The organism is Pseudomonas sp. P106(2024) (assembly GCF_057480815.1).
Genome location: NZ_JBLIYU010000007.1, coordinates 115344 through 227952 on the forward strand (window position 1 = coordinate 115344; position 112609 = coordinate 227952).

Below are 112609 nucleotides of genomic sequence, written 5' to 3' on the forward strand. Positions count from 1 at the left end.
CAGCTTGGCGTAGGCGCGGATATAGCCACGGGCGAAGGTGTGCCCGGGCAGCTTGTCGAAGGCGCCGTTTTCCAGGTTGTTCAGCGAAGATACCGTGAGGTTGAGCTTGCGAGCGACCTCGGCCTGGCTCCATTCGCGCTTTTCGCGGGCCTGGCGCAAGACATCACCGGGGTTCTGGCGAGTCGCTGCTGCTACTTCAGTGTGCGCGGCTTTCATCGTTGCTCCGACAGGTATTGCTGATATTCCGGCGTACCGGGATAAAGTCGTTGTAATTGCTGGCCCAAACGGGTCGCGGTGCCCTGTTCGTCGAGGGCGATTGCCAGGCGATGGCCCAGCAGCAGGCTGCGGGCATCCTGGTCGCTCAGCTGGCTGAATCGATCGTAGTAATCCCGGGCCGGCACATAATGCCTGTTTTCGTAGGACAACTCAGCCATTTCGAGCAATGCCCTCGGTTGCCGCCGATTGAGCCGAAGGGCTTTTTCCAGGTAGACACGCGCCTGCTCACCCTGCCCCAGCTTCAAGGCGGTGAGCCCCAGGTTCTCGTACACGCGGGAACGCTCAGGATACAGGGTATCGGCGACAGCCTGGAGGAACATCGCCCGGGCCTCGTCGAAACGGCCCTGAGCATATAGGAAACTGCCGTAGTTGTTGCGGATTCGTGTGTCATCCGGGCGGATGGCCAAGGCCTTGGCAAAGTGCTCGCCGGCAAGTACCGGCTCATCCTCGGCCTGGAACACCAGGGCCAGTGCCGCATGGGCCTCGCCGTCACGAGCGTCCAGGGCCAAGGCCTTGCCCAGCGGCGCCTTGGCGCGCTCAGTTAAACCTTGTTGCAAATACCCCAGCCCCAACTGCACGTAGGCTTGCCCCGCCGCCTCACGCCCCTGGCGGCTGGCCAGAGGGTCACCCGCGCCGCCGGACACGCAGCCGGCCAGCAGCGAAAGCGTCAGGATCGACAGCGCGGCGCGCAGGCTCATGGGGCAGGTGCTCGTCAGGGGCGCGCGGCGCTGTCTTGCGGCTCGTCGGCAGCCAGCTGGCGTACGGCGATGTAGCGCTCGCTGCGGCGGGTACGGTCGTTGACCTGACCCACCAGCTGACCGCAGGCGGCATCGATGTCGTCACCGCGGGTGGTGCGCGTGGTCACGTTGAAGCCGCCGTGGTGCAGCAGGTCCTGGAAGCGACGGATGGCATTGTTGCTCGGTCGCTCGTAGCCCGAGTGCGGGAACGGGTTGAACGGGATCAGGTTGATCTTGCACGGCACATCACGCAGCAGCTCGATCATCTGCGCGGCGTGCTCGGGCTGGTCGTTGACGTCCTTGAGCAGGGTGTACTCGATGGTGAGCACGCGCTTGCCGCCGAGGGTGGACATGTAGCCCATGCACGACTCCAGCAGCATCTTCAGCGGGTACTTCTTGTTGATCGGCACCAGCTGGTTGCGCAGTTCGTCGTTCGGCGCGTGCAGCGACAGGGCCAGCGACACGTCGATATGCTTGGCCAGTTCGTCGATCATCGGCACCACGCCCGAGGTGGACAGGGTGACGCGACGCTTGGAAATGCCATAGCCCAGATCTTCCATCATGATCTTCATGGCGGCGATGACATTGTCGAAATTCAGCAGGGGTTCGCCCATGCCCATCATGACCACGTTGGTGATGGCGCGATCGATCTTGGCCGGAACGGTCCCGAAGGATTTGTTGGCAAGCCACACCTGGCCGATCACTTCGGCGGCGGTGAGGTTGCTGTTGAAGCCTTGCTTGCCGGTGGAGCAGAAGCTGCAGTCCAGGGCGCAGCCGGCTTGCGACGACACGCACAGGGTGCCGCGATCGTCGGTAGGGATGTAGACGGTCTCGACGCAGCTGCCAGAGGCAACGCGGACCACCCACTTGCGGGTGCCGTCGGCGGAAATGTCTTCACTGACCACTTCCGGGCCCCGAATCTCGGCAACGGCCTCGAGCTTTTCGCGCAAGACCTTGCCGACATTGGTCATGGCGGCGAAATCATCGACGCCAAAATGGTGAATCCATTTCATCACCTGACCGGCACGGAAGCGCTTCTCCCCGATTGAGTCGAAGAACTGTTCCATTTCCGCCAGGGTCAGCCCCAGCAGGTTGATCTTGTCAGTCGATGTCGTCATGGATTCACCCTCACCCGTAAGCCTTCGCTTAGCGAGTGGTTACCTCGGTAGCAGCGAAGAAGTAAGCGATTTCGCGAGCAGCGGCGGCTTCGGAGTCCGAACCGTGAACGGCGTTGGCGTCGATCGACTCGGCGAAGTCGGCGCGGATGGTGCCGGCAGCCGCTTCTTTAGGGTTGGTGGCACCCATCAGCTCACGGTTGGCCAGAATGGCGTTTTCGCCTTCCAGAACCTGTACAACGACGGGGCCGGAAGTCATGAAGGCAACCAGGTCACCAAAGAAGCCACGCTCTTTGTGCTCGGCGTAGAAGCCTTCGGCTTCGGCTTTGGACAGCTGCTTCATTTTCGAGGCGACGACGCGCAGGCCGGCTTTTTCGAAGCGAGTGGTGATCTCGCCGATGACGTTCTTGGCAACGGCGTCAGGCTTGATGATGGAGAAAGTACGTTGAACAGCCATGGAAAACTCCAGAATATTGAGTGTTGCGAAAAATTAAACCCGCGAATTATACGCGGGTTCCAGGGGATTGCCTAACCTGCAGCGTGCGCTCAGTCGGCTTCTTCGATCCAGGCCGCCTGGATGGCCTCGAGAACCTTCTCGCCGCAACGCGACGGATCGTCATCGAAGTCCGGCAGCGCCATGACCCAGGCGCGCAGATCGACGAAATTCACGTAATGAGGATCGACCTCGGGCTTGCTTTCCGCAAGCTGGATGGCGATCTCAAGTACATCAACCCATTTCAGACTCATGTACAGGCCCTCAGTGCGGCGCTTCGGCGGCGTGGTTGAGCGAATACTTGGGGATCTCGATGGTGAGGTCCTCATCGCCGACAACCACCTGGCAACCCAGGCGCGACTGCGCCTCCAGGCCCCAGGCCTTGTCCAGCATGTCCTCTTCGAGCTCGTCGGCTTCTTCAAGCGAGTCGAAGCCCTTGCGGATGATGCAGTGGCAAGTGGTGCAGGCCTTGACGCCGCCGCAGGCGCTTTCCATCTCGATGTGATGGTCGTGGGCCAGCTCCAGGATATTGGTCCCGGTAGGCACTTCCACGGTCAAGCCCTCGGGGCAGAACTTCTCGTGCGGCAGGAATGTCACCAGCGGCATCGGTTACTCCTCGATCTCATTCAGGTTGCGCCCGGCCAGTGCGGCTTTGACCGTCGAATCAAGGCGACGGGCGGCAAATGCATCGGTCACCTGCGACAGACGCTTGGTCTGTTGCTCGATGGCGGCGCCATCGGTGCCGGTCAGCAAATCACGTAGTTCCTGCATCTGGAATTCGATCGCGTCGCGCTCGTCACTGCTGAGCAGGCGCTCGCCATCGGCGTCCAGGGCGCCCTGCACCGCCTCGAGCAGGCGCTCGGCGTCGACCTGGTGCTCGCGCAGTTGGCGGGCGTGCTTGTCGGAGCCTGCATGCTCGAAGGAGTCCTTGAGCATGCGGGCGATCTCGCCGTCGGTCAGGCCGTAGGACGGCTTGACCTGGATGCTCGATTCCACGCCCGAACCCAGTTCGCGGGCCGCGACGCTGAGCAGGCCGTCGGCGTCGACCTGGAAGGTCACGCGGATCTTCGCCGCGCCCGCGACCATGGCCGGGATGCCGCGCAGCTCGAAGCGCGCCAGGGAACGGCAGTCGCTGATCAGCTCGCGCTCACCCTGCAGCACGTGGATCATCATGGCCGACTGGCCATCTTTGTACGTGGTGAATTCCTGGGCGCGGGCCACCGGAATGGTGGTGTTGCGCGGGATCACCTTCTCCATCAGCCCGCCCATGGTCTCAAGCCCCAGGGACAGCGGGATGACGTCGAGCAGCAGCAGCTCGCCGCCTTCGCGGCGGTTGCCGGCGAGGGTATCGGCCTGGATGGCGGCACCGATGGCCACAACCTGGTCCGGGTCGATCGAGGTCAGCGGGGTACGACCGAACAGCGCGCCGACCGCCTCGCGCACGCGCGGCACACGGGTCGAACCGCCGACCATGACCACCGCGCCGACCTCTTCCAGCTCGATGCCGCTGTCGCGCACGGCGCGGCGGCAGGCCTTGAGACTGCGGGCGATCATCGGTTCGATCATGGCTTCGAAGGCAGCACGGGTCAGCTCGCCCTGCCAGGCGCCATGCTGGACGCTGACCGCTTCACTGTCGGTCAAGGCTTCCTTGGCCGCGCAAGCGGTCTGCAGCAGCAGGCGCTGGGTGGCCGGATCGAGGTCGGCGGACAAGCCAGCCTGCCCGATGATCCAGCCGGCAATCGCATGGTCGAAGTCATCGCCACCCAGGGCAGTGTCGCCACCGGTAGCCAGCACTTCGAAGACACCAGCGGTCAGGCGCAGGATGGAGATATCGAAGGTACCGCCGCCCAGGTCGAAAATCGCCACGACGCCTTCGGCATCCTGATCCAGGCCATAGGCCACGGCAGCCGCGGTCGGTTCGTTGAGCAAGCGCAGGACATTGAGGCCGGCCAGCTTGGCGGCGTCCTTGGTCGCCTGGCGCTGGGCATCGTCGAAATAGGCCGGGACGGTGATCACCGCGCCGACCAGCTCGCCACCGAGGGTTTCCTCGGCACGCTGGCGCAGCACCTTGAGAATATCGGCCGACACTTCCACCGGGCTTTTCGGACCCTGGACGGTGTCGATGAACGGCATGTGCGATTCACCGCCGACAAAACGGTACGGCAGTTGCTCGCCCAGCTGCTTGACGTCCGCCAGGCCACGCCCCATCAGACGCTTGACCGACAGGATGCTGTTGAGCGGGTCGCTGGGGGCAGCCTCGCGCGCGGCCAGGCCGACTTCGACAGCGTTGTCGAGATAACGCACGGCGGATGGCAGGATGACACTGCCCTGGGCATCGGGCAGCGGTTCGCTGCGCCCGCTGCGCACGGCGGCGACGAGAGAATTGGTGGTGCCCAGGTCGATGCCCACCGCCAGGCGGCGCTGGTGCGGCTGGGGGCTCTGACCGGGTTCGGCGATCTGCAGTAGGGCCATGCTTATCTGAGTACCTTAGGCGTCATCACGGGCAACGCCGGGGTTAATCGTCGAGGCGCTCTTCGAGTTGGCGCACTTCTTGGGCGAGCTTGTCGAGGAACTGCATGCGGCGCATCAGGCGCTCGGCCTGCTCACGCTCTGCAGCAATATCCCAGCAGGCGGCGAAATCCTCGTTCAGCGTGTCCTGGGCGACCTTGAGGCGCTTCTTGAACACGGCGACACCGTCGAGATCGGCTTCGTCCTGCAGGTCTTCGAGTTCTTCGCGCCACTGCATCTGCTGCAGCAGGAAGTCCGGGTCGCGCACCGTGACTTCCTGAGGCACCTCATGGCCGCCGATGGCCAGCAGGTAGCGGGCCCGGCGCGGCGCGCTGCGCAAGGTCTGGTAGGCGTCGTTGAGGGCCGCCGACTTTTCCAGCGCTACGCGCTGCTCGCGCTCGGAAGCGTCGGCGAAACGGTCCGGATGGACCTCGCGGGCCAGCTCGCGGTAGCGAACGGCCAATTTGTCGAGGTCCAGACGAAAACCAGGCTGCAGGTCAAACAGGGCGAAATGACAAGGAGTACCCACGGCCAGCCTCAAACGTTGAAGCTTTCGCCGCAGCCACACTCACCGCGCACGTTGGGGTTGTTGAACTTGAAGCCTTCGTTCAACCCTTCCTTGACGAAGTCCAGCTCGGTGCCGTCGAGATAGACCAGGCTTTTCGGGTCGATGATGACCTTCACGCCATGGTTCTCGAACACCTGGTCTTCGGCGGCGAGCTCGTCGACGAACTCCAGCACGTAGGCCAGGCCCGAGCAGCCGGTGGTGCGCACGCCCAGGCGAATGCCCTCACCCTTGCCGCGCCCATCGAGGGAGCGGCGAATGTGGTTGGCGGCGGCTTCTGTCATGCTGATAGCCATCGGAACTCCTTACCTCGCGACAGTCGACTTAGATCAAGCCTTTCTTCTGCTTGTAATCGCGAACAGCTGCCTTGATGGCATCTTCGGCGAGCACGGAGCAGTGGATCTTGACCGGCGGCAGTGCCAGCTCTTCAGCCAGCTGGGTGTTCTTGATGGTTTCGGCCTCGTCCAGGGTCTTGCCCTTCATCCACTCGGTGGCGAGGGAGCTGGAGGCGATGGCCGAACCGCAACCGTAGGTCTTGAACTTGGCGTCTTCGATGACACCCTGCTCGTTGACCTTGATCTGCAGGCGCATCACGTCGCCGCAGGCCGGGGCGCCAACCATGCCGGTGCCGACATCCGGATCGTCGGCGTTCATCTTGCCGACGTTGCGCGGGTTTTCGTAGTGGTCGATGACCTTTTCACTGTATGCCATGGTGCAATTCCTTCCTCATCAGGGAGCCGCTCTTGCCGGCGACTGCTTAGTGGGCGGCCCACTCGATCTTGGAGATGTCGACGCCGTCTTTGTACATATCCCACAGCGGCGACAATTCACGCAGCTTGTTCACGGCTTCGCAAACCTTCTGCGCGGCGTAGTCGACTTCTTCCTCGGTGGTGAAGCGACCGAAGGAGAAGCGGATCGAGCTGTGCGCCAGTTCGTCATTGCGGCCCAGGGCGCGCAGGACGTAGGACGGCTCGAGCGAAGCGGAGGTGCAGGCCGAACCGGACGAAACGGCGATGTCCTTCAGCGACATCAGCAGCGACTCGCCCTCGACGTAGTTGAAGCTCAGGTTCAGGTTGTGCGGCACGCGCTGGGTCTGGCTGCCGTTGACGTACAGCTCTTCGAGGTCCGAGACCTGCTTGAAGAAGCGGTCGCTCAGGGCCTTGATGCGCACGTTTTCAGCGGCCATTTCCTGCTTGGCGATGGCGAAGGCTTCGCCCATGCCGACGATCTGGTGGGTCGGCAGGGTGCCCGAACGCATGCCGCGCTCATGGCCACCGCCGTGGATGATGGCTTCCAGGCGCACACGCGGCTTGCGGCTGACGTACAGCGCGCCGATGCCTTTCGGGCCATACACCTTGTGCGCGGAGAACGACATCAGGTCGACCTTGAGCTTCTGCAGGTCGATCTCGACACGGCCGGCCGATTGGGCGGCATCGACGTGGAACAAGACGCCGCGCGAGCGGGTCAGTTCACCGATGGCGGCGATGTCGTTGATCGAGCCGACTTCGTTGTTCACGTGCATCAGCGAGACCAGGATGGTGTCGTCGCGCAGCACGGCCTCGACCATGGCTGGGGTGACGATGCCGTCTTCGCCAGGCTCGAGGTAGGTGACTTCGAAACCTTCACGCTCGAGCTGGCGAGCGGTGTCCAGGACCGCCTTGTGCTCGATCTTGGAGGTGATGATGTGCTTGCCCTTGGTCTGATAGAAGTGCGCCACGCCTTTCAGGGCGAGGTTGTCGGACTCGGTGGCACCGCTGGTCCAGACGATCTCGCGCGGGTCGGCGTTGATCAGTTCGGCGACCTGGCGGCGGCCGTTCTCGACTGCTTCCTCGGCCTTCCAGCCGAACACGTGGGAGCGCGAGGCCGGGTTGCCGAAGTTCCCGTCAACCAGCAGGCACTCGGCCATCTTCTGGGCGACACGGGGATCGACCGGCGTGGTCGCGGAGTAATCGAGGTAGATCGGCAACTTCATTGAGTATCTCCTATCAGGCGGTGGCGTCGCTCGTCGCTGTGGTTTCAGTCGACGGCGGACGTCTCAATCTTGTCCAACTGGGCAACTCGGCCTGCGACACGGCGCAGGTCCTGGCGCTGGGCGACTTCCTGCACCTCGCGGCGCATGACGAGGTCGGCCAGGCTGATGCCACTGAGGAATTCATGGATCTGCTGGCTCAGGTCGCACCACAGGTGGTGAGTCAGGCAGGTATCACCGGCGTGGCAGTCCCCCAGCCCCTGGCAACGGGTGGCATCGACCGATTCGTTGACCGCGTCGATGACCTGGGCCACCTGGATGGTTTCCATGCCCCGCGACAGCTGGTAGCCGCCGCCCGGACCGCGAACGCTGGATACCAGGCTGCTGCGGCGCAGCTTGGCGAACAGCTGTTCCAGATAAGAGAGGGAAATGCCCTGGCGCTCGGAAATGTCGGCCAAAGACACCGGCCCCTGCTGCGCGTGCAACGCCAGGTCGAGCATGGCGGTCACGGCGTATCGGCCTTTGGTAGTCAGTCGCATGGCGTATGGGTACCACGGGAGTTACAGGATGTGTGCGAGTATGCGATTCCCGAGCATTTAAGTCAACTATTAGACCTAGTGCTTTAGTCGGGTATGCATGCGGGAGGCGGGCGCGAGTGTAGCAGACAAGGGGCGCAAGCACACGCCCCTTGTGTCGGTCCGGCGCAATCAATGCGACTGAGTGTCGCCCTGCTTGAGTTCGGCGCAGGCCGCGGCGAAGTCGTCGTCGGGCAGAGCCGGCAGCTCCTTGGCACAGTAGTCACTGCCCATCCGGGTCAGCGCGCCGCACATGCCCTCCAGGCGCTCGTCGACGGCCTGCAGGTGGTCGAGCATCTGGCCGATGGCGCGGGCCACCGGGTCCGGCATGTCGCCGCTGACACCGTAGGCATCGAAGCCGATCTTCTCGGCCATGGCCTTGCGCTTGGCCTCGACGGCGTCATCCTCGGTCTTGACGATGATCCGCCCCGGAATGCCCACCGCCGTGGCGCCCGCCGGCACTGCCTTGGTGACCACGGCGTTGGAGCCGATCTTGGCCCCGGCGCCGACGGTGAACGGGCCCAGCACCTTGGCCCCGGCACCGACCACCACGCCGTTTTCCAGGGTCGGGTGACGCTTGCCCTTGTTCCAGCTGGTGCCGCCGAGGGTGACACCCTGGTACAGGGTCACGTCGTCGCCGATCTCGGCGGTCTCGCCGATGACGATGCCCATGCCGTGGTCGATGAAGAAGCGCCGGCCGATGGTCGCACCTGGGTGAATCTCGATGCCGGTCATCCAGCGACCGAAGTTCGACACCAGCCGCGCCAGCCACTTGAAGTCGCGTCGCCACAGGGCATTGCCCAGCCGATGCAGCCAGATGGCGTGCATCCCCGGGTAGCAGGTCAGGACCTCGAAGGCGTTGCGCGCCGCCGGGTCACGATGGAAAACGCTCTGGATATCTTCACGCAGACGTTCGAACATCTGTCAGTCCTTCCGTTTATGCGGCTCGCCCCGTGCGACCTTCTGGGTCTCGGTAAGGATGCCGCGCAAAATGCTCATTTCCGGACGCTCCACCGAGCTTCGCCCATACAGCCGGCGCAGGCGCGCCATCAGGTGCTTGGGTTTCTCGGGATCGAGGAAGCCGATGTCCACCAGGGTCTTTTCCAGGTGGTCGTAGAACAGCTCCATTTCGTCCATGGTCGCCAGCTCGCTGGCGTCGACCTTCTCGACCTTCGCCGCACTGCCCTGCCCTGCCAGCCAGGCCATGCGCACCTCATAGGAGAGCACCTGGACGGCGGCGGCCAGATTCAGCGAGCTGAAGTCGGGGTTCGAGGGAATGTGCACGTGGAAGTGACATCGCTGCAGTTCTTCGTTGGTCAGGCCGGCGTGCTCGCGCCCGAACACCAGGGCGATCTCTTCGCCGCCCATGGCCTGGGCCACGGCCTTGGCCCCGCATTCGCGCGGGTCGATCAGCGGCCAGGGGATGCTGCGCTCACGGGCGCTGGTACCCATGACCAGGCTGCAGCCGACCAGTGCCTGCTCGAGGCTGTCGACCACCTGGGCGTTGTCCAGCACGTCGTCGGCGCCCGAGGCGCGGGCACTGGCGTCCGCGGCCGGAAACTCTTTTGGCTGCACCAGCACCAGACGCGACAAGCCCATGTTTTTCATGGCTCGCGCAGCGCCGCCGATGTTGCCGGGGTGGCTGGTATTGACCAGAACAACACGAATATTTTGCAGCAAGGTGTCGTGCTCTCGGATGCGGAAACAGGAGGGTTCGATCTTACAGAACCGACCAGCGTAACGCCATGAAAGCAAATGTGACACTTCTGTCGTGAAAGATTTCTGCTAGAATGATCGGCTTTCCTCTTTAACATCTCCAGGTGACCTTCCCATGCAGCCTATGCTGAATATCGCCCTGCGCGCCGCTCGCAGCGCCAGTGAACTGATTTTCCGCTCCATCGAACGCCTGGATAGCATCAAAGTCGACGAAAAGCAGGCCAAGGACTACGTGTCCGAGGTTGACCGCGCCGCCGAGAAGGTCATCGTCGAGGCCCTGCGCAAGGCCTACCCGAACCACTCGATCCAGGGCGAAGAGACTGGTCTGCACGCCGGCACCGGCGAAGAAGGCAAGGATTACCTGTGGATCATCGATCCGCTGGACGGCACCACCAACTTCCTGCGTGGCGTTCCGCACTTCGCCGTCAGCATCGCCTGCAAATACCGAGGCCGCCTCGAGCACGCCGTGATCGTCGACCCGGTTCGCCAGGAAGAATTCACCGCCAGCCGTGGCCGTGGCGCCCAGCTCAATGGCCGCCGCCTGCGCGTCAGCTCGCGCACCAGCCTGGAAGGCGCACTGCTGGGCACCGGCTTCCCGTTCCGTGACAACCAGATGGCCGACCTGGACAACTACCTGGGCATGTTCCGCGCCCTGACCGGCCAGACCGCCGGCATTCGCCGCGCCGGCTCCGCCAGCCTGGACCTGGCCTACGTCGCCGCCGGCCGCTTCGACGCCTTCTGGGAGTCGGGCCTGTCCGAGTGGGACATGGCCGCGGGCGTGCTGCTGATCCAGGAAGCCGGTGGCCTGGTGAGCGACTTCAACGGTGGCCACGACTTCCTCGAGAAGGGCCACATCGTCGCGGGCAACATCAAGTGCTTCAAGGCCGTGCTGACCGCCATCCAGCCGCACCTGCCAGAGCACATGAAGCGCTAAGCGCTGATTGCGAGCACAAAAAAGCACCCCTCGGGGTGCTTTTTTTTGTATCTGCGATCGACGCCTTCTGTGGGAGCGGCCTGCGAAAGGTTTACTGACCTGGCTGGTTCTGGCTCAAGACCAGCTTGCCATTCTTGTCCAGCGGGATGGTTGAGCCCGGCTCGTGGTCCATCTTCACCTTGCCCACCTGGTCGCCGATGGAATAGGTCACGTTGTAGCCAACCACCTTCTCGCTGATGTCGTTGACCGTGTTGCAACGGGTTTGCGTGGTGGTGTAGGTATCACGCTCCTGCATGCCTTCCTGCACCTTGTTGCCGGCATAGCCGCCACCGACCGCACCGGCCACGGTGGCAATCTTCTTGCCGGTACCGCCACCGATCTGGTTGCCCAGCAGGCCACCGGCGATGGCGCCGACCACCGTACCGGCAATCTGGTGCTGGTCCTTGACCGGCGCCTGGCGCGTCACGGTGACATCCTTGCAGACCTCACGCGGCGTTTTCACTTGCTGCTTGATCGGCTGCACGTCGGTGACCTGGGCGTACTCAGGCCCCTTGTTCACCAAGCTGTAGGTCGCCACAGCACCTCCGGCAGTCACACCGACAGCACCCAGAACCGCACCCACCAGCATTGACTTGTTCACGTGAACCTCCTGATCGTACCCGCGGACTCCGGCCCGCCTTCTCCCTGCCTTGGAGCAAAAAAAAAGGCGCGAGTTCAACACTCGCGCCTCTCTTTGCGCCGAATGGCGCGGAACAAGCCTTACGGACGGTCGTCCACACCCTCGGTCTTGACCGGCGGGATCAGGTCTTCGCTGCTCAGGTTCAGCCAGATCAGCACCACGTTGGCGATGTAGATCGACGAGTAGGTACCCGCCATGACACCGATGAACAGCGCCAGGGAGAAGCCGAACAGGTTGTCGCCGCCGAAGAACAGCAGCGCGGCGATGGCCAGCAAGGTCGACACCGAGGTGGCGACGGTCCGCAGCAGGGTCTGGGTGGTCGAGATGTTGATGTTCTCGATCAGCGAGGCCTTGCGCAGCACGCGGAAGTTCTCGCGCACCCGGTCGAACACGACGATGGTGTCGTTGAGCGAGTAGCCGATGATCGCCAGCACCGCCGCCAGCACCGTCAGGTCGAAGGTGATCTGGAAGAACGACAGGATACCCAGGGTGACCACCACGTCGTGGACCAGCGAGATGATCGCGCCCACGGCGAACTTCCACTGAAAGCGGAACGCCAGGTAGATGAGGATCCCGCCCAGGGCCAGGAGCATGCCGAGGCCACCCTGGTCACGCAGTTCCTCGCCCACCTGCGGGCCGACGAACTCGACGCGCTTGACCGTGGCCGGGTTGTCGCCGCCGATCTTCTGCAGCGCCTCGGCCACGCGGTTGCCCAACTGCGGGTCATCGCCCGGCATGCGCACCAGCAGGTCGGTGGTGGCGCCGAAGCTCTGCACCACGGCATCGTGGAAGCCGGAACCGACCAGTTCGGTACGGACCTTTTCCAGGTCCGCCGGACGCTCGTAGGTGAGCTCGATCAGCGTACCGCCGGTGAAGTCCAGGCCGAAGTTCAGGCCCTTGTGCCACCAGCTGAACAGCGCCAGCACGGTGAGGAGCACGGTAATGGCGAACGCGACATTGCGCACGCCCATGAAGTTGATGGTTTTCATCGCAGCTCCCTCAAACCCACAGCTTCTTGATGTCACGCCCGCCACAGGTCAGGTTGACCAGTGCGCGGGTCACCATGACGGCGGTGAACATCGAGGTGAAAATCCCGAGGGACATGGTGACCGCGAAGCCCTTGACCGGGCCGGTACCCATGGCGAACAGGATGCCACCGACCAGCAGGGTGGTCAGGTTGGCGTCGACGATCGCCGAGTAGGCGCGGTTGAAACCTTCGTGGATGGCGCGCTGCACCGACATGCCGGCGGCGATCTCTTCGCGGATACGCGAGAAGATCAGCACGTTGGCGTCCACCGCCATGCCCATGGTCAGCACGATACCGGCGATGCCCGGCAGGGTCAGGGTGGCACCCAGCAGCGACATCAGCGCCAGCAGCAGGACCATGTTGCCTGCGAGGGCAATGGTCGCCAGCACGCCGAAGGCGCGGTAGATGGCGATGATGAACAGCGAGACGAACAGCATGCCCCACAGGGACGCATCGATACCCTTGGTGATGTTGTCGGCGCCCAAGCTCGGACCAATGGTGCGCTCTTCGGCGAAGTACATCGGCGCGGCCAGGCCACCGGCACGCAGCAGCAGGGCCAGTTCGGACGATTCGCCCTGGCCGTTCAGGCCGGTGATGCGGAACTGGCTGCCCAGCGGCGACTGGATGGTCGCCAGGCTGATGATCTTCCTCTCTTCCTGGAAGGTCTGCACCGCGACTTCTTTCTCGACGCCGTCGACCACCTGCTTCTGGTAGCGGGTGACCGGCTTCTGCTCGATGAAGATCACCGCCATGCTGCGCCCGACGTTGCTGCGGGTGGCGCGGCTCATCAGCTCGCCGCCGTGGCCGTCTAGGCGAATGTTCACCTGCGGGCGACCGTGCTCGTCGAAGCTGGCCTGGGCGTCGGTGACCTGGTCACCGGTGATGATCAGGCCGCGCTCTACAGGGGCGGAGCGGCCGCCTTCGCGGAACTCGAACACCTCGGTGGTGGCCTTGGACGCACCCGGCTCGGCACCGAAGCGGAACTCCAGGTTGGCGGTCTTGCCGAGGATACGCTTGGCTTCGGCGGTGTCCTGCACGCCCGGCAGCTCGACCACGATGCGGTTGGCGCCCTGGCGCTGGACCAGCGGCTCGGCCACGCCCAGCTCGTTGACCCGGTTGCGCACGGTGGTCAGGTTCTGCTTGATCGAGTATTCGCGGATCTCGGCGACTTTCGCCTGGGTCAGCGCCAGACGCAGCACGGCGAGCTCGTTGCGCTCGGTGGTGGTCAGGTCGAAATCATTGAAATTCTTGCGGATCAGGCTGCGTGCCTGTTCGCGGGTAGCATCGTCGGCGAAGCCCAGCATGATGCCGCCGTCCTGCTGGGGCAGGCTGCGGTAGCGGACGCGCTCTTTGCGCAGCAAGGTCTTGACCTCGCCTTCGTAGACTTTCATGCGAGCGGTCATGGCCTTGTCCATGTCCACTTCCAGCAGGAAGTGCACACCACCGGACAGGTCCAGGCCCAGCTTCATCGGGCTGGCACCCAGGTTGCGCAGCCACTGCGGGGTGGTCTGGGCCAGGTTCAGGGCCACGACGTAGTCGTCGCCGAGGGCCTTGCGCGCCACATCCTTGGCCGGCAGCTGGTCTTCCTGATTGGTCAGGCGCACCAGGGCACTGCCCTTCTCGCCCAGGCTGCCGCCTTTGACGGTGATGCCGGCATCGGTCAGGGCCTTGGTCACGCGATCGAGATCGGCCTGGCTGACATGCAGGGCGGAGCTGGCGCCGCTGATCTGCACCGCCGGATCATCCGGATAGAGGTTGGGTGCGGAATAAATGAAGCCGATCGCCAGTACCACCACGATCAGCAGGTATTTCCACAGAGGGTATTTGTTCAGCATCACGCCGCCCGTTCAAGACGCGGGGCGCTTTGCGCGCCCCGACTGGAAAAGAAAACCGGTAACTCAGATAGCCTTGAGCGTACCTTTCGGCAGGGTCGCCGCCACGGCACCCTTCTGGAACTTCAGCTCGACGTTGTCGGACACTTCCAGGACCACGAAGTCGTCGGCGACCTTGACGATCTTGCCGGCGATGCCACCGGTGGTGACTACTTCGTCACCTTTTTGCAGGTTGCTCAGCAGGTTTTTCTGTTCTTTGGCACGCTTGGCCTGCGGGCGCCAGATCATCAGGTAGAAGATGACCAGGAAACCAACCAGGAAGATCCACTCGAAGCCGGTACCGGCTGGGCCGGCGGCTGGTGCTGCAGCGTCCGCGTAGGCGGCGGGAATCAAGAAGCTCATTGGGCACTCCTAATGAATATTTTCTAATAATGGATGCGAACAGTCAGTCCAAGGGCGGCACAGGCAGCCCGCGCTTGGCGTAGAAGGCGTCGACAAAGGCGGCCAATTTACCCTGTTGAATAGCCTCGCGTAAACCGGCCATCAAGCGCTGGTAATGGCGCAAGTTGTGGATGGTATTCAGCATGCTGCTCAACATTTCGCCGCACTTGTCCAAGTGGTGCAGATAGGCGCGGGAGAAGTTGGTGCAGGTATAGCAATCGCAGGTCGGATCCAGCGGCGATTCATCGTGGCGATGGAACGCGTTGCGGATCTTGATCACCCCGGTATCGACGAACAGATGGCCGTTGCGCGCATTGCGCGTGGGCATCACGCAGTCGAACATGTCGACGCCGCGGCGCACACCCTCTACAAGATCTTCCGGCTTGCCTACCCCCATAAGGTAACGAGGTTTGTCAGCCGGCATTTGCGCGGGCAGGTAGTCCAGCACCTTGATCATCTCGTGCTTGGGCTCGCCCACCGACAGGCCGCCGATGGCCAGGCCGTCGAAGTCGATGTTGACCAGTGCTTCCAGCGAGCGCATGCGCAGGTCCTGGTACATGCCACCCTGGACGATGCCGAACAGTGCCGCGGTGTTGTCGCCGTGGGCGTTCTTCGAGCGCTGGGCCCAGCGCAGCGACAGCTCCATGGAGGTGCGCGCCACGTCGTGCTCGGCCGGGTACGGCGTGCACTCGTCGAAGATCATCACGATGTCCGAACCCAGGTCGCGCTGGACCTGCATGGACTCCTCGGGGCCCATGAACACCTTGGAACCGTCCACTGGCGACGCGAAGGTCACGCCTTCCTCCTTGATCTTGCGCATGGCGCCCAGGCTGAACACCTGGAAACCACCGGAATCAGTGAGGATAGGGCCTTTCCATTGCATGAAATCGTGCAGGCCGTTGTGTTTCTTGATGACCTCGGTGCCCGGGCGCAGCCACAGGTGGAAGGTATTGCCGAGGATGATCTCGGCGCCGATGGCCTCGATGTCACGCGGCAGCATGCCCTTGACCGTGCCGTAGGTGCCCACCGGCATGAAGGCCGGGGTCTCGACGGTGCCACGGGGGAAGGTCAGCCGGCCACGACGGGCCTTGCCGTCGGTGGCCAGCAGTTCGAACGACATTCGACAGGTGCGACTCATGCTTGATCCTCTGGGCCGCGTGGCGCCGGATTGCGGGTGATGAACATGGCATCACCGTAACTGAAGAAACGGTACCCGTTCTCGACCGCCGCCGCGTAGGCGGCCATGGTCTCGGGGTAACCGGCGAAGGCCGAGACCAGCATCAGCAGCGTGGACTCCGGCAGGTGGAAGTTGGTGACCAGGCAATCGACCACATGGAACGGCCGGCCCGGGAAGATGAAGATGTCCGTGTCGCCACTGAAGGCCTTGAGCTCGCCATCGCGCGCGGCGCTTTCCAGCGAACGCACGCTGGTGGTGCCCACGGCGATCACCCGGCCGCCACGGGCGCGGCACGCGGCCACGGCGTCGACCACGTCCTGGCTCACTTCGAGCCACTCTTTATGCATGGTGTGGTCTTCGATCTTGTCGACCCGCACCGGCTGGAAGGTGCCGGCGCCCACATGCAGGGTGACGAAGGCGCGCTCGACGCCCTTGGCGGCAATCTTCGCCAGCAACTCTTCGTCGAAATGCAGGCCGGCGGTGGGCGCGGCCACGGCGCCGGCGCGCTCGGCGTAGACGGTCTGGTAGCGCTCGCGGTCGGCGCCCTCGTCGGGACGGTCGATGTACGGCGGCAGCGGCATGTGACCGACGCGCTCGAGCAGCGGCAGCACCTCTTCGCTGAAGCGCAGTTCGAACAGCGTGTCGTGGCGCGCGACCATCTCGGCCTCGCCTCCGCCGTCGATGAGGATCTGCGTGCCTTCTTTCGGCGCCTTGCTGGCGCGCACGTGGGCCAGCACGCGGTGGCTGTCGAGCACGCGCTCGACCAGCACTTCCAGCTTGCCGCCGGAGGCTTTCTGGCCGAACAGCCGCGCCGGAATCACCCGGGTGTTGTTGAACACCATCAGGTCGCCGGGGCGCAGGTAGTCGAGCAGGTCGGTGAACTGCTTGTGGGCCAGTTCGCCGCTGGGGCCATCGAGCACCAGCAGGCGGCTGCCATGACGCTCGGCCAGTGGATGGCGGGCGATCAAGGAATCGGGGAGTTCGAAAGAAAAATCGGCGACGCGCATGATGATGTTCGGGTTCGACAGGGCCGGGAAGTTTAGCCCAATGCGTGAAAATTGACCATGAAAGCCGATTGACCACCTTGGGCGACCTCTCTATACTGCGGCGCCACAAGCCCTGATGGCGGAATTGGTAGACGCGGCGGATTCAAAATCCGTTTTCGAAAGGAGTGGGAGTTCGAGTCTCCCTCGGGGCACCAGATAAAGCCTGTAGATCCTTGATCTACAGGCTTTTTTTACGCCTACGGCGTAATCGTGGCGTAAGCCAGCTGGAGCGATGCAAGCGCACTGGCCGAGCAACTGACTTGTAATTAGGTCCCGGGCTCGATTCCTGGTGCCGGCATCATATAAATTAAGGGCTTGCAGCGATGCAGGCCCTTTTTATTTGGCCTTTGCGCAACAACGTGCGTAACAAGGCCCTAACTTGCTGCGGATCAATCCATCATGGCAGATCAGGATTTTTCACTGCTCAGCGGTTTTGTGGGTAAGCACCAAAGGTTGGTCGACAAGCATTTCCCAGATGAGATGGATATAGAATCTCTGGTGTTGAAGGCCCACCTGATGCTGGAGCAGATCCTCCGCGACTACTGCAGCCGCTCCGTCCCGCATCCAGAACACCTTAAAGAAGCTCGGCTGACCTTCAAGCAAATCGCCTTGCTGTCTCGTTCCCTTGACCCAAACGCGAGCAGCGTGGACTCCCTGTGGCCAGCGGTGACCGGTCTGAATCGTTTGCGGAACGCCATGGCCCACGAGCTTGCTCCATCTGAGTCAAGTCTGACCAGTTCACAGCGGGCGATTATCGCGGCTGTTGATGCCCACGATGGCAGCTCAGGTCAGCATGACCTCAGTGAGGCTATCGGATACCTGTGCGGGACTCTTTCAGTACACCTTCACTTTGACCTTGACCGATGCTCCCAGGGTGAAAAAGGCTGAGTTGAGTAAGGCGAATAGAGACAGCATCGCGGTGTGATAGGCCGGTTTTCTCAGGCCCTCACTGTGTATGCGCGTCATACGAAACGCCCCCCTGCACGACGCAAAGCAAAATTTAGGTTGACCCCTAAAAAGCCTGTCAGATTTGTCAGATAGATATTCTTACCTCTGTCTAACCCTTCTATCTCAAGGCCTACAGCGTTTTCATGTAGTGTCAGAAAGGTGTCAGCGGGGTGTCAGAACCTGACAAAACCACCGTGTCAGATTTAGTTTTCTCAAGTCATTGATTTATAAGGCTTTTTATTTTGATCTGTCAGATTTGCCACGAATTTCCCAGTTCGTTTTCAGATCGAAAACCCAGTAAATACGGGGCCTCCAGCCGATTTCCTGACAGATATCCATGTTCTGACAGGGATTTCGGGGTCAGCCTGAAAAACCTTTCATGGGGCACCCCGGAGCTATCCTTCAAACTGCCCCGCGTAGCGAATTGATCGAGAGCATCAGCATGCGCAAACCAGCGACCCAAGCGGCACTGCCCGTCATCGAAGTCATCCAGTCCGGCAAGGCATGGGAGGTGCACTGGGACTACCAGGAAGCGCCCGAGAGCTCGATCCTGTTCAAGCGCCGCGAGTACCTGGACGGCTACATCGATGGCGCGATGGACGCGATCGGTATCTCACCTGAGAAGGTGGCGTGTGCAAGTGCTCGTACCGGATCCGTGAAGCGGCTGACTGAAACTCAGGCCGTGCAGCTACGTCACGCCCTGGACCGCCTGCTAACCCCAGTCGTCGCCAAGGAGTTCCAGCGCCTCAAAAAGGAAGCCAACCTCCCGCACCTCCGCTTGGTGGCAGCTGAGCAGGACTGAAACGCTGTGCAACGCTGACGAAGCGCCGGCCCTCCACCGTTCGGGGGCTCCAGGCGCATCAGCGTTCTGCACCTGGTGCGCTCTGCACGAGTTCAAATGACCATGTCCAAAATGAAAAACCCGGCAGATTCGGGGTTTTCCGCCGCTCCCTCACGGACTCCGTGGCCTACAGCCTACCCGCCCCGCCCCACTACCCCCGCCGAATAGTGCAACCACGGCTGCACAACCCTTCATTTCCTTTCACAGTGTGAAATGGCGGCCACCTTGCGAGAGCCCACAGACGGCGGGGCCTGCAGCAGGCATTGCACCCCACCGCTGGTTTGCACTATTTCGCGAGGCAAAGCGCGTCGGCGGGAGGGGGATAAGTGATTTCCTGTCACGATTTTTTTTCGACACGCGCCTTTTCTCGGCGCGCTCGTCGGCGCCCGGTTGGTGGTGGCTGTACAAGGCTAGAAATTCCGAATGCTGTATTTACATACAGTATTTTTCATGGGTGTCCCTATGCTCATTTCCCAACCGACCGTCACCACAGTGTCAGAGTGGTATCACCTTTTGCACAACACGCAGGCTCTGCTTCAAGCACCAACGAAGCATCATCGGGAGCTGCTGCATCAGGCATACGCCATGAGGGATGCGCACGTTGTCGACCGAGGAACTCTCGCAGAGATGCTAGAGCTGGCAGATGAGGCGCTTGTCTACGCTCATGAGGCGTCGGCGCAGGATCACTGGTGAGAAGGGCGTAAACATGTGAGTTCTCGTTACGCCGATGCGGAAACGCGGTATCGATTTGACGGCGCAGGAGCGCCGCCAAGAGCGCGGGGTTAAGGGAGATGTGAGGGTGACATGTGTTCAAGAGGCGCGGCTTGGCCGGGCATGCAACGTAGCGGAAGTGGCACCAGGGCTGCCTATGAGTCAGCCCCCGCTTCCCCCGCTGTAAGACGCTAAGCTCTCAGGCATGGCTACATTGGGTTTTGTACTCAGTGGATTCGAAGTTATAGACGGGTGTGCATATGCGCAGTCCTGGTGGTGTAGGATTGAAGACTGACGTCATAGGAACTGGTCCAGAACATAATCTAGTAGATCGTGGTAATCATTCGATTCGGTCTTGACGGCTGTGATCCTGTGCAGCCTCATCGAACGCTCGCTGTATCTAATGTTTGGTATTGGACTTCCAAAGGGGTCGCCTGGTCCTATTGGGTCCTCATGCTCCAGCTGGTAGCCAGCGGGAGCGATAACGACATTCTCAGGAAATAGCACGGCGTTGCTTCCTGTGAGCCCAGTCTGCACTGACGGGAATATCAATCCTGAGACTTCGTTTTTGAATCGCAGTCGCAGATACTCGAACACTATCTGGGTCGATATGTAACCGAGCGCATCTGAACTGCTTTTTGGCTTAGAGAGCTTGTGAATAAGCTGTATTAAGAAACGGTGGGCATGTAACGCCTCGGTATATCCAACTTCGAATGGGTGCACCTCGATCTTGGACATTTCTTCAAGTTTCCGCAGGTCAAGAAATGCAAGTTTAGTAACTGGCTCGAATGCACCGCTAATGACGAGGTCTCCTGTAACTGAGCGTATCTCACTCAAGCAGGTTTTTGCGTCGAAGGCGCAGTACATGGCAGAGATGCCGGAAGGTGTCATGCGCTGGTCACCGGCTTTAATGGCTGGCGCAGGTCCTAGAGCAGAACCTGGATTTTTCTTGAAGTCCTCCCATTCCTCAGGTTTTGCAACTTTTCGCGCCCTATAAAGCTTGTCATCTTGGGTGAGAGTCGTGATTAACTCGTCCTTCAAGCGACCATCTTTGCAGGTGAAGTCGAAGAGTGAATCTAGAAACGCTTTTGCTTCAAAGTTGAAATATCTGTATCCGTGATGCGTATCACTAACAAATTTCGCCCAGCGCTGGTCGTAGTAATTAGTTTCAAGGCTTCCGTCGTCAAGGGCGAAAAGCTGTTCTTGGCCATGCTCGTCTTCGCTCAGCCTGTCTTCTAAATACCTGATCGCTGTCTCTATGAACTCTGCTACACCTAGTGGGAAATCGTCTTGAATAATTTCCCAGTATGGGCTTAGCTTGATGTTGTCCGAACCACTAAAAAACATGTGCTGCTCAAAGGAGGATAGCTCATCGAGTTTTCGATGTGATTCTAGAATTCTTTCCGCAACATAGTCCAAAACGTCCGTTTCTTGAAGGCACATTCTGGGCTTTTTACAATATATGCAGTCACCAAAAGCACCATGGCAAGCGATAAACTTTTTAAGCGGAATAAGCGACACGCATTCCGTACAAATCATTGGATGGCCTCGTTTCGTTTTCGCCATCATGCCGCCACTACCAGAAATGCGCTACAGGGTGATCGGCTTGAGTCGCTCTGACAGGAGGCGCGACGACGCGGCAGCTTGAGAAAACGCACCCGCGTTGCCAGGTACCGGGCTCGCTCCGTGAACATGGCCACCTACCCGCTCACTCCCGCGCAACTGAGCGAAGCCATCGCCCAGCGCAGCGGCTCGACGGTGGTCGAAATCGACGGGGTGATCGTTGGCTTCGCCAATTTCTACAAGGCCGAGTATGAAGGCGTCTGCGCACTGGGTAATGTGGTTGTAGCCCCAACTGCGCGGGGTCAGGGCGTGGCACGTTATCTGGTGCAGTGCATGATCGACTTGGCTCTCCAAGCCTTTGCGGCGCGGGAGGTCTGGGTGTCGTGTTTCAATCACAACACCGCAGGGCTGCTACTTTATCCACAGCTGGGTTTTGTGCCGTTCGGGATCCAGGAGCGGCGGGCGCCGGATGGGTCCCGGGTAGCGCTGGTGCAGATGAAGCAGGAGTTGAGCTGAGGTTGAGGTGATTTACGTGTGTGCGGTGTGGCCTGGATTGGGGCTGCGTTGCAGCCCTTCGCGGGGCAAGTCCGCCTAAAATCGCCCGCGCAACCTTTGAGCGATCGGTAAATTCCCGTTACACCCTGCGACGAATCCCACCGAACCTTGCCCCTCCCGCGACGTCGGAACCTGCATCCCCCGCATCGAGGTTCCCCCACGTGAACGCCCTCCTCGCCCGCAAATTCCGCCTGGTGGTCAAGACCTTCGGCTACATCGGCTGGTCGCTGTTCTGGCTGTTGATCTGGGACGTGCTGGTCACCATCGACTTCATGCTGTTCTTCAACAGCAAGTTCAGCCTGCCGCTGATCCCGCTCACCCTGCTGGGCTCGGCGCTGGTGGTGCTGGTGAGCTTTCGCAACAGCAGCGCCTACAACCGCTGGTGGGAGGCGCGCACGCTATGGGGGGCGCTGGTGAACAGCTCGCGCAGCTTCGCCCGGCAGGTGCTGACGCTGGTCGATGATCCGGTCGATGGGCCGAACCCGGTGAAGGCGACCTTGCTGCGCCGGCATATCGCCTACGTGAACTGCCTGGCGGCGCACCTCAAGGGCGAGCAGTGCCCGGATGAGCTGATGGCCTTCATACCGCCCGGGGAGTTCGAGCGGCGCAATCGTTCGAACAATTTCGCCAATGATATCCTCGGCGGCTCGGCGGCCTTGCTGGCCCAGGAGTACCAGGCCGGTCGGCTGGACAGCATTCGCCTGGCGCGGCTGGAATCGACCCTGGTGGACATGTCCAACGCCCAGGGCGGGATGGAGCGGATCGCCAATACGCCGCTGCCCTACCCTTATGTGTACTTCCCGCGGCTGTTCATCACGTTGTTCTGCCTGATCGTGCCGGTGGGGCTGGTGGAGTCGCTAGGCTGGTTCACGCCGCTGGCCTCGACGGTGGTCGGCTTCATGCTGCTGGCCATCGAGCGGATCGGCACGGACCTGCAGAGCCCGTTCCGCTTCAGCGAGCACCAGATCCCGATGGACACGATCTGCGAGACGATCGAACGCAACCTGGAGTCGATGCAACGGGAGGCGCAATGCGGCGCCTTGGCGCACTGATCCGCCCGCCCTTCTTTATTCCCGCCGGGCGTACTCCCGGCAATCCTCCCAGCCGATTCCGCTCTGGGCCGTGTGCTGCAGCAGCCACTCCAGCGCCGGCTGCGCCTTGGGCTGGTTGTCGCGGAACTGGATCACGCCCTTGCGCCACAGCAGCATCAGCGTCAGCACCCGCTGTGCCGAGGCCTCGGCGGTCAGCGGCCCGTCATCCTGGGCATCGATGTCCCACAACGATACCCGCAACTGCTGGCTGTCCATGAACCCTTCGCCATCGGCGCGGCGCTGGCCATAGGGCGGGCGGAACAAGGGCACGTACTGCTCCGCCAGGTCGGCCTGAACCCGTGCCTGGCTGCGTCGTAGCGAATCCTGCCAGTCCTGCCACTGGGCGTGGGAGCGGTACTCCCAACCCTGGATACCCACGCACTGGCCGGCATACAGCTCATCCACCGGGCCGGCGTCGCGACGTTGCTGCAGACGATTGCCGAGCACGAAGAAAATCCCGTCGAGCTTTTGCCGCCTCAGGTAGTCGGCCACCGCATCGGTGCTGCCGCCCTGCGGCCCCGGGCCGCCGACGAAGGTCAGGAGGAACATCCGGTCGTTGAGTGCCTCGCCATTGCGCTCGCGGCTGGATAGCTTGGCCACCTCGCTGGTGGTCTGCGGGAAAAGCGCGGCCTTGCGCAACTGCTCATCCAGGTACCGCGTGTGGAACTGGCGACTAGGTTCGACCCATCCTGCATAGAACGTGCCGACATCCTCGGCGAAAACGGCGGACTGCGTGCGCAGGTCGGCCATGGACTCGACCGGGTAGCAGAACGAGGCATCCTGCTCGCAACTCTTCTGCGCCTGTTGATAACTTGTCCACAGGCGCTGCCACAGACGTGCCCTTACGGCCCGCACGACGGTCAGGTTGACTTGGCGCAGGCCGAGCCGGGCCGTCAACGCCTGCTCATCGAGCATCTCGCTTTCGTGCAGCACCCGGGCGAACGACAGGATCTCAGCCCGCGATGCCACGTCGAACAGCGTCGGGCTGTCCAACTGCTCAGGCCACAGCGCTCGATCGAAACTGACGAAATCCGCCGGGGCCGCCTGCGCGCCCAGGCTGAGCAGCCCGGCGAACAGGGCAAACGCGATACGCACGATGAGCAATCTCCTTGAAGGCATGGCGCGCACTATAACGCGACCACCCGCGGTTTAATGTGGCGATGTTCGGTGACTATCGTCGCCATAGTTTGGCGTTGTGCCAGCGGCCCCGTAGAATTCGCCCGACGATTCCAGGAGCCGACCCGATGCTGACGGTGATTTCCCCCGCCAAGACCCTCGACTACGACACCCCGCCGGTAACCCAGCGCCACACCCTGCCCCAGTACCTGGACGATTCCCAGGAACTGATCGGGCAACTGCGCGAACTGGCGCCGGCGCAGATCGCCGAGCTGATGCACCTCTCCGACAAGCTCGCCGGCCTCAACGCCGCCCGCTTCGGCAGTTGGACCCCGGACTTCACCCCGGCCAACGCCAAGCAGGCACTGCTGGCGTTCAAGGGCGACGTGTATACCGGGCTCGACGCCGAGAGCCTTAGCGAGGATGACTTCAGCTACGCCCAGGACCACCTGCGCATGCTCTCGGGCCTGTACGGCCTGCTGCGCCCGCTGGACCTGATGCAGCCCTACCGCCTGGAAATGGGTACCAAGCTGGCCAATGCCCGTGGCAAGGACCTGTACGCCTTCTGGGGCACGCGCATCAGCGAGTGGCTGAACCAGGCCCTGGCCGACCAGGGTGACGACGTGCTGCTGAACCTGGCCAGCAACGAGTACTTCAGCGCGGTGAAGAAGAGCGCGCTCAAGGCGCGGGTGATCGATGTCGACTTCAAGGACCTGAAGAACGGCCAGTACAAGATCATCAGCTTCTACGCCAAGAAGGCCCGCGGAATGATGAGCCGCTTTGTGATCCAGGAGCGGATCAACGATCCGGAGCAGCTCAAGCGCTTTGATGTGCAGGGGTACTACTACAGCGCCGAGCAGTCGAAGCCGGATCATCTGGTGTTCCTGCGCGATCACGCTGAGGGTTGATGACCCCGGGGGCTGCTTCGCAGCCCCACACCCCCTGCCCTGCAACGGGGCACGCGCTCACCCTTGAATTCGCCAAATTACAGACGCCAAAAAACCACCAGCCCTATCCATATTGCAAAACGCCATAAGACCGTTCGTAGTTTTTTGACGAAAATTGAAAAAATTTTTCGCATGATGGCCTAAAACCATCCCCCTGCGATTTCGCCCTTTATATACGGGGACGAAACTGCCGCGTGCTATCAGATTGAAAGTATTTCCCTCTGAAAAAATATTTAGAAATCTTTCATCGTGACGAAACCGCCCCCGGAACTTCTGCCAAGGGAGATGGCTCATAGCACCCGTAACGCGTTTCAAGCGCCCGGCGTGAGAGATGACTTACAGATGACAACGGGCCGCAATTCTCAACCGGCCCGAAAACTTCAACGGCGGTACAGGAAGTGCCAAAAGCCATGATCCATGCAGGAGAAAAGCGCCCCTAAAATTCGTCCTAGTGGTTGATTTCAAAGGATTTATCCACTTGAAAAAACAAGCACAGCACTTCACCAGCGGTGAATTGCAATAACGACGGCTGCATTTCAGGGCACGCCATTTTTAATATTGGCCTTTGACTGCCAACTTTGAGTGCATAACTTCTGCGCTCCGGATTTATTCATGCCTGCGTTCGGTGAAGTGTCAATTCGCCATGGATCCGTGCGCCCGAAAACTGCTGGTCAATCAACCCAGTCGGCTCTTCGCTGAAGGGCTGACGTGATAAACACATGAGGTGAATGCGATGCGTATCAGCATCTTTGGTTTGGGTTATGTGGGTGCAGTCTGTGCAGGTTGCCTGTCGGCACGAGGCCATGACGTGATTGGTGTGGACGTTTCCAGCACCAAGATCGACCTGATCAACCAGGGCAAGTCGCCCATCGTCGAACCGGGCCTCGAAGAACTGCTGCAACAGGGCATCGCCAACGGCCGCCTGCGCGGCACCACCGACTTCGCCGAAGCCATCCGCGCCAGCGACGTGTCGATGATCTGCGTAGGCACACCGAGCAAGAAGAACGGCGACCTGGGCCTGGAATACATCGAGTCGGTATGCCGCGAGATCGGCTACGTGCTGCGCGACAAGGCCAGCCGTCACACCGTGGTGGTGCGCAGCACCGTGCTGCCGGGCACCGTGAAGAACGTGGTCATCCCGATTCTGGAAGACTGCTCGGGCAAGAAGGCCGGCGTCGACTTCGGCGTCGCGGTCAACCCGGAGTTCCTGCGCGAAAGTACCGCGATCAAGGACTACGACCAGCCGCCGATGACCGTCATCGGCGAACTGGACAGCGCCAGCGGCGACGTGCTGCAGGCCCTGTACGAAGAGCTCGACGCACCGATCATCCGCAAGCCGGTCGAAGTGGCCGAGATGATCAAGTACACCTGCAACGTCTGGCACGCGACCAAGGTCACCTTCGCCAACGAGATCGGCAACATCGCCAAGGCCGCAGGCGTCGATGGCCGCGAGGTGATGGACGTGGTCTGCCAGGACAAGGCGCTGAACCTGTCGCAGTACTACATGCGCCCAGGCTTCGCCTTCGGCGGTTCGTGCCTGCCGAAGGACGTGCGCGCCCTCACCTACCGCGCCGCCAGCCTCGACGTGCGCGCCCCGCTGCTCGACTCGCTGATGCGCAGCAACGAATCCCAGGTGCAGAACGCCTTTGACATCATCGAGAGCCACGACAAGCGCAAGGTCGCCCTGCTCGGCCTTTCGTTCAAGGCCGGCACCGACGACCTGCGCGAAAGCCCGCTGGTGGAGCTGGCCGAACGCCTGATCGGCAAGGGCTACCAGCTCGACATCTACGACCAGAACGTCGAGTACGCCCGTGTCCACGGCGCCAACAAGGACTACATCGAGTCGAAGATCCCCCACGTTTCCTCCTTGCTCAACGCCAACTTCGAGCAGGTGGTGGACAACGCCGAGATCATCATCCTGGGCAACCGTGACGAGCAGTTCCGCGCCCTGGCCCAGCAGGCACCGGAAGGCAAGCAGGTGATCGACCTGGTCGGTTTCATGAGCAAGCCGACCTGCGCCACCAGCCGCACCGAAGGTATCTGCTGGTAAACCCGGCCGGGCGGCGCGTCCCTCCCCAGCGCGCCGCTCGACCTCCCCCGAATTCTCGACGGATGCCGAACATGCAAAGGTTCCAGACCATGCTGCTGCAATGCGCCGGCTGGCTGCTCTACATGAGCCTGCTCATGCTGATCGCCCTGGCTCTGCCCAGCGACATCTTCGACTCGCAGTCGAAGCACTTCATCTTCCTGGTCGGTGCCGTCGGCATCTGGCGTTACTCCATGGGCGCCACCCATTTCATCCGCGGCATGATCTTCCTGTACATCGTGTACCCCTACCTGCGCCGCAAGGTGCGCAAGCTGGGCCAGGCGGCCGACCCGTCGCACGTGTACCTGATGGTCACCAGCTTTCGTATCGAGGCCCTGACCACCGCCCAGGTGTACAGCTCGGTGATCCGCGAGGCCATCGACTGCGGCTTCCCCACCACCGTGGTCTGCTCGCTGGTGGAGAAGTCCGACGAGCTGCTGGTGAAAAGCCTGTGGGCCAAGTACAACCCACCGTCCCACGTGACTCTGGACATCGTGCGCATCGCCGGCACCGGCAAGCGTGACGGCCTGGCCTATGGTTTCCGCGCCATCTCGCGGATGCTGCCGGACGAAAACGCCGTGGTGGCGGTGATCGACGGCGACACTGTGCTGGCCGAGGGCGTGGTGCGCAAGACCGTGCCATGGTTCGGCCTGTACCCCAACGTCGGTGGCCTGACCACCAACGAGTTCTGCGAAGTGCGCGGCGGTTACATCATGAGCGAGTGGCACAAGCTGCGCTTCGCCCAGCGCCACATCAACATGTGCTCCATGGCCCTGTCCAAGCGCGTGCTGACCATGACCGGGCGCATGTCGATGTTCCGCGCAAGCGTGGTGACCAACCCCGAGTTCATCGCCGACGTCGAGAGCGACTCGCTGATGCACTGGCGCCTGGGCCGCTTCAAGTTCCTCACCGGCGACGACAAGTCCAGCTGGTTCAGCCTGATGCGCCTGGGCTACGACACCTTCTACGTGCCCGATGCCGCGATCAACACGGTCGAGCACCCGCCGGAAAAAAGCTTCATCAAGGCCAGCCGCAAGCTGATGTACCGCTGGTACGGCAACAACCTGCGGCAGAACTCCCGTGCCCTGGGCCTGGGCCTCAAGCGCCTGGGGCTGTTCACCAGCATCGTGCTGCTCGACCAGCGCGTGTCGATGTGGACCAGCCTGCTGGGCCTGACCGTGGCGGTGATCGCCAGCTTCAAGTTCGGCCTGCAGTTCCTGCTGGTGTACCTGCTGTGGATCGGCATCACCCGGCTGATCCTCACCGTCATGCTGCTGTGCTCGGGCCACAACGTCGGCCCGGCCTACCCGCTGATCCTCTATTACAACCAGATCGTCGGCGCGGTGATGAAGATCTACGTGTTCTTCCGCCTCGACAAGCAGTCCTGGACCCGCCAGCCCACTGCCCTCAAGCGCGACCTCGCAAGTTTTCAACAATGGTTCAACACCTGGTCCTCGCGGACCATGACCTTCTCGGCCGCGAGCATCTTCGTCGCCGTGCTGTTCATGGTCGTGTGAGCCCCCGGATCGGACAACAGGAACGAATATCGCCATGAATACCGCCGTGAACGTCAATGTCGTGCATGAATCCGAAGCGCAGCGCCAGCACGCCCGGGTGCGCATCCCCGCCAAGCTGCGCTACCTGGATGGCAACCGCGAAGCGCAGGAGGTGAAGGTTGACGACCTGTCCGCCGGAGGCCTGTCCTTCCACGCGAAGAAACCACTGCCGGAAGGCGAAGTGCTGCGCGGTCGCCTGCAGTTCGTGGTCGACAACCTCGGCCTGTCGATGGACGTCGAACTGCTGGTGCGTACCAGCAGCCGCGAGACCGGCCGCACCGGTACCGAGTTCCAGAACCTCGAGCCGCGCGACATCGCCACCCTGCGCCACATCATCACCAGCCACCTGTCCGGCGAGCTGATCAGCGTCGGCGATGTGCTCAGTACCCTGCAGCGCGACAACTTCACCAAGGCGCGCAAGCAGAAGGACGGTGGCTCCGGTCTTTCCGCCTTCGGCCGCCTGCGTGCGGTCACCGTGACCGCCGGGGTGTTCGTGGTCGGCCTGGTGGCCTTCGGCTTCGTCGCCAAGTCGCTGTACGGCCTGTACTTCGTCAGCCATGCCGAGGCCGGCGTGGTCGCGGTGCCCACCACCAACGTCACCATGCCCCGCGACGGCAGTCTGCAAAGCCTGGTGGAGAACGGCGCGACCGTGGCCAAGGGCGCGCCGCTGGCGACCTTCAACACCAGCATGCTCGACCTGCTCAAGGGCCACCTGGACGACGCTCAGCTGGAGCCGGCCAAGGTCGAGGAACTGTTCGGCAAGCAGCTCTCCGGCACCCTCACCAGCCCGTGCGACTGCGTGGTCTCGCGCCAGCTGGTGGATGACGGCCAGTACGCCAGCAAGGGCCAGCCGGTGTTCGCGCTGATCCCGCGCACCAGCGTCCCGACCATCGAGGCGCGCTTCAGCTATCGCCAGTTCGACGAAGTGAAGCCGGGTACCCAGGTCAACTTCCAGATCGCCGGCGAGGACGAAGTGCGCACCGGGCGGATCACCGGTAGCTCCAGCCTGGACACCGACAACCTGGCCTCCGACATCCGCGTGCAGATCAAGCCCGACGGCAGCCTGCCGGCCGAGCTCGCCGGGCGCCCGGCCGCGGTCAACAGCGACCGTGGCCCGTCGCTGAACTGGCTGATCGACAAGGCCGTGGCCCGTGGGCTGTAAGAGGATCATGCCGATGACCAGCAGACACCCCGGCTCCCACAGTGAGGCCTTCAGCCTCGGGTTATGCACCCTGGCCCTGGCCATCACCCTGGCTGGCTGCGCCGGCCTGCCCGACCAGCGCCTGGCCAATGAAGCGCTCAAGCGTGGCGACACCGCCACCGCCGAGCGCAACTACAAGGCTCTGGCCGACCTCGGCTACAGCGACGCCCAGATCGGCCTGGCGGACATCCAGGTCGGTACCCGCGACCCGGCCAAGCTCAAGCAAGCCGAAGCCACCTACCGCGCCGCCGCCGCCACCTCGCCCCGTGCCCAGGCGCGTCTCGGCCGCCTGTTGGTGGCCAAGCCCGACAGCACCCAGGCCGAGCGTGAAGAAGCCGAGTCGCTGCTCAAACTCGCCGCGCAACAGGGCGAAGGCAACACCCTGATCCCCCTGGCGATGCTCTACCTGCAGTACCCGCAGAGCTTCCCCAAGGTCAACGCCCAGCAGCAGATCGACCAGTGGCGCGCCGCCGGCAACCCCGAGGCGGGCCTGGCCCAGGTTCTGCTGTACCGCACCCAGGGCACCTACGACCAGCACCTGGGCGATGTGGAGAAGATCTGCAAGGCGGCACTGGCCAGCACCGACATCTGCTATGTCGAACTGGCCACCGTCTACCAGAAACGCGCCCAGCCCGACCAGCAGGCTGCCCTGCTCGAACAACTCAAAGCCGCTCATGCCCGTGGCGCCGTGCCGGCCACCCGGGTCGACAGCGTCGCCCGGGTACTGGCCGACCGCAGCCTCGGCCAGACCGACGAGAAGACTGCCAAGGACCTGCTCAAGCAGGTCGCACCGACCAACCCGGCATCCTGGGTGAGCCTGGCGCAACTGCTCTACGACTTCCCCGAGCTGGGCGACACCGACCAGCTGATGGCCTACATCGACAAGGGCCGCGAGGCCGAGCAGCCCCGCGCCGAACTGCTGCTGGGCCGGCTCTACTACGAAGGCAAGAGCGTGCCCGCCGACGCGCAGAAGGCCCAGGAACACCTGCAGGCCGCCGCCGATGCCGGCGAGGTGAGCGCCGACTACTACCTTGGCCAGCTCTACCGCCGTGGCTACCTGGGCCAGGTCGAGCCGCAGAAAGCCGTGGACCATCTGCTGGCCGCCGCCCGCGGTGGCCAGAACAGCGCCGACTACGCCCTGGCCCAGCTGTTCAGCGAAGGCCACGGCATCCGCCCGGCGCCGACCAATGCCTGGGTATTCGCCCAGCTCTCACAGGTCAACCCGACCCCGCAGTCGACCGAACTGCTGCAACAGCTCGACCAGCAGCTCACGCCCGACCAGCGCAACCAGGCGCAGAACCTGCTGGCGCAGGAGAAGCAGGCGCGCGGCAGCATGGCCCGGGGCGCCAACAGCACCCTGGCCATCGAAGCGCTGCAGGACGAGAAAGACGACGTAGACGCCGAGGATTCGCTATGACGCTCAACCCCTTCGTGAAAGCCGGCATCGGCCTGGGCTTCGCCCTGCTGTGGTCGATGCCGACCCTGGCGGCCGAAACCGCGCAGAAGAACTTCGGTCTCGACGTGAAGATCACCGGCCAGTCCGAGGACGACCGCGACCTGGGCACCCGCTCCGGCGGCGACGTCAACGGCCTGGGCCTGGACCTGCGGCCCTGGGTGTACGGCGAGCGCGGACACTGGAGCGCCTTCGCCATGGGCCAGGCGGTGGCCGCCACCGACATCATCGAGACCGACACCCTGCGCCAGAACGACGACGGCACCACCATCGACAACGGCGACGACAGCCGCAAGCCGGACAAGAGCTACCTGGCCATGCGCGAGTTCTGGATCGGCTACAGCGGCCTGACCCCCTACCCCGGCGAGCAGCTGCGTTTCGGTCACCAGCGCCTGCGCAGCGACGACGGCATGTGGCGCGACACCAACATCGAGGCGCTGAACTGGACCTTCGACACCACCCTGCTCAAAGCCGACCTGGGCGTGGCCCAGCGCTTCAGCGAATACCGCACCGACCTCACCGAGCTAGCTCCAGAGGACAAGGACCGCACCCACGTCTACGGCAACGTCGCCACGCAGTGGACACCCGGCCACTGGGTCGGCCTGCGCGCCCACCACACTCATGATGGCGGCAGCCTGAAGAGCCACGGCGAGACCGTCGACGCCCTCGACAAGACCCGCACGGGCGATCTGACCTGGCTGGGCCTGGAAGCCAACAGCGACGCCTACAACTGGCGCAACGACCACACCGTCAACTACTGGGGCAGCGTCACCTGGCTGACCGGCGACCGCGACACCCTCAGCAGCCAGGCGGTGGGCAACGAACGGGTCGCCACCGGTAAACAGAGCGGCGAGGTCAACGCCTGGGCCACCGACCTCGGCATCCGCTTGCGCCTGGACCCGCAATGGCAGGTCGGCGCGGCCTATGCCCGGGGCAGCGGTGGTGGCGGCAGCGACGGTTCGAACAACTTCGAGCAGACCGGCCTGGAGAGCAACCGCTCCAACTTCACCGGCACCCGCTCGCGCGTGCACCGCTTCGGCGAAGCGTTCCGCGGCGAGCTGGGCAATCTGCAGGCGGCCACCCTGTTCGCCTCCTGGCAGCTGCGCGACGACTACGACGCCAGCTTCATCTACCACAAGTTCTGGCGCGTCGACGGCAAGCAGAACATCGGCTCCAGCGGCATCAACGCGGTGGTCGACGACGGCGGCATCAGCCGCCCACTGGTGCAGGGCGAGAAAGACCTGGGCCAGGAGATGGACGTGGTCGTCACCAAGTACTTCAAGCAAGGCCTGCTGCCGGCCTCGATCAGCCAGTCGATCGACGAACCGTCGGCCTTGGTACGCCTGCGCGCCGGTGTGTTCAAGCCGGGCGACGCCTATGGCAAAGAGGCCGACTCGTACATGCACCGCGCCTTCGTCGACGTAATCTGGCGCTACTGAGGCCGGGAGAGGATAGCCATGAACCTGCACCCGAACCTTCGCCACAGCCTGCTCGCCAGCGCCCTGCTGCTGGCCGGCGGCCTTGCCCAGGCCGCCGAGCCCGAGATGGCCAAGGGGCTGCAACAGGCCAAGACCTACACCGTGTCCAGCGCGCCAATCGAGCCGCTGAAGATGGCCCCGCCCAAACTGCCTGACCTGTCCGGCTACACCGCCGAGGCCGTGCAGAAGAAGATCGACCGCCGCCACAAGGGCAAGGTCAGCGTGCGCCGCATGCTCCAGGAGGACACCCTCAAGGAGTTCATCGGCGGCGACAACAAGGGCGCCGAGTGGGTGCGTCGCCAGCACGGCATTCCCCAGGCGATCTTCGTCGACGACGGGCATGTCGACTTGGTGGAGCTGAGCAAAAAGGTACCCGACCAGTACCTGCGCGAGACCGCGCCAGGTGTCTACCTCGCCCGCCTGCCGATCGTGGTCGGGCGCAAGGGCGTGCTGGAGATCGACGGCAAGGTCAAGGAGCTGCGCCTGTCCGAAGAAGGTGGGTCGTTCATCGTCAACGACGGCAAGCTGTTTGTCAGCGACACCCAGGTGACCGGCTGGCGCGAGCAGGCCAATGGCCCGGCGACCTTCCGCAAGCCCGATGAATTCCGCCCGTTCCTGCTCAGCTGGGGCGGCACCGAGACCTATATCATCAACAGCAAGATGGCCAGCTTCGGCTACGCCAAGTCCAAGTCGTACGGGGTGAGCATCTCGCAGTACACACCGAACATGGCCAAGCAGATGGGCCGCCCGGAACCCACCGGCTGGATCATCGGCTCCGAGTTCAGCGACATGTGGTACGGCTTCTACTGCTACGAGACCCAGGACTTCGTGATCAAGGACTCGACCTACCGCGACAACATCGTCTACGGCATCGACCCCCACGACCGTTCGCACCGCCTGATCATCGCCGGCAACACCGTGTACGGCACCAAGAAGAAGCACGGGATCATCGTTTCGCGCGAGGTCAACGACAGCTGGATCATCAACAACAAGAGCTACGACAACAAGCTCTCGGGGGTGGTGATCGACCGCAACAGCGTCAACAACCTGATCGCCTACAACGAGATCTACCGCAACCACACCGACGGCATCACCCTGTACGAGAGCGGCGACAACCTGATCTGGGGCAACAAGCTGATCAACAACCGTCGCCACGGCATCCGCGTGCGCAACAGCGTGAACATCCGCCTGTACGAAAACGTCGCCATGGCCAACGGCCTGGTGGGCGTGTACGGGCACATCAAGGACCTCTCCGACACCGACCGCGACATCGCCCTCGACCCGTTCGACACCAAGGTGTCGCTGATCGTGGTCGGCGGCGAGCTGGCGGCCAACGGCTCCGGCCCGCTGTCGATCGACTCGCCCCTGTCGGTGGAGCTGTACAAGGTGTCGATGCTGATGCCGCGCAAGGCCAACGGCATCAGCTTCAACGGCGTGCTCGGCGAGCGCCAGGACGAAATCCTCGACCTGCTGGTGCGCCAGCAGAAGGCCGTGCTGATCGACCCGGTCGAACGCCAGACCGAAATGATCGACTAAGGAAGCCCAGACCATGACTCCACACCTGATGAAACTGCTGGGCCTGTCCGCCGCCCTCCTGGCCATCAGCCAGGGCGTGCGCGCCGATGAGGTCAAGGCGCCGACCTTCAGCGCCGAGCCCTGCTGCCAGCTGTGCCCCGAGGCCCACGACGCCAGCCGCTACACCACGCGCTACCAGCAGAACTTCACCACCCTGGTGCAGGCCCAGGGCGACTGGCTGTTCCGTACCCGCGAAGACCTGCGCACCGAGTTCGACACCACCCCGGGCGGCTACAAGCGCCTGCAGCAGGTGCACGACGCCTTCAAGAAGCGCGGCGTCGAGCTGGTGGTGGTGTACCAGCCGACCCGGGGCCTGGTGAACCGCAACATGCTCAACCCCGAGGAGAAGGCCGCCTTCGATTACCAGAAGGCACTGCGCAACTACCAGGCCATGCTCCAGCGCTTCGCCAAGATGGGCTACAACGTGCCCGACCTGTCGCCGCTGACCAACGAGCAGCTGGCCGCGGCCGACCAGGGCAAGGACTTCTACTTCCGTGGCGACCAGCACTGGACGCCCTATGGCGCCGAGCGCGCGGCGAAGATCGTCGCCGACACCGTGCACCAGATGCCGGCCTTCGAAGGCATCCCGCGCAAGGAATTCGAGACCAAGAAGTCCGGCCGCATGGGCAAGACCGGCACCCTGCACAACGTCGCCGGCCAGCTGTGCGGCACCAGCTATGCGGTGCAGTACATGGACCAGTTCGCCACCGAGCCCAAGGGCGGCGCCAGCGGCGGCGACGACCTGTTCGGCGATTCGGGCAACGCGCAGATCACCCTGGTCGGCACCAGCCACAGCGGCAAGAACTACAACTTCTCGGGCTTCCTCGAGCAGTACATCGGTGCCGATGTGCTCAACGTCGCCTTCCCCGGCGGCGGCCTGGAAGGTTCGATGATCCAGTACCTGGGCAGCGAGGAGTTCCAGAACAACCCGCCGAAGATCCTGATCTGGGAGTTCTCCCCGCTCTACCGTCTCGACCAGGAAACCATCTGGCGGCAGATCCTCGGCCTGCTCGACGACGGCTGCGACGACCGACCGGCCCAGATGAGCGCCAGCGCCACCCTCAAGCCCGGCAAGAACGAGCTGATGGTCAACGGCAAGAACGGCGTGATCAAGGACCTGGTCAACCGCAACCACCAGCTCGACATCAAGTTCGAGGACACCTCGGTGAAAGTGCTGCAGGCCACCCTGTGGTACCTCAACGGCCGCCACGAGGACATCAAGATCGAGAAGCCCGAGACCTCCGACACCGATGGGCGCTTCGTCTTCCAGATGCGCGAGGACGAAGACTGGGCAGGCCAGAACCTGCTAGCCCTGGAGGTCCAGGGGCCGGAAAGCGGCACGCAGAAAGTCGAAGCCAAACTCTGCAAACGCAACAACTTCGCCAGCCCCGCGCAGCACACCGCGCAAGCTGGCCAGTGAGGCGACCATGACCACCATCAGCAGCAAGACCGCTCCCGCCCTGCTCGCCCTCGCCCTGTTCGGCGGCGCGGCGCAGGCCGCGCTGGTACCGCCCCTGGGTTACTACGAGGGCATCGAAAAGCTCAAGACAGGCGACGGCAATTTCCGCTGCGAAGCCGCGCCCAAGCCCTATACCGGCGCGCTGCAGTTTCGCAGCAAGTACGAAGGTTCGGACAAGGCCCGGGCGACGCTCAATGTCGCCTCGGAAAAAGCCTTCCGCAAATCCACCGAGGACATCACCACCCTCGAGAAAGGCGTCAGCAAGATGGTAGGCCAGTACATGCGCGACGGCCGCCCGGCACAACTGGACTGCGCCTTGACCTGGCTCGACACCTGGGCACGCGCCGATGCGCTGATGTCCACCGATTACAACCATACCGGCAAGTCCATGCGCAAATGGGCCCTGGGCAGCATGAGCGGCTCGTGGCTGCGCCTGAAGTTCTCCAACTCGCAGCCACTGGCGGCGCACCGCGCCGAAGCCGAGCAGATCGAGAAATGGTTCGTGCGCCTGGCGCGCCAGACCGTGCGCGACTGGAGCGACCTGCCGCTGGACAAGATCAACAACCACAGTTACTGGGCGGCCTGGTCGGTGATGGCCACCGCCGTCGCCACCGACCAGCAGGATCTGTTCGACTGGGCGGTGAAGGAATACAAGGTCGGCGTCAACCAGATCGACGAGCAGGGCTTCTTGCCCAACGAGGTCAAGCGCAAGCAACGCGCCCTGGCCTACCACAACTACGCCCTGCCGCCGCTGGCGATGATCGCCAGCTTCGCCCAGGCCAACGGCGTGGACCTGCGCAAGGAAAACAATTTCGCCCTGCAACGGCTTGGCGAAGGCGTGCTGGCCGGTGCCCGCGACCCTGTTCATTTCAACACCCGCGCCGGCGTGAAGCAGGACCTGAAGGACCTGAAGATCGACAGCAAGTACGCCTGGCTCGAGCCGTGGTGCGCGCTGTACCAGTGCGTCGGCGACACCCTCGAGCGCAAGCATGACATGCAGCCGTTCAACAGTTTCAGGCTGGGGGGCGATGTGACGCGGGTCTATGACCCGGGCGCAGAAAAGAAGTAAGGCCAAGGGCCGCTTTGCGGCCCATCAATGGTTTAGGCAACAAAGGTTTCCCCTGCATTTTCGCGGGGGGTTTGGGGGGCGCTGTGCCCCAGGTGCTGTGCATAACTAGGAGAACCGGGATGGTCTTCTCGTCCAACGTGTTCCTGTTCCTGTTCCTGCCGGTTTTCCTCGGCTTGTACTACGTGAGCGGGAACCGCTATCGCAACCTGCTGCTGCTGGTTGCCAGCTACATTTTCTACGCCTGGTGGCGGGTGGACTTCCTCGCCCTGTTCGCCGGGGTAACCCTGTGGAACTACTGGATCGGCCTGAAGGTCGGCGCCGCCGGCGTGCGCACCAAGCCCGCGCAGCGCTGGCTGCTGCTGGGCGTGGGCGTCGACCTGTGCATCCTCGGCTACTTCAAGTACGCCAACTTCGGCGTCGACAGCCTCAACGCGATCATGACCTCGATGGGGCTGGAGCCGTTCATCCTCACCCACGTGCTGCTGCCGATCGGCATCTCGTTCTACATCTTCGAATCGATCAGCTACATCATCGACGTGTACCGCGGCGACACCCCGGCCACCCGCAACCTGATCGACTTCGCCGCCTTCGTGGCGATCTTCCCGCACCTGATCGCCGGCCCCGTGCTGCGCTTCAAGGACCTGGTCGACCAGTTCAACAACCGCACCCATACCCTGGACAAGTTCTCCGAAGGCTGCACCCGCTTCATGCAGGGCTTCATCAAGAAAGTGTTCATCGCCGACACCCTGGCGGTGGTCGCCGACCACTGCTTCGCCCTCGAGAACCCAACCACCGGTGACGCCTGGCTCGGCGCGCTGGCCTACACCGCGCAGCTGTACTTCGACTTCTCCGGCTACAGCGACATGGCCATCGGCCTGGGCCTGATGATGGGCTTTCGCTTCATGGAGAACTTCAAGCAGCCCTACATCAGCCAGTCGATCACCGAGTTCTGGCGGCGCTGGCACATCAGCCTGTCGACCTGGCTGCGCGACTACCTGTACATCACCCTGGGCGGCAACCGCAAAGGCACCTTCAACACCTACCGCAACCTGTTCCTGACCATGCTGCTGGGCGGGCTGTGGCACGGCGCCAACTTCACCTACATCATCTGGGGCGCCTGGCACGGCCTGTGGCTGGCCATCGAGCGCGCACTGGGGCTGGACACCAACCCGCAGCGCTTCAACCCGGTGAAATGGGCCTTCACCTTCCTCCTGGTGGTGGTCGGCTGGGTGATCTTCCGCGCCGAGAACCTGCACGTGGCGGCGCGCATGTACGGCGCCATGTTCAGCTTCGGCGACTGGCAGCTGTCGGAACTCAACCGCGCCAACCTCACCGGCCTGCAGGTGGCCACGCTGATCGTCACCTACCTGAGCCTGGCGTTTTTCGGCCTGCGCGACTTCTACCGCAATGCAACGCCCGCGCCCAAGGCCACCCCGGTGCAGATCAACGCCGACGGCTCGGTGGGCCTGGACTGGACGCGGATCATGACCCGCGCCCTGGTCCTGCTGCTGTTCGCCGCCTCGGTGCTCAAGCTCTCGGCGCAGAGCTACTCACCGTTCCTGTACTTCCAGTTCTGAGGCCTGAATCATGAACCGGACACTTCGCATCACCTATTCGCTGACGTTCATGGGCCTGCTGGTCGGGCTGGGCGCATGGTCGGTCGGCGGGCTGGAAAGTTTCAACCGCACAGGGCAGATGACCCTGCTCGACGGCAAGCTGGCCAAGGCCGCCGAGACCCACTACGACGAGCAGTTCCCGATCAAGCGCGTTGGCACCAACCTGTGGGCCGCGCTGGACTTCAAACTGTTCAACGAAGGCCGCCCCGGCGTGGTGCTGGGCCGCGACCAGTGGCTGTTCACCGACGAGGAGTTCAAGCCCACCGCCGGCGCGCAGCAACAGATACAGGACAACCTGGCACTGGTGCGTGGAGTGCGTGACGCACTGCAACGCCAGGGCGTGCAACTGGTGCTGGCGATCGTACCGGCCAAGGCCCGCCTCTATTCCGAATACATCGGCAAGGAGGCGCCGGCCAGCCTGCACGACGAGCTGTTCAACCAGTTCCACGCCCAGGCGCGCCAGGCCAATGTGTTCGCCCCCGACCTGCTGGCGCCGCTGGAGCAGGCCAAGGCCCGCGGCCAGGTGTTCCTGCGTACCGACACCCACTGGACGCCGATGGGCGCCGAAGTGGTCGCGCAATCGCTGGCCGAAGCCGTCGATCGCCAGCAGCTGCTCACCGGCGAGCCCCAGGCGTACATCACCGAGGCCGGCGCCAGCGCGCCGTACAAGGGCGACCTGACCAACTTCCTGCCGCTGGATCCACTGTTCAGCAACCTGCTGCCCACCCCCGACACCCTGCAACAACGCAAGACCCACCCGGTGCAGGCCGAAGGCGACGATGCGCTGTTCACCGACAGCCGGATCCCGGTGGCGCTGGTGGGCACCAGCTACAGCGCCAACCCGCACTGGAACTTCCTCGGAGCCCTGCAGCAGGCGTTGCACAGCGACGTCGCCAATTACGCCGAGGACGGCCACGGCCCACTGCTGCCGATGCTCAAGTACCTGCAGAGCGACGCTTTCAAGAACGCCCCGCCACAGGTCGTGGTGTGGGAATTCCCCGAACGGTATCTGCCAATGAAGAACGACCTCAGCGCCTTCGATCCGCAGTGGATCGCGCAGCTGAAGAACTCCCGTCAATCCGAAGAAAACCTGGCCCTGTCGTCCAATCGGACGGACCACTGAAGATAGAGAGGAATACGCACATGACCACCAAGACTTCCATTGCCAAAGCCCTCACCCTCGCCGCCGGCCTGTCCCTGGCCTCGCTGCAGGCCTTCGCCGGCGCCGATGCCGCCCTCTATGGCCCGAGCGCGCCGAAAGGCTCGACCTTCGTGCGCCTGTACAACGCCGCCGGCAGCCCCGCCGCCGCGTCGGTCGGCAACACCCAGATCAAGCAGGTCGGCGCCCAGGCCAGCAGCGACTTCAGCTTCCTGCCCGGCGGTGACTACACCGCCCAGGTCGGCGGCAAGAGCGTCCCGGTGAAGCTCGCCGCCGACAAGTACTACACCCTGGTCAACAGCAGCAGCGGCAACCCGCAGCTTATCGAAGAGCCGCCGTTCAAGAACAAGCAGAAGGCCCTGGTGCGGGTGCAGAACCTCAGCGACCAGTCGCTGACCCTGAAGACCGCCGACGGCAAGACCGAAGTGGTCAGCCCGGTGGCCGCCAAGGGCCGTGGCGAGCGCGAGATCAACCCGGTCAAGGTCAACTTGGCCCTGTATCAAGGCGACAAGAAAGTCGGCGACGTCAAACCCGTCGCCCTGGCGCGCGGCGAAGCCGCCGTGCTGTATGTCACCGGTTCCGGCAATAGCCTGTCGCCGGTATGGGTCACTCGCCCCGTGGCTAGCAACTGATTCCCCTGCCTCTAAACGACTATTGGAGAAACATGATGATCCCGGTAATTCTTTCTGGTGGTAGCGGTTCGCGTCTGTGGCCTCTGTCGCGCAAGCAGTTCCCCAAGCAGTTCCTGGCCCTGACCGGCGAACACACCCTGTTCCAGCAGACCATCGAACGCCTGGTGTTCGATGGCATGGACACGCCTATCGTGGTCTGCAACAAGGACCACAAGTTCATCGTCCAGGAGCAGTTGAACGCACTGCAACTGCAAACCCAGGCCATCCTCATGGAGCCGTTCGGCCGCAACACCGCGCCGGCGGTGGCCATGACCGCGATGAAACTGGTCAACGAAGGCCGTGACGAGCTGATGCTGGTGCTGCCGGCCGACCACGTGATCGAGGACCAGAAGGCCCTGCAACGCGCCCTGGCCCTGGCCACCGTGGCCGCCGAGCGCGGCGAGATGGTGCTGTTCGGCGTACCGGCGACCAAGCCCGAGACCGGCTACGGCTACATCCGCTCGAGCCAGGACGCGCTGCTGCCCGAGGGCGTGGCGCGGGTCGCGCAGTTCGTCGAGAAACCCGACGAGAAGCGCGCCAACGAGTTCGTCCGCGCCGGCGGCTACTTCTGGAACAGCGGCATGTTCCTGTTCCGCGCCAGCCGCTTCCTCGAAGAGCTGAAAAAGCACGACCCGGACATCTACGACACCTGCCTGCTGGCCCTGGAGCGCAGCCAGGAGGACACCGATGCGCTGAGCATCGACGAAGCCACCTTCGCCTGCTGCCCGGACAACTCCATCGACTACGCGGTAATGGAGAAGACCCAGCGCGCCTGCGTGGTGCCGCTGTCGGCCGGCTGGAGCGACGTCGGTTGCTGGTCGTCGCTGTGGGACGTGCACGAGAAGGATGCCGACGGCAACGTCACCAAGGGCGACGTGGTGGTACAGGACAGCCGCAACTGCATGATTCACGGCAACGGCAAGCTGGTGTCGGTGATTGGCCTTGAGAACATCGTGGTGGTCGAGACCAAGGACGCCATGATGATCGCCCACAAGGACAAGGTTCAGGGGGTCAAGCAGCTGGTCAACACCCTTGACGCCCAGGGCCGCACGGAAACCCAGAACCACCTGGAGGTGTACCGCCCGTGGGGCTCGTACGACTCGGTGGACATGGGCGGGCGCTTCCAGGTCAAGCACATCACCGTCAAACCCGGCGCCAGCCTGTCGCTGCAGATGCACCACCACCGTGCCGAGCACTGGATCGTGGTGTCCGGCACCGCCGAAGTAACCTGCGACGAGAACGTGTTCCTGCTCACCGAGAATCAGTCCACGTACATTCCCATCGCCTCGGTGCACCGCCTGCGCAACCCGGGCAAGATCCCGCTGGAGATCATCGAGGTGCAGTCCGGGAGCTACCTGGGCGAGGATGATATCGAACGGTTCGAGGATGTGTATGGGCGGACTTCGACGCCAGTGGAGCGTGGGGTTTCGGTGAAGACCATCGCGCAGTAACAGCCGCAAGTCATAAGCTGCAAGCGGCAAGAAAAAGCGAAACGGCGGTGAATCGAAATGTTCGATTCGCCGCCGTTTCGCTTTTTCTTGTGGCTTGCAGCTTGCGGCTCGGCGCTCCAAGATAATCGAACCCCCGCCACCAAGGCCTGCCCCACCATGATCATCGGCGCCCTGCTCGTTCTCACCTGGCTGGTCCTGCTGCTGCGCTACCCGGCCAAGGCCCTGCCGATTTCCATGGCTGGCGTCTGTGGCCTGGGGCTGGTGGCGCTGTACGTGGTCTGGCAGGACACCCGCGAAGCCTCGCAACTGGCCCGCCTCGATATCCGCCTGGTCTACGCCCCCGACCAGTGCCCCGCCGACCGCGCCCTGCAGGTGCGCATGAAGAACGGCAACCAAGTCCCGCTCAGTGAACTGCGCTGGCGCGTCGGCGCCTATGCGCCGGGCGATACCGTGAATCTGGCCGAGAACACCTACGCCGCACCGCGCTATCGTGGCCCCGGGGAACTGCAGCCGGGCGCCGAATGGACCGATTGCCTGCCATTGCCACCGCTGCGCTCGGGCTATCGGCCACAAACACTGGAGTTCCGTGCCGAGCACCTGCAAGGTACATTCGCCAACTGAATCCTCTCTTCCGAACACAGGCCCGCCCCATGCCCACCGTCCTGATCACCGGTTGTTCCAGCGGCATCGGCCGCGCCCTGGCCGACGCCTTCCGCGATGCCGGCCATGAAGTCTGGGCCACCGCCCGCAAGGCACAGGATGTCGAACAACTGGCCGCCGCCGGTTTCAATGCCCGTCAACTGGACGTGAACGACGCAGAAGCCCTCGCCCGTCTGGCCGAGGAGCTGCAAAGCCTCGACATCCTGATCAACAACGCCGGCTACGGCGCCATGGGCCCGCTGCTCGACGGCGGCGTCGAGGCCATGCGCCAGCAATTCGAGACCAATGTCTTCGCCCTGGTCGGCGTGACCCAGGCACTGTTCCCGCTGCTGCGCCGTTCCCGGGGGCTGGTGGTGAACATCGGCAGCGTGTCCGGTGTGCTGGTGACGCCCTTCGCCGGTGCCTATTGTGCCTCCAAGGCCGCCGTGCACGGGCTGAGCGATGCCCTGCGCCTGGAGCTGGCGCCTTTCGGGGTCAGGGTCATGGAGGTGCAGCCGGGCGCGATCGCCTCGCAGTTCGCCAGCAATGCGCAACAGCAGGCCGAGCAGGTGCTGGCCAGCGGTTCGCCGTGGTGGCCGCTGCGCGAGCAAGTTCAGGCCCGGGCGAGGGCCTCGCAGGATCGGCCGACACCGGCGGCGATGTTTGCCCAGGGATTGTTGGCGGCGACCCGCAAGTCGCCGGTGCCTGCGCTGGTGCGTATCGGCAATGGCAGCACGGCCTTGCCGTTGATGGCCCGGCTGTTGCCGCAGCGCCTGCTGGATTGGGTGTTGCGCAAGCGCTTCGGATTGTTGCGACCGCTCTGACGTCATCGCGGGGCAAGTCGCATCGGCGCGCCGCCGCTCCTACGCATACCAGGGAGCCCCCGCGATACTGCTCAGACCTGATCGAACGCCTGCCAGCCGCCACCCAGCGCCTTGTACAGCCCCACCAGCGCCTGCGATACCGCCGCCGAACTGTCGATCCACTGCTCCTCGCTGGCCAGCAACGCCGACTGCACCGTCAGCACGTTGAGAAAGTCCACCGCCCCTTCCACGTACTGGCGCTGCGCGGTCTCCAGGGCGATGCGGTTCTGCCGCACCGCCTCGGCCAGGTGATCACGGCGCAACTGGCTGGCGTTGTACAGACGCAGCACATCGTCGATCTCATGCCAGGCGCCCAGCACCACCTTGCGGTAATTCAGCGCCGCCTCCTGCTGCTGGGCCTCGCGCAGCTCCAGCTGGCCCTTGAGCCGACCGCCCTCGAAGATCGGCAACGACAGTTGCGGCCCGAAAGCGAACCGGCGCGAGTCCCAGGCCCCGAAATCGGACAGTTGCATGGCCTGGAAACCGACACTCCCGGACAGGCGGATGCTTGGATAGAAATCGGCCTTGGCCACGCCGATGCTGGCGGTGGCCGCATGCAGCCGGGCCTCGGCCTGGCGGATATCCGGGCGGCGCTCGGCCAGCTCCGACGGCACGCCGATGGCGAAACGCTGCTGCGGCGCGGGCAGCTCACCGCCTTGCAGCAGCTGGGCCTGCAAACTGCGCGGCGGTTCGGCGGCGAGCAGGCTCAGGGCATTGATCAGGTCGTCGCGACGCGCCTCCAGAGTCGGCAGGCGCGCCTCGATCGATGCCACCTGGGCGCTGGCCTGGGCGACATCGAGCCGGGTGGCGACACCTTCGGCCTGGCGGCCTTCGGACAGTTTCAGACTGTGCCGGGCGACCTTGAGGTTGTCCTGGGTGATATCCAGGGTGTGCTGCACGGCCCGCAGCTGGATGTAGTTGCCGGCAGTCTCCGACAACAGCGCCAACAGCACGCCTCGGCGGTCGTTTTCGGCCACCGCCACGCTCGCGTCGGCGGCCTCGACCTGGCGGCGCACGCGCCCCCACAGGTCCAGTTCCCAACCGGCGACCAGGTCACCCTGCCACAAGTTGTACGCCGACTTGCCGGCCTTGCCGGAGGGGTCGTTCAACCCTTCGGCGCTGTTGCGCGCCCGGCTGTAACCTGCGTTTGCATCCACCGTGGGCATCTCGTCAGCCGCCACGGTGCTGCGCAAGGCGCGGCTCTGCAGCAGGCGGGCACTGGCCATCTGCAGGTCGAGGTTGCGCTCGGTGACTTTCTGGATCAGCGCGCTCAACTGGGCGTCGTGGAAACTGTCCCACCAGCGCAGTTCCATTGGCTCGGCGACCGGCTGGCTGGCCGCGGCCTCTCCTTGCAACGAGGCCCAATCCTGAGGCGCTTCGCTGGCCGGGCTCTGGAAGTCCGGTCCTAGTGTGCAGCCGGCAAGCAACATGGCCAGCAGCAAAGGACTCAAGCGTGATGCCGCTTTCATCGCGCAGTCACCTCTTTACCGGCCAGCGTGTCACCCTGGGTGTCGATGACCGCCTCCACCGACATGCCCACCCGCAAGCGCTCCAGCAACGGCTGGCCGTCGTCGAAGACAATCTTCACCGGAATGCGCTGCACCACCTTGGTGAAGTTGCCGGTGGCGTTGTCCGGCTTCACAGCGGCGAAGGTCACGCCCGTTGCGGGGGCGATGCTCTCGACGCGGCCGTGGAGTTTCTCGCCGGAGAAGGTATCGACGCTGATGCTCACCGGCTGGCCCGGCTGCACATGGGTCAACTGGGTCTCCTGGAAGTTGCCGACGATGTAGGCGCGCGCCAGCGGCACCACCGACAACAGCCGTGCGCCCGGGTTTACGTAGGCGCCTACACGCAGGGCGCGCTCGCCGACCATGCCGTCCACCGGCGCGGTGATGCGGGTGTAGGACAGATCCAGTCGGGCTTTCTCCAGGCCGGCCTCGGCCCGTTTCAGCTGGCCATCGGCACTGGCCACCTGGGCGCCGAGGATATCCACCTGCTTGCGCGTCGCCACCAGCGCCGCCTGGGTGTTGGCCAGCCGGGCGCGGGCCTGGTCAACGCCACTTCGCGCCTGCTGGGCATTCTGCACAGTGCCGGCGCCCTGCTCGGCCAGGCGGCTGTAGCGGGTCACCTCATGATCGGCGAAGGCCGCTTCGGCCTGGGCCGCCTTCACCGCGGCCTCGGCCTGGGCGATCAGCGAGGCCTGGCGCTCGAGGGTGGCGCGGGCATCCAGGCTCTGCGCCCTGGCCACCAGCAACTGGGCCTGGGCCGCGTCGAGGGCGGCCTGGTAGTCACGCGGGTCGATGGTCGCCAGCAACTGGCCGGCCTTCACCTGCTGGTTGTCCTCCACCAGCACCTCCTTGATAAAGCCCGCCACCTTCGGCGCGACCACGGTGTAGTCGGCGGTTACATAGGCATCGTTGGTGCTCTGGCGATGGTCGCTGCCGAACATCCAGGGGCCGACGATGGCGGCCAGCACGGCCACGGCGAGCACCGAGCCGATAAGGATTGTCTTGCGCTTGTTGGTCATTTCAAGGTCTCGGATTCATCCACGGATCAGGCCACCGCACGCGGCGGGAAAATCCGGGTAGGCACGAAGGGGATCAGGCAGATCAGGGCGACGGCGATACCCGCCATCACCAGGTACAGGTCGGCCGAGGTCAGCACCAGGGCCTGTTCATGGATGCGCTTGGCCAGGCCAGCGGCGTTGTCGTCGATCAGCGGCGCGTTGCCCAGACTGTCGACCAGGTGGTTGGAATGAAAATGCCGGCGCAGGGTGCCCAGGGCATCGAGCAGACTACCGGCGATCACCGCCGACAGCCCCTTGACCGTGTTGAACCAGGCGGAGGCGAACGGGCCTTCCTGCGGGGGCATGCCGTTGGTCGACAGCATCAGCAGCGGCAGCACCGCCATGGGCTGGCCGAACACCTGCAGCAGGTAGAACGGGTAGAAGTCGCCGCGGATCCACTGCGAGGTCAGCAGGCTGCTGCCCACGCACGAGGCCGCCAGCATGGCCAGGCCCATCGCCAACACCCAGCGGCAGTCCACCGCACGGATGTTGCACAACGCCGCGGTCAACGGCAGGGCGATCAGTTGAGGCATGGCCACCAGCAGCATCAGCGGGCTGGTCTGCGCCGGGCGGTAGCCCTGGATCTGCGCCAGGTAGGCGGACGGAATGCTGCCCACGCCCGAGAGCACGACCAGCACCCCGGCCAGGGTTACCAGGGCGAAGCTCAAGTTGCGTCGCGTGAGCATGCGCAACTGGAAGAACGGCAGCGGCTCGGACCATTCATTGAACATGAACAGCGCCAGCAGCAACACGCCAACGCCGAGCAGCCAGCAAATCAGCGGCGAGTCGAACCAGCCCCAGCGGTCGCCCAGCGACAGCCCGAGGACGATGCAACTGATCGCTGGCAGACCGAGCAACACGCCGCGCCAGTCCAGTTGCCTGAAGCGCTCGAGGCGCAGCGGATCCTGGGGCAGGCCCCAGCCGACGCAGGCGATCGCCAGCAGCGAGGGCAGGATGATCTGCCAGAACGCCCACTGCCAGCCGACGTACTCGGTCCACAGGCCCGCCAACGGCGTACCGAGGTTCGGCCCGAAGGTGGCGGTCAGGGCGTAGCAGGCCAGGCCGTAGACCTTGATCCCCGGCGGCAGGAAACGCAGCGCCACGCTCATCAGCATCGGCGGCAAGGCGCCCGAGGCGAAGCCCTGCAGCACACGCAGCAGCATCAGGCTATGCAGGTTGGGGGCGAAGGGCTGGATCAGGCCAAGCACGGCGAACACGCCGACGGCGCTCATGGTGAAGCGGCGCAACGAGAAGGTGGTGGCCAGCCAGGGCGCGAAGGCCATGGCCGAGACCGAGGCGGCGGCATACACCGCCAACAGCCAGGCACCTTCGTCGGCGCCGATGCCCATGGCGCCACGAATGTCGCTCAGGGAAATCTTGGTCACCGCCTCGTTTAGCCCGGCGCACAGCACCGCCAGCAACACGCCGAACAGCCCGACCACTACCCGCAGGCCGAACGCCGTCTGCGCGGGGGCGGCCGGTGCGGGAGCGGCGGCCAGCGCGGCGCAGGGCGCGGTCAGGGAACTCATGGATAGACATCTCCAGCAACAAATTCAGGGCTGGAGCAAGTCTAAGTAGGTCGAATACTGACGAAAACTGACTTGTTGGCAGGTTTATGTTGCGTCAGACGCAATCCATGGAGATCGGCGGCGCCCGCTTCGTGGGCCCCCTCCCACCGGTTCACCGTTTCACTCGAGCCTTGCTGGGACTCTGTGGGAGCGGCCTTGTGTCGCGAAAAGGCTGCGCAGCAGCCCCAGGATTTCAGCGTTCATGCAAAGATCGTCGGGGCCGCTTTGCGGCCCTTTCGCGACACAAGGCCGCTCCTACAGGGAACGCGCAGGGTTTGAGGCCGGCGTGGGCTCGCCCGCGCAGCAGGCGCGCATGGTCTGGCGCAACCAGCGATGCGCCGGATCGTTGTCGAAACGCGGATGCCAGGCCTGCATCACCCGCACCCGCTCCAGCGGCACCGGGATCTCGAACGAGCGCAGCGGCAGGCCGAACTTGGTCACGCTGCCGAGGATGTTCGCCGGCATCGGCAGGATCAGGTCCGACTCTGGCAACGAGAACATCGCCGAATGGAAACTCGGCGTGATCAGCGCCACCCTGCGCTGCACGCCATGGGTGCCCAGCTCCACATCGATGGGGCCGTTGGCCCGTCCGCGTCGTGACACGCTGATCTGCGGATAGCGGGCAAAGCGCTCCGGGGTGATCTCGGCGTCGAAGATCGGGTGGTCGGCCCGCGCCAGCCCGACGAACCAGGTGTCGAACAGGCTCTGCACCTTGATCTCCGGCCCCATGTCGATACTCGAACTGACCACCAGGTCGATCTGCCCGTGGCGCAGCACCAGGTCATCGTCGCCCTGGTGCTCGGGGACGAAGCGCAGCACGGTGTTCGGCGCCTGCTCGAGCATCATGTGCAGCAGGCGCGCGCCATACAGGGCGATGAACAGGTCGTTGGTGCGGATGTTGAAGGCCCGGTCGAGGTTCGGCAGGTCGACCTCGTCGCCACTGCGAAACACCAGACCGGCCTGCTCCACCAGCGCCCGGACCTGGTCGCGCAGGGCCAGTGCCCGTGGTGTCGGCACCAGACCACGGCCAGCGCGTACCAGGATCGGGTCGCCCATGGCCTCGCGGATGCGCCCCAGCGTGCGGCTCATGGCCGCCGGGCTCAGGTTCATGCGCTGGGCGGCGCCGACCACGCTGCCTTCGTCGAGCAGGGCATCGAGGGCGACGAGCAGGTTCATGTCCGGGAGTTGCATGGCCGTTTTCCGTGACAGCTGTGGGAAACGCGATGGTATCAGGTTGGTGGATTGCGTCAGGCGCAATGGCACCGTGCGTGGGCGGCCATTTATCCATGTGGGCGAATGAACCGAGAATGGTGTGGCCTCATCGCCGGCAAGCCGGCGCCCACTGGCAGCGCATCTCCCTGTGGGAGCCGGCTTGCCGGCGATGAGGCCAACACTGCCATCCATTCTCCAAAGGATTGCCCATGCCCCACCCGGTCCTGATCGCCATCGACGCCTCCCCCGCCAGCCACGCCCTGCTCGACCTAGCCCGCCGCTACTGCCGCCCGGGCGAACACACCCTGCACGTGCTGCTGGCCATCGACTCGACCTTCGCCGTGCACGATCACCGCACGGCCTACACTGAGGAGGAGCTGGAGGAGTACCCCGCGGCCTGCGACGAACAGCAATTGGCCGAGCACGCCGTGAACAGCGCCGTGGGCATCCTGTGCGAAGCCGGCTTCGAAAGCCTGGGCTGCATGGTCGCCGGCCAGCCGGTGGAGGCGATCATCACCAAGGCCCGGGAGCTTGAATGCGAGCTGATCATCATCGGCCACCGCCACTTGTCGCGGGTCGGAAGGCTGCTGGATCCGTCGATCAGTGCCAAGGTGATTGATCGGGCACATGTACCCGTTCTGGTAGGCGTGCCGACTGACGTTGGCTGAAGTCTCGCGATAAGCTCACCGCCACCATCGCGTGGCAAGCCCGCTCCCAGAGCATCCTCATACTCGTGGGAGCGGGCTTGCCCCGCGATGGTCTGCTTGGATCACTCCGCGCTCGCCTTGACCACCACCGTGCACGTGGTCCCCGCCGCCAGCAGGAACCCATCCGGCACTTCATCGATATGGATCCGCACCGGCACCCGCTGCGCCAGCCGCACCCAGTTGAAGGTCGGGTTCACGTCGGCGATCAGCTCACGGCTCTGCGGGTTGTCGCGGTCGTAGATGCCACGGGCAATGCTCTCCACATGCCCCTTGATCCGCTCGCCGCTCATCATCTGCAACTCGGCCACATCGCCCACCTTCACGTGGGGCAGCTTGGTCTCCTCGAAGAAGCCATACACCCAGAACGACTGCTCATCCACCACCGCCATCACCGCCTCGCCGGTGCGAGCATAGTCGCCTTTGTGGATGTTCAGGTTGGTCACGTAGCCATCGACGGTGGCGACGATCTGCGTGCGCTTGAGGTTCAGCTCGGCAGCGGCGAGCTGGGCCTGAGCGTGCTGGTAGTCGGCCAGTGCCGAGCTGGCGATATTGCTGGCGTCGTCGCGGTTCTCTTTCGAAATCACCAGGTTGTCCAGATCGGCGCGGCGCTTGGCATTCACCTTGCGCATCTCCCAGGTGGCCTTGCGCGAGGCCACCAGCGCCTTGGCCTGGTCCACCGCCAGTTGGTAGTGCTCGGGGTCGATGCGGATCAGCACGTCGCCCTTCTTCACCCGCTGGTTGTCCTTGACCGGGACGTCCACCACATAGCCCGGCACATCGGCGGCGACGTTGATGATATCGGCGCGCACCCGGCCATCGCGGGTCCATGGCGTAGTCATGTAGTGCAGCCACAACTGGCGGCCGATCGCCACGGCGGCGGCCAGCACCAGCAGGGTGGCGATCAGGCTGAAGAACTTTTTCATTGCAGGATTCTCACCAGTAGAGCGACAGCGCCAGGGCGCCGAACAGGCAGACGAACAGCGACAGGCGCAACAGCGCCGGGTGCCAGAAGAAGCGATAGCCATCAACGCTTGCGATGAACCGGTCCAGGCCCCAGGCCAGGCCCAGGGCGAACAGGAACATCAAGGTCATGGTGGGCATGTACACGCCATGGAAGGCGATCTCACGGGGCATGGTGCATTCCTTTCGCCGGTGCCAGCGGCGACTGTGGGTCAAGCAGGGAGGAACGGATGAAGTGCAGGTAGCTCTGCGCCCGGCGCAGCACCGAGGTGTCGAAGTGCCGGGCGAAGGGTTCGTCGGTGGCCTGCACGCGGCTGATGGCGTGGTCCACCGCCACCAGGGCGCGCTCGTGGTTGCTGGCGCTGGGCTGCAGGAACAGTCGCGCCAGGGCCCGGCCCATCACGCGGATGGCCTGGCGCCAGGGCTGCGACTCGGCGTAGGCCGGATGGATCGGCGCGCGATCCTGCTCCTTGCGCAGTTCGATGATGGCGTGGCCGATCTCCAGCACGGTGAACATCCAACCCATCAACTCGCTCTGCACCTGCGGCTTGCCGGCGGCCAGGCCATAGGCCTGGTGCAGCAGGTCGCGGGTGCGGCTCTCGAACGCCGAGCCCAACCCGCGCAGGCGCCCGCCGATGGCGAACAGCACCTGCTCGCGCAGTTCCTGTTCCAGGCGGCTCCACAGCCAGCGGCTGTTGGGTGGCAGGATGATCGCCCCGGCCGCGGCGCAGACGAACATGCCGATGACCATGCCGATGTAGTCATTGATGAAAGTGTAGGGGTCGTAGATCGTCAGGTTGTTCGGCACCGAACCGATGGCGAAGAACACCAGCAGGCCCAGGCCGTAACCGGCATAGGCCGGGCGCGAAGCGAGGAACGCCCCAAGCACGAACACCGGCGCCAGCACCATGCACAGCAGCGCAAAACCGTCGATCCAGGGAAACACGAAGAACGTCTCGAAGAACCCGACGAAGGCGCCGATCGCCGTGCCACAGGCCATCTGGAACGACATGCGCTTGGGGTTCGGCGAGGCCGCCGACAGGCCCACGGTGACCGTGGCGATCAGGGTCATCATGGCGCCGCTGGGCCAGTCGCTGAGCAGCCAGTAGCTGCCCAGCAACAGCAGCACCGCCGAGGCGCGCACGCCAGCGGCCAGCGATACCAGCCAACTGGTCTGGGCCACGTAGGGCTCGTCCCACTGCTCGCGTTCGTGCTTGTGCACGGCCAGCGAGGCATGGGTCTCGGCATAGCTGTACATCTCGTCGACGAAGCGATAGAGCAGCTCGAAGGCGGTGTGGAAATCGAGCAGATCGGACTCGCTCGGGTTGGTCTGCAGGTACTCGGCGCGCAGGCCGCGCACCTGGGCCTGCAGGCCTTCCTTGTAGGTGCCCAGTTCCAAGGCCAGGCGCAGCGCGTCGGCATCGGTCAACGCCCGGCCTACATAGGGCTGCAGCAACTCGGCCAGGGTACCCAGGCCAGGCTCGATGGCGCTGACGATTTGCAGCGGGCCACGGGCGCGCAGGCGCTCGAGCAACCGGTGCAGGGCGTTGAAGCGCGTGGTGATGGCCATGAACTCGCTGTTCATCCGCACCAGGCGGCCGGAGCGTCGGCGCATGTGCGGATCTTCAAAGGCGGTGACGTTGCGCAGGCTCTCCAGGCCCACCGCCTCGGCGACAAAGCGCACGTTGCTGGTCTCGAAGCGGTCGCGCTGGCTGTCGCCGCGCAGCGCCTCGACCACCACCCCGGCGAACACGCCGAAGCGCTGGTACAGGGCGTTGCGCATGGCGGCACTGGCCGACTGCGGCAGGATCGCGGCGCTGACGAAGGTCGAGACGAGAATCCCCAGGGCGATCTCCAACACCCGCCACACCGCCGCCATGAACGCCTGGTCAGGGTGCTGCAACACCGGCAGGCCGATCATCGCCGCCGTGTAACCGGCCAGCACGAAGCCATAGGCGCGGAAGGTGCGGTAGCGCATGGCCCCCGCCGAGCACAGGCCGACCCACAACGCCAGGCTGGGCAGGAACAGCTCGGTGTTCTGCGGGAAGATCGCCATCAGCGCGACCATCATCGCCGAGCCGGCCAGGGTGCCGAGTACCCGGTAGAAGCTCTTGGCGAACACATGGCCGCTCTGCGGCTGCATGACGATGAACACAGTGATCATCGCCGTGCGCGGCTGCGGCAGCTCCAGGCGCATGGCCAGCCACAGGGTGATGAACGCGGCGGCCAGCACCTTGAAGATGTAGACCCAGGTGACCCCGTCGGTGCGCGCCCAGGCGAAGAAACCCCGGCGCCATTCCAGGCTCCGCAGCCAGCGCAGGGGCAAGCTCGATGCGCTCATTCGGCGTGGTCCGGCTGATCGAAGATGGCCAGGGTGGCCGGGGTTTTCGGTGCGGCCTGACGCTGCTCATCCGGCACGTCCTTGCCCGCCTCCAGGCCGCCGCCCAGGGCGGTGACCAGCTCGGCGTGGGCGGCCAGGCGCGCGGCCTGCACCTGCTGCTGCACCTGTTGCTGACGGAACAGCAGGGTCTGGGCGTTGAGCACGTTGAGGTAATCGGTCAGGCCACGCTGGAAGGCGACGGTGGCGATGTCGTAGGTCTTCTGCGCCGCGGCTACCGACTCGGCGGCGAAGTGCGCCTGCTCCTTCATCGACTCGCGGCGGATCAGCTGGTCGGAGATGTTCTTCAACGCGCCGATCACCGTCTGGTTGTAGCGCGCCACGGCCACGTCATAACCCGCCGAGGCCACGCCCAATTGCGAGCGCAGCCGGCCGCCGTCGAAGATCGGCAGGCTGATGGCCGGCCCCACGTTGTAGTTGAACTTGCGCCCGGTGAGGAACTCCAGCGGGCCGCCGCCAGTGGCCATGAAGCCAAGGCCGCCGACCAGGTCGACGTTGGGGAAGAAGCCGGCGTGGGCCACGTCAATGCCACGGGCCTGGGCCGCCACCTGCCAGCGGCTGGCGACCACGTCGGGACGCTGGCCGACCAGTTCGGCGGGCAGGTTCGACGGCAGTTTCAGCGGCGCGCCAAGGGTCAGAGTCGGGCGTTGCAGCTTGGCACCCTCTCCCGGCCCCTTGCCGGCCAGGGCGGCCAGCTGGTTGCGGGTCAGGGCGATCTCCTCGTTGAGGCTGTCGATCTGGCGGTGGGTTTCCGGCAACGGCGCTTCGGCCTGGCTGACCTCGAAATGGGTGCCGATGCCGCCGTCGAGGCGACGCTTGGCCAGGGCGACGATCTGCTCCTGCTGCGCAAGTTCGGCCTGGACGATATCGCGCCGGGCGTAATGCAGGCTGAGCTGGATATAGGCGCGCACCACGTTGTTCTCAAGCTCCAGTTGAGCCTGGCGTGCCTCGGCGACGCTCATGTGTGCCTGGTCCACGGCCTGCTCGCTGGCATTGCGCTCGCGGCCCCACAGGTCCAGGGCGTAGCTGAAGCCGATGGCGGCGTTGTTGTCCCAGGTGTTGGCGCCGGACAGCGCGCCCGGGCCGTAGAACTGATCCTCGGGCCAGTTGTGGCGCTTGAGCGTGGCGTTGCCATTGGCCTGCAGTTTTTCCGCCGACTCGACCACGCCGGCCATCGCCTTGGCTTCCCGCACCCGCGCGGCGGCCATGGCCATGCTCGGGCTGCCGGCCAGCGCCTGGGCGATCCAGGCGTCGAGCTGTGGGTCGCCATAGTCGCGCCACCATTGCTGGGCCGGCCAGTGGGCGTCGCGCGCGGCCTCGCGGATCGCGGCGTCGGTGGTCAGTTGGTTGGCTTGGAGGGTATTGCTTTGCGGGGCGATGCCCCAGGTTCCGATACAGCCGCTCAAGGTGAGACAAAAGGCACAGGCACTGAACGCATGGAGCGCTCTGATGTGGCGACGCGGCACAGCTGCGATTTCCCGAGGAAGAGGTGAAGGGGCCGGGCAATTCTAGGGGCGGGTTTCATTGGCGATAAGCGCAGATTCCTGCGAATCTTTGTTACCAAAACAGCGATAATCCGGCTTTAGTCGGAAGCGGAATTCCGCAACTTCATGTCACAATTTTGTCCTCTAAACCGAGAGTGACCCATGGACACCCTGCAAAACATGCGTGCTTTCAGTTGCGTGGCCCAGCTCGGTAGCTTCACCGCTGCCGCGGCGCAACTGGATACGACCACCGCGAACGTGTCGCGGGCGGTCTCCAACCTGGAAGCCCATCTGCAAACCCGCCTGCTCAACCGCACCACCCGGCGCATCGCGCTGACCGAGGCTGGCAAGCGCTACCTGATGCGCTGCGAACAGATTCTTACCTACGTGGAAGAAGCCGAGGCCGAGGCCAGCGACGCCCACGCTCGCCCTGCCGGGCAACTGAAGGTGCATTCGATGACCGGCGTCGGCCAGCACTTCGTGGTCGATGCCATCGCCCGCTACCGCGAGTCGCACCCGGACGTCACCTTCGACCTGACCATGGCCAACCGCGTGCCCGACCTGCTGGACGAGGGCTACGACGTGTCCATCGTGCTGGCCAGCGAGCTGCCGGACTCGGGCTTCGTCTCGCAGCGCCTGGGCATCACCTACAGCATCGTCTGCGCCTCGCCCGAGTACGTGGCCCGCCACGGCAGCGCGCACAAGCCGGCCGACCTGCTCAAGCATGCCTGCCTGCGCATGGTCAGCCCGGTGATCCCGCTGGAGAAGTGGCTGTTCGACGGGCCGGAAGGCCAGGAGATGGTCAACATCACCACCTCGCCGTTCCAGGTCAACTCAGCGGACGCGATGAAGACCGCGATCCGCAGCGGCATGGGCGTGGGCGTGCTGCCGATCTACTCGGCCATCGACGGCCTGCGCGATGGCAGCCTGGTGCGGATCATGCCGGAATACCGCCTGCAGGAACTGAACCTGTACGCGATCTACCCGTCGCGCCAGTACCTGGATGCCAAGATCAAGACCTGGGTCGAGTACCTGCGCAATTCGCTGCCGGAGATCCTTGCCGCCCATGAGGCCGACCTGAAGACCCATGAGCTGCTGATCGCCAACTAAAAAAAAGCGGCTGCATTGGGGGTGGAGACAATGGTAGGTTGCTAACCATTGATTCCAGCGTCTGGCAGACAGGACCATGGGAGGGCTTCGCCCTCCATCGCGACACAAGGCCGCTCCACAGGATCACGCGGTACCTGTAGGAGCGGCCTTGCGTCGCGAAAGGGCCGCACAGCGGCCCCGCTCTTCTGCCCGATTCCACCTCACGCCTTGCAGAGAAGCAGTCCGATGAAAAAGACCGTCCTGGCCTTCAGCCGCATTACCCCGGCCATGGCCGAGCGCCTGCAACAAGACTTCAACGTGATCGTGCCGAATCCGAAACTCGGCGACATCAGTGCCCAGTTCAACGAAGCCCTGCCCGAGGCACACGGCCTGATCGGCGTCGGCCGCAAGCTCGGCCGCGCGCAGCTCGAAGGCGCGGGCAAGCTGGAGGTGGTGTCCAGCGTCTCGGTCGGCTACGACAACTACGACCTGGACTACTTCAACGAGCGCGGCATCGCCCTGACCAACACCCCCGACGTGCTCACCGAAAGCACCGCCGACCTGGGCTTCGCCCTGATCATGGGCTGTGCCCGGCGCACCGCCGAACTGGACGCCTGGACCAAGGCCGGCCACTGGCAGGCTACCGTGGGGCCGGCGCAGTTCGGCTGTGATGTGCACGGCAAGACACTGGGTATCGTCGGCATGGGCAACATCGGCGCGGCCATCGCCCGCCGTGGCCGCTTCGGTTTCAACATGCAGGTGCTGTACACCGGCAACAGCCGCAAGACCGCGCTGGAACAGGAACTGGGCGCGCAGTTCCGCAGCCTGGAGGCACTGCTGGGCGAAGCCGATTTCGTCTGCCTGGTGGTACCGCTGTCCGAGGCCACCCGCAAGCTGATCGGCGCCCGCGAGCTGCAACTGATGAAGCCCAACGCGTTCCTGATCAATATTGCCCGCGGACCTGTAGTGGACGAGGCGGCGCTGGTCGAGGCCCTGCAGAACAGCACGATCCGCGGTGCCGGGCTCGATGTGTACGAGAAGGAACCGCTAGGCGACTCGCCGCTGTTCAAGCTGCCCAACGCCCTGACCCTGCCGCACATCGGCTCAGCCACCGCCGAGACCCGTGAGGCCATGGCCAACCGGGCGCTGGACAACCTGCGGGCGGCGCTGCTGGGCGAGCGGCCGCGGGACCTTGTGAATCCCCAGGTGTGGAAGGGCTGATACGTTCAGCCCGACGTACCGGCCCTGTCGCGGGGCTCCGCGACAGGGCCGTGGTTACTTGACGGCCAGCATCCCTTCGACTGGCTTGGACTTCGGTTTACGAAACACCAGCACATTCCCCGCCATCACCGCCACCAGCCCGAGCAACGCCGGCGCCGTCCATTGGTAGCCCTCGGCGAATGCCGACACATTCAACGCCACCAGCGGGAACAGTACGGTGCAATAGGCTGCCCGCTCCGGCCCCATGCGTCCGACCAGGGTCAGGTAGGCGGTGAAGGCGATCACCGAACCCGGGATCACCAGGTACAGCAGCGAGCCGATGTAGCGGGCGTTCCATTCCATATCGAAGGGAATGCCCTTGACCAGGCAGTACGCCGCCAGCATCGAGGCGCCATAGAGCATGCCCCAGGCATTGGTGGTCATGGGCTTGAGCCCGGCCTTCTGCTGCACGCTGGAGAGCATGTTGCCGGCCGAGAAGCACAGTGTGCCGAGCAGGCCCAGCCCCAGGCCATACAAGGTCTCGCGGCTGGCAGCGTGGTGCGAGAGCTCCGGCCAGAACAGCAGGCCCAGGCCGAGCAGGCCCAGGGCTCCGCCACCGAGCACATTGGCGGCGATCTTCTGGCCGAAGAAGATCCGCGCGTTGATGGCGTTCCACAACGTGGCGGTAGAGAACACCACGGCGATCAGGCCGGTGGCGACCCACTGGCTGGCAGTTAGGAAGCACATGAAGTTGACGCAGAACAGGCACAAGCCCTGGGCCAGGCACACCAGGTGACCACGCCGGTTCATCGGTTGCAGGCGGCGGGTGAGCAGCAGGAAGGCGAACAGGATCAGCCCGGCCAGGGCGAAGCGGTAGACGATCGACACCGGGATGGCGACCTCGCCCAACTGCAGTTTCAAGGCGATCCAGGTGGTGCCCCAGATCAGGACGGTGAGCAGGTAGAGCGACAGGTTCATGATGGACTCCCTCGACAGGTATCAGGCCTATCGCGGGGCTAGCCCGCTCCCACAGGGCGCATGCGACCTCGGTGGGAGCGGGCTTGCCCCGCGATGAAAACCCCATAAGCCCAGTTTCTTGCGCCATTGCTGTTCGGCGCTTGCATAAACTTGCGCTTTTCCTCCCCTGCTAGCTGCCATCCCGACGCCAGCGCAGTACGATGGCCAGCAGAGGAACCGCCCATGCCCCCACTCGATCACCTGCAGGTCTTCAACGTCCTGAACGCCTCGCCCCACGCCCGGCTGGAGCTGAGCGCGCACCTGGGCGACGGGCTGGCGGCGGCCTTGTGGAGCAACCGCGACGATGCCCGCGACTACCAGGCGCCCAGCCACCACACGCTGTCGTGCTACATCGCCGACGGCACCGGCACCTTCCGCCGCCAGCGCCCTGGCGATCGCGGCGCGCCGGACAAGCTGTGCGTGATGCCCGCCGGCCATGAGTCGAACTGGATAATCAACGGCTCGATCCGCCTGGCCCACCTGTACATCAGCGAGGAACAGTTCGCCCTCGGCTGCACCCGCCTGCTGGACCGCGAGCCGCGGGAGATGCAACTGCGCGAGGCGACCTTCCTCGACGACCCGCAGCAGGCCCGGCGCTTTCGCGAGCTGATCGGCCTGGACTGGTCCGAGCCCGGCGAACGCCTGCTGGCCAGCAGCCTGGCCCACGACATCATCGACCACGCCGTGCTCAACCAGGTCGGCCTGCGCCAGGGGCTGAAACTCAAGGGCGGGCTGGCACCGCACCAGCGCCGGCAACTGGCGGACTATATCGAGGCCAACCTCGAACAGCCGCTGACGCTGGGTGAGCTGGCGCTGCGCTGCAACCTGTCCGAATACCACTTCGCGCGGATGTTCCGGGCAAGCTTCGGTCTGCCGCCGCATCAGTACCTGCTGGCCCGACGCCTGTACCGTGCCTGCCAGTTGCTGCGAGAGGGTACGCAACCCTTGGGTGAAGTGGCGCTGCTTTGCGGCTTCGCCAGTGCCAGCCATTTCAGCAATCGATTCAGGCAGGCACTTGGGGCGACGCCAGGTGCCTATCGCCAGGCCTTGCGCGGATGAGCACGATCAGCTGAGCACAGCGTCCCACAGTGCCTTGCGATCAAAGTAAGTCATCGCTCGCCTGATCTTGTTGCCTTTCATCTCGAGAAGGTCGACCCCGGGCACCGCGATCTTCTTGTTTTCCGAACCGGCAATGACCCCGCTACCCGTCACGTGCATCACCCACTCCCAGGTAAAACGTTGACCGTCACCGTAGATACCCAGCGTGTCGAACGTCATGTCAGGAAAGTTTCGCCAGGACACATTGCGCAGGAACGCGGGCAGTGACTTGCGATCGAGCATTGGGTGGGGCGAGTCGACATAAATACCCTTGCGCGAAAAAGCGCTTGCCAGGAGCTCGGCATCGCGCCGCGTCCAGCCCTTCACATAACGACTGATCGCCTTGGGGCATGGGTTTGGCTTCTTCATGTAGTTGGCCTCCTGAGCATCCGTGGTTGCCATCTTCGAATCGGCCCAGGCAGGCGTCTACTGGTAAAAATGACAGTCCTGACGTTCAGAACTCGAAGGTACTCGACAGACTTACCTGCCGCGCATCCCCCACCGCAACGAAGTACCGATTCACCGCCGAGCTGTAATACACCTTGTCGAACAGGTTCTTCACGTTCAACTGCAACCGCACCTTGTGCTCGTCCCATTTTGTTTCGTAGCTGGCAAAGGCATCCGCCACGGTATAAGCCGGCAAATCGAAGTCATTGGTGGCGTTCCCCGCACGCTCCCCCACATAGCGCGCACCAGCCCCAAGTCTCAGGCGATCACCGCCGAACAGGCTGCCATAGTCATACACCGCCGACAGCGAACCACTATGCCGGGCGACGTTCTGCAGTCGATTGCCCTTGAGCTGCGGATCCTTGGTCACCTCGGCGTCGGTGAAGGCGTAGGCGCCGATCAAGCTCCAGCGCTCGCTGAGCTGTCCGGTCAGGTCCAGCTCGACGCCCCGCGATCGCACTTCGCCTGCGTTGCTGTAGAGAATGGTGCCCGACAGGGTGTCGCCGTCGGCGACCAGCACGTTACGCTTGGTGATGTCGAACAACGCCAGGGTACCGGTCAACGCCCCCGGCACATCGAGCTTGGCCCCCAGTTCCCACGACTTGCCCTCCTCCGGCGCTATACCTGAGTCCAGGGTCAGGGTGCGACCACCGCCGAGGCTCAGCGGGGCGATGGTCGAGTTGGGCTTGAACGACTCGCTGTAGCTGCCATAGAACGACAGTTGGTCATCAACCTTGTACACCACGCCGGCATGGGGCACCCAGGTCTGGTCGCTGGTGTCGGTGTTGACGTTGAACGGCCGGCCGCGACCGGCGTACTGGTCGTACTGCTGGAAGCGCCCGCCGGCGACCAGGATCCAGTGCTCGTCCAGGTGCCAGGCGTCCTGCAGGAACAGCGAGTCGGTGCGCAGCTTGTCGGTCTGGTCGCTGTCGCTGGCGCGCACGTTGGTGCCTTGCACTTCGCGGCCATAGACCGGATTCAGGTAGCTGAAGCTCGAGCGGCTGGTCTGGCGGATCAGGTCGGCGCGGTAGACCTTGCGGTCCTCGTGATCGACACCGACCACCAGGTCGTGACGCATGCCCGCCAGCTCGACGCTGCCGTTGAGGCTGAGGGTGGCGAACTGATCACGGCTCAGGGCGCCCTGGGTGCCGTCGATGCTGCGCGACAGCGTGCCCTTGCTTTCATCCACGCCGGTCACGCGGACCTGGCTGGCGTCGTAGGTCTCGCGGTTGAAGCTGTAGCCGAAGTGCAGCTTCCAGTCGTCGTCCAGGCGATGATCGACCTCCAGGCGGTACAGGTCGGAGCGGCCCTCCATGTCGTTGAACGGCTCGTCGAGGCGGCGGGTGGCGGGAATGTTCAACGGGTGGCCGTCGCTGCCGAAGGCGGTGCCGCGGTCGAACGGGTAGAGAAACTCGCGGTGCTCATAGGCCAGCACCACCTGGGTGTCCTCGCCATACCAGGCCAGCGACGGGGCCACCAGCGACTCGCGGTGCACGCCGTAGTTGCGCCAGTAGTCTTCGTCCTCGTGATCGACGATCAGGCGGTAGGCCAGGTTGCTGTCACCCAGCGCCCCGGTGCTGTCCAGGCCGCCGCCGCTGCCGTTCTTGCCGCTGCCATAGGTCGAGCCGCGCAGGGTCAGGGCGTTGTACTGCTGGAGTTGCGGGCGCTTGCTGACCACATTGATCACTCCGCCCGGGTCCTGGATGCCATACAGCAGCGAGGCCGGCCCCTTGAGCACCTCGACCCGCTCGGTGCTGGCGTTGAGGGCGCGGCCCTGCACGATCGGCATGCCGTCGCGCATGATCGAGCCATCGCGGTTGTCGCCGAAGCCGCGCTTCATCACGGTGTCGGCGGTGCCACCGAAATTGTTGCCCTGGGTGATGCCACTGACGTTGTACAGCGCATCATCCAGGTTGCGCGGCGCCTGATCGCGGATCACCTGGGCCGGGACCACGTTGACGGCCTGGGGGATGTCCAGCGTCGCGCCTTGGCCGCGCATGATCGTGGCGCTGGCCGGCGGCTGGTAGCTGTAGTCGTCCAGTTGCGAGTTGATGGTGGTGGCCTGCAGGGTCAGCGCGCCGGAGCTGTCGACCGGCTCCAGGGTCAGGGTGCGGGCGTCGAGGCGGCGCCAGGCCAGGCCCGAGTTGCCGAGCAACTGCTGCAGCGCCTGGTCGGCGTCGAAGGTGCCGTTGAGTGCCGGGGCCTGCACATCCGGCAGGGCCAGGGTGTAGACCACGCTCTGCCCGGTGGCGCGGCTGAAGGCGTTGAGTGCCTGGGCCAGCGGCTGGCTTGGCTGGGCGAAGCTGTAGACCTGGCTCTGCTGCGCGGCCAGGGCCTGGGGCACGATGGCGATAGCGGGCAGGGAGCAGAGGCCGAACCAGAGCGGGACGCAACGCGGGGTGAACTTCATGGACGCGGACCTGTGAGAGGGATGAACGTTTGCGAATGAATCGCACTTCCACTCACTACACGGATGCCGTGGGGGGATACCTCATCACCTGATCGAAAAAATTTTGCGTTACCGACGCTATCGCGGGGCGAGCCCGCGATGGCGTCGGAACAGGTCAACGCAAGACGGTCAGCCGACCCAGCACCGTCTGCCGTGAGAAGCCCATCACCTTGCCCAGCGAATCCAGTGCGGCGAGCGGCTGCGCCACTGGAAAACTACCACTGACCCTACGCTGCCCCAGCTCCCCGTCGAGCAACAAGATCCGCCCGGGATAGTAACGCCCAAGGTCCTCGATCACCTGCGCCAACGGCACCTGGTAATAGTTCAGCCAGCCCTGGCGCCAGGCCAATCGGCTGTCGCTGTCCACCGCCTCGATCCCACCGGCCACGCCGCCGGCATAGGCCAGTTGCTGATTGGCCGTCAGCTCGCGGGCAACCTGTCCTTCGGCCGCCGCCACCGCCACCCGCCCGCTGCGCACGGTGACCTGGGCACCCTCGCCCTGCTCGCGCACCTCGAACTGGGTTCCCAGCACCCGCACCTCCCCGCCTTGGGCATCCACCAGGAATGGCTCGCCAGTATGGGTCACCTCGAAGAACGCGGCGCCGCGCAGCAAGCGCACGCGCCGCTCGCCCTGGGCGAAATCCACCGCCACGGCCGTGCCGGCATCCAGGGTCAGGCGCGAACGGTCGGCCAGGGTCACCTGGCGCACTTGCGCGCCGCTGGAGTAGTCGGCACGCAGGTCCTGCAGCCAGAACTGCGGCTGCCAGCCCGCCGCGTAGCCGAGCGCCAGCACAAGGCTTGCCGCCACCGCCAGGCCGCGCCAAGGCCGCTTGCGCGCGGGCCGGCGCATGGCGTCGAGGTACTGTTGCAGACTCGTTTGCTCCTCGGCCGCCAGCCGCGCCGCCGGCGCCTCGCTCAAGCGCCACAGCGCCTGGGCCTCGGCGTAGGCCTGGCGATGGGCCGGGCTCTCCAGCAGCCAGCGCTTGAACGCCGCGCCCTCGGCCTGCGCCGGCTGCTGCTGGATGCGCCCGAGCCAGCGCAGGGCGGCCTGGGACTGTGCGGCAGTGATCGGCTGTTCAAGACTCATCGACGGGCGCTCCCTGGCCGGCGCAGTGGGGACGCGGGTTCGGCGACGCTCGCCTTGCACGCTTCGAGGGCGCGCATCATATGCTTTTCCACCGCGCTCTGGGACAACTGCATGGCCTTGGCGATCTCGCCGTAGGTACAGCCATGGATGCGGTTGAGCAGGAAGATCTGCCGGGTGCGTTCGGGCAACGCCCGCAGGGCCGCCTCGATACGCTGCAGGTCGTGGTCGACCTCCAGGGCCTGCTCGGGGAGCTGGCTGCCCTGCGGCTCGTCGAGGTCGTGCAGGCCTTCGGCGGCGCGGTCGCGGCTGCCTTCGCTGCGCAGGTAATCGATGGCCAGGTTGCTGGCGCTGCGCAGCAGGTAGGTGTCGAGCGCCTCGACCTTCACCTCGGGGCGCCGCCAGAAACGCAGGAACAGGTCCTGGACCAGGTCCGACGCCGTGGCGCGGCAGCCGACGCGCCGGCTGACCAGCGCTTCCATGCGCGCGCGCTGGGCCAGGAACACCTGGAGAAAACGCGCCCGACCGCCGCCGGCTTCGGAGTCGCTCAAGGACCTAGACCGCCTGCACGGCCAACAGCGGCCCGAGCACCAGACTGGCGAACGCCGCCCCGAGCAGCAGGCGCGGCTGGTAAGGCAGGCCGAACACCCACAGGGTCACGCCGGCCATCAGCACGGCGATCCACTCCACCAGGCCCAGGGCCCAGCCGCGCCCGAGCACGGCGAAGATCAACGACAGCAACAGCAAGACCCAGCCCGCGAGCTTCAAGGCTCGCAGTTGCCGGCCCGTGGGGTTGCGCCCGAGCAGGTCGTTGAAGTGTTTTTCCATGGCCAGGCACAGGCCGGCGAAACCGGCGAAGCCCATCAGCGCGACCCCCAGCATCAGCTCGCCTCCACGGTCGTGGCGGTGCGTCGCGCACGCTTGGCGACCGGCTTGGGTGCACGCAGCATCTTGCCGGCAGCCCAGGCCAGGAACACGCCGGTGGCCAGGGCCGTCAGGTCGAAACCGGCCATCGCCCAGTCACCCGCGGCGATGGAGTGATCCAACCCCTTGTCAGTGGTCAACGCGTTGAGCAGCGGTAGCAAGGCGAACGCCAGCGCTCCCAGCGTCAGTTGTTCGCCCCAGGCACGGCGCCCGCTGCGCAATATGGCGTGGAGCAAAGACGCGCCCCAGGCCAGGAAGAAAGCATTGATCTCCCAATCGGACCGGCCGTCCAGCGTCGTTGGTAGCAACCGATTGGCCCAGAAGAACGCCGCCACGCCCAGCAACAGGCCGCTCATGCTGGCGATGTTCAGCACTTCGACCAGGCGCAGCTCGCCGGGCATGCGCTCGCTCTTGGCATGCTTGAGCTGGCGCTTGCCCAGCCACATCACCAGGCCCGTGCCGATCACCGCCGTGCCGGCCAAGCCGAAGGCGAAGTACAACCAGCGCAGCCAGGGCCCGGCGAAGTTGCCCATGTGCAGGCCGACAAAGGTAAAGGAGGTGGTCATCGCCACGCTTTCCGGCGCGCCGCGTCGCAGCAGCTCGCCACTGACGCCATCGAAGGTCCAGGTGGCGCTGCGCTGGTAGGCGACGCTGTCGGCCGAGGCGCGGGTGAAGGTGACCCGGGCGTTGCGGTCGCCTGGGTTGTGCACCTGGATGTAGCCCATGCGCGCGCCCGGCGCCTGTTCCTGGACCTTGGCGTACAGTTCGGTCAACGGCGCCAGCGGCGCGGCCTGGGCCACCGCCTCGGGCACCTCGTCGCGGCCGAACACATCGTTGAAGTAGCCACTGCTGTCGCCATAGCTGGCCAGGATACTGGCCGGCATGACCATGTACATGAAGATCACCAGGCTGCTATAGCTGATCATCAGGTGGAACGGCAGCACCAGCACGCCGATGGCGTTGTGGCCATCGAGCCAGGAACGCTGGCCCTTGCCCGGGCGGAAGGTGAAGAACTCCTTGAAGATCTTCTTGTGGGTGATGATCCCGGTGACCAGCCCCAGCAGCATGATGAAGGCGCAGAAGGTCGACAGCCAGCGGCCCCAGGGGTGGGGCATCTGCAGCTGGAAGTGGAAGCGGTAGAAGAACTCGCCGCCACGGCTGTCACGGGCCTCGACCGCCTCGCCGGTGCGGGCGTCGAGTTCCTTGTCGGTGAAACCCCGGCGCCCACCGCCGTTCGGGTCGCGCCAGCTGACACTCAGCGCCGCCTCGCGCTCGCTGGGCAGGCGGACGAACCAGGTGCTGGCGTGACCGGCATGGGTTTCGAGGTAACGCTGGGCCAGCCCGAGGCTGCTCACCGGGTCGAGCGGATGGCTCTGCACCTCGGGCTGGGTCCAGTGGCTGATCTCTTCCTTGAAGTACGACAGCGTCCCGGTAAGGAAGATGGCGAACAGCAGCCAGCCGAAGATCAGGCCGGTCCAGGTGTGCAGCCAGGCCATGGCCTGGCGGAAGCCTTCTTTCATGGCAGGTTCATCCAGTAGGCCAGCACGTTGATCAGCCCCAGGGCCAGGCTTGGCAGCAGCACGCCCAGCCAGGCGCGCCAGGCGCTGCGGCAGGCAAAGCACCCGATGAAGGCGATCAGGTAGAAGACGAACGACAGCATCATCCCGGTCATCGTCGCGTCGGCCTGGGTCATCGGCGCAAGCAGGGTGATGCAGACACTGGCCATCGACGCCAGCAGGTAGCCACCCAGCAGCGCGGCCAGACTGCGTGAGGTCACGGCCAGGCGGTAGCTCAGGGGAAGGCCGGCGGCTTTGCTCTTCATGGCGAGGGTCCGGGGATTGGGAGTGCAATACTAATGATTTCAATTCTCATAAGCAAAGCATGCAGGCACCAGCGGTACGCATGCCTTGCGGCGGCAGCGATTGCCGAACACCGGCGGCATGAATACAATGCGAACAATTCTTACTTCCAGTTGCGCCTTCTGGCGCCGGAGTCGTATCGGTGTCCAGTGCCCTCTCTTCCACCGTCGAAGGTCTCTACCACGCCCATCACAGTTGGCTGACCGGATGGCTGCGACGACGCCTGGGCTGCCCGCAGAGCGCCGCCGACCTGGCCCAGGACACCTACCTGCGCCTGCTCCAGGCCCGCGAGGCGCCGCAGCTGATCGAGCCCCGGGCCTTCCTCACCACCGTGGCCAAGCGCGTGCTGTGCAACCACTTCCGCCGCCAGGAACTGGAACGCGCCTACCTCCAGGCCCTGGCCCAGCAGCCCGAGCAGGTGGCGCCCAGCGAGGAAGACAAAGCCCTCATCCTGGACACGCTGCTCGAGCTCGACCGCCTGCTCGATAGCCTGCCGCCGCTGGTCAAACGCGCCTTCCTGCTGGCCCAGGTCGATGGCCTGAGCCAGGGCGAGATCGCCCGCGAGCTGGGCATTTCCCTGGCGACGGTCAAGCGCTACCTGCACAAGGCAGCCCTGCGCTGCTACTTCGCCCTGTGAACGCAGTCTTTTCCTCGCAGATCGCCGAACAGGCGGTGCATTGGCTGATCGAGTCGCAGAGCGAAGGTTTCGACCAGCACCACGCCCTGGAGCGCTGGCTGCAGGCCGACAGCGAACACCAACGGGCTTGGGCCCATATCCAGCAGGTCAACCAGCGCCTGCGCGGCGTCGCCGCCCCGGTGGTCCACGCCACCCTGCAGGCACCGCCCTCACCGGCCCGGCGCCGCGCCCTCAAGGCGCTGCTGCTGGCGGGGCTGGCCAGCGCCGCCGGATTGGGCCTGCAACAACACAATCCCTTGCCTGGGTTGATGGCCGACTACCGCAGCCCGGTCGGCCAGCGCCGCCGCCTGGCCCTCGACGACGGCAGCCTGTTGCACCTGAACACCCGCAGCGCTGCCGACGTGCGCTTCGACGGCCGGCAGCGCCTGGTGCGCTTGCAGGAAGGCGAACTGCTGCTCGACGTGATCAACGACCCACGGCCACTGCGCCTGGCCACGGCCCAGGGCGAGCTGCATCTGCACAGCGGACGCTTCGACGTCCGTCAGTTCGACGGTTTCAGCCTGGTATCGGTGTTCAGCGGCAGCGCCAGCGTGGCCGGCACACCGCTGCTGGCCGGGCACCAAGCGCGCTTGGCCCGTGGCGGCTGGCAGGCGGTTGCACCGCTGGACCCTAATCGGGCGGCCTGGGTGGAGGGCATGCTGGTGGTGTCGCAGATGCGCCTGGGTGACTTTCTCGCCGAGCTGTCGCGGTATCGACTCGGGCAGTTGGGATGCAGCGAGCGGGTGGCCGATCTACGGATTTCCGGATCGTATCCGCTGGCAGACAGTGAACGGATTCTGGAGATGCTGGAAGTGACGCTGCCGGTGAAGGTACGGCGGTTCACCCGGTACTGGGTGTCGCTCGAAGCCGCGTCAACTGGCTAAGAGGCTGGCCCGTTCCCGGGAGCACCCGTTTTTTCAACTCAGTTGAGCCATTTCCCGAACCTCGCGTGACAGAGAAGACAGAACCCCTTGTCACAGGACCTCCGTCACATGCCCCTGCGCCTGCGCCCCCTCGCCTACGCCCTGCTCCTCGCCACCCCGCTCGCCCTGGCCGGCGAGCACCGCGACTACCACATCGCCCCCGGCACACTGGAACAGGCCCTGAACCAGTTCGGTCGCGAAAGCGGCGCGCTGATCTCGTTCAGCCCGGGCCTGACCCAGGGCCTGAGCAGCCCCGGCCTGGAGGGCCAATACGAGGTCGGCCAGGGGCTCGATGCCCTGCTGCGCGGCAGCGGCCTGCAGGCGCGCCAAGAGACCGACAACGCCTACAGCCTGCAACCGCTGCCGGCCACGGGCGGCAACGCCGCGATCGAGCTGGGCGCATCCACCGTGGTCGGCGACTGGCTGGCCGAGGCCCGCCAGGACAACGTCTTCGAACACCCCGGCGCCCGCGACGTGGTGCGCCGCGAGGCATTCGAACGCAGCGGCGCCAGCAGCGCCCGCGAAGTGCTCAACCGCATCCCCGGCGTCAACGCCCCGGAAAACAACGGCACCGGCAGCCACGACCTGGCACTGAACTTCGGCATCCGTGGCTTGAACCCGCGCCTGGCCTCGCGCTCCACCGTGCTGATGGACGGCATCCCGGTGCCCTTCGCCCCCTACGGCCAGCCGCAGCTGTCGCTGGCGCCGATCAGCCTGGGCAACATGGATGCCGTGGACGTGGTGCGCGGCGGCGGCGCGGTGCGCTACGGGCCGCAGAACGTCGGCGGCATCGTCAACTTCGTCACCCGTGCCATCCCCGAAGAAGCCACCTTCAATGCGGCGATGCAGAACCAGATCAGCCCCTCGTCCAGCCAGGATGGCCTGAAGAACAGCGCCAACCTGTTGATCGGCGGCACCAATGCCAACGGCCTGGGCGGCGCCCTGCTCTACTCCGGCACCCGCGGCAGCGACTGGCGCGAACACAGCGACACGCAGATCGACGACCTGATGCTCAAGGGCAAGCTGCAACTGGACGAAGCCAACAGCCTGCATGCCATGGCTCAGTACTACGAGGGTGAAGCCGAAATGCCCGGCGGCCTGAGCACTGCCGACTTCGACGCCGACCCGTACCAATCGACCCGCCTGAAGGACAGGTTCTGGGGCCGCCGCACCCTGTTCAACCTGGGCTACGACTACAAGCAGGACGACCGTCAGTTCAGCGTCAACAGCTTCTTCACCAAAACCCTGCGCAGCGGCTACCTCGACCAGGGCAGCTTCGTCTCGCTGTCGCCGCGCGAGTACTGGGTGCGTGGCATCGAGACCCGCTTCTCGCAGGGCGTGGCCCTGGGCGACAGCTGGCACGAACTGGGCATCGGCTACCGCTACGTCAACGAGGCCGGCCACGAACTGCGCTACCGCGAGCCGGTCAACGGCGCCCTGCCGACCACCGCCAGCCGCAACGACCGCGACACCCGCGGCAGCACTGAGGCCCATGCCATCTACCTGGACGACCGCATCGACATCGGCCGCTGGACCATCACCCCGGGCATCCGCTACGAGATGATCGACTCCGAGCAGAGCAACAAGCTCAACGGCCAGCAGTACCAAGGCAGCTACAACACCGCCCTGCCGGCCCTGAACGTGATGTACCACCTCACCGACAACTGGAACCTCTACGTCAACACCGAAGGCTCGTTCGGCAGCGTGCAGTACAGCCAGATGCCCAACCGGGTCAGCAGCGGCGAGGTGAAACCGGAGAAGGCGCGCACCTGGGAAGTCGGCACCCGCTACGACAATGGCGACCTGCAGGCCGAGATCGGCGCCTTCCTGATCAACTTCGACAACCAGTACGAAAGCAACCAGACCAACGACTCGGTAATCGCCCGCGGCGAGACCCGCCACCAGGGTATCGAGACCAGCGTGCGCTACGCCCTCGACGGCTTGAGCCCGGTCTTGGCCGGTTTCGACGTGCACGCCGGCTACGCCTTCGTCGATGCCACCATCCGCGAAGACGGCCCGAACAAGGGCAACCAGGTACCGTTCTCGTCCCGTCACAAGGGCACGCTGGGGATCGGCTACACCGAAGGCCCATGGCAGTTGAACCTGGACAGCAGCTTCCAGAGCAGCCAGTACGCCGACAACGCCAACACTGGCAGCGAAAGCGCCGACGGCAGCACCGGGCGCATCCCCGGCTACATGCTGGTCAGCACCCGCGCCGGCTATGACTTCGGCCCGCAGCTTTCGAACCTGAAGGTGGCGGTGGGGGTGAAGAACCTGTTCAACCGCGAGTACTACACCCGCTCGTTCGACGACAACAACAAGGGCAAGTACGTGGGTGAGCCGCGAACGTTGTATGTGCAGACGTCGGTAGCGTTCTGACAGCGCGGGCCAGAGGGGTAGACGCCTTCCCTGTAGGAGATCGCCCAGCCTTTAGGGCTACGCTGTCGCGCAGGGAGCAGAGTTCCAGCGTGGGAGCGGCCTTGTGTCGCGAAAGGGCCGCAAAGCGGCCCCGGCGATTGTTGCATGAACACGGAAATCGGGGGCTGCTACGCAGCCCTTTCGCGACGCAAGGCCGCTCCCACGGGGCTCGGCGATCTCCTACAGAGGATGTGGAGTGGCCTGAAGAGCGTGTATCCGGCAAATAGCGCAAATCAGCCCAGCGCCTTCTCGATCGCCTGCACCACGGTCGGATCATCCGGCGCGGTACGCGGGGCGAAACGCGCCAATACACGGCCATCCTTGCCAACCAGGAACTTCTCGAAGTTCCAGGTGATATCGCCGGGGAACTCGGCCCCTTCACCCGCCAGCAGGCGGTACAGCGAATGACGCTGCGGCCCGTTGACCTCGAGCTTGGCGCCCAGCGGGAAGCTCACCCCATAGTTGAGGCTGCAAAACGCCTGGATCTCCTCCTCGCTGCCAGGTTCCTGGCCGGCGAACTGGTTGCACGGCAGACCCAGCACATTGAAGCCCTTGTCCCTGTAGTCCTGATAAAGGTTCTCCAGGGCCTTGTACTGCGGGGTCAACCCGCACTTGGAGGCGACATTGACCACCAGCACCACTTGGCCCTTGAACGGGGCCAGCGGCAGGTCCTCGCCGTTCAACGCCTTCAACGTCAGGTCGTGAAATGCACTCATGATGAAATCCCCTCTCAGGTTCCCGATTGCCGCTGGGGCGAATCCCGCCCACTAAAAAGGCGCGCGGCCAAACCGTCCACCCTCCTGAGGAGGGCAAGTCCGGCTTGCCCGAGCGCCTGGCGACTCTCTGAGCTTAGCGCAGAAAATCAGTGGTGATGGCCACCTTCACCGTGGATGTGGCGGTGAGCGATTTCTTCTTCGCTGGCCTCCCGCACGTCGACAACCTTGACCTTGAAGTTCAGGCGCTGGCCAGCCAGCGGGTGGTTGCCGTCAACGGTGACGTCGTCGCCGTCGATGTCGCGGATGGTGACGATCTGCATCTGACCGTCCGGCGCCGAGGCGTGGAACTGCATGCCGACTTCCAGCTGGTCGACGCCTTCGAACATGCTGCGGTTCAGGGTGCTGACCAGTTCGGCCGAGTACTCGCCATAGGCGTCTTCCGGTTCGATGGCAACAGTCAGCTCGTCACCGGCCTGCTTGCCTTCCAGGGCTTTTTCCAGGCCCGGGATGATGTTGGCGGCACCGTGCAGGTAGACCAGCGGCGCACCACCGGCGGAGCTGTCGATGACCTCACCTGCGTCGTTGGTGAGGGTATAGTCGATGGAGACAGCCTTGTTGGCGGCGATCAGCATGGGGCAAGACCTTTTGCAAAAGAATGTAGAACGGACAAGTGTAACCAACGCATCGACCGATTGCGAACGCGACTCGGACCAAGGGCCGCCCATCAGTCGGATCACCGGCTTCCACCTCGACGAGGAGGACCACTGGGTGGTCGAGCTGTCCTGCGGCCACACCCAGCACCTGCGCCACCAGCCGCCGTGGCAGGCCCGGCCCTGGGTGCTCGATGCCGACGAGCGCGCCCGGCGCATCGGCCAGGTATTCGCCTGCGGCTGGTGCGCGCAGGGGGCGGTTAGCGATACCCTTGGCCGCTGAATTCCTTGCACCGCTTATTTCGAGAAGCACGCATGCAGACATTTTTCATTGCGCCGACCGACTTCGGCGTCGGCCTGACCTCCATCAGCCTGGGACTGGTGCGCACCCTGGAGCGCGCGGGGCTAAAGGTCGGCTTCTTCAAGCCGATCGCCCAGCCGCACCCCGGCGACACCGGGCCGGAGCGTTCCAGCGAACTGGTGGCCCGCACCCACGGCATCAAGCCGCCCACGCCCCTGAGCCTGGGGCATGTCGAGCGCATGCTCGGTGACGGCCAGCTCGACGAGCTGCTCGAGGAGATCATCCGCCTCTACCAGCAAGCCTGCGTCGGCAAGGACGTGGTGGTGGTCGAGGGCATGGTGCCGACCCGCCACGCCAGCTATGCCGCCCGGGTCAACCTGCACCTGGCCAAGAGCCTGGACGCCGAGGTGATCCTGGTGTCGGCACCGGAGAACGAGGTATTGAGCGAGCTGTCCGGTCGCGTCGAACTGCAGGCCCAGCTGTTTGGCGGCCCGCGGGACCCGAAGGTGCTCGGTGTGATCCTCAACAAGGTGCGCACCGACGAAAGCATGGCCGACTTCGCCACGCGCCTGCGCGAGCATTCGCCGCTGCTGCGCGGCAACGACTTCCGCCTGCTCGGCTGCATCCCGTACCAGGCCGAGCTCAACGCCCCGCGAACCCGCGACGTGGCCGAGCTGCTCGGCGCCCAGGTACTCAACGCCGGCGACTACGACCAGCGGCGCATGAGCAAGATCATCATCTGCGCCCGCACCGTGGCCAACACCGTGCCACTGCTGACCTCCGGCACCCTGGTAGTGACCCCGGGCGACCGTGACGACATCATCCTCGCCGTGTGCATGGCCGCGATCAACGGCGTGCCCCTGGCCGGCCTGCTGCTGACCAGCGACAGCAAGCCCGACCCACGCATCCTCGAGCTGTGCCGCGGTGCCCTGCAGGCCGGCCTGCCGATCCTGTCGGTGAGCACCGGCTCCTACGACACCGCCAACCAGCTCAACTCGCTGAACCGCGAGATCCCGGTGGACGACCGCGAGCGCGCCGAGTTCATCACCGACTTCGTCGCCAGCCAGCTGGACGCGGCCTGGCTGCACCAGCGTTGCGGCACGCCACGGGAACTGCGCCTGTCACCGGCAGTGTTCCGCTACCAGTTGATCCAGCGCGCCCAGCAGGCCAACAAGCGCATCGTCCTGCCCGAGGGCGCCGAGCCCCTGCTGGTGCAGGCCGCCGCCCTGTGCCAGGCCCGTGGCATTGCCCGCTGCGTGCTGCTGGCCAAGCCCGAGGACGTGCAGGCCGTGGCCCGCGCCCAGGGCATCAGCCTGCCGCCGGACCTGGAGGTGCTCGACCCCGAGCTGATCCGTGGCCGCTATGTCGAACCGATGGTCGAGCTGCGCAAGAGCAAGAACCTCAACGCGCCGATGGCCGAGCAGCAGCTGGAAGACCCGGTGGTGATCGGCACCATGATGCTGGCCCTCGGCGAAGTGGACGGCCTGGTCTCCGGCCTGGTGCACTCCACGGCCAACACCATCCGCCCGGCCTTGCAGCTGATCAAGACGGCGCCGGGCAGCAGCCTGGTGTCGTCGGTGTTCTTCATGCTGTTCCCCGACCAGGTGCTGGTGTATGGCGACTGCGTGATGAACCCGCATCCCAGCGCCGCCGAGTTGGCCGAAATCGCCCGGCAGAGCGCCGAGTCCGCCGAATCGTTCGGCATCGCGCCACGGGTGGCGATGCTCAGCTATTCCAGCGATTCGGCGGCCAGCGACGAGGAGGTGGAAAAGGTACGCGAAGCCACGCGCCTGGCGCAGCAGGCCGAGCACGACCTGCTGATCGACGGGCCGTTGCAGTATGACGCCGCCGCCAACCCCGAGATCGCCCGGCAACTGGCGCCGTCGAGCTCGGTGGCCGGACGCGCCACGGTGTTCGTGTTCCCCGACCTGAACACCGGCAACACCACGCACAAGGCGGTGCAGCGCAGCGCCGACTGCGTCAGCCTCGGGCCGATGCTGCAAGGTCTGCGCAAGCCGGTCAACGACCTGCCCCGTGGGGCGCAGGTGGACGATATCGTGCATACCATCGCGTTGACGGCGATTCAGGCCAGTACCAAACGCTAGAAAGCATCGCGGGGCAAGTCGCATCGGCGCACCGCCGCTCCCACGCCATGAGTGGATGGCGTGGGAGCGGCGGTGCGCCGATGAGACTTGCCCCGCGATCGGTTGCAGCCAGGCGACTTATGGATACTGCTGCACAGTCCCCTGCTGGTCATACTGCTGACCCGGGATCGGCTTCAGGTTGACCTCGACGCGGCGGTTCTGCGCACGGCCATTGGCATCGGCGTTGCTGGCGATCGGCTGGTCCGGCCCCATGCCACGGACGCTGACCCGCGAGGAATCCACGCCCTGGGAGGTCAGGTAGGTGCTGACCGCCTGGGCACGACGCTGGGACAGGTCCATGTTGTGCTGGCGGCTGCCGGTGCTGTCGGTGAAGCCCACCACCTCGATGGTGTTCTGGTTGAACTGCTTGAACGAGTTGGCCAGGTTGTTCAGCGGCGAGTAGAAGCTTGGGGAAATGTTCGCCGAATCGGTGGCGAAGGTGATATTGCCCGGCATGATCAGCTTGATCTGGTCGCCCTGGCGCTGCACCTCGACGCCGGTGTTGGCCATCTTGGCGCGCAGCTCGGCTTCCTGCTTGTCGGCGTAGTAGCCGTAGCCGGCGGCGGCGGCGCCCACCGCGGCGGCGCCGATCAGCGCGCCTTTGCCACGGTTGTTGTGATCGATGGCGGCACCGGCAATGGCACCGGCCAGCGCGCCCAGGCCACCGTACTTGGCGGTCTTGCTCATCCCTGTGGAGCCCTGCGCCTGGCCCTGGTTGTCATACGGGTTGGGGCTGGCACAACCGGACATCAGGGCGGCGGCGGTAGCGACGATAATCAGACGACGCATGGTGAACATGGACAAGCTCCTACTGAAATTCAAAAGTGCAGCGGATCACCTACGGATCTATGCCAGCCTTGGATTGCAGCGCGGCGGAAAAATTCCATGAAACCTCAGGCGCGCACGAACGGATTCTCGCGCATCTCGTCGCCGAGGCGGGTGTCCGGGCCATGGCCGGTCACCACGATGGCCTCCTCATCCAGGCGGTACAGCCGTTCCTTGATGGATCGAACGATAGCCCGCTGATCGCCACCCCACAAATCGGTGCGCCCTACGCCACGACGGAACAGCGTATCGCCAGCGATCAGCAGCTTGTGCTCGGCGAACCAGAAACTCATCGAACCCGGCGTATGCCCTGGGGTGTGCAAGGCCACGCCGCAACCGCAGGCCAGCTCCTCGTCGTCGCTCAGCCAGCGGTCCGGCGACGGCACCGGCGTGTAGGGCATGCCGAACATCTGGCACTGCATCTCCAGGTTTTCCCACAGCGGCTGGTCGGCCTTGTGCAAGTGCAGCGTGGCACCGGTCAGTTCCTTGAGCTTGCCCGAGGCGAGGAAATGGTCGAAGTGGGCATGGGTGTGGATGATGCTCACCAGGGTCAGGCCATGATGCTGCAGGCGGGCGAGGATCTTCTGCTCGTCCCCGCCCGGGTCGACGACGATGGCCTTTTTGCTGAGCGGGTCGCCGATCAGGGTGCAGTTGCACTGCAGCGGGCCGACGGGGAAGGTTTCGCGGATGAGGGTTGAAGGTAGAGCGTTCATTGTTGGCCTGGAGAAATCACGGATGTCCGACAAGACTATCGCCAGGCCTGCGGTATGCCAACTCGTGATCAAAGCCTCTGAAAGAGCTGACGAACGCGGCAGATCTCAAGGCAGGTACAACCGGAACAACCCGCCCCCCAGTGTCCCGCCATTGGCAATCTCGATCCGCCCGCGTACCCCGTTGCGCTCGTGCAGCGCGGCAATTCGCGCGGCGAAGTACAGCCCCAGCCCGGTGCTGCCGCTCTGCGAGTCGATGCCCTGCACATAGTCGTGCTGGCGTTCGAGCATGCGCTGTGGATAACCGGCGCCGTCGTCGTTGACGCTGATCACCAGTTGCTCGCCCTCTTCCTCGATGCTGATCAGCAGGGCATGGCCGGCATAGCGGATGGCGTTGGTGAGCACATTGGCCACCACCGAGGCGACCAGTTCGCGGTCGAAGAAGCCCAGCGGGCTCTCGGTCTCGATGCGCCAGGTGGCAAGGATGTCGCGGTGTTTGATCACCTCTTCCTGGGCCGCCAGCTGGGCCTCGAGGAAGTCGTCCAGCTCGTGGTAGTCCGGGCAGATGGGCAGCTGGTTGACGCCCAGCTTGTACAGCCCCAGCAACTGCACGAGCATACCGTTCAGGTGGCTGAGCTCATGCTCCACCACACCCTGCTCGGTGCCGCCGCGCAGCGCTTCGGGCAGGCGCGCCAGCCATTGGCTGTGGGCATGGGTGAGCGCCGAGAGGGAGTTTTTCAGGTCGTGCACGGTGGAGGCGATCACCGTGGAGAAGTCCAGCCCCTGGTTGTCCTGGTTCATGCGCCGAAGACCCGGATGTGCAGTTTGCGGTAGCGGTCATAGCGACTGTCGCTGGCGGGAATGCCGGCCACGCTGGTGAGACAGTCGCGGCACTCCTGCATCAGTGCCGGCGGTGGCGTCTCGCCGCCGATACGCAGCAGGGCCTGGGCGGTGTTCAGGGCGATGCTGATGTTCTTCGGCTGCAGCGACAACGCCTTGCGGAACATGCCCAGCGCTTCGTTGAGCTGACCGCCCTGGTAGCTGCGCACACCCTGGCGGTTGAGGTCCACGGCTTCGGTCACCGCCCCCAGCACCAGCGGATCGTCGGTGAGCTTGGCGACGCTCTGCATGACCTTGGGGTCGTCGCCGTAGGTTTCCACACACCCCTTGAGGATCGAGGTACCCGCCGCGTCCTGGCCAAGTTGCTGCAGTTGCCTGGCCACCGTCAGGGCCGCTTCCACGGAGAAGAACTGGTCCATCTTCTCCAGACGCTGCATGGCCTGCTCAGTGAGCTTGGCGGCGGTTTCTGGATCGCCAGCCTGCTGCAGGCTGGCGGCCTTCATTAACCGCGCACGCACCTGCAGGCCCTGGTCCTCGACATTCTCCTTGGCCACCTCGCTGAGCACGGTGTTGATCTCGACCCGGGTACGGGCGTCGAGACCGTTGCCACTGTTCTTGTTCATCAACGCCTGGACCAGCCCCAGGTTGCTCTCGGCGTCCTTGTAGCGCGAACTCTGCCCTTGGTTCACCGCATGGCGATAAGCCTTGGAGGCGCTTTCGAAGTCGGCGTTGTCCAGTGCCAACTTGCCCAGCGCGGCCTGGCGGCGCACGGCGAGCGGCGACAGGCGCACCGCCTCCTCGAGCATGTGCTGGGCACGCCGGGTCTCACCCTGGGCCACCAGCACCTCGGCCATGCCATCGTACAGGTTGGGCATGATCGGGAAGGCCTTGAGGGCCTGCTCGTAGACACCCTGGGCCTGGGCGTTCTGCCCGCGCTTGTGCAGCAGGCTGCCGAGCGCCGCGTAAACCCAGGGCTGCGGACGACTGGCAAGGATGTTCTTGAGAAACTTCTCCAGTTCCTCGAAGCGATTGAGATCGCGCAGTGCGTCAGCGCGGTAGCGCAGGCACAGCGGGGCGAAGCGCGGGTCTTTCTTGCACAACTCGGCACAGGCGGCGAGCACTTCGGCCGGACGGCTGCGGTCGAGGGCCTGGAGAATCGGCTTGAGCAGCGTCTTGCGCTGGGTCAGCTTCTCCAGGCGCTGGGCCAGGCCGACCCGGTTGAAGGGCTTGGTCAGGTAAGCGTCGGGCTCGTGCTCGATGGCACTGAGCACGATGGACTGGCTGCTTTCGGCGGTGACCATGATGAACACGCATTCATGGCTGATCAGCTTGTCGAGGATCAGGTCCTCGAGCACTTGCTGGCCGTTCTTCTTACCGTCACCCAGGTGGAAATCCTGGAGGATGAAGTCGTAACGCTTCTGCCCGCACATGCGCAGCGCCTGTTCGCCACTGTCGGCGGTGTCGACGTCCCGCACGCCAAGCTCGCGAAGCATCGAACGGGTCGAGGTTCGGAAGTCGGTGAAGTCGTCGACGATCAGAAAGCTTTTTTGCCCATACTGCAGCATCAACACGACCTGTATTGAAAAAGTGGGGAAGTGGCGCGTGGCGATGCATACCGCCGAGGCCTGTATCGGCAGCGGTTCGGGAAAGATGAGCCCGGAAAGGTAACGCCGAATGATGGCCTAAAGCCGCTATCTTAACGGCCGACCTCGCCTTAAGCCACTAGACCAGCAAGCCAAGGGTCTTGGCCCTGGCCACCGCCTGGGTGCGGCGCTCGACACCGAGCTTGCTGTTGATATGGCTGGCGTGGGTCTTGACCGTGTGCAGGGAGATGAACAGGCGCTCGCTGATCTGCTGGTTTGAACAGCCTTGGGCGATCAGTTCCAGCACGGCGAACTCACGGCTGCTCAGAGCCTCGGTGGCCCCCCCGCCGGTAGCCAGCGCCTGCGGCAGATGGGCCAGCAGATCGCTCTGCGCCGGGCAGGCCGCACGCCCCGTCAACTGCTCGCGCAGCCAGTGTGGCTGCTCTTCGATCAAGCGTTGGAAGGCCTGCAGAGCACCGCCCTGGGCCGCTTCCAGGGCAGATGCGAGCAACCTGGCCGCTTCGGCGTCACGCCCCTCGGCCAGCAGCAGGGCGATCAATTGGCACTGAGCGCTGACCACCAGCGTCATGCCACCGCTGGCCTGGCCCCGCTCGACCAGCGTGCGCAACCGCGCTTCGGCGTCACCGGGGCGGGCCAGCACCCGTTCCAGCAAGGCCTGCTGCAACTCGATGTGCAGTGGCAACAACGGGTGGAACTCCGGTGCGGCCGCAGGTTGCTCGCCACCATAGGTCTGCCCCAAGCGCAGCAGCCAGGACTCGGCCAGGTCCGTTCGGCCCTGGGCCAACCAAAGCTCGCACTTCACCAGGGTAATCATGGCTAGGTAGAAGATCGGCGGCACATCCCAGATATGCATCAGCCGCTCCGCCTCGGCCAGTTCCGAGAACGCTTCGGCAAAACGCCCTTCGCGACCGTCCAACGAGGCGATCACGCAATGCCCGATCAGGACGCTGATGTCGCGGCAGCTGCGCGCCTCGCTGAGCCCGGCGCGCAAGCGCGCACGGCCCTGGGCGTAATGCAGGCGGGCCGCCAGCAAGTAGCCCTCGTACAAGGTCAGGCGTGCGCGCACGGCATACAGGCGCTGCCCCGAAAGGCCCTGCAACCGCTGCAATCCTTGGCGCACTTCGTCCAGGGCTCGCAGCACCTCACCCCGGGCGTGCAGTACTCGCGCCCGATCGTAATGGGCCAGGGCCTCAAACAGCGGGTTGCCGACCCGTTGCGCCAATTCGAGTGCTTCGCGGTTCCAGCCCCGCGCTCGCCAGAAATCGCCATCGGCGATGGCCAGGTTCGACAGGGTCGACAGACACACCAGCCGCTGACCGTAGCGCTTGTTCGGCAAGCTCTGCAGCGCCTCGCCACAGTAGGCGAGTGTCCGCTCGCGATCGCCGCGGCCACGGGCGATGACCCCGCTAAGGGCCAGCCACTGGGCGAGCATCGACTTCTGTGCCGTAGCCGACGGTGCGGGCAGGAAGCGGCTCAGGTAGGCCGCCAGCTCCTCGGCGGCGTCCAGTTGGCAGGCCAAACCCAGGGCCCAGCTATACAGGACGATCAGCCTGGGCGTGCTGATCAACAAGCTGTCGGGCAGGTCCATCTTCCAGCGCAGCAGCATGCCGACATTCTGCTCCGCCAGCAGTTGCTCCTCGGACAGGCTCTGTACCAGGCCCGCCGCCACGTCCAGGTGGCCCGCGCGCAGGGCCTGCTCCACCGCTTCGTCCAGCAGGCCCTGCCCTTCGAACCAACGGCAGGCACGCAGGTGCAGCCCCGCCAGTGGCTCACAGGCCTGCCGGCTACGCAGCAGGTCGGAGAACAGGTGGTGATAACGGAACCACAACCCATGCTCGTCGAGCGGCACCAGGAACACCTGGTGGGCCTGCAGATAGCTCAGGATCTCGCCGCTGTCATGGCGCTCGCGCAGGGCGTCACATAATTCGGCGCAGAAACGCTCCTGGCAGGCAGTCTCGTAGAGAAACGCCTGCACGGGGGCCGGCAGGATGTCGATGACTTCCTCCAGCAGGTAGTCGCGGATAAGCCCTTCGCCGCCATGCAGCGCCTGGGGCAAGGCGTGGTCCTCGCCGGACTCGCTGGCCGCCAGTTGCCAGAAACGCAGCCCTGCCACCCAACCGTCGCTGCGCTGGATCAGGTTGTCCAGGGCTTGGCCGCGCAAACCGGTGGGTTGGCGGCCGATCACGGCCAGCGCTTCATCGGGGGTCAGGCGCAGGTCCTGCTCGTTGAGTTCGACCAGTTGGCGCGATAGGCGCAGGCGCGCCAGGTGCCAGTCGGGCCGTTGACGACTGGTGACCAGCAGGGCCAACCCGGCCGGCAGATGGTTGAGGAAGAACTGCAGGCAACGATCGAGCACCGGCCCCTGGGCCAGGTGATAGTCATCCAGTACCAGCAGCAAGGGCGTGTCCGGTTGCAGGTAGAGCGCGAGTTCATCAAGCAGGCCGTCGAGCCACTCTTCGAAGGCGAAGGGTTGATGCCGTTGGCGCATCTTCAAAAGCCCCAGGGCCTGGCCGCCAAGTGCCGGGCAGAACTGCTGCAAGCCTTCGAGCAAGCGTTCGAGAAAACGCCCCGGATCAGCATCGCGCTGGCTCAAGCCAAGCCAGAGGCTGCGCCAGTGGCTGGGCAGCGCCTGGCAGAACTCAATGGCCAACGAACTCTTGCCAAACCCCGCCGGTGCGTTCACCAGTAACAGACGCCCCCCCAGGCCACTTTGCAGGCGCTGGCACAGGCGTGCTCTGGGGACGTGCGCTTCAGGCAGCGGCGGCCGGAAGAAACGCCCATCCAGCAGGCCCAAGGCCTGGCTGGCGACTCCGTGGGTACGGGACAGGTCTGTCATGGCCGGCTCGTTCTGATTGGAATAGGGCGGCGTAAGGGCTTGTTGCGAGACTAGCGGCAAACGCTGCGCATTTGAAGATGATGCAGGCGCTTTGCCCTAAAAAGACTACGACAAAAAGAAACAGCAGCGACAGGCCGCTCGACTTCACGCCCGCACAAACAGAAACGCCCCGGCTAGCCGGGGCGTTCTGGGAGATCAAACGGAGTTGCGACGACTGTCAGCTCAACGCACACCCGCCTGACGCAGGGCTGCCGGTTGGAAATCGGCCTTGCTGGCGCTGAAGCCGAAGTTGTAGGCGCTCTTCTCTTCGTTCTTCATGCCCAAGGCCAGGTAGCGACCCGACTGCAGGTCGTAGATGGCCTCCAGGGTGTACCAGGGTACCTGCACGTTGTAGTACGGCTGGGCGTGGGCCTCGGAAACGCGCCACAACTGGTTGCGACCGTCGTACTGGTCGATCACCGCAGCCTGCCAGGTGTCCTCGTCGATGTAGAAGTCACGCTTGGCATAGATGTGGCGCTGACCCGGCTTGAGGGTGGCAACCACGTGCCAGACGCGGCGCAGCTCGTAACGCGACAAGTCCTGGTTGATGTGCCCGGCCTTGATGATGTCGCTGTACTTGAGCTTCGGATCGTCCAGCTTGTAGGCGTTGGAGGCGATGTACATCTCCTTCTTGCCTTCGAGCTTCCAGTCGTAACGGTCCGGCGCGCCGTTGTACATGTCCAGGTTGTCGGAGGTGCGCAGGCCGTCGGCGGCAGTCCCCGGGCCGTCGTACGACACTTGCGGCGCCTGGCGCACACGGCGCTGGCCGGCGTTGTAAATCCAAGCCTTGCGCGGCTCCTTGACCTGGTCGAGTGTCTCGTGGACCAGCAGTACGGTCCCGGCCAGCCGCGCCGGGGCGGTCACTTCCTGCTTGAAGTAGAACAGAATGTTGCCCGGGTTGGCCGGATCGTAGTCCTTCATCTTGTCGCGGAACACGAACTGGTCCTGGAAATACACCAGGCTGTACGAGCCGTTCTGCTGCGGGGTGGCCTGGGTGACCAGGCGGGTCACGCTGCCACCACGGTAGCGGGTGATGTGGTTCCAGATCACCTCCAGGCCATCCTTGGGGATCGGGAACGGCACGGCGGTGCGGAAGTTCTCCAGGCCGTTGCCGCCGGCGACCAGGGTGGTCTTGGTGGCGTTTTCCTTGATCGCGGCGAACACATCGTCCGGTACCGTGGAGCCGCGGTGGGTCTTGTACACCGGGATCTTGTAGGTGTCCGGATAGCGCTTGAGCATCGCCAGCTGGCCAGGCGAGAGCTTGTCCTTGTATTGGTCGGCGTTCTGCGCAGTGATGGTGAACAGGGGTTTCTCGCTGCCGTAGGGGTCGGACAGGAAGCCCTTCGCATCGACGCTGCCGGCGCTCTTGGACAGCGGCTCCCACGGGCCGATCGAGCCATCGGCGTTACCAGCCTTCTCCGCGCCCATCGGTGTCAGTGTGGAGCCCAGCTTGGCCGCTTCGGTGGCGGAAACCGCAGCCATGACGCTGGTTGCCAGCAGGGACATGCCCAGTACACCGGCTTGCAGCAGACGTGTGGTCATTTTCATTGTGTGTCGTCCTGGATCAGGTTTCTTAGAAGTTCACGCCGAAGCTGAGGGCGACAAAGTCGCGGTCATCCACGGTGGTGTACTTGCCATCGAAGAAGTTGGTGTACGACAGGCTCGCCGTGTAGGTGTTCTGGTACTCGGCGTCCAGGCCAAGGCTGACCGCCTTGCGGCCTTCCTCGAAGTTGCCGCCTGGGCCAGGGGAGTAACCCGAAACGTCGTGGGACCAGGCCACGCTGGGCTTGAGGTTGACCCCTGCGAAGACGTCGTTGTAATCCCAGATGGCGCGCGCACGATAGCCCCACGAGGTGCTGGTAGTGAAACCGTCACCCTCGCAATTGCGCGTCAGGTTGGCAGACGAACTGCCCAACCCGGAGCCACCGATGGTGCTCGTGTTGAGCAGACGGCAGGCATTGCCAGGCAGGTCACCCGGGCCGTAGACCGGGTCGCGACCATAACGGGCCTTGTCACGGCTCTCCAGGCCACCGACGTGGGTGACACCGACTTCACCGACAAGGGTCATGCGGCTGGCACCCATGACCTGGTCGAAGAAGTGGGTGAAGGTGGTCTGGAACTGGGTGATTTCCTTGCGTTTGTAACCGTGAAGGTCTTCTCCTGGCTGGCCGTTCAGTACCGAAGCATTGCCGAACAACGGCCCCCCCAGTGGTTTTACACCAGCAAACAGGATGTCAGTACTGTTCAATTGCACAGGCGCGTTGGGGCGGTAGCTGATCTCGCCGCTCCAGGCGGTGCCGGTGGGCAAGGTGGTGGAGAAGCTGAGCCCGTAGAGACGGATGTCTTCCGGATACTCGACGAAGTATTGCGAGTTACCCGCCACGATCAGCGGCGCGAGTGACCGCAATGCCGCTGGCAGCGCAGCTGCGCGGGCAAAGGTCGCACGCGAGGCACCGGTGGCACTGAAGATAGGTGCGCGGCTGTGGTAGTTCATGAAGTACGCGCCGAACTCGGTGTCCAGCGGCTCGTACATGTAGCGGAACGCGACGCCCCATTGACCACTGTCACGAGCGTCACGGTCGGCGCCTCGGCGAACCAGCACGCCCTCCTCGTTGTAGTTGACACCATTGGCGGCCAACACTCCCCGCGCTGCTGCTGGCAAGGCATTGAGGGTACGGCTGCTGTTCAGCACACGCAGGTTGTCGGTGCAACCGTCGGCGATGATGTCGGGCTGGGAGAAGAAGGTGCCGCAGTTGTCGACGACCGTCTGATCCCATTCGATCTGGTAGAAGGCCTCGGCCGACAGGTTGTCGGTCAGACTCTGGGAGACATAGAACATGTTAACCGGGATCAGGCCTTCCTTGATCTCGGAACCCGGACGTCGGAACGCGGATACATCAATCGGGTTGATCGAGTTGATACCGCCGCCGATGAAGGTGCTCTCACCCCAGCTCACGACCTGCTTGCCCAGGCGCACCGAGCCCGGCAGATCGGCAATGGAGTAGTTGTGATACACGAAGGCGTCGAGCAGTTCAGCGCCCGAGGACTTGGCGCCTTCCTTGCGGTTGGAGTCACTGATGTCCTTGAACTCGCGGTTTTCATCCTTGAGCTCGAAGTCGTACCAGTACTTGCCGCGAACGAACACGCCAGTGTCGCCGTACTTGAGTTCCAGGTCGTGGATGCCCTTGAAGATCTTCGAGAAGGTCTCGCCCTTCTTGAAGTTCAGGTGACCATCGTCAGAGGTCTGGGACAGGCCGTTGCCGCCGTTGTTGACCCCGATGAGGTTCTTGTTGGGGTTGGCAGTCGACCAGCTGGCGCCAACGGAGAGCGACGAGTCGAACTGGCCTTCGATTTCACCGATGTTGAAGCTGACCGCGAAAGCAGGACTTGCGAGCGTAGAAGCGAGGCTGACGGCCAGGGGCAGTTTCGCCCGGCGCCAGAACAGGTTTGCAGATGTCATCGACGCTACTCCATGTACTTTTTTGTTATGGCAGTGAGTCCTTTCAGAAACGGCTCGAGCGCCTGGTGAAGCAGGCTCCTGCCCGTGGCACCGCGCATTGGCGCGTGGTGCCCTCCCCCATTCCTGAAAATCCCCTGACCCGACTATAGCCAGCGGTCACAGGTGCTTGATCCCTCTAAAGTGTGATTTGCGCGTCCTGCTTGCGGCCCACCCCGAGTCGGCCGGCCTGCGCGCTGGCAGTGCTCAAGCATGGCTCAATTCTAGCGATTGACAAGGCGACATGCTGTCTAGCCTGCGGGGTCGCGCTGAAAAACGCGCGCCCCGCGCCTGGGTTACAAGGTGGAAAGGAACGCGCTGTTACTGGCCTGCCACTGGCTGATATCCACGCGGATACGCTTCTTGTCGAGCTTGCCAACACTGGTCTTGGGAATTTCAGTAACAAGGGCGATCTGGCTGGGAATCGCCCACTTGTTGATGTGCCCTTGTTCGACGAAAGGCTTGAGGTGTTCCTTGAGCGCACGGGCATCGATGCTCTGCCCCTCACGCACCACCAGCAGCGCGAACGGGCGCTCGCCCCACTGAGGGTCGGGGACCCCGACCACCGCCACCTCACGCACCGACGGGTGCCGGCTGACCAGATCCTCAAGGTCGAGCGAAGAGATCCATTCGCCACCGGTCTTGATCACATCCTTGATGCGGTCGCGGATGTCGATAAAGCCCATGCCGTCCAGGGTGGCGACATCGCCGGTATGCAGCCAGCCACCCTGCCAGAGCTCCTCGCCCTTCTCCGGCTCGCGGAAGTAGCCCATGGTCAGCCAGGGCGCGCGCAGCACCAGCTCGCCCTGGGTTTCGCCATCGGCGGGCAGGAAGTTGCCACTGCCATCGACGATGGCGGCTTCGACCAAAGGCACCGGCACGCCAGCCTTGATCCGGTAGCTGGTGCGCTCATCCTCGCTGCCGGCCTGCAACTCGTCGTTCAGGTGCGCGGCGCTGATCAGCGGGCAAGTCTCGGACATGCCATAGGCGGCGGTGAGCTGGATGCCGCGAGCCAGCGCCGCCTGGTACAGGGCCCGGTTGAGCGCACTGCCGCCGATGATGATCTTCCAGCCGCCAAAATCCTGGCCGGCCGCCGACGGGCAGTTGAGCAGCATCTGCAGGATGGTCGGCACGCAGTGGGAGAAGGTGACCTTTTCCTCGCGCCACAGCCTGATCAGCATGTCTGGCTCGTAGCGCCCCGGGTAGACCTGCTTGATGCCCATCATGGTCGCCGCGTAGGGGATGCCCCAGGCGTGCACGTGGAACATCGGCGTGATCGGCATGTAGACGTCGTTGCTGCTCAGCAGCCTGACGCTGTCCAGGCTGCCCAGAACCGAGGTTTCGGCCAGGGTGTGCAGCACCAGCTGGCGATGGGTGAAGTACACCCCCTTGGGATTGCCGGTGGTGCCGGTGGTGTAGAAGGTGGTGGCTACCGAATTCTCGTCGAAGTCAGGGAAGTCGTACTGCGGGCTGGCCGCGGCCAGCAGGTGCTCGTACTCGCCCACCAGGTTCGGCAGGTCGGCGGTCTTGTCCGGGCCATCGGTCAGCAGCAGGGTCTTGTCGACCGTGGTCAGCTGCCCGGCAATGGCCTGGTAGAGGCCGATGAAATCGCTGTTGACCAGCACGAAACGGTCTTCGGCGTGGTTCATGGTGTAGAGAATCTGCTCGGGCGACAGGCGCACGTTGATGGTGTGCACCACCGCGCCAATCATCGGGATGGCGAACATGCACTCCAGGTAACGGTGACTGTCCCAATCCATCACCGCCACGGTGTCACCGGCCTTCACACCGGCCGCGGTCAACACGTTGGCCAGGCGGGCGATGCGCTCGTTGAGCTGCGGGTAGGTAAGGCGGACCTGGTCGCGGTAGACGATCTCGCGGGTCTTCTCGTAGCGGCTGCCGGACATCAGCAGGCGCTTGATCAGCAACGGGTATTCGTAGGCGCCCTCGGCGGGCTTGATGATGCGAGTCTGCAACATGGGTATCCCTTTTCTTCAATACGGGCAGAACGGTTCAGTAATCCACTGTAGTTCGGTGACGCACCGGTCAAATCAGCCGAAGGAATGATTTGCGCCCGCGAGGTATGAGTGCGGACGGCACCGTTGACGAATGGCGCCGGCGGACCAGACACTGCGTTGATGCCCGCCGCCCTACCACCGGAGCCCCCGATGCCCAGCCCACGTCGCGCCGTGTTTCTCGATCACCAGTCACTGGACCTGGGTGACCTCGACCTTTCACCGCTGCAGGCGCAGTTCGATGAACTGCAACTGTGCGCCACCACCACTGCCGATCAGGTCGCCGAACGCCTGCAAGGCGCCACGGCGGTGATCAGCAACAAGGTGTTGCTCGATGCCGCCACACTGGCCGCCGCCCCTGACCTCAAGCTGATCCTGGTGGCCGCCACCGGCACCAACAATGTCGACCTGGCCGCCGCCCGAGCCCAGGGCATCACCGTGTGCAACTGCCAGGGCTACGGCACGCCGTCGGTGGCCCAGCACACCCTGGCCCTGCTGCTGGCCCTGGCCACGCGCCTGTGCGACTACAACCAGGCGGTCAAGGCCGGGCAGTGGGCCAAGGCCAGCCAGTTCTGCCTGCTGGACTTCCCCATCGTCGAGCTGGAGGGCAAGACCCTCGGCCTGCTCGGGCATGGCGAGCTGGGCGGCGCGGTGGCGCACCTGGCCGAGGCGTTCGGCATGCGCGTGCTGAGCGGGCAGATTCCCGGCCGGCCCGCCCGCGCCGATCGCCTGCCGCTGGACGAACTGCTGCCACAGGTCGATGCCCTGACCCTGCACTGCCCGCTCAACGAGCAGACCCGGCACATGATCGGCGCCAACGAACTGGCCCTGCTCAAGCCGGGGGCACTGGTGGTCAACACCGCCCGCGGCGGGCTGATCGACGAACAGGCCCTGGCCGATGCCCTGCGCAGCGGCCACTTGGGCGGCGCCGCCACCGATGTGCTGAGCGTCGAGCCGCCGGCCGAGGGCAACCCGCTGCTGGCGGCGGACATCCCGCGCCTGATCATCACCCCGCACAGCGCCTGGGGCGCGGTGGAATCGCGCCAGCGCATCGTCAGCCAGTTGGCCGAGAACGCCCAGGCCTACTTCGCCGGCCAACCGCGGCGAGTGGTCGGCTGATCCGCCGACGCCTCTGCTACACTGCGCCACTTTTTTCAGGAGGCGTCGTCCATGGACCCGCGCAGTGAAGTGTTGCTCCGCCAGGCAGAGCTGTTCCAAGGCCCGCTGCTGATCGCCGGGGCCCAGGCCGACGGCCTGCTCGGCCAACTGCCCGGCGCCCATGGCTGGACCTGGCATGCCGGCGACCAGGCGCTGCTCGAGAGCCGCTTCGCCGGGCGTAGCCACTATGGTGTCGAAGTGCCCGAGGTGGCCTTCGACTCCGCCGTGCTGTTCCTACCCAAGTCCCGCGAGCTGGCCGCCTACCTGCTCAACGCCCTGGCCTCGCGCCTGGGTGGTCGCCAGCTGTACCTGGTGGGGGAAAAGCGCGGCGGCATCGAAGGCGCGGCCAAGCAACTGCAGGTGTTCGGCAAACCGCGCAAGCTCGACAGCGCCAGGCACTGCCAGCTGTGGCAGGTAACCGTGGATAACCCCCCTGGGGCCACGCCACTGGAAAGCCTGGCCGAACGCTTCGAACTGCCGCTGGCCGATGGTCCGCTGCAAGTCATCAGCCTGCCCGGGGTGTTCAGCCATGGGCGCCTGGACAAGGGCACCGCGCTGCTGCTGGACCACCTCGACGGCCTGCCCAACGGCCATGTCCTGGACTTCGGCTGCGGCGCCGGCGTGCTCGGCGCCACGATCAAGCGCCGTTATCCGCAGAGCCGGGTCACCTTGCTCGATGTCGATGCCTTCGCGGTCGCGGCCAGCCGCCTGACCCTGGCGGCCAATGGCCTGGAAGGCGAGGTGATCAGCGGCGACGGCATCGATGCCGCGCCGTCGGATCTGGACCTGATCCTGAGCAATCCGCCGTTCCACACCGGTGTGCACACCGACTACCAGGCATCGGAAAACCTGCTGAAAAAATCAGGCGAACATCTGCGAAAAGGCGGAGAAATGCGGCTGGTAGCCAACAGTTTCCTGCGCTATCAACCACTCATCGAAGGCGCCCTGGGCAATTGTGAAATCCGAGCCGAGGCACAAGGCTTTCGCATCTACCGGGCGACGCGTGGATAAAAACAGGGCTTGCCGAAAGCGTTTCGCCTAGGCAGAATCCGCTCCGTCCTAGGGGAGTAGTCTCCCGCGAGCACCCTGCTCGCCCGGTACGCGTCAACACACTTGGCCCACAGGCCATGGCGCGTGCGACCCACGATCTGCGCAGACAGATCCAGGGTTTGACAAGACCTATGACACGCACACCTTACCCGGGGCGGGGAGGCTGTACGTGTCATAGCCGTGTCGACCCGCCCCCGTAGGAATCCTGATGCTGGAATCGTTGCTCGTCCCCACCGCCATCGTTGCCCTCGCCGAAATCGGCGACAAGACGCAATTGCTCGCGCTCATCCTCGCCGCACGCTTTCGCAAACCCTGGCCGATCATCGCCGGGATCATCGCCGCGACCCTGGCCAACCATGCCGCCGCCGGCGCCGTGGGCGCCTGGGTCAGCAGTTTTTTCACCGAGTCGGTGCTGCACTGGATTCTTGCCGCGAGCTTCACCGCCACCGCGCTGTGGACACTGGTACCGGACAAGATGGACGATGACGAAACCAGCAACGCGCGCCGCTTCGGGCCGTTCGTCACCACGCTGATCGCCTTCTTCCTCGCCGAGATCGGCGACAAGACCCAGGTGGCCACGGTGATGCTGGCCGCCCAGTATCCGCACCTGATCATGGTCATCATCGGCACCACCCTAGGCATGCTGATTGCCAACGTCCCAGTGGTCCTGGCGGGTAACTTCGCGGCGGAGAAACTGCCGCTGACGCTGATCCGTCGCCTGGCGGCGACCGCGTTCATCGTGCTGGCCATCGTCGCGGTGTATTCGGCGATGAAGACCAGTGGCTGGATTGGCTGATCGCGCAGGGGACTTTACCCTTCGTGGGAGCGGCGGTGCGCCGCTCCCACGTTTTGCATGCAACCCCGGCGGCTTACTGCTTGGCCGCTTGATACAACGGCATCACCTTCGGAATCGCCGCCTGCAGCGAAGCGATCCGACTGCTCGACGCCGGGTGGGTGCTCATGAACTCCGGCGGCGCCCCCTCGGACGCCTTGCTCATCTTGTTCCACAAGGTGATCGCGGCGTTCGGGTCGTAGCCGGCGCGGGCCGACAGTTCTAGGCCGATCAGGTCGGCTTCGTTCTCGTTGGCCCGGCTGTTGGGCAGGGTCATGGCGTAGTTCACCACGGTATCGGCCATGGCCATGCTGTCCTGGCCCAGGCCGAAGATCGCGCCGGCGCCCTGGCGGGCCATTTCCACGCCATAGGCCTTGGACATCGCTTCACGGCTGTGCTCGCGCAAGGCGTGGGCAATCTCGTGGCCCACCACCGCGGCAATCTCGGCGTCTGTCAGCTTGAGCTGGTCGATCAGGCCGGTGTAGACGATGATCTTGCCGCCCGGGCCGCAGTTGGCGTTGAGCTCGTCGCTCTTGATCACGTTGACTTCCCAATTCCACTGCGCGGCATCCGGCCGAAACTGTGGTGCCTGGGCAATCAGACGCTTGGCAATGGCCTGCACGCGCTTGGCATCATTGCTTGTTTTGTCCAGCACGCCCTTGCTCGACGCCTCGCCGAGGGTCTGCTGGTAGGACTGGGCGTACATCTGGTTGACCTCATCGGTCGAGAGCATGCTGAACATGTACTGCTGGCGCTGGACGCCCACGGCACCGCCACTGGTGGTATTGACCGCCTGGCAACCGCCGAGCAGGACGCTGGCCGTCAGCATGCTGACAACGAATGACTTACGCATGAAAACACTCCCTATTTACGTGCCGCGTATCCTAGGCCCAGACGTCCGCGCCTGCCAGAGCCACAGGTAAGATTTCTGACAATCCCCTCATGCTTTGGTATTAGCCCGCCGATAACACTCGGTAACGACCTCCTTGCGCGCGGAGCTTTGCCATGAAGTTCAAGTCGATCCAGTTTTCCGTGGCCGCCCTGGCCGGTGCCATCGTGCTGAGCATTGTCGCGGCCCTGGTGCTGTACGCCGTGTATTCGGGGCAGCGGACCCAGACGCTGGTACAACAGCGCACGCAGCAGCAGTTCGAGACGGTCATCGAACAACGCCTCTCGGCCCTGGCCCGCACTCAGGTCAGCGAGATCCAGCGCGGCCTGGAAGCGCCCCTGGCGATCGCCCGCGGCCTGGCCACCGGCAATGCCATGCTCGGCATGCAGGGCGCCGACGGCCAGCCACTGATGCGCGTCGATCGCGAACACCTGATCAACCAGCTCAAGCGCACCGTGGAGGTCAACCCGAGCGTGCTGGGCGCCTACCTGGGCTGGGAGCCGAACGCCCTCGACCATGCCGATGGCCGCTACGTCGGCAGCCACCTGGTGGGTATCGACAGCGCCAGCGGGCGCTTCCTGCCCTGGTGGTTCCGCAATGGCGACGGTAGCCTCGGCCAGGACAAGCTGGCCGATGTCGACGACCGCACGGTGCTCGCCACCGGCGTGCGCGCCAGCGAGTACTACCTGTGCCCCAAGGAGTCGAAAAAGGCCTGCGTGATCGATCCCGCGCCCTATAAAGTGGGCGACAAGATGGTCATGCTCGCCTCTTTCGTCGAGCCGATCATGATCGACGGCCAGTTCCAGGGCATGGCCGGCGCCGACCTGTCGGTGAACTTCATCCAGGACCTGCTCAATGCCGCCGACCGCCAGCTCTATGAAGGTGCCGGTGAACTGGCGCTGGTCTCCAGCAACGGGCGCCTGGTGGCCTACACCCGCGATCCGGCCAAGTTCGGTGAAAAGGCCGGCGACGTGCTGGACAGCGACGAAGCCAACACCCTCAATAACCTGAGCGGCGAGGCGCTGCACTATGAAGTGGACGCCACCAAGGACCGCATCGAGCTGTACCTGCCATTCAAGATCGCCGGCACCGACGCACGCTGGACTTTGCTGCTGGAGCTGCCGCTGAGCACGGTCATGGCCGACGTCAACCGCCTGCAGCAGGACCTGGCCGAACAGCGCCGCACCGATATCGCCGGTATGACCGTGGTCGGCCTGGGCATCGCCGCGCTCGGCCTGCTGGTGATCTGGCTGCTGGCCCTGGGCATTGCCCGCCCGCTCAAGCAGATGGTGAGCATGCTCGACGACATCGCCCAGGGCGAAGGCGACCTGACCCGGCGCCTGCAAAGCGACCGGGCCGACGAACTGGGCGCCATCGCCAAGGGCTTCAACACTTTCCTGGCCAAGTTGCAGGCGATGATCAGCCAGGTGGTCAGTTCGGTACAGAAAGTCAGCGACTCGTCGGAACACACCGCCGACATTGCCATCCGCACCAACCAGGGCGTGCACAAACAGATGGCCGAGATCGACCAGGTGGCCACCGCCGTGCACGAAATGACCGCCACTGCCCAGGACGTGGCGCGCAATGCAACGCAGGCGGCACAGGCCGCCAGTGAAGCTGACCGCGCCGCCAACCAGGGCCTGGACATCGTCCGCGATACCTCGCACTCGATCAGCGAGCTGGCCACCGAGATCGGTCGCGCCGTGACCGTGGTCCAGGACCTGGCCCGCGACAGCGAGAACATCAACGCCATCCTGGTGACCATCCGCGCCATCGCCGAGCAGACCAACCTGCTGGCGCTCAACGCCGCCATCGAGGCGGCCCGGGCCGGCGAGCAGGGCCGCGGTTTCGCGGTAGTCGCCGACGAGGTGCGCAACCTGGCGCAGAAGACCCAGCAGGCCACCCAGGAAATCCAGCAGATGATCCAGCAACTGCAGCTGGGCACCCGCGAAGTGGTCAAGGTGATGGAAGACAGCCAGGGCAAGACCGACATCAGTGTGCAGCAGGCCAGCCGCGCGGCCGAGTCTCTGGCCAGCATCACCCAGGCGGTTTCGGTGATCAACGACATGAACACGCAGATCGCCAGCGCCGCCGAGGAACAGAGCGCCGTGGCCGAGGACATCAACCGCAATGTGATCAACATCGGCCAGGTGGCGGGCGAAGTGGCAGGTGGCGCCGATGAGTCGAGCCAGGCCAGCGCCGAGCTGACCAAGCTGGCCGAGCAGCAGCGGCGGTTGATCAATCAGTTCAGGGTTTGATCCCCGGGCGCGCCGTCACCTAGGCCGGAGTCAGGCACTCCGGCCCATTGAGCTTCGGATCGTTGACGAAATTCGCCAGCGCCCGCTCACGCAACACCGTTGGCGGCTTGGCCAGCAACTCGTGCAGCCTCGCCATCGGTGTTTCGGGGTCCAGCCATAGCGCCTGCTCGGCCTCGTCCAGGATCAGCGGCCGGCGCTGGCTCATCGCCGCTTGCGTCACCACCGCGCAACTCAGCCATGCCTGCTCCTGCACCGGGTAAACCTCCCACAGCGCGGCGAAGAACAGCGACGCCCCCTCCCCCGGCGTTACCCAGTACGGACGCTTGCGCGCCGTGCCGCGCCATTCGTAGAAGCCGTTGGCCGGCATCAGGCAGCGCCGCTGACGCAACGGCTCGCGAAACATCGGCTGCTCGGCGAGGGTCTCGGCACGGGCCTGGGCCGGGGTGCGGGACAGGTCGGTGAGCCAGGCCGGAGTCAGTCCCCAGCGCGCACCGGCCAGCTGCAGCTGGCCGTCGAGCTGGCGCTGGATCAGCACCGTGGCACCGGGCGAAATGTTCCATTGAGCCTGCTGGCCCGCAGGGAAGCCCGGCAAGCCGGCGAAGCTCTGGGACCAGCGAAACAGGGCGTAGCGTCCACACATGGGCGAAATCAAAACCTAGCAGATCAGGGTTCCGGGATAACTCTCCGGTTCGTCGCCGGCAAGCGGCTGGGCGGCATTGTACGCATCGATCAACTGCCGTGCGTACCCGGCCTGCTCGTCCGGTACCGCCAGCCCCAGCAAACCGTGCATCGGCAACTCGCCCACGGCGCCCATCAGGTCGCGCCCGACCAGGTGCACGTCGATGCCCTCGCTGGCCAGCATGCCCACCAGCATCTGCGCCTCCAATAGGCTTTCCGGGTCATAGATCCGTTGCATCAATCGTTCTCGCCATAGACATCGAGCATCCACTCCTCGCCATGCACCTGCAGCACGAAGCGGATAGGCTTGCAGCACACCTGGCAGTCCTCGATGTATTCCTGGTCGCCGCCGGACAGGTCCACCGTGGTTTCGACTTCTTCGCCACAATAAGGGCAATCGTAGATCGCAGTTTCCAGCATCGCGGCCTCCGGAGTGACTTGTGCGTATAATTGCCGGTCTGTTTACAGGGTCAGTGTGCGTCCGAGCCGTTTTTCGGAGCCCGCCCCTACCTAATTACCCTAGCCGTTTCCAACAAGAGAGCATGATGGGCGAATTCGATGCCATCCGACCGTACGACGACGCTGAGGTCCCTGCCGTTCTGGCACGCCTGCTCAGCGACCCGGCATTCCTCGATATCCTCACCCACTTCCGCTTCCCGCGCGCCGCGGGCGCCTTCGGCTGGCTGCTCAAACCGCTGATCGCCCGGCGCCTGCGCAAGGAATTCGCCGGCGTAAGCTGCGTGTCCACGCTGCAGGACAAGGTCGAGTACTACGTCGACCGCACCATCGACCGCGCCACCGATGGCGTCACCTACACCGGCGTCGAACAGCTCAAGTCGGGTACCGCCTACCTGTTCCTGGCCAACCACCGCGACATCGTCATGGACCCGGCCTTCGTCAACTACGCGGTGTACCACGCCGGCCTGCCGACGCCGCGCATCGCCATCGGCGACAACCTGCTGCAAAAGCCATTCGTCAGCGACATGATGCGCCTGAACAAGAGCTTCATCGTGCACCGCTCGATCAGTGGCCGCCGCGAGAAGCTGGCCGCCTATCAGTTGCTCTCGGCCTACATCAACCACTCGATCCGCAACGATTGCGTGTCGATCTGGATCGCCCAGGCCGAAGGCCGCGCCAAGGACGGTGACGACCGTACCGATTCGGCGATCCTCAAGATGTTCCACATGAGCCGCAAGGACGAGCCGTTCGGCGCGGTGATCCAGGGCCTGAACCTGATCCCGGTGTCGATCAGCTACGAATACGACCCCTGCGACCAGGCCAAGGCCCGCGAGCTGTACATCCGCGCCACCACCGGCAGCTACACCAAGGCGCCGGGCGAGGACGACAACAGCATCGCCCAGGGCATCACCGGCTACAAAGGTCGGGTACACATCAACTTCGCCCCACCGGTGAGCGACTATCACGAGGACACCAAGCAACTGGCCCAGGCCATCGACCGGCAGATCCTCGGCGGCTACCGGCTGTTCCCGGTGCACTACCTGGCCTATGCGATGTGGGCGCAGAAGGACGCGACGCTCGAGGTGCCGAGCGCGGAAAAAATCTTCCCGGCCGACGAACTGGCCAAGGCGAAGGAAGAATGGCAGCGTCGGCTGGACGCATGCCCCGTAGAGCATCAGCCGTACCTGGTACAGCAGTATGCGACGCCGGTACGTAACCAGTATCAGGTGAAGCGTCAGCCGGCATCGGCCTGACAAAACGCTTTGTCGAAGCGGGCGTGCCCGCTCCGACAAATCAGATCCAGGTACTGAACCAGGACAGCAGCAAGGCCATCGCCAGGCAGCAGAAGCCCAGGATGTAGTAATAGCGCGGCACCCGCTGCTCGAGGCCTTCAACCACGCCTTCATCCACCGCCAGACGCTCCCGGCTCAGCGCCTCGCGACGCCGGGCGCTGTGCAGCAGCAGCCCGCCAGGGCAGATAATGAGCAGGGCCAGCAGGTTGATCAGCTTGGCCGGATGGGCGGCCAGGAAGCCCCAGAGCATTTGCAACGACATTGCGCGACCTCGGCATCACGTACGGCAAAGCCCGGCATTCTACTCAAGCCCGGGATCGGTGCCGCCACTTTACGACCAGCTGTCATTTAATTTCATCTGTCACACGCTCGTCATGAGGGCAGGCCACCCTGTCGGCCTCTACCGAACCGGAGCTTGTCATGCTGCACGCCGAGAACCAGGACCGCCTCTACCTTGTCGCCCAGAGCGACGAGCAGCAGGCGCTGATCGACGGTTTCGCCATCAATGTCCAGGACCGCCAGTGGCTGGTGTATTGCGCGCTGGGCGGGCATGCCCATCAGGACCTGCCTGAGGTCGACCCATATACCGGGATCAGCCTGCTGGACTTCAATGTACAGGCTGCCTGAGCCGCGAATACGTCCGCGAAGATAATAAAAAACCCGCCGCCTAGATGACCGGGCGGCGGGTTTTGTTCTTTACAGAAGCCTTACTCGCCCAGCACCTGGCCGACGGTCGGGTCCTTGAACAGACGGGTCAGGGCATCGCTGAGCACATCGCTCACCAGCTTGGTGTTGGTTTCCTGGTTCGGCGCCATGCCGAAGCGCTGGTCCAGCGAAGCACCGTAGCGGCCGCTGTAACGACGGTTGGCGTTGGACACGTCGGCACGGAAGGTGGCGCCGATGGTCGCCTCGGTCACGTACATTTTGTCCTTGGGCGACTGGTACTTGAGCTCGGCCAGGGTCACAGTCAACTGCGGCGCGTTGTAGGCGTTGGGCGTCGGGGTGAAACCGAGCAGGCGCACCGCCGCCTCGGCCTGGGCCTGCAGCTTGGGCACGACATCGTTGCCATTGACGGTGATGGTGCTGGTCTCGGGGTACATGCCACCGCGAGTGCCGAGCGACTGCGAGGCGCGCCCGTCGACGACCTTGACCACCACCGGCTGGCCGTGGCCGACCGGGGCCAGTTGCTGGGTAAGCTTGGGTTGCGGGCTGAGTTGCTGCGGGCTGTGGGCACAACCGGCCAGGCTCAGGCTGGCCACCGCGAACAAACCGACCAACAGACGTTGCAACATGCGCGTTTCTCCAGAAAAAGCGGCAAAGGCCCACAGTATACCCAGCGGCAAGCCACAAACAGCAACTGCCCCTGTGTCACAATCGTTTCATGCCCCCCGGTTACTCTGGCGCCAGCCCTCACACACAGGACTGACCGCCATGGCCTCGCTCTGGACCCTGCTCTTCCACCGCCCGCGCCACGCCACCTACGCCCGCCTCGACAGCGACGGCATCTGCCTCGGCTTCAAGCACTGTGCCACGCCACCGGGCAACGGCGGCTGGGTGCAGGTGAACGAGGCGCAACTGGCCTGGCTCGGCCGTCCGCTGCCAGCCAACGCCCGGGTTTGCGCCCATGCAACGCAGCGTTGGCAGCAACGCACCCTGTCGGCCTGACAAACGCTGCAATAAAAACCCAACAAGTACGCCCTTTCCGCCCGCGACATCGTTATAATCTCCCCCCGATTATAAGGACGTCTCCTGATCGGGCCCCGCATTCGCCGCTTGACCCCGGCACCCTCGACGCTTCGCCCACAGAGAGCCTTCCACTCAGGTCTTGCATTGGCTGTCGTGCCTGCTGTTTCCGGCCTTCTGCTTCGCATGAACCTGCGGGTTGCCATCGCGCAGTCCACTTTTGAGGTTCACGACTCCAAAAGAGCGTGAAAAAACGGTTTTTCACAACTTCACGAGAGTGTGGCGAGCAAATGAACAGTCTGGCATGTGCAAGAGCGGCAGATGTGTCCCGAACAGCCCTGAACAGACGGCAAAAACGCTCATCCCTGATGAGCCTCTGAGGCCGGTCCATAACGCACGACGGAGCACTTGACCATAAGTCGAATTGCCGCACCCGTGGCAAAGGGCGTTCAATAGCCGAACACCCAAGACTGATTGGCGGTGTCCGCGGAAGTTGCAAGAACTGCGAAGAGTCGGACATGGCGATCCTGGCCACCCCAGGGATCCTATGCTGTCAATTAGGTGCTGTAGATTGTGGAGACGCGTTAATGGCGCAGAACGAATCGGTTGATGTGGTACTGGTAGGCGCGGGCATCATGAGTGCCACCCTGGCCGTACTGCTCAAGGAGCTCGACCCGACCCTGAAGCTTGAGGTCATCGAGGCGATGGACTCCGGGGCCGCGGAAAGTTCCAACCCTTGGAACAACGCCGGTACCGGCCATGCCGGACTGTGCGAGCTGAATTACACCCCGCAGGCTGCCGATGGCAGCATCGACATCAAGAAAGCCGTGCACATCAACACCCAGTTCGAGGTTTCGCGCCAGTTCTGGGCATACCTGAGCAGGAAAGGCAACTTCGGCTCGCCACGTGCTTTCATCAACCCGGTTCCGCACCTGAGCTACGTCGAGGGTGACAAGGGTATCGACTTCCTCAAGAAGCGTTTCGAGCTGCTCAAGCAGCACCACGCCTTCTCGGAGATGGAATACACCGAAGACAAGGCCGTGATGAACGATTGGATGCCGCTGATGATGCCGGGCCGCCCGGCGGACCAACGCATCGCCGCGACCCGCGTGATGAAGGGTACCGACGTCAACTTCGGCGCCCTGACCAATAAGCTACTCAAGCAACTGGGCAACAGCCCGGACGCCCAGGTCAAGTACAGCAAGAAGGTCGTCGGCCTGCGTCGCAACGGCAGCGGCTGGACCGTGAGCATCAAGGACGTCAACAGCGGCGGCAGCCGCGAAGTCGACGCCCGTTTCGTCTTCCTCGGCGCCGGCGGCGCGGCCCTGCCGTTGCTGCAGATGTCCGGCATCCCGGAGAGCAAAGGTTTCGGTGGCTTCCCGGTCAGCGGCCAGTGGCTGCGCTGCGACAACCCGGAAATCGTCAAGCAGCACCAGGCCAAGGTCTACAGCCAGGCCGCAGTAGGTGCCCCGCCGATGTCGGTTCCGCACCTGGACACCCGCGTGGTCGATGGCAAGAAATCGCTGCTGTTCGGCCCATACGCCGGCTTCACCACCAAGTTCCTCAAGCACGGTTCGCTCATGGACCTGCCACTGTCGGTGCGCATGGGCAACATCGGCCCGATGCTGGCGGTGGCCCGCGACAACATGGACCTGACCAAGTACCTGGTGAGCGAAGTGATGCAGTCGATGGAGCAACGCCTGGAATCGCTGCGCCGCTTCTATCCCGAGGCCAAGGCCGAGGACTGGCGTCTGGAAGTGGCCGGCCAGCGCGTGCAGATCATCAAGAAGGATCCGAAGAAAGGCGGCATCCTGCAGTTCGGCACCGAGCTGGTCTCGGCCCAGGACGGCAGCCTGGCGGCGCTGCTTGGCGCATCCCCAGGCGCCTCGGTGACCGTGTCGATCATGCTAGAGCTGATCGAGCGCTGTTTCCCTGAGCAGGCCAAGGGTGCCTGGGCCGCCAAGCTCAAGGAAATCTTCCCGGCCCGCGAGAAGCTCCTGGCCAGCGATGCCGCCCTGTACCACAAGATCAGCGCCGACAACGACGAGGCACTGGAACTGGTGGAAAGCAGCCCGGCCAAGCATTACGCCTGATCCGGCCAAAACGAAAAAACGCCCCTCGGGGCGTTTTTTTGTGCCTGGACCTCTATCAGCCCCGGGCGTTATCGATGATCTCGATGTACTCCGGCGCATTGCGCTGGTCGGCGATCACCTCGACGAAGGTCTTGCCGTGCTCGTCCTTGCCGTCCAGGTCATAACCAGCCGCGACGAAGAAGCCCACATAACGCTCGAAATCATCGATGCGCAGGCCACGATAACCCTTGATCAGCTTGTGATGCGACGGCGAGGTAAGGCCATCGGCCGGCTCGAACTGCAGGAACGTCTTGATGTACTCGTCGCTGATCTCGTCACCAATCACTTGTTTCTTGTCTTTACGCATCGCCGACTCCAACTGGACCATCACGGACATTTTCGAAGGCCGGCAGTTTACCCCCCGAAACCTGCGGCCCTCAACGCGTACGTACGGTACCGGTGTGCAGGTCGGCCCAGATGTGGCCATTGGCGTAGGTGAGGAACTGCACGTACAGGGTTTCGTTGCGCAGCAAGTCCATGATCACCCGGTAGTCGGCCATCGGGTAGTTGAGGGTCAGGGTCCGGCTCTTGTCGTCATAGGCCGGTTTTTTCAAGCTCTTGCCGCCTTCGCCATCGAAGTTGAGCAACACCTGAGCGATGGTAGAACCCTTGCTCAACGGCTTGCCCTTCAGGCGCATCTGCAAGGACGAAGTGATCGGAATCGGTTGCTGGTCGGACTGGCGCTGGGTGCCCACCACCACGCTGTAGTCGGTGACCTGCAGCAGTTGCTGGCTGGCCGGAGCCTCCTGGCGCAGGGAGAGGTCGTCGGGCGGGAGGAACTGGCTGTGCAGCGGCGCAGCGGAAAGCGGCAGGCTTACCGCCAGCAGGAGGGGGACGATCGCACGCATGTGGGCTCCTTGGCATGAGCAGGCACTCTACGCACAGGCTCTGTTGGGGGGCAAGTCGCAGCAGCGAACCGCCGCTCCCGCGATGAGAGAGCGAGCTCAATCGAACTGGGCGCGCATCCAGGCGTGATACTCGGTAACACCCGCTTCGCCTTCACGCGGCGCCCAGTGAGCGTGCTCTCCCTCGCCCACCGGCCGGTACGGCCCGGCCTTGCACTCGAACATCACGCTGTCTGCCTCGAGCACCACCAAACCGTGGTAGGTCCCGGGCGCCAGGTCGACCCCCAGGCACTCGCCGCCCGCCAGCAGTACACGCTTGTCGATTACCTCACCCTGATCATCAAAGATCAACAGCCCCAGTCACCCTTTGAGCACGATCAGAGCCTCGGCCTTGTCATCACTCAGGTGCCGGTGCGGCGGAATGTAGGTGTGCGGCTGCAACCCCACTGCCATGCGATGGCAAGGTTCCTCCATCTGGTGGAAGTTGTGGTGTTGACGCCCACGCGGGCTTTCGCTGGCCTTCTGCGCCAGCCCGTCGAACAACGACTGATCGAGGAACGCAGGCTGGCGCATGATCACAGCCCCTTGACCGCGAAGATACCGTTGGCGTTGCGCCAGTAACCCTTGTAGTCCATGCCGTAGCCGAAGATGTAGCGGTCGATGCATGGCAGGCCGGTGTAGGTGGCCTTCAGGTCCGGACTGGCCTTGCGGTCGTGGTCCTTGTCGATCAGCACGGCGGTATGCACCGCACGGGCGCCGGCGTGCTTGCAGAACTCGATGATGGCGCTGAGGGTGTGGCCCTCGTCGAGGATGTCGTCGACGATCAGCACGTCGCGGTCGATGAACGACACTTCCGGCTTGGCCTTCCAGAACAGCTCGCCGCCGCTGGTGGTGTTGCGGTAGCGGGTGGCATGCAGGTACGAGGCTTCCAGCGGGAACTGCAGGTGGGTCAGCAGCTTGCCAGAGAAGATCAGGCCGCCGTTCATCACGCAGAAGACCACCGGGTTCTTGTCGTGCAGGTCCTGGCAGATCTGCTTGCCGACCTCGGCGATGGCGGCCTCGACCTCGGCTTCGTTGTACAGGCAATCAGCCTCGCGCATCACTTGACGGATATGCTCGAGATCGGCGGACATGGCGCTCTCCAGGGGGTGCGTTTTGGAAAAGCGGGCAAAGGTACGCATCCGCTCGTCCCAGATCAAGCCTTTATGGACTAACGTGCACAATGACTGCACGACATCAAGGAATGAATAGATTAATCTAGCGCGGTTTTTTTGCCCGCCTCCCGGAGCCCTCCCCCTATGCCTACTCGTGAGATCCGCCATCCGCTGATCCGCCACAAGCTCGGCCTGATGCGCCGTGCCGATATCAGCACCAAGAATTTTCGCGAACTCGCCCAGGAAGTCGGTGCACTGCTGACCTATGAAGCCACCCAGGACCTGCCGCTCGAGACCTACGAGATCGACGGCTGGTGCGGCAAGGTGCAAGTCGAGAAAATCGCCGGCAAGAAGATCACCGTCGTGCCGATCCTGCGCGCCGGCATCGGCATGCTCGACGGCGTGCTCAGCCTGGTCCCCGGGGCCAAGGTGAGTGCCGTGGGCGTTGCCCGCAACGAGGAAACCCTCGAAGCCCACACCTACCTCGAGAAACTCGCGCCGGACATCAACCAGCGCCTGGCCCTGATCATCGACCCGATGCTGGCCACCGGCGGCTCGATGGTCGCCACCATCGACCTGCTGAAAAAGGCCGGCTGCAAGGAAATCCGGGCCATGGTCCTGGTCGCGGCCCCCGAAGGCATCGCCGTGGTGGAGAAAGCCCACCCCGACGTGCAGATCTACACCGCCTCGATCGACCAACGCCTGAACGAACACGGCTACATCGTCCCAGGCCTGGGTGATGCCGGCGACAAGATCTTCGGCACCAAGCAGAAGGACGCCTGATCATGCAGGACGGCTTCAACGACCCGCTCTGGCGTCAGGTCGTCTCGGGCGCGCAGATGCTCTTCGTGGCATTCGGCGCGCTGGTGCTGATGCCGCTGATCACCGGCCTCGACCCCAACGTGGCCCTGTTCACCGCAGGCATCGGCACCCTGCTGTTCCAGCTGGTCACGGGCCGCCAGGTCCCGGTGTTCCTGGCCTCGAGTTTTGCCTTCATCACCCCGATCATCCTCGCCAAGGGCCAGTTCGGCCTGGCCGAGACCATGGGCGGCGTGATGGCGGCAGGCTTCGTGTACACCTTCATGGGCCTGATGGTGAAGATCAAGGGCACCGGTTTCATCGACCGCATGCTGCCGCCGGTGGTGATCGGCCCGGTGATCATCTCCATCGGCCTGGCCATGGCGCCGATCGCCGCCAACATGGCGATGGGCAAGGCCGGCGACGGCAGCGTACTGCTGCCGTACAAGACCGCCATGATGATCTCCATGCCGGCGCTGTTGACCACCCTGATCGTGGCCGTGTTCGGCAAGGGCATCTTCCGCCTGGTGCCGATCATCGCCGGCGTGCTGGTGGGCTTCGCCCTGTCGTTCGCCTTCGGCGTGGTCGACACCGCCAAGATCGCCGTGGCCCCCTGGCTGGAGCTGCCCAACTTCACCGCGCCGGCCTTCAACTGGCAGGCCATCCTGTTCATCGTGCCAGTGGCCCTGGCCCCAGCGATCGAACACATTGGCGGTGTGATCGCGGTGGGCAGCGTGACCGGCCGCGACTACCTGAAAAAGCCCGGCCTGCACCGCACGCTGCTGGGTGACGGCCTGGCCACCACCGCCGCCGGCCTGTTCGGCGGCCCGCCCAACACCACCTACGCCGAAGTGACCGGCGCGGTGATGCTGACCAAGAACTACAACCCGAAGATCATGACCTGGGCGGCGGTATTCGCCATCACCCTGGCCTTCATCGGCAAGTTCGGCGCGCTGCTGCAGAGCATTCCGGTACCGGTGATGGGCGGCATTCTCTGCCTGCTGTTCGGCTCGATCGCGGCGGTGGGCATGAACACCATGATCCGCCACAAGATCGACCTGGCCGAGGCGCGCAACCTGGTGATCGTTTCGGTGACCCTGGTGTTCGGCATCGGCGGCGTGCTGATCGGCAGCGGTGACGGCCCGGACGATTGGGGCCTGAAGGGCATCGCCTTGTGCGCCGTGGTGGCCATTGCCCTGAACCTGATCCTGCCGGGCAACGATGGCTGGAAGAACAAGAAACTGGATGACCAGTTGCCTTGAGTCTTCATTGAAATCCTGGGGCCGCCTTGCGGCCCCTCGTTTCAAAGCCAGGCGAGTTTCTCAGGCCTTCTCGCACATCCCCGCCAACACCCTCACCCACTCCGGGTGATCATTCAGGCACGGCACCAGCACCAGCTCCTTCCCGCCCGCCTCGATGAACTGCTCCTTGCCCCGATCGCCAATCTCCTCCAGCGTCTCGATGCAATCGGCGACGAACGCCGGGCACATAACCAGCAGCTTCTTCACACCCGCCTTGCCCAGCTCATCCAGGCGCGTCTCGGTGTAGGGTTCGATCCACTTTGCCCGGCCCAGGCGCGACTGGAACGACACCGACCACTTGCCGTCCGGGATGCCCATCTTCTGCGCGAACGCCCTGGCCGTGGCCAGGCACTGGCCGCGATAGCACACCGCACGCATCTCGGCGCTGGCGTCCTTGCAGCAGTCGGCGGCCTGGAAGTCGTGGTTGCCGGTGGGATCGAGCTTCTTCAAGTGCCGCTCGGGCAAACCATGGAAGCTCAGCAGCAGGTGATCATAATCCTGTTCCAGATACGGGCGGGCGCTGGCCACCAGGGCATCGATGTAGTCTGGGTGGTCGTAGAACGGCCGCAGAATGCGGGTCTGCAAAGGCAGCTTGCGCTCGGCGATGGTCTGTTTCGCCAACTCCACGACCGTGGTCACGGTGCTGTCGGCGAACTGTGGATAGAGCGGCGCCAGCGTGACCTTGCGCACCCCTTGCGCGGCCAGGCGCTCCAGGACTTCCGGCAGCGCCGGTTGGCCGTAGCGCATGGCGATCTCCACCGGCCCATGGGGCCAATGGGCCATCATCGCCTGCTGCAGACGGCGGGTCAGCACCACCAGCGGCGAGCCCTCGTCCCACCAGATCGAGGCGTAGGCATGGGCCGACTGCTCGGGGCGCTTGATCAGGATCAGCGACACCAGCAATCGCCGCACCGGCCAGGGCAGGTCGATCACGTACGGGTCCATGAGGAACTGGTTGAGGTAACGGCGCACGTCGGCCACCGAGGTGGAGGCCGGCGAACCCAGGTTGACCAGCAGCAGGGCGTGATCAGTCATGCAGCGTCCTATGTCAGAGGCGGCTGGACAGGTTGTCCAGGGCCGATTGCAGATCGTTGAAACGGAACGTGAAGCCCGCCGCCAGCAGCCGCACCGGGCGCGCGCGCTGGCCACCGAGCAGCAGCGTCGACAGCTCGCCGAGCCCGGCCTTGAGCAGCAGCGCCGGCATCGGCATGAACGCCGGGCGATGCAAGGTGCGCCCCAGGCGCTTGGCGAACTCTCGATTGCGCACCGGCTCCGGCGCGCAGGCATTATAGGGACCGCTGGCTTCGTTGTGCTGCAAGAGAAAATCAATCAGGCCGATTTGGTCGTCGATATGCACCCAGGGCATCCACTGCCGACCATCGCCCAGCGGCCCCCCCAGGCCCACCTTGTATGGCAGACGCAGGCGCGACAAAAAGCCGCCATCGGCGGCCAGCACCAGGCCGGTGCGCACCAGCACCACGCGGATTCCCAGGGCCTCGGCACGCTGGGCGGTTTCCTCCCAGGCGATGCACAGCTGGCTGGCGAAGTCCTCTTTCACCGGCGGCGAAGCCTCGGTCAGCTCACGCTCGCCACCGTCACCGTACCAGCCCACCGCCGAGCCGGAAATCAGCACCTGCGGCCGGCGCTCACGGCGCTCCAGCCAGGCCAGCAACTGCTCGGTGAGGGTCACCCGGCTGGTCCAGAGCAGATTGCGTCGCGCTGCGGTCCAGGGCCGGTCAGCGATCGGCGCACCGGCCAGGTTGACCACCGCGTCGACCTCGTCTTCATCGGCAATGTCCTCCAGCCGGGCGACGCCCCGCACGCCGGTGCCACAGATTTTCGCCACCTGTTCAGGGCGCCGGCTCCAGACCGTCAGGCGATGCCCTTGCTGGCGCCACACCTGGCACAGGTGTTGGCCGATCAGGCCGGTACCGCCGGTCAGCAATATATGCATGGCTGTGTCCTCACACTGGGCGGCCGTGGTCTATTTTTAAGATCAAGGCACTTTTTTGACCGAACGCTCTCGGATAAACATAGGCCAACCTGCCTATCGAGCGGAATAACCTTATACAAACATCGTGCATTGTACAGGTTTACCTGGCAGCGTAGGCTGCGTATAGCTAGGTTCGAAGAGGCCATCATGACAGTACCTATTGCCATCATCGGTGCCGGAATCGCCGGTTTGTCCGCCGCCCAGGCCCTGCAAAAGGCCGGACAGACCGTTCATTTGTTCGACAAGGGCCACGGCAGCGGCGGACGCATGGCCAGCAAGCGCAGCGATGCCGGCGCCCTGGACCTCGGTGCCCAGTACTTCACCGCCCGCGACCGGCGCTTTGTCGAACAGGTCCAGCAATGGGTGGCCAATGGCTGGGCTGCGCAGTGGAAACCGCAGCTGTACAACTACCGCGATGGCGAACTGACCCCCTCCCCCGACGAACAAACCCGATGGGTCGGCGTGCCGCGCATGAGCGCCATCACTCGCGGCCTGCTCAAGGATGTCACGGTGAACTTCGGCTGCCGCATCGCCGAGGTGTTCCGCGGCAAGCAATACTGGCACTTGCAGGACACCGAAGGCTGCAGCCATGGGCCGTTCAGCCAGGTGGTGATCGCCGTGCCGGCGCCCCAGGCCACCCCGTTGCTGGCCGCCGCACCCAAACTCGCGGCGGTTGCCGCCGGGGTGCAAATGGAGCCGACCTGGGCCGTTGCCCTGGGCTTCCAGACACCACTGGAAACCCCTATGCAGGGCTGCTTCGTGCAAGACAGCCCGCTCGACTGGCTGGCGCGCAACCGCAGTAAACCGGGCCGTGACGAGCACCTCGACACCTGGGTGCTGCATGCCACCTCCAACTGGAGCAAACAGCACATCGACCTGCCCAAGGAAGAAGTGATCGAGCAGTTGTGGGGAGAATTTGCCGAATTGGTCGGCTGCGTTGTCCCCGCACCGACCTTTGCGCTTGCCCACCGCTGGTTGTACGCACGCCCTGCCGTCAATCATGAGTGGGGCACGCTGGCCGATGCCGACCTGGGCCTGTATGCCTGTGGCGACTGGTGCCTGTCCGGTCGGGTCGAAGGGGCGTGGCTCAGCGGCCAGGAAGCCGCTCGACGCCTGCTGGAGCATCTGGAATAATCGACAGCGAATTTATACAAAAAAATATTCTTGTATAAGTTTTTATCTGTGCTGGAATAGACTTGTACAAACCGTGCAGCCTGTACAAGTCATTCCGGAGACCGCGATGAACGCTTTCCCGCCCAGCGGCAAGCCACGTCTGGCCATCAGCGCCTGCCTGACTGGCCTGAACGTACGCTACAACGCCGGCCACAAAGCCTCCAGCCTCTGTCTTGAACTGCTCGACCAGCATTTCGACTGGGTCCCACTGTGCCCCGAGGTCGCCATTGGCCTGGGCACGCCCCGGGAACCCATTCGCCTGGTGGGCGATCCCGAGCACCCGGCTGTCACCGGTACGCGTAACAATGTCACCGATTTCGCCGGCCCGTTGCGTGCCTACGGCGCGCAGATGGCCGACGAACTCGACGATATCTGCGGCTACATCTTCATGCAAAAGTCACCGTCCTGTGGCCTTGAACGGGTCAAGGTCTACCAGGAGGACGGCCGCCCGGCCCACCAGAATGGCCGGGGCGCCTACGCTGCGGCATTCTGCGAGCGGCGCCCGGACCTGCCGGTAGAAGAGGAAGGCCGGCTGCACGATCCGGTGCTGCGGGAAAACTTCATCGCCCGCGTCTACGCCTACGCCGACTGGCGCCAACTGCTGCGCCAGGGCCTGAGTCGCGGCGCGCTGATCCGTTTCCATGCCCGCTACAAGTACCTGCTGATGGCGCACAATCCCCAGGCGTACCGCGGCCTTGGGCGCCTGCTCGGGAGCATGAGCCGCGACGATGATCCAGCGCAGCTCGGTCCGCGCTACTTCAGCCAGCTGATGCAGGCGCTACGCCGCTGCGCAAGCCGCGGCACCCACGGCAACGTGCTTCAGCACCTGAGCGGCTACCTGCGCAACGACCTCGGCCAGGCGGACAAGGCCGAGCTGCAACAGGTCATCGGCCAGTACCAGAAAGGCGTGGTGCCTTTGGTGGTGCCCTTGACCCTGCTCAAGCACCATCTGCGCCGTCATCCCGATCCCTACCTGCTGCAACAGGCCTACCTGCAACCCCATCCGGAAGACCTCGGACTGCGCAATGCCATCTGACCCCTTGCTGCCCATCGGCGAAGTGGCCCGCTTGACCGGCGTCAACCCAGTCACCCTGCGCGCCTGGGAACGCCGCTACGGCTTGATCACGCCGCAGCGCACGCCCAAGGGGCATCGTCTTTATCCCCAGGACCAGGTGGAGCGCGTCCAGGCCGTGCTGCGCTGGCTGGAGCGTGGCGCTGCGGTGAGCCAGGTGCGCGAACTGCTGGACAATGCCACGCACGCCACCGCGCCGATCCAGGGCGAATGGGGCGAGCGTATCGAACAGCTGATCAAGGCCATCGCCCGGCTTGCCCAGCGTCCGCTGGACCAGCTGATCAACCAGATGATCGCCCTCTACCCTGCTGTGACCGTCTGCGAGCGTCTGCTGCTACCGCTGCTTGAAGCCCTCGAACAGCGCTGGCAAACGCATTTCGACGCCCGGCTGGAACAAGTGTTCTTCCAAGGCTGGCTGCGCAGCAAGCTGGGGGCACGGGTCTATCACGACAGTCACTCGCTCGGTGGCCCCTGCGTACTGCTTGCCCGCACCGACGATGCACCTTTCGATCCGCAATTTTGGCTCTGCGCCTGGCTGCTGAGCAGCAACGGCTACGCTCTGGAGATCCTCGAGTGGTCAGTCGAGCCCCGCCAACTGCGCCAGGCCGTGGAGCAGTTGCGGCCGCAAGCGCTGCTGCTGCACCTCGGTCGCCGCCCCGACCTCGCCGCACTGGGCCGTGCGCTGCAGGACATCAACACGATGAAACTCCTGGGTGGCAACACAGTCACTCTCCATAAGGCGCAATTGCAGGCACTGTCGTTGACTGACCTGCACCTGTTCGACAGCCCGCAAACCGCCTTGCGCCGTCTTCAGCAATCCCGACCTTGAGCCTTCCCCCCATGCAACTGATCTGGCTGCGCAGCGACCTGCGCATCGACGACAACACTGCCCTCGCGGCCGCCTGTCAACGTGGCCCGACCGTGGCCCTCTGGATTGCCAGCCCCGGCCAGTGGCAGGCCCACGACGATGCGCCGTGCAAGGTCGATTTCTGGCTGCGCAACCTGCGACTGCTACAACAGTCGCTGGCGGCACTGAACATTCCACTGCTGATTCGCACCACCGACACCTGGGCAGATGTCCCTGAATGCGTGCTCGGTGTCTGCCGTCAGCACCGCATAGAGGCCGTGCACTGGAACGACGAATACGGCATCAACGAGGCACGGCGGGACCAAGCGACATATGAAGCGCTGCAGCAAGCCGGGATCAGCGCCACCGGCCACCTCGACCAGCTGCTGTTCAGACCCGGCAGCGTGCTGACCCGCACCGGCCAGTACTTCCAGGTATTCAGCCAGTTCAAGCGAGTCTGCCTGGAGCACCTGCACCGCAGCCTCCCGCCGCTGGTTCAATCGGTACAGGCCCAGCAGTCCCTCGGTATTCATGGCGACGCCATCCCGCTGCAGATCGAAGGCTTCGAGCCCCCTTCCGATACCCTGCGCCAGCACTGGCCTGCAGGCGAGGATGAAGGCAGGCGGCGGCTACAGCGCTTCGTCGACGAAACCATCGATGACTACGCCCAACTGCGCGACCTGCCTGCCAAGGCAGGCACCAGCCAGTTGTCCCCCTATCTCGCCGCTGGCGTGCTCTCGCCGCGCCAGTGCCTACACGCGGCACTGGCGAGCAACAGGGGCGAATTCGACAGCGGCAGCGTCGGCGTGCAGACCTGGGTCAACGAGCTGCTGTGGCGCGAGTTCTACAAGCACACCCTGGTGGGCTACCCCCGAGTCTCCCGGCACCGCGCCTTCCGCCCGCAGACAGAAGCATTGCCCTGGCGCGACGCACCCGCCGACCTGCAGGCCTGGAAAGAGGGCCGAACCGGCTTCCCCCTCATCGATGCCGCCATGCGCCAGCTGCTGCACACTGGCTGGATGCACAACCGCTTGCGCATGATCGTCGCCATGTTCCTCAGCAAGAACCTGCTGATCGACTGGAGGCAGGGCGAACGGCATTTCATGCGTCACCTGATAGACGGGGACCTGGCCGCCAACAACGGTGGCTGGCAGTGGAGCGCCTCGACGGGGACCGATGCGGTGCCCTATTTCCGAATCTTCAACCCCGTTACCCAATCGCAGCGTTTCGACCCCAAGGGAACCTTCATCCGTCATTGGTTGCCTGAGCTGGAAGAAAAAGATGATCGATCGATCCATCAACCGGTGAAATCTACGGATCTATTTGCTACTAATTATTACCTGAGCCCGATAGTCGATCTCGATAGCAGTCGCCAAAGAGCACTGGAGGCCTTCAAAGGCTTGTCCAACTGGCAGGATCAGAGGGCATAACGCATGACACGTCGTTTCTGGGTCACAGGAGCCAGCCACGGAGTTGGGCTGGCGTTGGTGGGACAGTTGCTCGCATCGGGGCATCAGGTTGCCGCCAGTGGCAGGGATAGCCAGGAACTGGACACACTGGGCCAACAGCATGGCGCACGCCTGCTGCGCCTTCCCGCCCCCTTGCCGGAAGCCAGCCAACGGCTTCTGGCGAAATGGGGCGCACTGGACAGCCTGATCATCAACGCCGGCACCTGCGACTACCTGCCAGATGCTGTAGCGGATGGGGAGTTGTTCGAGCAGATCATCAGCAGCAACCTGCTGGCCACGCAGCAGTGCCTGGCCGGCGCCCTGCCACTGCTGGCCAGGGGCGAGAAACCACAGGTCATGGCCATCCTCAGTCGCTACTCGGCGTTGCAGCTGTTCGAGCCGAACCAGCCGCTCAGTGGCGGCAACAGCCTGCCGAAGTGGTTGAGCGAGCAACGCAACTCCTTGCACGCGCTGGGCATCGACCTGACCGTGGTGGCGCCTCAATCGCTGAAAAACCCGGTGAGCTCGGTGCAGGCCATTCCGGAGCCCTGGACGGCGCAAAGCGCGGCGCAGGAGTTGCTGGCACGCCTGGATCAGCGCCAACCCGAGCTGGTACTGGAGGTGCTCAACCCAGGCGAACTCTGGCCACTGCCGAAGAGCAGCTGACTGCAGGCTTCAAGGCAGGAAGCGCTGCACGCTGCCGGATTGGCTCCACAACAGCGGCAGGACTTTCTGCAGGTTGCCTGGCTCGCCACTGCTCCAGAACGCCGTCGGCTGCGCCGGCCCGTCACCGAGCAGCCCGCGAGCATCCAGCAGACGTTGCAGTTGGCGCGCCACGGCAGCGCCGGTGTCGATGATCGCCACATCCGCCGGCACCATCTCGGCCAGCATGGGCCGTAGGAACGGATAGTGGGTGCAACCCAGGATCAGGGTGTCGCAGCCGGCCGCCAGCAACGGTTTCACATAACCCGACAGCAACTGGCGCAGTTGCTCGCTGACCAGGTCCCCCGCCTCAATACGCTCGACCAGCCCAGGGCAAGGTTGGGTGATTACCCGCACGTCATTGGCGAAGCGGTCGAGCAAGGCAGCGAACTTGGCGCTTTGCAGGGTACCGGTGGTGGCCAGCACGCCGACCACGCCGGAACGGGTTGCCGCGGCCGCCGGCTTGACCGCCGGCTCCATCCCCACCAACGGCCAGTCCGGGTAAAGCTCGCGCAGGTCGGCCACCGCCGCCACCGTAGCCGTGTTGCAGGCCAGGACCAGCGCCTTGGCGCCCTGCTCATGGAAAAAACCGGCGATTAGTCGCAGGCGCTGGCGAATGTAGTCCGGCGACTTCTCGCCATAGGGCACATGGCCGCTGTCGGCCAGATAGAGCAACGACTCGTTGGGCAGCAGGCGCTGGATCTCGGCCAGCACCGACAAACCGCCAACGCCGGAGTCCATCACGCCCACCGGTGCCGAACGCTCAGCCATGGCGATTGCCACACACGGCACAGGCGGGGTCGCGCTTGACCCGCAATTCGCGCATGCGGGTGCTCAGGGCGTCGATCAGCAGCAGGCGGCCGATCAGCGGCTCGCCGAAACCGGCCAGCAACTTCAGCGCTTCCAGTGCCTGCAGGCTGCCGACCAGCCCCACCAGCGGGCCGATTACCCCGGCCTCGCTGCAGGTCAGCTCGGCCTCGCTGCCATGGCCATACAGGCAGTGATAGCAGGGGCTGGTGTCGCGGCGGGTGTCGAACACCGACAACTGGCCCTCAAGGCGGATCGCCGCGCCGCTGACCAACGGTTTGCCCGCAACCACGCAGGCAGCATTGACCGCTTCGCGGGTGCCGAAGTTGTCGGAGCAGTCGAGCACCACATCGACCGCCGCCACTGCGGCGGCCAGCGAATCCTCATCCAGTGCCCGACGATGGGCGACCAGGCTGATCTCCGGGTTGATCGCCTGCAAACGCCTGATGGCCGAATCGACCTTGCTCATGCCGACGCTGTCGCTGTCGTGGATCACCTGGCGTTGCAGGTTGGTCAGGTCGACGGTGTCGAAATCGGCCAGATGCAGCCCGCCGACACCCGCCGCGGCGAGGTACAGCGCCACCGGCGAGCCCAGTCCACCGAGGCCGATGACCAGGGCCTTGCCGTGTTTCAGGCGCAACTGCCCATCGATATCCACCTGCGACAGCAGGATCTGCCGGCTGTAGCGCAACAGCTCCTGGTCGCTCAGCATGACAGGCGCCCCAGACTGATACGTTCGTGGCCGCCCAGGTCGACACGGCTGGCGACATCGATGAAGCCCGCCGCTGCCAACAGGTCGCGTACAGCAGGCGCCTGGTCATAGCCGTGCTCGAGCAGCAGCCAACCACCGGGCTGCAGGTGTGCCGGGGCCTGGGCGACGATCACCCGCAGGTCGTCCAGCCCGTCTTCGCCGGCCACCAGGGCACTGCTGGGCTCGAAGCGCACGTCACCAGCCACCAGGTGCGGATCGGCGGCGCGGATATAGGGCGGGTTGCTGAGAATCATGTCGAAACGCTCACCCACAAGGGCGTCGAACCAGTGGCTGGCGCGCACCTGGACATTGCCCAGGCCCAGGCGCTCGCGGTTGCGCTCGGCCAAGGCCACGGCCTCGTCGATGCGGTCCACCGCCGTGACCTGCCACGCCGGGCACTCACTGGCCAGGGCCAGGGCGATGGCCCCGGTGCCGGTGCCCAGGTCGAGGACCCGGGCAGGCGTGGGCGGCACGAGTTCGAGGGCGGTTTCCACCAGCAGCTCGGTGTCCGGACGCGGAATCAGCGTGTGTGGCGCGACTTCCAGGTCCAGTTTCCAGAACCCCTGCTGGCCGAGGATATAGGCCACCGGCTCACCGGCGCGACGCCGCTCGAGGTAGTCGGCGAACACCTGCGCCGCCTCGCTGCTGACGATGCGCTCGGGCCAGGTGTGCAGGAAGCTGCGCGACTTGCCCAGGGCCGCGGCGAGGAGCAACTCGGCGTCCAGCCGTTCGGTCGGCGAGTCCGGCAACTGCGCGTTGCGCAGCAGGCTGGCGATGATGGTCATTCAATCCCCCAGGGCGGCCAGCTGATCGGCCTGGTATTCGGCCAGCAACGGCTCGATCACGGCCTCCACGCCACCGGCGAGGATATCGTCCAGGGAGTAGAGCGTGAGGTTGATACGGTGGTCGGTGACCCGGCCCTGTGGATAGTTGTAGGTGCGGATGCGCTCGGAACGGTCACCCGAACCCACCAGCAGCTTGCGTTCGCTGGCGATGGCGTTCTGTGCGGCGCTGGTCTGCATGTCGTTCAGCTTGGCCGACAGCCAGGACATGGCGCGGGCACGGTTCTTGTGCTGCGAACGCTCTTCCTGGCACTCGACCACGATGCCGGTGGGCAAGTGGGTGATGCGGATCGCCGAGTCGGTCTTGTTGACGTGCTGGCCGCCGGCGCCGGAGGCGCGGTAGGTGTCCACGCGCAGGTCAGCCGGGTTGATCTCGATCGCCACCTGCTCATCTGGCTCGGGCAGCACCGCCACGGTGCAGGCGGAGGTGTGGATGCGGCCCTGCGATTCGGTTTCCGGGACTCGCTGCACACGGTGCGCGCCGGACTCGAACTTGAGCTTGCCGTAGACGCTGTCGCCTTCGACCCGGGCGATGATCTCCTTGTAGCCGCCGTGCTCGCCTTCGTTCTCGGAGAGGATCTCCAGGCGCCAGCCGCGTTTCTCGGCGTAGCGCGAGTACATGCGGAACAGGTCGCCGGAGAAGATCGCCGCCTCGTCGCCGCCGGTGCCGGCGCGGATCTCGAGGAACACGTTGCGCCCGTCGTTGGGGTCCTTGGGCAGCAGCATGCGCTGTAGTTGCGACTCCAGGCCCACCAGTTGCTCTTTCGCTTCCCGCACTTCTTCGACCGCCATCTCGCGCAGGTCGGGGTCGGCGTCCTTGAGCAGCGCCTGGGCGCCTTCGAGGTCGTCCTGGACCTTGCGCCAGCCTTGATAGCAGGCGATCACCGGCTCGACTTCGGCGTACTCGCGGGAGTAGGCGCGAAAACGCGTCTGGTCGGAAATGACTTCGGCGTCACCGAGCAGCGCGGTGAGTTCCTCGAAGCGATCCTGGAGCGTGTCCAGTTTGTTCAGCAGCGACGCTTTCATTGCGGGGATTTGTCCGTCGAGCCCTC

General features: G+C 64.5%; 108 protein-coding genes, 1 tRNA gene, 1 pseudogene and 1 riboswitch (2 of these 111 only partly in view). Of the genes and pseudogenes, 45 read left to right on the forward strand and 65 right to left on the reverse strand.

The window, feature by feature from the left end; translation table 11 throughout:
- From AC25M7_RS13810 to trmJ, 14 genes are all read right to left on the reverse strand, one after another.
- On the reverse strand, nt 1–216 hold the 5' end (the start) of the coding sequence (locus tag AC25M7_RS13810; protein WP_028689596.1) for a RodZ domain-containing protein. 792 nt of this gene lie to the left of the window's left edge; 216 of the gene's 1008 nt are visible here — the first part of the coding sequence; its start codon is at nt 214–216; the stop codon falls past the left edge of the window.
- On the reverse strand, nt 213–974 hold the full coding sequence (gene pilW, locus AC25M7_RS13815) for a type IV pilus biogenesis/stability protein PilW (protein WP_028689595.1): 762 nt from the start codon (nt 972–974) through the stop codon (nt 213–215). Before pilW ends, AC25M7_RS13810 begins: the two co-directional genes overlap by 4 nt.
- Before the next feature lie 14 nt (nt 975–988).
- A complete protein-coding gene (gene rlmN / locus AC25M7_RS13820) occupies nt 989–2131 on the reverse strand; it encodes a dual-specificity RNA methyltransferase RlmN (protein WP_062364551.1) in 1143 nt (380 codons plus the stop codon).
- A 28-nt stretch (nt 2132–2159) separates the two neighbouring features.
- Nucleotides 2160–2585, reverse strand: a complete 426-nt coding sequence (gene ndk / locus AC25M7_RS13825) for a nucleoside-diphosphate kinase (RefSeq protein WP_023630072.1) — start codon at nt 2583–2585, stop codon at nt 2160–2162.
- Between the two features lie 89 nt (nt 2586–2674).
- The gene (gene iscX, locus AC25M7_RS13830; protein ID WP_028689593.1) at nt 2675–2875 is read right to left on the reverse strand and encodes a Fe-S cluster assembly protein IscX; all 201 of its coding nucleotides are present in this window, start codon (nt 2873–2875) and stop codon (nt 2675–2677) included.
- A gap of 10 nt (nt 2876–2885) precedes the next feature.
- A complete protein-coding gene (gene fdx, locus AC25M7_RS13835; protein ID WP_028689592.1) occupies nt 2886–3227 on the reverse strand; it encodes an ISC system 2Fe-2S type ferredoxin in 342 nt (113 codons plus the stop codon).
- A 3-nt stretch (nt 3228–3230) separates the two neighbouring features.
- The gene (gene hscA / locus AC25M7_RS13840) at nt 3231–5093 is read right to left on the reverse strand and encodes a Fe-S protein assembly chaperone HscA (protein ID WP_062364553.1); all 1863 of its coding nucleotides are present in this window, start codon (nt 5091–5093) and stop codon (nt 3231–3233) included.
- Between the two features lie 43 nt (nt 5094–5136).
- Nucleotides 5137–5658, reverse strand: coding sequence for a co-chaperone HscB (hscB, locus tag AC25M7_RS13845; protein ID WP_486971148.1), 522 nt, complete (start codon nt 5656–5658; stop codon nt 5137–5139).
- A gap of 8 nt (nt 5659–5666) precedes the next feature.
- Nucleotides 5667–5990: an iron-sulfur cluster assembly protein IscA gene (gene iscA / locus AC25M7_RS13850; RefSeq protein WP_023630636.1), complete on the reverse strand. Its 324-nt coding sequence runs from the start codon at nt 5988–5990 to the stop codon at nt 5667–5669.
- Between the two features lie 28 nt (nt 5991–6018).
- A complete protein-coding gene (gene iscU, locus AC25M7_RS13855; RefSeq protein ID WP_011532337.1) occupies nt 6019–6405 on the reverse strand; it encodes a Fe-S cluster assembly scaffold IscU in 387 nt (128 codons plus the stop codon).
- Between the two features lie 46 nt (nt 6406–6451).
- Nucleotides 6452–7666: an IscS subfamily cysteine desulfurase gene (locus AC25M7_RS13860; RefSeq protein WP_046854251.1), complete on the reverse strand. Its 1215-nt coding sequence runs from the start codon at nt 7664–7666 to the stop codon at nt 6452–6454.
- Between the two features lie 44 nt (nt 7667–7710).
- Nucleotides 7711–8202, reverse strand: a complete 492-nt coding sequence (gene iscR / locus AC25M7_RS13865; protein WP_028689588.1) for a Fe-S cluster assembly transcriptional regulator IscR — start codon at nt 8200–8202, stop codon at nt 7711–7713.
- Nucleotides 8203–8370: 168 nt separating this feature from the next.
- Nucleotides 8371–9159, reverse strand: coding sequence for a serine O-acetyltransferase (cysE, locus tag AC25M7_RS13870; RefSeq protein WP_028689587.1), 789 nt, complete (start codon nt 9157–9159; stop codon nt 8371–8373).
- Between the two features lie 3 nt (nt 9160–9162).
- Nucleotides 9163–9918, reverse strand: coding sequence for a tRNA (cytosine(32)/uridine(32)-2'-O)-methyltransferase TrmJ (trmJ, locus tag AC25M7_RS13875; RefSeq protein WP_062364557.1), 756 nt, complete (start codon nt 9916–9918; stop codon nt 9163–9165).
- Nucleotides 9919–10069: 151 nt separating this feature from the next.
- Here trmJ and suhB point away from each other — a divergent pair, with 151 nt between their 5' ends.
- Complete coding sequence (gene suhB / locus AC25M7_RS13880; protein ID WP_028689585.1) at nt 10070–10888, forward strand: type III secretion system regulator SuhB; 819 nt, start codon at nt 10070–10072, stop codon at nt 10886–10888.
- 91 nt (nt 10889–10979) lie between these two features.
- Here the strand turns inward: suhB and AC25M7_RS13885 are convergent, their stop codons facing one another.
- The 6 genes from AC25M7_RS13885 to queA all read right to left on the reverse strand — a co-directional run bounded on the left by AC25M7_RS13885 (nt 10980) and on the right by queA (nt 17051).
- Nucleotides 10980–11528, reverse strand: coding sequence for a glycine zipper 2TM domain-containing protein (locus tag AC25M7_RS13885; RefSeq protein WP_028689584.1), 549 nt, complete (start codon nt 11526–11528; stop codon nt 10980–10982).
- 119 nt (nt 11529–11647) lie between these two features.
- Complete coding sequence (gene secF / locus AC25M7_RS13890; protein WP_028689583.1) at nt 11648–12556, reverse strand: protein translocase subunit SecF; 909 nt, start codon at nt 12554–12556, stop codon at nt 11648–11650.
- A 10-nt stretch (nt 12557–12566) separates the two neighbouring features.
- A complete protein-coding gene (gene secD / locus AC25M7_RS13895) occupies nt 12567–14429 on the reverse strand; it encodes a protein translocase subunit SecD (RefSeq protein WP_486971149.1) in 1863 nt (620 codons plus the stop codon).
- Between the two features lie 63 nt (nt 14430–14492).
- Nucleotides 14493–14828 carry a preprotein translocase subunit YajC gene (yajC, locus tag AC25M7_RS13900; protein ID WP_050704350.1) on the reverse strand — a complete coding sequence of 112 codons (336 nt, stop codon included), beginning with the start codon at nt 14826–14828 and terminating at the stop codon, nt 14493–14495.
- Nucleotides 14829–14871: 43 nt separating this feature from the next.
- Entirely contained in the window at nt 14872–15987 is a 1116-nt protein-coding gene (gene tgt / locus AC25M7_RS13905; protein WP_023629281.1) for a tRNA guanosine(34) transglycosylase Tgt, read from the reverse strand.
- Between the two features lie 14 nt (nt 15988–16001).
- Complete coding sequence (gene queA, locus AC25M7_RS13910) at nt 16002–17051, reverse strand: tRNA preQ1(34) S-adenosylmethionine ribosyltransferase-isomerase QueA (RefSeq protein ID WP_028689579.1); 1050 nt, start codon at nt 17049–17051, stop codon at nt 16002–16004.
- Nucleotides 17052–17160: 109 nt separating this feature from the next.
- Here queA and AC25M7_RS13915 point away from each other — a divergent pair.
- The 3 genes from AC25M7_RS13915 (at nt 17161) to AC25M7_RS13925 (ending at nt 18840) form a co-directional block, all read left to right on the forward strand.
- Nucleotides 17161–17245, forward strand: a tRNA-Leu gene (locus AC25M7_RS13915).
- A 244-nt stretch (nt 17246–17489) separates the two neighbouring features.
- A complete protein-coding gene (locus AC25M7_RS13920) occupies nt 17490–17978 on the forward strand; it encodes a hypothetical protein (protein WP_486971150.1) in 489 nt (162 codons plus the stop codon).
- A gap of 502 nt (nt 17979–18480) precedes the next feature.
- A complete protein-coding gene (locus AC25M7_RS13925; protein WP_486971151.1) occupies nt 18481–18840 on the forward strand; it encodes a hypothetical protein in 360 nt (119 codons plus the stop codon).
- A gap of 1047 nt (nt 18841–19887) precedes the next feature.
- On the opposite strand, the gene AC25M7_RS13930 is transcribed toward AC25M7_RS13925, so the two are convergent.
- Nucleotides 19888–21009 (reverse strand): RES family NAD+ phosphorylase, encoded by a 1122-nt coding sequence (locus tag AC25M7_RS13930; protein WP_486971152.1) that lies wholly within the window; start codon nt 21007–21009, stop codon nt 19888–19890.
- A gap of 225 nt (nt 21010–21234) precedes the next feature.
- Here AC25M7_RS13930 and AC25M7_RS13935 point away from each other — a divergent pair, with 225 nt between their 5' ends.
- The gene (locus AC25M7_RS13935) at nt 21235–21669 is read left to right on the forward strand and encodes a GNAT family N-acetyltransferase (protein ID WP_486971153.1); all 435 of its coding nucleotides are present in this window, start codon (nt 21235–21237) and stop codon (nt 21667–21669) included.
- Nucleotides 21670–21869: 200 nt separating this feature from the next.
- Nucleotides 21870–22760: a bestrophin family protein gene (locus AC25M7_RS13940; protein WP_028689574.1), complete on the forward strand. Its 891-nt coding sequence runs from the start codon at nt 21870–21872 to the stop codon at nt 22758–22760.
- A 15-nt stretch (nt 22761–22775) separates the two neighbouring features.
- Here AC25M7_RS13940 and AC25M7_RS13945 read toward each other — a convergent pair whose 3' ends face one another.
- A complete protein-coding gene (locus tag AC25M7_RS13945) occupies nt 22776–23894 on the reverse strand; it encodes a polysaccharide deacetylase family protein (RefSeq protein WP_486971154.1) in 1119 nt (372 codons plus the stop codon).
- Between the two features lie 149 nt (nt 23895–24043).
- Here AC25M7_RS13945 and yaaA point away from each other — a divergent pair, with 149 nt between their 5' ends.
- The 15 genes from yaaA to AC25M7_RS14020 all read left to right on the forward strand — a co-directional run bounded on the left by yaaA (nt 24044) and on the right by AC25M7_RS14020 (nt 43099).
- Complete coding sequence (gene yaaA / locus AC25M7_RS13950) at nt 24044–24823, forward strand: peroxide stress protein YaaA (protein ID WP_028689572.1); 780 nt, start codon at nt 24044–24046, stop codon at nt 24821–24823.
- Between the two features lie 772 nt (nt 24824–25595).
- Nucleotides 25596–26912 carry a nucleotide sugar dehydrogenase gene (locus AC25M7_RS13955; protein WP_096048667.1) on the forward strand — a complete coding sequence of 439 codons (1317 nt, stop codon included), beginning with the start codon at nt 25596–25598 and terminating at the stop codon, nt 26910–26912.
- Between the two features lie 71 nt (nt 26913–26983).
- On the forward strand, nt 26984–28465 hold the full coding sequence (locus tag AC25M7_RS13960) for a glycosyltransferase family 2 protein (RefSeq protein ID WP_062364571.1): 1482 nt from the start codon (nt 26984–26986) through the stop codon (nt 28463–28465).
- 34 nt (nt 28466–28499) lie between these two features.
- On the forward strand, nt 28500–29666 hold the full coding sequence (locus AC25M7_RS13965) for an alginate biosynthesis protein Alg44 (protein WP_028689569.1): 1167 nt from the start codon (nt 28500–28502) through the stop codon (nt 29664–29666).
- Nucleotides 29667–29673: 7 nt separating this feature from the next.
- Nucleotides 29674–31122: an alginate biosynthesis TPR repeat lipoprotein AlgK gene (algK, locus tag AC25M7_RS13970; protein WP_486971155.1), complete on the forward strand. Its 1449-nt coding sequence runs from the start codon at nt 29674–29676 to the stop codon at nt 31120–31122.
- The gene (locus AC25M7_RS13975; protein WP_486971156.1) at nt 31119–32597 is read left to right on the forward strand and encodes an alginate export family protein; all 1479 of its coding nucleotides are present in this window, start codon (nt 31119–31121) and stop codon (nt 32595–32597) included. The genes algK and AC25M7_RS13975 overlap by 4 nt, the downstream gene beginning before the upstream one ends.
- An 18-nt stretch (nt 32598–32615) precedes the next feature.
- On the forward strand, nt 32616–34172 hold the full coding sequence (gene algG, locus AC25M7_RS13980) for a mannuronan 5-epimerase AlgG (protein ID WP_486971157.1): 1557 nt from the start codon (nt 32616–32618) through the stop codon (nt 34170–34172).
- Between the two features lie 13 nt (nt 34173–34185).
- Nucleotides 34186–35631 carry an alginate O-acetyltransferase gene (locus tag AC25M7_RS13985; RefSeq protein WP_028689565.1) on the forward strand — a complete coding sequence of 482 codons (1446 nt, stop codon included), beginning with the start codon at nt 34186–34188 and terminating at the stop codon, nt 35629–35631.
- Nucleotides 35632–35638: 7 nt separating this feature from the next.
- On the forward strand, nt 35639–36739 hold the full coding sequence (locus AC25M7_RS13990; RefSeq protein WP_486971158.1) for a mannuronate-specific alginate lyase: 1101 nt from the start codon (nt 35639–35641) through the stop codon (nt 36737–36739).
- A 119-nt stretch (nt 36740–36858) separates the two neighbouring features.
- The gene (locus AC25M7_RS13995) at nt 36859–38316 is read left to right on the forward strand and encodes an MBOAT family O-acyltransferase (protein WP_486971159.1); all 1458 of its coding nucleotides are present in this window, start codon (nt 36859–36861) and stop codon (nt 38314–38316) included.
- 10 nt (nt 38317–38326) lie between these two features.
- Nucleotides 38327–39478 carry an alginate O-acetyltransferase gene (locus AC25M7_RS14000; RefSeq protein ID WP_028689562.1) on the forward strand — a complete coding sequence of 384 codons (1152 nt, stop codon included), beginning with the start codon at nt 38327–38329 and terminating at the stop codon, nt 39476–39478.
- Nucleotides 39479–39498: 20 nt separating this feature from the next.
- Nucleotides 39499–40146, forward strand: coding sequence for an alginate O-acetyltransferase AlgF (locus AC25M7_RS14005; protein ID WP_028689561.1), 648 nt, complete (start codon nt 39499–39501; stop codon nt 40144–40146).
- Nucleotides 40147–40181: 35 nt separating this feature from the next.
- Nucleotides 40182–41636, forward strand: a complete 1455-nt coding sequence (locus tag AC25M7_RS14010) for a mannose-1-phosphate guanylyltransferase/mannose-6-phosphate isomerase (RefSeq protein WP_028689560.1) — start codon at nt 40182–40184, stop codon at nt 41634–41636.
- A 156-nt stretch (nt 41637–41792) separates the two neighbouring features.
- Entirely contained in the window at nt 41793–42257 is a 465-nt protein-coding gene (locus AC25M7_RS14015) for a hypothetical protein (RefSeq protein WP_028689559.1), read from the forward strand.
- A 29-nt stretch (nt 42258–42286) separates the two neighbouring features.
- Nucleotides 42287–43099 carry an SDR family oxidoreductase gene (locus AC25M7_RS14020; protein ID WP_279153420.1) on the forward strand — a complete coding sequence of 271 codons (813 nt, stop codon included), beginning with the start codon at nt 42287–42289 and terminating at the stop codon, nt 43097–43099.
- 71 nt (nt 43100–43170) lie between these two features.
- Here AC25M7_RS14020 and AC25M7_RS14025 read toward each other — a convergent pair whose 3' ends face one another.
- The 4 genes from AC25M7_RS14025 to AC25M7_RS14040 all read right to left on the reverse strand — a co-directional run bounded on the left by AC25M7_RS14025 (nt 43171) and on the right by AC25M7_RS14040 (nt 48463).
- Nucleotides 43171–44607, reverse strand: coding sequence for an efflux transporter outer membrane subunit (locus AC25M7_RS14025; protein ID WP_062364588.1), 1437 nt, complete (start codon nt 44605–44607; stop codon nt 43171–43173).
- Nucleotides 44604–45665: an HlyD family secretion protein gene (locus AC25M7_RS14030; RefSeq protein ID WP_028689556.1), complete on the reverse strand. Its 1062-nt coding sequence runs from the start codon at nt 45663–45665 to the stop codon at nt 44604–44606. Before AC25M7_RS14030 ends, AC25M7_RS14025 begins: the two co-directional genes overlap by 4 nt.
- Nucleotides 45666–45691: 26 nt before the next feature.
- Nucleotides 45692–47233 (reverse strand): MFS transporter, encoded by a 1542-nt coding sequence (locus AC25M7_RS14035; RefSeq protein WP_486971160.1) that lies wholly within the window; start codon nt 47231–47233, stop codon nt 45692–45694.
- A gap of 294 nt (nt 47234–47527) precedes the next feature.
- The gene (locus tag AC25M7_RS14040; RefSeq protein WP_028689554.1) at nt 47528–48463 is read right to left on the reverse strand and encodes a LysR family transcriptional regulator; all 936 of its coding nucleotides are present in this window, start codon (nt 48461–48463) and stop codon (nt 47528–47530) included.
- Nucleotides 48464–48693: 230 nt separating this feature from the next.
- Between AC25M7_RS14040 and AC25M7_RS14045 the strand changes: the two genes are divergently transcribed.
- A complete protein-coding gene (locus AC25M7_RS14045; protein WP_028689553.1) occupies nt 48694–49152 on the forward strand; it encodes a universal stress protein in 459 nt (152 codons plus the stop codon).
- A gap of 101 nt (nt 49153–49253) precedes the next feature.
- Here AC25M7_RS14045 and AC25M7_RS14050 read toward each other — a convergent pair whose 3' ends face one another.
- From AC25M7_RS14050 to AC25M7_RS14065, 4 genes are read right to left on the reverse strand one after another with little or no spacing between them, the layout of a single operon-like run.
- Nucleotides 49254–50114 (reverse strand): efflux RND transporter periplasmic adaptor subunit, encoded by an 861-nt coding sequence (locus AC25M7_RS14050; protein ID WP_028689552.1) that lies wholly within the window; start codon nt 50112–50114, stop codon nt 49254–49256.
- A gap of 10 nt (nt 50115–50124) precedes the next feature.
- Nucleotides 50125–50325 (reverse strand): DUF1656 domain-containing protein, encoded by a 201-nt coding sequence (locus AC25M7_RS14055; RefSeq protein ID WP_028689551.1) that lies wholly within the window; start codon nt 50323–50325, stop codon nt 50125–50127.
- The gene (locus tag AC25M7_RS14060; RefSeq protein WP_028689550.1) at nt 50315–52492 is read right to left on the reverse strand and encodes an FUSC family protein; all 2178 of its coding nucleotides are present in this window, start codon (nt 52490–52492) and stop codon (nt 50315–50317) included. Before AC25M7_RS14060 ends, AC25M7_RS14055 begins: the two co-directional genes overlap by 11 nt.
- Nucleotides 52489–54015 (reverse strand): efflux transporter outer membrane subunit, encoded by a 1527-nt coding sequence (locus tag AC25M7_RS14065; protein ID WP_236247752.1) that lies wholly within the window; start codon nt 54013–54015, stop codon nt 52489–52491. The genes AC25M7_RS14060 and AC25M7_RS14065 overlap by 4 nt, the downstream gene beginning before the upstream one ends.
- Nucleotides 54016–54195: 180 nt before the next feature.
- Between AC25M7_RS14065 and AC25M7_RS14070 the strand changes: the two genes are divergently transcribed.
- The gene (locus AC25M7_RS14070; RefSeq protein WP_028689548.1) at nt 54196–55143 is read left to right on the forward strand and encodes a LysR family transcriptional regulator; all 948 of its coding nucleotides are present in this window, start codon (nt 54196–54198) and stop codon (nt 55141–55143) included.
- A 225-nt stretch (nt 55144–55368) separates the two neighbouring features.
- Nucleotides 55369–56343: a 2-hydroxyacid dehydrogenase gene (locus tag AC25M7_RS14075; protein ID WP_486971161.1), complete on the forward strand. Its 975-nt coding sequence runs from the start codon at nt 55369–55371 to the stop codon at nt 56341–56343.
- A gap of 54 nt (nt 56344–56397) precedes the next feature.
- Here AC25M7_RS14075 and AC25M7_RS14080 read toward each other — a convergent pair whose 3' ends face one another.
- Nucleotides 56398–57300, reverse strand: coding sequence for a DMT family transporter (locus AC25M7_RS14080; protein ID WP_028689546.1), 903 nt, complete (start codon nt 57298–57300; stop codon nt 56398–56400).
- A gap of 222 nt (nt 57301–57522) precedes the next feature.
- Here AC25M7_RS14080 and AC25M7_RS14085 point away from each other — a divergent pair, with 222 nt between their 5' ends.
- Nucleotides 57523–58398: a helix-turn-helix domain-containing protein gene (locus tag AC25M7_RS14085; RefSeq protein ID WP_028689545.1), complete on the forward strand. Its 876-nt coding sequence runs from the start codon at nt 57523–57525 to the stop codon at nt 58396–58398.
- 6 nt (nt 58399–58404) lie between these two features.
- Here the strand turns inward: AC25M7_RS14085 and AC25M7_RS14090 are convergent, their stop codons facing one another.
- The 7 genes from AC25M7_RS14090 to AC25M7_RS14120 all read right to left on the reverse strand — a co-directional run bounded on the left by AC25M7_RS14090 (nt 58405) and on the right by AC25M7_RS14120 (nt 65163).
- Nucleotides 58405–58806 (reverse strand): nuclear transport factor 2 family protein, encoded by a 402-nt coding sequence (locus tag AC25M7_RS14090; RefSeq protein ID WP_028689544.1) that lies wholly within the window; start codon nt 58804–58806, stop codon nt 58405–58407.
- A gap of 85 nt (nt 58807–58891) precedes the next feature.
- Nucleotides 58892–61294, reverse strand: a complete 2403-nt coding sequence (locus AC25M7_RS14095; RefSeq protein ID WP_069017876.1) for a TonB-dependent siderophore receptor — start codon at nt 61292–61294, stop codon at nt 58892–58894.
- 154 nt (nt 61295–61448) lie between these two features.
- Nucleotides 61449–62420 (reverse strand): FecR family protein, encoded by a 972-nt coding sequence (locus AC25M7_RS14100; protein ID WP_028689542.1) that lies wholly within the window; start codon nt 62418–62420, stop codon nt 61449–61451.
- A complete protein-coding gene (locus AC25M7_RS14105; RefSeq protein WP_028689541.1) occupies nt 62417–62968 on the reverse strand; it encodes an RNA polymerase sigma factor in 552 nt (183 codons plus the stop codon). Before AC25M7_RS14105 ends, AC25M7_RS14100 begins: the two co-directional genes overlap by 4 nt.
- A 4-nt stretch (nt 62969–62972) precedes the next feature.
- A complete protein-coding gene (locus tag AC25M7_RS14110) occupies nt 62973–63299 on the reverse strand; it encodes a DUF3325 domain-containing protein (RefSeq protein ID WP_028689540.1) in 327 nt (108 codons plus the stop codon).
- Nucleotides 63299–64861: a PepSY-associated TM helix domain-containing protein gene (locus tag AC25M7_RS14115; protein WP_069017874.1), complete on the reverse strand. Its 1563-nt coding sequence runs from the start codon at nt 64859–64861 to the stop codon at nt 63299–63301. The genes AC25M7_RS14110 and AC25M7_RS14115 overlap by 1 nt, the downstream gene beginning before the upstream one ends.
- Entirely contained in the window at nt 64858–65163 is a 306-nt protein-coding gene (locus AC25M7_RS14120) for a DUF3649 domain-containing protein (protein ID WP_028689538.1), read from the reverse strand. Before AC25M7_RS14120 ends, AC25M7_RS14115 begins: the two co-directional genes overlap by 4 nt.
- A 179-nt stretch (nt 65164–65342) precedes the next feature.
- On the opposite strand from AC25M7_RS14120, the gene AC25M7_RS14125 reads away from it, so the two are divergent.
- From AC25M7_RS14125 to fecA, 3 genes are all read left to right on the forward strand, one after another.
- A complete protein-coding gene (locus AC25M7_RS14125) occupies nt 65343–65837 on the forward strand; it encodes a sigma-70 family RNA polymerase sigma factor (RefSeq protein ID WP_028689537.1) in 495 nt (164 codons plus the stop codon).
- Entirely contained in the window at nt 65834–66760 is a 927-nt protein-coding gene (locus tag AC25M7_RS14130) for a FecR domain-containing protein (RefSeq protein WP_062364609.1), read from the forward strand. Before AC25M7_RS14125 ends, AC25M7_RS14130 begins: the two co-directional genes overlap by 4 nt.
- 108 nt (nt 66761–66868) lie before the next feature.
- The gene (gene fecA, locus AC25M7_RS14135; protein WP_486971162.1) at nt 66869–69178 is read left to right on the forward strand and encodes a TonB-dependent Fe(3+) dicitrate receptor FecA; all 2310 of its coding nucleotides are present in this window, start codon (nt 66869–66871) and stop codon (nt 69176–69178) included.
- A gap of 272 nt (nt 69179–69450) precedes the next feature.
- Here the strand turns inward: fecA and AC25M7_RS14140 are convergent, their stop codons facing one another.
- Nucleotides 69451–69933, reverse strand: coding sequence for a glutathione peroxidase (locus AC25M7_RS14140; RefSeq protein ID WP_028689534.1), 483 nt, complete (start codon nt 69931–69933; stop codon nt 69451–69453).
- Between the two features lie 146 nt (nt 69934–70079).
- Nucleotides 70080–70565 (reverse strand): FKBP-type peptidyl-prolyl cis-trans isomerase, encoded by a 486-nt coding sequence (locus AC25M7_RS14145; protein ID WP_028689533.1) that lies wholly within the window; start codon nt 70563–70565, stop codon nt 70080–70082.
- Here AC25M7_RS14145 and AC25M7_RS14150 point away from each other — a divergent pair.
- The gene (locus tag AC25M7_RS14150; protein WP_028689532.1) at nt 70564–70866 is read left to right on the forward strand and encodes a DUF3565 domain-containing protein; all 303 of its coding nucleotides are present in this window, start codon (nt 70564–70566) and stop codon (nt 70864–70866) included. The genes AC25M7_RS14145 and AC25M7_RS14150 overlap by 2 nt on opposite strands.
- A 32-nt stretch (nt 70867–70898) precedes the next feature.
- Nucleotides 70899–72989, forward strand: coding sequence for a phosphate acetyltransferase (gene pta / locus AC25M7_RS14155; protein ID WP_486971163.1), 2091 nt, complete (start codon nt 70899–70901; stop codon nt 72987–72989).
- Between the two features lie 117 nt (nt 72990–73106).
- On the opposite strand, the gene AC25M7_RS14160 is transcribed toward pta, so the two are convergent.
- The 8 genes from AC25M7_RS14160 to AC25M7_RS14195 all read right to left on the reverse strand — a co-directional run bounded on the left by AC25M7_RS14160 (nt 73107) and on the right by AC25M7_RS14195 (nt 85357).
- On the reverse strand, nt 73107–73826 hold the full coding sequence (locus tag AC25M7_RS14160) for a YiaD family glycine zipper/OmpA-like lipoprotein (RefSeq protein WP_028689530.1): 720 nt from the start codon (nt 73824–73826) through the stop codon (nt 73107–73109).
- Between the two features lie 95 nt (nt 73827–73921).
- Nucleotides 73922–74566: an MBL fold metallo-hydrolase gene (locus AC25M7_RS14165; RefSeq protein ID WP_028689529.1), complete on the reverse strand. Its 645-nt coding sequence runs from the start codon at nt 74564–74566 to the stop codon at nt 73922–73924.
- Between the two features lie 105 nt (nt 74567–74671).
- Nucleotides 74672–75364 (reverse strand): sensor histidine kinase, encoded by a 693-nt coding sequence (locus tag AC25M7_RS14170; protein WP_062364614.1) that lies wholly within the window; start codon nt 75362–75364, stop codon nt 74672–74674.
- Nucleotides 75361–76968 carry a response regulator gene (locus AC25M7_RS14175; RefSeq protein ID WP_028689527.1) on the reverse strand — a complete coding sequence of 536 codons (1608 nt, stop codon included), beginning with the start codon at nt 76966–76968 and terminating at the stop codon, nt 75361–75363. Before AC25M7_RS14175 ends, AC25M7_RS14170 begins: the two co-directional genes overlap by 4 nt.
- 157 nt (nt 76969–77125) lie before the next feature.
- Complete coding sequence (locus AC25M7_RS14180; protein ID WP_486971164.1) at nt 77126–79843, reverse strand: winged helix-turn-helix domain-containing protein; 2718 nt, start codon at nt 79841–79843, stop codon at nt 77126–77128.
- A gap of 222 nt (nt 79844–80065) precedes the next feature.
- On the reverse strand, nt 80066–81430 hold the full coding sequence (locus AC25M7_RS14185) for a DUF1329 domain-containing protein (RefSeq protein ID WP_028689525.1): 1365 nt from the start codon (nt 81428–81430) through the stop codon (nt 80066–80068).
- Between the two features lie 25 nt (nt 81431–81455).
- Nucleotides 81456–83342: a DUF1302 domain-containing protein gene (locus tag AC25M7_RS14190; protein WP_062364621.1), complete on the reverse strand. Its 1887-nt coding sequence runs from the start codon at nt 83340–83342 to the stop codon at nt 81456–81458.
- Nucleotides 83343–83674: 332 nt separating this feature from the next.
- Complete coding sequence (locus tag AC25M7_RS14195) at nt 83675–85357, reverse strand: fatty acid--CoA ligase (protein WP_028689523.1); 1683 nt, start codon at nt 85355–85357, stop codon at nt 83675–83677.
- A gap of 189 nt (nt 85358–85546) precedes the next feature.
- Between AC25M7_RS14195 and AC25M7_RS14200 the strand changes: the two genes are divergently transcribed.
- The 3 genes from AC25M7_RS14200 to AC25M7_RS14210 all read left to right on the forward strand — a co-directional run bounded on the left by AC25M7_RS14200 (nt 85547) and on the right by AC25M7_RS14210 (nt 88397).
- On the forward strand, nt 85547–86512 hold the full coding sequence (locus AC25M7_RS14200; RefSeq protein WP_062364626.1) for a 2-hydroxyacid dehydrogenase: 966 nt from the start codon (nt 85547–85549) through the stop codon (nt 86510–86512).
- A 51-nt stretch (nt 86513–86563) separates the two neighbouring features.
- The gene (locus AC25M7_RS14205) at nt 86564–87562 is read left to right on the forward strand and encodes a methyltransferase (protein ID WP_028689701.1); all 999 of its coding nucleotides are present in this window, start codon (nt 86564–86566) and stop codon (nt 87560–87562) included.
- 38 nt (nt 87563–87600) lie between these two features.
- Nucleotides 87601–87722: riboswitch (yybP-ykoY riboswitch) on the forward strand.
- Between the two features lie 90 nt (nt 87723–87812).
- Nucleotides 87813–88397, forward strand: coding sequence for a TMEM165/GDT1 family protein (locus tag AC25M7_RS14210; protein ID WP_182322530.1), 585 nt, complete (start codon nt 87813–87815; stop codon nt 88395–88397).
- Between the two features lie 73 nt (nt 88398–88470).
- Here AC25M7_RS14210 and AC25M7_RS14215 read toward each other — a convergent pair whose 3' ends face one another.
- Nucleotides 88471–89286 (reverse strand): M48 family metallopeptidase, encoded by an 816-nt coding sequence (locus tag AC25M7_RS14215; protein WP_028689521.1) that lies wholly within the window; start codon nt 89284–89286, stop codon nt 88471–88473.
- A 152-nt stretch (nt 89287–89438) separates the two neighbouring features.
- On the opposite strand from AC25M7_RS14215, the gene AC25M7_RS14220 reads away from it, so the two are divergent.
- On the forward strand, nt 89439–91580 hold the full coding sequence (locus AC25M7_RS14220) for a methyl-accepting chemotaxis protein (RefSeq protein WP_028689520.1): 2142 nt from the start codon (nt 89439–89441) through the stop codon (nt 91578–91580).
- Between the two features lie 19 nt (nt 91581–91599).
- Here AC25M7_RS14220 and AC25M7_RS14225 read toward each other — a convergent pair whose 3' ends face one another.
- The 3 genes from AC25M7_RS14225 to AC25M7_RS14235 are packed head-to-tail and all read right to left on the reverse strand — an operon-like array spanning nt 91600 to nt 92678.
- Nucleotides 91600–92220 (reverse strand): SOS response-associated peptidase, encoded by a 621-nt coding sequence (locus tag AC25M7_RS14225; protein ID WP_186596420.1) that lies wholly within the window; start codon nt 92218–92220, stop codon nt 91600–91602.
- Nucleotides 92221–92235: 15 nt separating this feature from the next.
- Nucleotides 92236–92496, reverse strand: a complete 261-nt coding sequence (locus AC25M7_RS14230; RefSeq protein WP_028689518.1) for a putative signal transducing protein — start codon at nt 92494–92496, stop codon at nt 92236–92238.
- Nucleotides 92496–92678 carry a CPXCG motif-containing cysteine-rich protein gene (locus AC25M7_RS14235; protein WP_010225771.1) on the reverse strand — a complete coding sequence of 61 codons (183 nt, stop codon included), beginning with the start codon at nt 92676–92678 and terminating at the stop codon, nt 92496–92498. The genes AC25M7_RS14230 and AC25M7_RS14235 overlap by 1 nt, the downstream gene beginning before the upstream one ends.
- A gap of 125 nt (nt 92679–92803) precedes the next feature.
- On the opposite strand from AC25M7_RS14235, the gene AC25M7_RS14240 reads away from it, so the two are divergent.
- Entirely contained in the window at nt 92804–93970 is a 1167-nt protein-coding gene (locus AC25M7_RS14240; RefSeq protein WP_028689517.1) for a 1-acyl-sn-glycerol-3-phosphate acyltransferase, read from the forward strand.
- 40 nt (nt 93971–94010) lie between these two features.
- Here AC25M7_RS14240 and AC25M7_RS14245 read toward each other — a convergent pair whose 3' ends face one another.
- Nucleotides 94011–94271, reverse strand: a complete 261-nt coding sequence (locus tag AC25M7_RS14245; protein WP_486971165.1) for a hypothetical protein — start codon at nt 94269–94271, stop codon at nt 94011–94013.
- Between the two features lie 158 nt (nt 94272–94429).
- Between AC25M7_RS14245 and AC25M7_RS14250 the strand changes: the two genes are divergently transcribed.
- Nucleotides 94430–94636 carry a hypothetical protein gene (locus tag AC25M7_RS14250; RefSeq protein ID WP_028689515.1) on the forward strand — a complete coding sequence of 69 codons (207 nt, stop codon included), beginning with the start codon at nt 94430–94432 and terminating at the stop codon, nt 94634–94636.
- 80 nt (nt 94637–94716) lie between these two features.
- Here the strand turns inward: AC25M7_RS14250 and AC25M7_RS14255 are convergent, their stop codons facing one another.
- Nucleotides 94717–95301, reverse strand: coding sequence for a YajG family lipoprotein (locus AC25M7_RS14255; protein WP_011532230.1), 585 nt, complete (start codon nt 95299–95301; stop codon nt 94717–94719).
- A gap of 139 nt (nt 95302–95440) precedes the next feature.
- Here AC25M7_RS14255 and AC25M7_RS14260 point away from each other — a divergent pair, with 139 nt between their 5' ends.
- Both AC25M7_RS14260 and mqo read left to right on the forward strand, forming a co-directional pair.
- Nucleotides 95441–95674 (forward strand): hypothetical protein, encoded by a 234-nt coding sequence (locus AC25M7_RS14260; RefSeq protein WP_028689514.1) that lies wholly within the window; start codon nt 95441–95443, stop codon nt 95672–95674.
- Nucleotides 95675–96279: 605 nt separating this feature from the next.
- Nucleotides 96280–97785: a malate dehydrogenase (quinone) gene (gene mqo / locus AC25M7_RS14265; RefSeq protein WP_028689513.1), complete on the forward strand. Its 1506-nt coding sequence runs from the start codon at nt 96280–96282 to the stop codon at nt 97783–97785.
- A gap of 55 nt (nt 97786–97840) precedes the next feature.
- Here the strand turns inward: mqo and AC25M7_RS14270 are convergent, their stop codons facing one another.
- From AC25M7_RS14270 to AC25M7_RS14285, 4 genes and pseudogenes are all read right to left on the reverse strand, one after another.
- On the reverse strand, nt 97841–98131 hold the full coding sequence (locus AC25M7_RS14270) for a PA4642 family protein (protein WP_028689512.1): 291 nt from the start codon (nt 98129–98131) through the stop codon (nt 97841–97843).
- 70 nt (nt 98132–98201) lie between these two features.
- Nucleotides 98202–98672, reverse strand: coding sequence for a hypothetical protein (locus AC25M7_RS14275; RefSeq protein WP_050703744.1), 471 nt, complete (start codon nt 98670–98672; stop codon nt 98202–98204).
- A 96-nt stretch (nt 98673–98768) separates the two neighbouring features.
- Nucleotides 98769–99242 (reverse strand): annotated as a pseudogene (locus AC25M7_RS14280) (WbuC family cupin fold metalloprotein).
- Nucleotides 99243–99244: 2 nt separating this feature from the next.
- Nucleotides 99245–99802 (reverse strand): hypoxanthine-guanine phosphoribosyltransferase, encoded by a 558-nt coding sequence (locus tag AC25M7_RS14285; protein ID WP_062364638.1) that lies wholly within the window; start codon nt 99800–99802, stop codon nt 99245–99247.
- A gap of 165 nt (nt 99803–99967) precedes the next feature.
- Here AC25M7_RS14285 and upp point away from each other — a divergent pair, with 165 nt between their 5' ends.
- Together upp and AC25M7_RS14295 are read left to right on the forward strand one after the other, a co-directional pair.
- Entirely contained in the window at nt 99968–100606 is a 639-nt protein-coding gene (upp, locus tag AC25M7_RS14290) for a uracil phosphoribosyltransferase (protein ID WP_028691132.1), read from the forward strand.
- A gap of 2 nt (nt 100607–100608) precedes the next feature.
- Nucleotides 100609–101883 (forward strand): uracil-xanthine permease family protein, encoded by a 1275-nt coding sequence (locus tag AC25M7_RS14295; protein WP_486971166.1) that lies wholly within the window; start codon nt 100609–100611, stop codon nt 101881–101883.
- Nucleotides 101884–101943: 60 nt separating this feature from the next.
- On the opposite strand, the gene hemH is transcribed toward AC25M7_RS14295, so the two are convergent.
- Nucleotides 101944–102957: a ferrochelatase gene (gene hemH, locus AC25M7_RS14300; protein WP_028691134.1), complete on the reverse strand. Its 1014-nt coding sequence runs from the start codon at nt 102955–102957 to the stop codon at nt 101944–101946.
- 13 nt (nt 102958–102970) lie between these two features.
- The gene (locus tag AC25M7_RS14305) at nt 102971–103876 is read right to left on the reverse strand and encodes a TIGR01777 family oxidoreductase (RefSeq protein ID WP_486971167.1); all 906 of its coding nucleotides are present in this window, start codon (nt 103874–103876) and stop codon (nt 102971–102973) included.
- Between the two features lie 186 nt (nt 103877–104062).
- Here AC25M7_RS14305 and AC25M7_RS14310 point away from each other — a divergent pair, with 186 nt between their 5' ends.
- The 5 genes from AC25M7_RS14310 to AC25M7_RS14330 all read left to right on the forward strand — a co-directional run bounded on the left by AC25M7_RS14310 (nt 104063) and on the right by AC25M7_RS14330 (nt 109121).
- Nucleotides 104063–105049, forward strand: a complete 987-nt coding sequence (locus AC25M7_RS14310) for an NAD(P)/FAD-dependent oxidoreductase (RefSeq protein ID WP_028691136.1) — start codon at nt 104063–104065, stop codon at nt 105047–105049.
- 106 nt (nt 105050–105155) lie between these two features.
- Complete coding sequence (locus tag AC25M7_RS14315) at nt 105156–106124, forward strand: DUF523 and DUF1722 domain-containing protein (RefSeq protein WP_028691137.1); 969 nt, start codon at nt 105156–105158, stop codon at nt 106122–106124.
- Entirely contained in the window at nt 106114–106989 is an 876-nt protein-coding gene (locus tag AC25M7_RS14320; protein WP_088852562.1) for a MerR family transcriptional regulator, read from the forward strand. Before AC25M7_RS14315 ends, AC25M7_RS14320 begins: the two co-directional genes overlap by 11 nt.
- A gap of 11 nt (nt 106990–107000) precedes the next feature.
- Nucleotides 107001–108437 (forward strand): deoxyribodipyrimidine photo-lyase, encoded by a 1437-nt coding sequence (gene phrB / locus AC25M7_RS14325; RefSeq protein ID WP_088852561.1) that lies wholly within the window; start codon nt 107001–107003, stop codon nt 108435–108437.
- A gap of 3 nt (nt 108438–108440) precedes the next feature.
- On the forward strand, nt 108441–109121 hold the full coding sequence (locus AC25M7_RS14330; RefSeq protein ID WP_486971168.1) for an SDR family NAD(P)-dependent oxidoreductase: 681 nt from the start codon (nt 108441–108443) through the stop codon (nt 109119–109121).
- A gap of 9 nt (nt 109122–109130) precedes the next feature.
- Here the strand turns inward: AC25M7_RS14330 and murI are convergent, their stop codons facing one another.
- The 5 genes in view from murI to hemA are tightly spaced (each overlapping or abutting the next) and all read right to left on the reverse strand, a layout consistent with a single transcriptional unit that may run on beyond the window.
- On the reverse strand, nt 109131–109928 hold the full coding sequence (gene murI, locus AC25M7_RS14335; protein ID WP_486971169.1) for a glutamate racemase: 798 nt from the start codon (nt 109926–109928) through the stop codon (nt 109131–109133).
- Nucleotides 109921–110676, reverse strand: a complete 756-nt coding sequence (locus tag AC25M7_RS14340; RefSeq protein ID WP_028691142.1) for a molybdopterin-synthase adenylyltransferase MoeB — start codon at nt 110674–110676, stop codon at nt 109921–109923. The genes murI and AC25M7_RS14340 overlap by 8 nt, the downstream gene beginning before the upstream one ends.
- On the reverse strand, nt 110670–111500 hold the full coding sequence (gene prmC, locus AC25M7_RS14345) for a peptide chain release factor N(5)-glutamine methyltransferase (protein ID WP_028691143.1): 831 nt from the start codon (nt 111498–111500) through the stop codon (nt 110670–110672). The genes AC25M7_RS14340 and prmC overlap by 7 nt, the downstream gene beginning before the upstream one ends.
- Nucleotides 111501–112583: a peptide chain release factor 1 gene (prfA, locus tag AC25M7_RS14350; protein ID WP_028691144.1), complete on the reverse strand. Its 1083-nt coding sequence runs from the start codon at nt 112581–112583 to the stop codon at nt 111501–111503. It lies immediately after the preceding gene.
- On the reverse strand, nt 112580–112609 hold the end of the coding sequence (gene hemA, locus AC25M7_RS14355) for a glutamyl-tRNA reductase (RefSeq protein ID WP_062364645.1). Its footprint extends 1248 nt past the window's final position; 30 of the gene's 1278 nt are visible here — the last part of the coding sequence; its start codon lies beyond the right edge, outside the window; its stop codon occupies nt 112580–112582. Before hemA ends, prfA begins: the two co-directional genes overlap by 4 nt.

Bases quoted from the DNA above. Each gene is read 5' to 3' on its own strand.
- AC25M7_RS13960 (WP_062364571.1), top strand. From the start codon at position 26,984: ATGCAAAGGTTCCAGACCATGCTGCTGCAATGCGCCGGCTGGCTGCTC.
- suhB (WP_028689585.1), top strand. From the start codon at position 10,070: ATGCAGCCTATGCTGAATATCGCCCTGCGCGCCGCTCGCAGCGCCAGT.
- AC25M7_RS14115 (WP_069017874.1), bottom strand. From the start codon at position 64,861: ATGAAAGAAGGCTTCCGCCAGGCCATGGCCTGGCTGCACACCTGGACC.
- AC25M7_RS14315 (WP_028691137.1), top strand. From the start codon at position 105,156: ATGAACGCTTTCCCGCCCAGCGGCAAGCCACGTCTGGCCATCAGCGCC.
- AC25M7_RS14340 (WP_028691142.1), bottom strand. From the start codon at position 110,676: ATGCTGAGCGACCAGGAGCTGTTGCGCTACAGCCGGCAGATCCTGCTG.
- AC25M7_RS14025 (WP_062364588.1), bottom strand. From the start codon at position 44,607: ATGAAAGCGGCATCACGCTTGAGTCCTTTGCTGCTGGCCATGTTGCTT.
- AC25M7_RS13975 (WP_486971156.1), top strand. From the start codon at position 31,119: ATGACGCTCAACCCCTTCGTGAAAGCCGGCATCGGCCTGGGCTTCGCC.
- AC25M7_RS14085 (WP_028689545.1), top strand. From the start codon at position 57,523: ATGCCCCCACTCGATCACCTGCAGGTCTTCAACGTCCTGAACGCCTCG.
- AC25M7_RS14150 (WP_028689532.1), top strand. From the start codon at position 70,564: ATGGGGCAAGACCTTTTGCAAAAGAATGTAGAACGGACAAGTGTAACC.
- AC25M7_RS14215 (WP_028689521.1), bottom strand. From the start codon at position 89,286: ATGCGTAAGTCATTCGTTGTCAGCATGCTGACGGCCAGCGTCCTGCTC.
- AC25M7_RS14195 (WP_028689523.1), bottom strand. From the start codon at position 85,357: ATGTTGCAGACTCGCATCATCAAGCCCGCCGAGGGCGCCTACGAATAC.
- AC25M7_RS13920 (WP_486971150.1), top strand. From the start codon at position 17,490: ATGGCAGATCAGGATTTTTCACTGCTCAGCGGTTTTGTGGGTAAGCAC.
- AC25M7_RS14310 (WP_028691136.1), top strand. From the start codon at position 104,063: ATGACAGTACCTATTGCCATCATCGGTGCCGGAATCGCCGGTTTGTCC.
- AC25M7_RS14205 (WP_028689701.1), top strand. From the start codon at position 86,564: ATGGACCCGCGCAGTGAAGTGTTGCTCCGCCAGGCAGAGCTGTTCCAA.
- hscA (WP_062364553.1), bottom strand. From the start codon at position 5,093: ATGGCCCTACTGCAGATCGCCGAACCCGGTCAGAGCCCCCAGCCGCAC.
- AC25M7_RS14320 (WP_088852562.1), top strand. From the start codon at position 106,114: ATGCCATCTGACCCCTTGCTGCCCATCGGCGAAGTGGCCCGCTTGACC.
- AC25M7_RS14000 (WP_028689562.1), top strand. From the start codon at position 38,327: ATGAACCGGACACTTCGCATCACCTATTCGCTGACGTTCATGGGCCTG.
- fecA (WP_486971162.1), top strand. From the start codon at position 66,869: ATGCCCCTGCGCCTGCGCCCCCTCGCCTACGCCCTGCTCCTCGCCACC.
- upp (WP_028691132.1), top strand. From the start codon at position 99,968: ATGCCTACTCGTGAGATCCGCCATCCGCTGATCCGCCACAAGCTCGGC.
- AC25M7_RS14295 (WP_486971166.1), top strand. From the start codon at position 100,609: ATGCAGGACGGCTTCAACGACCCGCTCTGGCGTCAGGTCGTCTCGGGC.
- AC25M7_RS14010 (WP_028689560.1), top strand. From the start codon at position 40,182: ATGATCCCGGTAATTCTTTCTGGTGGTAGCGGTTCGCGTCTGTGGCCT.
- AC25M7_RS14185 (WP_028689525.1), bottom strand. From the start codon at position 81,430: ATGAAAATGACCACACGTCTGCTGCAAGCCGGTGTACTGGGCATGTCC.
- AC25M7_RS14100 (WP_028689542.1), bottom strand. From the start codon at position 62,420: ATGAGTCTTGAACAGCCGATCACTGCCGCACAGTCCCAGGCCGCCCTG.
- AC25M7_RS14200 (WP_062364626.1), top strand. From the start codon at position 85,547: ATGCCCAGCCCACGTCGCGCCGTGTTTCTCGATCACCAGTCACTGGAC.
- rlmN (WP_062364551.1), bottom strand. From the start codon at position 2,131: ATGACGACATCGACTGACAAGATCAACCTGCTGGGGCTGACCCTGGCG.
- AC25M7_RS14020 (WP_279153420.1), top strand. From the start codon at position 42,287: ATGCCCACCGTCCTGATCACCGGTTGTTCCAGCGGCATCGGCCGCGCC.
- AC25M7_RS14035 (WP_486971160.1), bottom strand. From the start codon at position 47,233: ATGAGTTCCCTGACCGCGCCCTGCGCCGCGCTGGCCGCCGCTCCCGCA.
- secF (WP_028689583.1), bottom strand. From the start codon at position 12,556: ATGAAAACCATCAACTTCATGGGCGTGCGCAATGTCGCGTTCGCCATT.
- pta (WP_486971163.1), top strand. From the start codon at position 70,899: ATGCAGACATTTTTCATTGCGCCGACCGACTTCGGCGTCGGCCTGACC.
- iscA (WP_023630636.1), bottom strand. From the start codon at position 5,990: ATGGCTATCAGCATGACAGAAGCCGCCGCCAACCACATTCGCCGCTCC.
- AC25M7_RS14120 (WP_028689538.1), bottom strand. From the start codon at position 65,163: ATGAAGAGCAAAGCCGCCGGCCTTCCCCTGAGCTACCGCCTGGCCGTG.
- AC25M7_RS13955 (WP_096048667.1), top strand. From the start codon at position 25,596: ATGCGTATCAGCATCTTTGGTTTGGGTTATGTGGGTGCAGTCTGTGCA.
- AC25M7_RS14110 (WP_028689540.1), bottom strand. From the start codon at position 63,299: ATGCTGGGGGTCGCGCTGATGGGCTTCGCCGGTTTCGCCGGCCTGTGC.
- AC25M7_RS14240 (WP_028689517.1), top strand. From the start codon at position 92,804: ATGGGCGAATTCGATGCCATCCGACCGTACGACGACGCTGAGGTCCCT.
- AC25M7_RS14270 (WP_028689512.1), bottom strand. From the start codon at position 98,131: ATGCGTAAAGACAAGAAACAAGTGATTGGTGACGAGATCAGCGACGAG.
- iscR (WP_028689588.1), bottom strand. From the start codon at position 8,202: ATGCGACTGACTACCAAAGGCCGATACGCCGTGACCGCCATGCTCGAC.
- AC25M7_RS13990 (WP_486971158.1), top strand. From the start codon at position 35,639: ATGACCACCATCAGCAGCAAGACCGCTCCCGCCCTGCTCGCCCTCGCC.
- AC25M7_RS14075 (WP_486971161.1), top strand. From the start codon at position 55,369: ATGAAAAAGACCGTCCTGGCCTTCAGCCGCATTACCCCGGCCATGGCC.
- AC25M7_RS14015 (WP_028689559.1), top strand. From the start codon at position 41,793: ATGATCATCGGCGCCCTGCTCGTTCTCACCTGGCTGGTCCTGCTGCTG.
- murI (WP_486971169.1), bottom strand. From the start codon at position 109,928: ATGGCTGAGCGTTCGGCACCGGTGGGCGTGATGGACTCCGGCGTTGGC.
- AC25M7_RS14165 (WP_028689529.1), bottom strand. From the start codon at position 74,566: ATGAACGCTCTACCTTCAACCCTCATCCGCGAAACCTTCCCCGTCGGC.
- AC25M7_RS14230 (WP_028689518.1), bottom strand. From the start codon at position 92,496: ATGCAACGGATCTATGACCCGGAAAGCCTATTGGAGGCGCAGATGCTG.
- phrB (WP_088852561.1), top strand. From the start codon at position 107,001: ATGCAACTGATCTGGCTGCGCAGCGACCTGCGCATCGACGACAACACT.
- algG (WP_486971157.1), top strand. From the start codon at position 32,616: ATGAACCTGCACCCGAACCTTCGCCACAGCCTGCTCGCCAGCGCCCTG.
- AC25M7_RS13995 (WP_486971159.1), top strand. From the start codon at position 36,859: ATGGTCTTCTCGTCCAACGTGTTCCTGTTCCTGTTCCTGCCGGTTTTC.
- hemH (WP_028691134.1), bottom strand. From the start codon at position 102,957: ATGACTGATCACGCCCTGCTGCTGGTCAACCTGGGTTCGCCGGCCTCC.
- AC25M7_RS14180 (WP_486971164.1), bottom strand. From the start codon at position 79,843: ATGACAGACCTGTCCCGTACCCACGGAGTCGCCAGCCAGGCCTTGGGC.
- queA (WP_028689579.1), bottom strand. From the start codon at position 17,051: ATGCGCGTCGCCGATTTTTCTTTCGAACTCCCCGATTCCTTGATCGCC.
- AC25M7_RS13860 (WP_046854251.1), bottom strand. From the start codon at position 7,666: ATGAAGTTGCCGATCTACCTCGATTACTCCGCGACCACGCCGGTCGAT.
- AC25M7_RS14060 (WP_028689550.1), bottom strand. From the start codon at position 52,492: ATGAGCGCATCGAGCTTGCCCCTGCGCTGGCTGCGGAGCCTGGAATGG.
- AC25M7_RS14225 (WP_186596420.1), bottom strand. From the start codon at position 92,220: ATGTGTGGACGCTACGCCCTGTTTCGCTGGTCCCAGAGCTTCGCCGGC.
- AC25M7_RS14095 (WP_069017876.1), bottom strand. From the start codon at position 61,294: ATGAAGTTCACCCCGCGTTGCGTCCCGCTCTGGTTCGGCCTCTGCTCC.
- AC25M7_RS14255 (WP_011532230.1), bottom strand. From the start codon at position 95,301: ATGTTGCAACGTCTGTTGGTCGGTTTGTTCGCGGTGGCCAGCCTGAGC.
- secD (WP_486971149.1), bottom strand. From the start codon at position 14,429: ATGCTGAACAAATACCCTCTGTGGAAATACCTGCTGATCGTGGTGGTA.
- AC25M7_RS14140 (WP_028689534.1), bottom strand. From the start codon at position 69,933: ATGAGTGCATTTCACGACCTGACGTTGAAGGCGTTGAACGGCGAGGAC.
- cysE (WP_028689587.1), bottom strand. From the start codon at position 9,159: ATGTTCGAACGTCTGCGTGAAGATATCCAGAGCGTTTTCCATCGTGAC.
- ndk (WP_023630072.1), bottom strand. From the start codon at position 2,585: ATGGCTGTTCAACGTACTTTCTCCATCATCAAGCCTGACGCCGTTGCC.
- AC25M7_RS14080 (WP_028689546.1), bottom strand. From the start codon at position 57,300: ATGAACCTGTCGCTCTACCTGCTCACCGTCCTGATCTGGGGCACCACC.
- AC25M7_RS14305 (WP_486971167.1), bottom strand. From the start codon at position 103,876: ATGCATATATTGCTGACCGGCGGTACCGGCCTGATCGGCCAACACCTG.
- AC25M7_RS14090 (WP_028689544.1), bottom strand. From the start codon at position 58,806: ATGAAGAAGCCAAACCCATGCCCCAAGGCGATCAGTCGTTATGTGAAG.
- mqo (WP_028689513.1), top strand. From the start codon at position 96,280: ATGGCGCAGAACGAATCGGTTGATGTGGTACTGGTAGGCGCGGGCATC.
- algK (WP_486971155.1), top strand. From the start codon at position 29,674: ATGCCGATGACCAGCAGACACCCCGGCTCCCACAGTGAGGCCTTCAGC.
- AC25M7_RS13985 (WP_028689565.1), top strand. From the start codon at position 34,186: ATGACTCCACACCTGATGAAACTGCTGGGCCTGTCCGCCGCCCTCCTG.
- AC25M7_RS14005 (WP_028689561.1), top strand. From the start codon at position 39,499: ATGACCACCAAGACTTCCATTGCCAAAGCCCTCACCCTCGCCGCCGGC.
- AC25M7_RS14190 (WP_062364621.1), bottom strand. From the start codon at position 83,342: ATGACATCTGCAAACCTGTTCTGGCGCCGGGCGAAACTGCCCCTGGCC.
- AC25M7_RS14040 (WP_028689554.1), bottom strand. From the start codon at position 48,463: ATGCAACTCCCGGACATGAACCTGCTCGTCGCCCTCGATGCCCTGCTC.
- AC25M7_RS14055 (WP_028689551.1), bottom strand. From the start codon at position 50,325: ATGCCCCGTGAGATCGCCTTCCATGGCGTGTACATGCCCACCATGACC.
- tgt (WP_023629281.1), bottom strand. From the start codon at position 15,987: ATGTCGTTCGAACTGCTGGCCACCGACGGCAAGGCCCGTCGTGGCCGG.
- AC25M7_RS14250 (WP_028689515.1), top strand. From the start codon at position 94,430: ATGCTGCACGCCGAGAACCAGGACCGCCTCTACCTTGTCGCCCAGAGC.
- AC25M7_RS14030 (WP_028689556.1), bottom strand. From the start codon at position 45,665: ATGACCAACAAGCGCAAGACAATCCTTATCGGCTCGGTGCTCGCCGTG.
- yajC (WP_050704350.1), bottom strand. From the start codon at position 14,828: ATGAGCTTCTTGATTCCCGCCGCCTACGCGGACGCTGCAGCACCAGCC.
- iscU (WP_011532337.1), bottom strand. From the start codon at position 6,405: ATGGCATACAGTGAAAAGGTCATCGACCACTACGAAAACCCGCGCAAC.
- fdx (WP_028689592.1), bottom strand. From the start codon at position 3,227: ATGCCGCTGGTGACATTCCTGCCGCACGAGAAGTTCTGCCCCGAGGGC.
- prfA (WP_028691144.1), bottom strand. From the start codon at position 112,583: ATGAAAGCGTCGCTGCTGAACAAACTGGACACGCTCCAGGATCGCTTC.
- AC25M7_RS13925 (WP_486971151.1), top strand. From the start codon at position 18,481: ATGCGCAAACCAGCGACCCAAGCGGCACTGCCCGTCATCGAAGTCATC.
- AC25M7_RS14285 (WP_062364638.1), bottom strand. From the start codon at position 99,802: ATGTCCGCCGATCTCGAGCATATCCGTCAAGTGATGCGCGAGGCTGAT.
- AC25M7_RS14275 (WP_050703744.1), bottom strand. From the start codon at position 98,672: ATGCGTGCGATCGTCCCCCTCCTGCTGGCGGTAAGCCTGCCGCTTTCC.
- AC25M7_RS14145 (WP_028689533.1), bottom strand. From the start codon at position 70,565: ATGCTGATCGCCGCCAACAAGGCTGTCTCCATCGACTATACCCTCACC.
- AC25M7_RS14170 (WP_062364614.1), bottom strand. From the start codon at position 75,364: ATGAACCAGGACAACCAGGGGCTGGACTTCTCCACGGTGATCGCCTCC.
- AC25M7_RS14175 (WP_028689527.1), bottom strand. From the start codon at position 76,968: ATGCTGCAGTATGGGCAAAAAAGCTTTCTGATCGTCGACGACTTCACC.
- AC25M7_RS14245 (WP_486971165.1), bottom strand. From the start codon at position 94,271: ATGTCGTTGCAAATGCTCTGGGGCTTCCTGGCCGCCCATCCGGCCAAG.
- AC25M7_RS14070 (WP_028689548.1), top strand. From the start codon at position 54,196: ATGGACACCCTGCAAAACATGCGTGCTTTCAGTTGCGTGGCCCAGCTC.
- AC25M7_RS14160 (WP_028689530.1), bottom strand. From the start codon at position 73,826: ATGTTCACCATGCGTCGTCTGATTATCGTCGCTACCGCCGCCGCCCTG.
- AC25M7_RS13965 (WP_028689569.1), top strand. From the start codon at position 28,500: ATGAATACCGCCGTGAACGTCAATGTCGTGCATGAATCCGAAGCGCAG.
- iscX (WP_028689593.1), bottom strand. From the start codon at position 2,875: ATGAGTCTGAAATGGGTTGATGTACTTGAGATCGCCATCCAGCTTGCG.
- yaaA (WP_028689572.1), top strand. From the start codon at position 24,044: ATGCTGACGGTGATTTCCCCCGCCAAGACCCTCGACTACGACACCCCG.
- AC25M7_RS14050 (WP_028689552.1), bottom strand. From the start codon at position 50,114: ATGAAAAAGTTCTTCAGCCTGATCGCCACCCTGCTGGTGCTGGCCGCC.
- AC25M7_RS14330 (WP_486971168.1), top strand. From the start codon at position 108,441: ATGACACGTCGTTTCTGGGTCACAGGAGCCAGCCACGGAGTTGGGCTG.
- pilW (WP_028689595.1), bottom strand. From the start codon at position 974: ATGAGCCTGCGCGCCGCGCTGTCGATCCTGACGCTTTCGCTGCTGGCC.
- AC25M7_RS14260 (WP_028689514.1), top strand. From the start codon at position 95,441: ATGGCCTCGCTCTGGACCCTGCTCTTCCACCGCCCGCGCCACGCCACC.
- AC25M7_RS14235 (WP_010225771.1), bottom strand. From the start codon at position 92,678: ATGCTGGAAACTGCGATCTACGATTGCCCTTATTGTGGCGAAGAAGTC.
- prmC (WP_028691143.1), bottom strand. From the start codon at position 111,500: ATGACCATCATCGCCAGCCTGCTGCGCAACGCGCAGTTGCCGGACTCG.
- AC25M7_RS14220 (WP_028689520.1), top strand. From the start codon at position 89,439: ATGAAGTTCAAGTCGATCCAGTTTTCCGTGGCCGCCCTGGCCGGTGCC.
- AC25M7_RS14045 (WP_028689553.1), top strand. From the start codon at position 48,694: ATGCCCCACCCGGTCCTGATCGCCATCGACGCCTCCCCCGCCAGCCAC.